The sequence below is a fragment of the Amycolatopsis sp. NPDC102522 genome (assembly GCF_055584485.1).
In genome coordinates, this window is record NZ_JBVJLY010000011.1 from 61,235 (window position 1) to 175,060 (window position 113,826).

109 protein-coding genes, 1 tRNA gene and 2 pseudogenes (1 of these 112 running past the window's edge) are annotated in these 113,826 nt (G+C 68.5%); 50 read left to right on the forward strand and 62 right to left on the reverse strand.

From position 1 onward, the window contains the following. Positions 1–330: 330 nt before the first annotated feature. Together ACZ6YV_RS24910 and ACZ6YV_RS24915 are read right to left on the reverse strand one after the other, a co-directional pair. A complete protein-coding gene (locus ACZ6YV_RS24910) occupies positions 331–1,287 on the reverse strand; it encodes a glycoside hydrolase family 6 protein (protein WP_465511914.1) in 957 nt (318 codons plus the stop codon). A gap of 114 nt (positions 1,288–1,401) precedes the next feature. After that, positions 1,402–2,067: a C39 family peptidase gene (locus ACZ6YV_RS24915; RefSeq protein WP_465511915.1), complete on the reverse strand. Its 666-nt coding sequence runs from the start codon at positions 2,065–2,067 to the stop codon at positions 1,402–1,404. Positions 2,068–2,225: 158 nt separating this feature from the next. Between ACZ6YV_RS24915 and ACZ6YV_RS24920 the strand changes: the two genes are divergently transcribed. Further along, entirely contained in the window at positions 2,226–2,867 is a 642-nt protein-coding gene (locus ACZ6YV_RS24920) for an RNA polymerase sigma factor (RefSeq protein WP_465511916.1), read from the forward strand. Next, complete coding sequence (locus ACZ6YV_RS24925) at positions 2,854–4,017, forward strand: CU044_5270 family protein (RefSeq protein WP_465511917.1); 1,164 nt, start codon at positions 2,854–2,856, stop codon at positions 4,015–4,017. The genes ACZ6YV_RS24920 and ACZ6YV_RS24925 overlap by 14 nt, the downstream gene beginning before the upstream one ends. On the opposite strand, the gene radA is transcribed toward ACZ6YV_RS24925, so the two are convergent. Both radA and ACZ6YV_RS24935 read right to left on the reverse strand, forming a co-directional pair. Next, positions 4,014–5,372: a DNA repair protein RadA gene (gene radA / locus ACZ6YV_RS24930; protein ID WP_465511918.1), complete on the reverse strand. Its 1,359-nt coding sequence runs from the start codon at positions 5,370–5,372 to the stop codon at positions 4,014–4,016. The two genes, ACZ6YV_RS24925 and radA, sit on opposite strands and share 4 nt — an antisense overlap. Positions 5,373–5,518: 146 nt before the next feature. Then, complete coding sequence (locus tag ACZ6YV_RS24935; protein WP_465511919.1) at positions 5,519–6,262, reverse strand: copper chaperone PCu(A)C domain-containing protein; 744 nt, start codon at positions 6,260–6,262, stop codon at positions 5,519–5,521. A gap of 297 nt (positions 6,263–6,559) precedes the next feature. On the opposite strand from ACZ6YV_RS24935, the gene ACZ6YV_RS24940 reads away from it, so the two are divergent. From ACZ6YV_RS24940 to ACZ6YV_RS24990, 11 genes are all read left to right on the forward strand, one after another. Further along, positions 6,560–7,051 carry a CarD family transcriptional regulator gene (locus tag ACZ6YV_RS24940; protein WP_005165253.1) on the forward strand — a complete coding sequence of 164 codons (492 nt, stop codon included), beginning with the start codon at positions 6,560–6,562 and terminating at the stop codon, positions 7,049–7,051. Between the two features lie 74 nt (positions 7,052–7,125). Further along, positions 7,126–7,776: an IspD/TarI family cytidylyltransferase gene (locus ACZ6YV_RS24945; protein WP_465511920.1), complete on the forward strand. Its 651-nt coding sequence runs from the start codon at positions 7,126–7,128 to the stop codon at positions 7,774–7,776. After that, a complete protein-coding gene (ispF, locus tag ACZ6YV_RS24950; RefSeq protein ID WP_005165257.1) occupies positions 7,773–8,243 on the forward strand; it encodes a 2-C-methyl-D-erythritol 2,4-cyclodiphosphate synthase in 471 nt (156 codons plus the stop codon). Before ACZ6YV_RS24945 ends, ispF begins: the two co-directional genes overlap by 4 nt. Before the next feature lie 28 nt (positions 8,244–8,271). Beyond that, complete coding sequence (locus tag ACZ6YV_RS24955; RefSeq protein ID WP_465511921.1) at positions 8,272–8,667, forward strand: PPOX class F420-dependent oxidoreductase; 396 nt, start codon at positions 8,272–8,274, stop codon at positions 8,665–8,667. 13 nt (positions 8,668–8,680) lie between these two features. Continuing rightward, positions 8,681–9,076, forward strand: coding sequence for a PPOX class F420-dependent oxidoreductase (locus ACZ6YV_RS24960; RefSeq protein ID WP_465511922.1), 396 nt, complete (start codon positions 8,681–8,683; stop codon positions 9,074–9,076). A gap of 116 nt (positions 9,077–9,192) precedes the next feature. Beyond that, positions 9,193–9,879, forward strand: coding sequence for an HAD family hydrolase (locus tag ACZ6YV_RS24965; protein WP_465511923.1), 687 nt, complete (start codon positions 9,193–9,195; stop codon positions 9,877–9,879). 46 nt (positions 9,880–9,925) lie between these two features. Then, complete coding sequence (gene cysS, locus ACZ6YV_RS24970) at positions 9,926–11,317, forward strand: cysteine--tRNA ligase (protein ID WP_465511924.1); 1,392 nt, start codon at positions 9,926–9,928, stop codon at positions 11,315–11,317. A gap of 37 nt (positions 11,318–11,354) precedes the next feature. Further along, positions 11,355–12,311, forward strand: coding sequence for a 23S rRNA (guanosine(2251)-2'-O)-methyltransferase RlmB (gene rlmB, locus ACZ6YV_RS24975; RefSeq protein ID WP_465511925.1), 957 nt, complete (start codon positions 11,355–11,357; stop codon positions 12,309–12,311). A gap of 85 nt (positions 12,312–12,396) precedes the next feature. After that, positions 12,397–13,830 carry an MBOAT family O-acyltransferase gene (locus ACZ6YV_RS24980; RefSeq protein WP_465511926.1) on the forward strand — a complete coding sequence of 478 codons (1,434 nt, stop codon included), beginning with the start codon at positions 12,397–12,399 and terminating at the stop codon, positions 13,828–13,830. A 12-nt stretch (positions 13,831–13,842) separates the two neighbouring features. Beyond that, a complete protein-coding gene (locus tag ACZ6YV_RS24985) occupies positions 13,843–14,196 on the forward strand; it encodes a hypothetical protein (protein WP_465511927.1) in 354 nt (117 codons plus the stop codon). Between the two features lie 9 nt (positions 14,197–14,205). Beyond that, positions 14,206–14,685 (forward strand): HIT family protein, encoded by a 480-nt coding sequence (locus ACZ6YV_RS24990; RefSeq protein WP_465511928.1) that lies wholly within the window; start codon positions 14,206–14,208, stop codon positions 14,683–14,685. On the opposite strand, the gene ACZ6YV_RS24995 is transcribed toward ACZ6YV_RS24990, so the two are convergent. Next, complete coding sequence (locus tag ACZ6YV_RS24995) at positions 14,613–15,332, reverse strand: alpha/beta fold hydrolase (RefSeq protein ID WP_465511929.1); 720 nt, start codon at positions 15,330–15,332, stop codon at positions 14,613–14,615. The two genes, ACZ6YV_RS24990 and ACZ6YV_RS24995, sit on opposite strands and share 73 nt — an antisense overlap. Before the next feature lie 86 nt (positions 15,333–15,418). Between ACZ6YV_RS24995 and ACZ6YV_RS25000 the strand changes: the two genes are divergently transcribed. The 5 genes from ACZ6YV_RS25000 to ACZ6YV_RS25020 all read left to right on the forward strand — a co-directional run bounded on the left by ACZ6YV_RS25000 (position 15,419) and on the right by ACZ6YV_RS25020 (position 19,206). Then, the gene (locus ACZ6YV_RS25000; RefSeq protein ID WP_465511930.1) at positions 15,419–15,979 is read left to right on the forward strand and encodes a TetR/AcrR family transcriptional regulator; all 561 of its coding nucleotides are present in this window, start codon (positions 15,419–15,421) and stop codon (positions 15,977–15,979) included. Beyond that, entirely contained in the window at positions 15,976–16,581 is a 606-nt protein-coding gene (locus ACZ6YV_RS25005) for a transglutaminase-like domain-containing protein (RefSeq protein WP_465511931.1), read from the forward strand. Before ACZ6YV_RS25000 ends, ACZ6YV_RS25005 begins: the two co-directional genes overlap by 4 nt. Positions 16,582–16,730: 149 nt before the next feature. Next, the gene (locus ACZ6YV_RS25010; RefSeq protein ID WP_465511932.1) at positions 16,731–17,777 is read left to right on the forward strand and encodes a hypothetical protein; all 1,047 of its coding nucleotides are present in this window, start codon (positions 16,731–16,733) and stop codon (positions 17,775–17,777) included. A gap of 40 nt (positions 17,778–17,817) precedes the next feature. Next, complete coding sequence (locus ACZ6YV_RS25015; RefSeq protein ID WP_465511933.1) at positions 17,818–18,456, forward strand: hypothetical protein; 639 nt, start codon at positions 17,818–17,820, stop codon at positions 18,454–18,456. Between the two features lie 66 nt (positions 18,457–18,522). After that, complete coding sequence (locus ACZ6YV_RS25020; RefSeq protein ID WP_465511934.1) at positions 18,523–19,206, forward strand: HD domain-containing protein; 684 nt, start codon at positions 18,523–18,525, stop codon at positions 19,204–19,206. Here the strand turns inward: ACZ6YV_RS25020 and ACZ6YV_RS25025 are convergent. The 6 genes from ACZ6YV_RS25025 to ACZ6YV_RS25050 all read right to left on the reverse strand — a co-directional run bounded on the left by ACZ6YV_RS25025 (position 19,203) and on the right by ACZ6YV_RS25050 (position 25,384). Beyond that, a complete protein-coding gene (locus ACZ6YV_RS25025) occupies positions 19,203–19,865 on the reverse strand; it encodes a class II aldolase/adducin family protein (RefSeq protein ID WP_465512098.1) in 663 nt (220 codons plus the stop codon). The genes ACZ6YV_RS25020 and ACZ6YV_RS25025 overlap by 4 nt on opposite strands. Positions 19,866–19,867: 2 nt before the next feature. Beyond that, complete coding sequence (locus ACZ6YV_RS25030; RefSeq protein ID WP_465511935.1) at positions 19,868–21,316, reverse strand: FGGY family carbohydrate kinase; 1,449 nt, start codon at positions 21,314–21,316, stop codon at positions 19,868–19,870. Further along, entirely contained in the window at positions 21,313–22,347 is a 1,035-nt protein-coding gene (locus tag ACZ6YV_RS25035; RefSeq protein ID WP_465511936.1) for a 2-hydroxyacid dehydrogenase, read from the reverse strand. The genes ACZ6YV_RS25030 and ACZ6YV_RS25035 overlap by 4 nt, the downstream gene beginning before the upstream one ends. 202 nt (positions 22,348–22,549) lie before the next feature. Continuing rightward, positions 22,550–23,014: a ribose-5-phosphate isomerase gene (locus ACZ6YV_RS25040; RefSeq protein ID WP_465511937.1), complete on the reverse strand. Its 465-nt coding sequence runs from the start codon at positions 23,012–23,014 to the stop codon at positions 22,550–22,552. Position 23,015: 1 nt separating this feature from the next. Continuing rightward, on the reverse strand, positions 23,016–24,701 hold the full coding sequence (locus tag ACZ6YV_RS25045) for a dihydroxyacetone kinase family protein (RefSeq protein ID WP_465511938.1): 1,686 nt from the start codon (positions 24,699–24,701) through the stop codon (positions 23,016–23,018). Next, a complete protein-coding gene (locus ACZ6YV_RS25050) occupies positions 24,698–25,384 on the reverse strand; it encodes an HAD family hydrolase (protein WP_465511939.1) in 687 nt (228 codons plus the stop codon). The genes ACZ6YV_RS25045 and ACZ6YV_RS25050 overlap by 4 nt, the downstream gene beginning before the upstream one ends. Before the next feature lie 77 nt (positions 25,385–25,461). Here ACZ6YV_RS25050 and ACZ6YV_RS25055 point away from each other — a divergent pair, with 77 nt between their 5' ends. The 4 genes from ACZ6YV_RS25055 to ACZ6YV_RS25070 all read left to right on the forward strand — a co-directional run bounded on the left by ACZ6YV_RS25055 (position 25,462) and on the right by ACZ6YV_RS25070 (position 30,070). Continuing rightward, a complete protein-coding gene (locus ACZ6YV_RS25055) occupies positions 25,462–26,079 on the forward strand; it encodes a histidine phosphatase family protein (protein WP_465511940.1) in 618 nt (205 codons plus the stop codon). A gap of 4 nt (positions 26,080–26,083) precedes the next feature. Beyond that, on the forward strand, positions 26,084–26,878 hold the full coding sequence (locus ACZ6YV_RS25060; protein ID WP_378239429.1) for a DeoR/GlpR family DNA-binding transcription regulator: 795 nt from the start codon (positions 26,084–26,086) through the stop codon (positions 26,876–26,878). Between the two features lie 421 nt (positions 26,879–27,299). Then, complete coding sequence (locus ACZ6YV_RS25065) at positions 27,300–28,634, forward strand: MFS transporter (protein WP_465511941.1); 1,335 nt, start codon at positions 27,300–27,302, stop codon at positions 28,632–28,634. Next, positions 28,631–30,070 (forward strand): FGGY-family carbohydrate kinase, encoded by a 1,440-nt coding sequence (locus ACZ6YV_RS25070; RefSeq protein WP_465511942.1) that lies wholly within the window; start codon positions 28,631–28,633, stop codon positions 30,068–30,070. Before ACZ6YV_RS25065 ends, ACZ6YV_RS25070 begins: the two co-directional genes overlap by 4 nt. 18 nt (positions 30,071–30,088) lie before the next feature. Here ACZ6YV_RS25070 and ACZ6YV_RS25075 read toward each other — a convergent pair whose 3' ends face one another. After that, positions 30,089–31,087 (reverse strand): coiled-coil domain-containing protein, encoded by a 999-nt coding sequence (locus tag ACZ6YV_RS25075; RefSeq protein ID WP_465511943.1) that lies wholly within the window; start codon positions 31,085–31,087, stop codon positions 30,089–30,091. A gap of 123 nt (positions 31,088–31,210) precedes the next feature. Here ACZ6YV_RS25075 and ACZ6YV_RS25080 point away from each other — a divergent pair, with 123 nt between their 5' ends. The 4 genes from ACZ6YV_RS25080 to ACZ6YV_RS25095 all read left to right on the forward strand — a co-directional run bounded on the left by ACZ6YV_RS25080 (position 31,211) and on the right by ACZ6YV_RS25095 (position 36,547). Next, complete coding sequence (locus ACZ6YV_RS25080) at positions 31,211–32,440, forward strand: DUF445 domain-containing protein (protein ID WP_465511944.1); 1,230 nt, start codon at positions 31,211–31,213, stop codon at positions 32,438–32,440. A 49-nt stretch (positions 32,441–32,489) separates the two neighbouring features. Further along, the gene (locus ACZ6YV_RS25085) at positions 32,490–33,716 is read left to right on the forward strand and encodes a DUF445 domain-containing protein (protein WP_465511945.1); all 1,227 of its coding nucleotides are present in this window, start codon (positions 32,490–32,492) and stop codon (positions 33,714–33,716) included. Positions 33,717–33,767: 51 nt separating this feature from the next. After that, on the forward strand, positions 33,768–34,991 hold the full coding sequence (locus tag ACZ6YV_RS25090) for a DUF445 domain-containing protein (RefSeq protein WP_465511946.1): 1,224 nt from the start codon (positions 33,768–33,770) through the stop codon (positions 34,989–34,991). Positions 34,992–35,233: 242 nt separating this feature from the next. Beyond that, positions 35,234–36,547, forward strand: coding sequence for an alginate O-acetyltransferase AlgX-related protein (locus tag ACZ6YV_RS25095; RefSeq protein ID WP_465511947.1), 1,314 nt, complete (start codon positions 35,234–35,236; stop codon positions 36,545–36,547). Here the strand turns inward: ACZ6YV_RS25095 and ACZ6YV_RS25100 are convergent. From ACZ6YV_RS25100 to ACZ6YV_RS25110, 3 genes are all read right to left on the reverse strand, one after another. After that, positions 36,544–37,425 (reverse strand): metal ABC transporter permease, encoded by an 882-nt coding sequence (locus ACZ6YV_RS25100; RefSeq protein WP_465511948.1) that lies wholly within the window; start codon positions 37,423–37,425, stop codon positions 36,544–36,546. The two genes, ACZ6YV_RS25095 and ACZ6YV_RS25100, sit on opposite strands and share 4 nt — an antisense overlap. Positions 37,426–37,600: 175 nt before the next feature. Continuing rightward, complete coding sequence (locus tag ACZ6YV_RS25105) at positions 37,601–38,434, reverse strand: metal ABC transporter ATP-binding protein (protein ID WP_378239419.1); 834 nt, start codon at positions 38,432–38,434, stop codon at positions 37,601–37,603. Beyond that, positions 38,434–39,360, reverse strand: coding sequence for a metal ABC transporter solute-binding protein, Zn/Mn family (locus ACZ6YV_RS25110; RefSeq protein WP_465511949.1), 927 nt, complete (start codon positions 39,358–39,360; stop codon positions 38,434–38,436). Before ACZ6YV_RS25110 ends, ACZ6YV_RS25105 begins: the two co-directional genes overlap by 1 nt. A gap of 200 nt (positions 39,361–39,560) precedes the next feature. Between ACZ6YV_RS25110 and ACZ6YV_RS25115 the strand changes: the two genes are divergently transcribed. From ACZ6YV_RS25115 to ACZ6YV_RS25130, 4 genes are all read left to right on the forward strand, one after another. Beyond that, a complete protein-coding gene (locus ACZ6YV_RS25115) occupies positions 39,561–40,661 on the forward strand; it encodes a LacI family DNA-binding transcriptional regulator (protein WP_378239417.1) in 1,101 nt (366 codons plus the stop codon). A gap of 51 nt (positions 40,662–40,712) precedes the next feature. Next, the gene (locus tag ACZ6YV_RS25120; protein ID WP_378239416.1) at positions 40,713–41,204 is read left to right on the forward strand and encodes a beta-class carbonic anhydrase; all 492 of its coding nucleotides are present in this window, start codon (positions 40,713–40,715) and stop codon (positions 41,202–41,204) included. Positions 41,205–41,226: 22 nt separating this feature from the next. Then, the gene (locus ACZ6YV_RS25125; RefSeq protein WP_465511950.1) at positions 41,227–42,102 is read left to right on the forward strand and encodes an HhH-GPD family protein; all 876 of its coding nucleotides are present in this window, start codon (positions 41,227–41,229) and stop codon (positions 42,100–42,102) included. An 88-nt stretch (positions 42,103–42,190) separates the two neighbouring features. Then, positions 42,191–43,156: a peptidoglycan recognition protein family protein gene (locus ACZ6YV_RS25130; protein WP_465511951.1), complete on the forward strand. Its 966-nt coding sequence runs from the start codon at positions 42,191–42,193 to the stop codon at positions 43,154–43,156. Here the strand turns inward: ACZ6YV_RS25130 and ACZ6YV_RS25135 are convergent. Beyond that, the gene (locus ACZ6YV_RS25135) at positions 43,101–44,255 is read right to left on the reverse strand and encodes an MFS transporter (RefSeq protein ID WP_465511952.1); all 1,155 of its coding nucleotides are present in this window, start codon (positions 44,253–44,255) and stop codon (positions 43,101–43,103) included. The two genes, ACZ6YV_RS25130 and ACZ6YV_RS25135, sit on opposite strands and share 56 nt — an antisense overlap. A gap of 166 nt (positions 44,256–44,421) precedes the next feature. On the opposite strand from ACZ6YV_RS25135, the gene ACZ6YV_RS25140 reads away from it, so the two are divergent. Further along, entirely contained in the window at positions 44,422–45,864 is a 1,443-nt protein-coding gene (locus ACZ6YV_RS25140) for a M1 family metallopeptidase (protein ID WP_465511953.1), read from the forward strand. Positions 45,865–45,995: 131 nt separating this feature from the next. Here the strand turns inward: ACZ6YV_RS25140 and ACZ6YV_RS25145 are convergent, their stop codons facing one another. The 3 genes from ACZ6YV_RS25145 to ACZ6YV_RS25155 are packed head-to-tail and all read right to left on the reverse strand — an operon-like array spanning position 45,996 to position 49,086. Continuing rightward, positions 45,996–46,976, reverse strand: coding sequence for a LysR family transcriptional regulator (locus ACZ6YV_RS25145; RefSeq protein WP_465511954.1), 981 nt, complete (start codon positions 46,974–46,976; stop codon positions 45,996–45,998). Beyond that, positions 46,973–48,286, reverse strand: a complete 1,314-nt coding sequence (locus tag ACZ6YV_RS25150; protein WP_465511955.1) for a purine-cytosine permease family protein — start codon at positions 48,284–48,286, stop codon at positions 46,973–46,975. Before ACZ6YV_RS25150 ends, ACZ6YV_RS25145 begins: the two co-directional genes overlap by 4 nt. Positions 48,287–48,288: 2 nt before the next feature. After that, positions 48,289–49,086, reverse strand: coding sequence for a tRNA-dependent cyclodipeptide synthase (locus tag ACZ6YV_RS25155; RefSeq protein WP_465511956.1), 798 nt, complete (start codon positions 49,084–49,086; stop codon positions 48,289–48,291). Between the two features lie 132 nt (positions 49,087–49,218). Here ACZ6YV_RS25155 and ACZ6YV_RS25160 point away from each other — a divergent pair, with 132 nt between their 5' ends. The 3 genes from ACZ6YV_RS25160 (at position 49,219) to ACZ6YV_RS25170 (ending at position 51,159) form a co-directional block, all read left to right on the forward strand. Then, positions 49,219–50,145, forward strand: coding sequence for a LysR family transcriptional regulator (locus ACZ6YV_RS25160; RefSeq protein WP_465511957.1), 927 nt, complete (start codon positions 49,219–49,221; stop codon positions 50,143–50,145). A 194-nt stretch (positions 50,146–50,339) separates the two neighbouring features. Beyond that, positions 50,340–50,690, forward strand: a complete 351-nt coding sequence (locus ACZ6YV_RS25165) for a rhodanese-like domain-containing protein (RefSeq protein ID WP_378239404.1) — start codon at positions 50,340–50,342, stop codon at positions 50,688–50,690. Positions 50,691–50,721: 31 nt separating this feature from the next. After that, a complete protein-coding gene (locus ACZ6YV_RS25170) occupies positions 50,722–51,159 on the forward strand; it encodes a thioredoxin family protein (RefSeq protein WP_465511958.1) in 438 nt (145 codons plus the stop codon). Here the strand turns inward: ACZ6YV_RS25170 and ACZ6YV_RS25175 are convergent. Continuing rightward, positions 51,138–51,938, reverse strand: coding sequence for an alpha/beta fold hydrolase (locus ACZ6YV_RS25175; protein WP_465511959.1), 801 nt, complete (start codon positions 51,936–51,938; stop codon positions 51,138–51,140). The genes ACZ6YV_RS25170 and ACZ6YV_RS25175 overlap by 22 nt on opposite strands. Between ACZ6YV_RS25175 and ACZ6YV_RS25180 the strand changes: the two genes are divergently transcribed. Next, positions 51,937–53,379 (forward strand): M1 family metallopeptidase, encoded by a 1,443-nt coding sequence (locus ACZ6YV_RS25180; protein ID WP_465511960.1) that lies wholly within the window; start codon positions 51,937–51,939, stop codon positions 53,377–53,379. The genes ACZ6YV_RS25175 and ACZ6YV_RS25180 overlap by 2 nt on opposite strands. Before the next feature lie 263 nt (positions 53,380–53,642). Here the strand turns inward: ACZ6YV_RS25180 and ACZ6YV_RS25185 are convergent, their stop codons facing one another. Continuing rightward, the gene (locus tag ACZ6YV_RS25185) at positions 53,643–54,845 is read right to left on the reverse strand and encodes an FAD-dependent monooxygenase (RefSeq protein WP_465511961.1); all 1,203 of its coding nucleotides are present in this window, start codon (positions 54,843–54,845) and stop codon (positions 53,643–53,645) included. Between the two features lie 62 nt (positions 54,846–54,907). Here ACZ6YV_RS25185 and ACZ6YV_RS25190 point away from each other — a divergent pair, with 62 nt between their 5' ends. Continuing rightward, positions 54,908–55,216 (forward strand): antibiotic biosynthesis monooxygenase family protein, encoded by a 309-nt coding sequence (locus ACZ6YV_RS25190; protein WP_005165349.1) that lies wholly within the window; start codon positions 54,908–54,910, stop codon positions 55,214–55,216. Beyond that, positions 55,209–56,021: an SIR2 family NAD-dependent protein deacylase gene (locus ACZ6YV_RS25195; RefSeq protein ID WP_465511962.1), complete on the forward strand. Its 813-nt coding sequence runs from the start codon at positions 55,209–55,211 to the stop codon at positions 56,019–56,021. The genes ACZ6YV_RS25190 and ACZ6YV_RS25195 overlap by 8 nt, the downstream gene beginning before the upstream one ends. A gap of 27 nt (positions 56,022–56,048) precedes the next feature. Here ACZ6YV_RS25195 and ACZ6YV_RS25200 read toward each other — a convergent pair whose 3' ends face one another. Beyond that, a complete protein-coding gene (locus ACZ6YV_RS25200) occupies positions 56,049–57,074 on the reverse strand; it encodes an endonuclease/exonuclease/phosphatase family protein (RefSeq protein WP_465511963.1) in 1,026 nt (341 codons plus the stop codon). A gap of 135 nt (positions 57,075–57,209) precedes the next feature. Between ACZ6YV_RS25200 and ACZ6YV_RS25205 the strand changes: the two genes are divergently transcribed. Both ACZ6YV_RS25205 and ACZ6YV_RS25210 read left to right on the forward strand, forming a co-directional pair. Next, positions 57,210–58,184: an ATP-binding cassette domain-containing protein gene (locus ACZ6YV_RS25205; protein WP_465511964.1), complete on the forward strand. Its 975-nt coding sequence runs from the start codon at positions 57,210–57,212 to the stop codon at positions 58,182–58,184. Further along, on the forward strand, positions 58,181–58,981 hold the full coding sequence (locus ACZ6YV_RS25210; RefSeq protein ID WP_465511965.1) for an ABC transporter permease: 801 nt from the start codon (positions 58,181–58,183) through the stop codon (positions 58,979–58,981). The genes ACZ6YV_RS25205 and ACZ6YV_RS25210 overlap by 4 nt, the downstream gene beginning before the upstream one ends. 62 nt (positions 58,982–59,043) lie before the next feature. Here ACZ6YV_RS25210 and ACZ6YV_RS25215 read toward each other — a convergent pair whose 3' ends face one another. Then, the gene (locus ACZ6YV_RS25215) at positions 59,044–62,229 is read right to left on the reverse strand and encodes a BTAD domain-containing putative transcriptional regulator (protein WP_465511966.1); all 3,186 of its coding nucleotides are present in this window, start codon (positions 62,227–62,229) and stop codon (positions 59,044–59,046) included. Between the two features lie 240 nt (positions 62,230–62,469). On the opposite strand from ACZ6YV_RS25215, the gene ACZ6YV_RS25220 reads away from it, so the two are divergent. Further along, positions 62,470–63,885: a M1 family metallopeptidase gene (locus ACZ6YV_RS25220; RefSeq protein ID WP_465511967.1), complete on the forward strand. Its 1,416-nt coding sequence runs from the start codon at positions 62,470–62,472 to the stop codon at positions 63,883–63,885. 27 nt (positions 63,886–63,912) lie between these two features. After that, entirely contained in the window at positions 63,913–64,548 is a 636-nt protein-coding gene (pcp, locus tag ACZ6YV_RS25225; RefSeq protein WP_465511968.1) for a pyroglutamyl-peptidase I, read from the forward strand. Positions 64,549–64,566: 18 nt separating this feature from the next. On the opposite strand, the gene ACZ6YV_RS25230 is transcribed toward pcp, so the two are convergent. Together ACZ6YV_RS25230 and ACZ6YV_RS25235 are read right to left on the reverse strand one after the other, a co-directional pair. Beyond that, the gene (locus ACZ6YV_RS25230; protein WP_465511969.1) at positions 64,567–66,342 is read right to left on the reverse strand and encodes an Hsp70 family protein; all 1,776 of its coding nucleotides are present in this window, start codon (positions 66,340–66,342) and stop codon (positions 64,567–64,569) included. Positions 66,343–66,656: 314 nt separating this feature from the next. Continuing rightward, positions 66,657–69,215: an ATP-dependent Clp protease ATP-binding subunit gene (locus tag ACZ6YV_RS25235; RefSeq protein WP_465511970.1), complete on the reverse strand. Its 2,559-nt coding sequence runs from the start codon at positions 69,213–69,215 to the stop codon at positions 66,657–66,659. A gap of 358 nt (positions 69,216–69,573) precedes the next feature. Between ACZ6YV_RS25235 and ACZ6YV_RS25240 the strand changes: the two genes are divergently transcribed. After that, positions 69,574–70,401, forward strand: coding sequence for a (2Fe-2S)-binding protein (locus ACZ6YV_RS25240; protein WP_465511971.1), 828 nt, complete (start codon positions 69,574–69,576; stop codon positions 70,399–70,401). Here ACZ6YV_RS25240 and ACZ6YV_RS25245 read toward each other — a convergent pair. Then, positions 70,398–70,979, reverse strand: a complete 582-nt coding sequence (locus ACZ6YV_RS25245) for a TIGR03086 family metal-binding protein (protein WP_465511972.1) — start codon at positions 70,977–70,979, stop codon at positions 70,398–70,400. The genes ACZ6YV_RS25240 and ACZ6YV_RS25245 overlap by 4 nt on opposite strands. A gap of 72 nt (positions 70,980–71,051) precedes the next feature. Here ACZ6YV_RS25245 and ACZ6YV_RS25250 point away from each other — a divergent pair, with 72 nt between their 5' ends. Continuing rightward, positions 71,052–71,897 (forward strand): DUF6597 domain-containing transcriptional factor, encoded by an 846-nt coding sequence (locus tag ACZ6YV_RS25250; RefSeq protein WP_465511973.1) that lies wholly within the window; start codon positions 71,052–71,054, stop codon positions 71,895–71,897. A gap of 6 nt (positions 71,898–71,903) precedes the next feature. On the opposite strand, the gene ACZ6YV_RS25255 is transcribed toward ACZ6YV_RS25250, so the two are convergent. After that, positions 71,904–72,257, reverse strand: coding sequence for a histone-like nucleoid-structuring protein Lsr2 (locus ACZ6YV_RS25255; protein ID WP_005165380.1), 354 nt, complete (start codon positions 72,255–72,257; stop codon positions 71,904–71,906). A 151-nt stretch (positions 72,258–72,408) separates the two neighbouring features. Then, a complete protein-coding gene (lysS, locus tag ACZ6YV_RS25260) occupies positions 72,409–73,920 on the reverse strand; it encodes a lysine--tRNA ligase (protein ID WP_465511974.1) in 1,512 nt (503 codons plus the stop codon). Positions 73,921–74,016: 96 nt separating this feature from the next. Between lysS and ACZ6YV_RS25265 the strand changes: the two genes are divergently transcribed. Together ACZ6YV_RS25265 and ACZ6YV_RS25270 are read left to right on the forward strand one after the other, a co-directional pair. Beyond that, entirely contained in the window at positions 74,017–74,790 is a 774-nt protein-coding gene (locus ACZ6YV_RS25265; RefSeq protein ID WP_465511975.1) for a class I SAM-dependent methyltransferase, read from the forward strand. Continuing rightward, a complete protein-coding gene (locus ACZ6YV_RS25270; RefSeq protein ID WP_465511976.1) occupies positions 74,787–75,548 on the forward strand; it encodes a class I SAM-dependent methyltransferase in 762 nt (253 codons plus the stop codon). Before ACZ6YV_RS25265 ends, ACZ6YV_RS25270 begins: the two co-directional genes overlap by 4 nt. 158 nt (positions 75,549–75,706) lie before the next feature. Here the strand turns inward: ACZ6YV_RS25270 and ACZ6YV_RS25275 are convergent, their stop codons facing one another. From ACZ6YV_RS25275 to ACZ6YV_RS25305, 7 genes are all read right to left on the reverse strand, one after another. After that, positions 75,707–76,495, reverse strand: coding sequence for a type III pantothenate kinase (locus ACZ6YV_RS25275; RefSeq protein ID WP_465511977.1), 789 nt, complete (start codon positions 76,493–76,495; stop codon positions 75,707–75,709). Between the two features lie 4 nt (positions 76,496–76,499). Then, positions 76,500–76,994 carry an aspartate 1-decarboxylase gene (panD, locus tag ACZ6YV_RS25280; protein WP_465511978.1) on the reverse strand — a complete coding sequence of 165 codons (495 nt, stop codon included), beginning with the start codon at positions 76,992–76,994 and terminating at the stop codon, positions 76,500–76,502. Between the two features lie 12 nt (positions 76,995–77,006). Beyond that, entirely contained in the window at positions 77,007–77,915 is a 909-nt protein-coding gene (gene panC, locus ACZ6YV_RS25285) for a pantoate--beta-alanine ligase (RefSeq protein ID WP_465511979.1), read from the reverse strand. Next, on the reverse strand, positions 77,912–78,847 hold the full coding sequence (locus tag ACZ6YV_RS25290) for a Rossmann-like and DUF2520 domain-containing protein (protein WP_465512099.1): 936 nt from the start codon (positions 78,845–78,847) through the stop codon (positions 77,912–77,914). The genes panC and ACZ6YV_RS25290 overlap by 4 nt, the downstream gene beginning before the upstream one ends. 135 nt (positions 78,848–78,982) lie before the next feature. After that, positions 78,983–80,152: a PrsW family intramembrane metalloprotease gene (locus ACZ6YV_RS25295; RefSeq protein ID WP_465511980.1), complete on the reverse strand. Its 1,170-nt coding sequence runs from the start codon at positions 80,150–80,152 to the stop codon at positions 78,983–78,985. Positions 80,153–80,180: 28 nt separating this feature from the next. After that, positions 80,181–82,220, reverse strand: coding sequence for a DUF6779 domain-containing protein (locus ACZ6YV_RS25300; protein ID WP_465511981.1), 2,040 nt, complete (start codon positions 82,218–82,220; stop codon positions 80,181–80,183). A gap of 69 nt (positions 82,221–82,289) precedes the next feature. Continuing rightward, positions 82,290–82,751 carry a DUF3180 domain-containing protein gene (locus tag ACZ6YV_RS25305; RefSeq protein ID WP_465511982.1) on the reverse strand — a complete coding sequence of 154 codons (462 nt, stop codon included), beginning with the start codon at positions 82,749–82,751 and terminating at the stop codon, positions 82,290–82,292. 60 nt (positions 82,752–82,811) lie between these two features. Here ACZ6YV_RS25305 and ACZ6YV_RS25310 point away from each other — a divergent pair, with 60 nt between their 5' ends. Next, positions 82,812–83,753, forward strand: a complete 942-nt coding sequence (locus tag ACZ6YV_RS25310) for a MerR family transcriptional regulator (RefSeq protein ID WP_465511983.1) — start codon at positions 82,812–82,814, stop codon at positions 83,751–83,753. A gap of 525 nt (positions 83,754–84,278) precedes the next feature. Here the strand turns inward: ACZ6YV_RS25310 and folK are convergent. From folK to dacB, 14 genes and pseudogenes are all read right to left on the reverse strand, one after another. Next, positions 84,279–84,770, reverse strand: coding sequence for a 2-amino-4-hydroxy-6-hydroxymethyldihydropteridine diphosphokinase (gene folK / locus ACZ6YV_RS25315; RefSeq protein ID WP_465511984.1), 492 nt, complete (start codon positions 84,768–84,770; stop codon positions 84,279–84,281). After that, positions 84,767–85,126 carry a dihydroneopterin aldolase gene (gene folB / locus ACZ6YV_RS25320; protein ID WP_020632060.1) on the reverse strand — a complete coding sequence of 120 codons (360 nt, stop codon included), beginning with the start codon at positions 85,124–85,126 and terminating at the stop codon, positions 84,767–84,769. The genes folK and folB overlap by 4 nt, the downstream gene beginning before the upstream one ends. Beyond that, on the reverse strand, positions 85,119–85,961 hold the full coding sequence (gene folP / locus ACZ6YV_RS25325) for a dihydropteroate synthase (RefSeq protein WP_465511985.1): 843 nt from the start codon (positions 85,959–85,961) through the stop codon (positions 85,119–85,121). The genes folB and folP overlap by 8 nt, the downstream gene beginning before the upstream one ends. Next, positions 85,958–86,302, reverse strand: a pseudogene (folE, locus tag ACZ6YV_RS25330) (GTP cyclohydrolase I); the annotation flags it as partial. The gene folP and the pseudogene folE, both read right to left, overlap by 4 nt. 972 nt (positions 86,303–87,274) lie before the next feature. Then, a pseudogene (locus ACZ6YV_RS25335) lies at positions 87,275–87,547 on the reverse strand (GTP cyclohydrolase I); the annotation flags it as partial. Further along, a complete protein-coding gene (gene ftsH, locus ACZ6YV_RS25340; RefSeq protein WP_465511986.1) occupies positions 87,516–89,942 on the reverse strand; it encodes an ATP-dependent zinc metalloprotease FtsH in 2,427 nt (808 codons plus the stop codon). The gene ftsH and the pseudogene ACZ6YV_RS25335, both read right to left, overlap by 32 nt. Positions 89,943–90,144: 202 nt before the next feature. Next, complete coding sequence (locus ACZ6YV_RS25345; RefSeq protein ID WP_465511987.1) at positions 90,145–90,978, reverse strand: ESX secretion-associated protein EspG; 834 nt, start codon at positions 90,976–90,978, stop codon at positions 90,145–90,147. Positions 90,979–91,114: 136 nt separating this feature from the next. Next, the gene (locus ACZ6YV_RS25350) at positions 91,115–91,909 is read right to left on the reverse strand and encodes an ESX secretion-associated protein EspG (RefSeq protein WP_465511988.1); all 795 of its coding nucleotides are present in this window, start codon (positions 91,907–91,909) and stop codon (positions 91,115–91,117) included. 65 nt (positions 91,910–91,974) lie between these two features. Then, entirely contained in the window at positions 91,975–93,357 is a 1,383-nt protein-coding gene (locus ACZ6YV_RS25355) for a WXG100 family type VII secretion target (RefSeq protein ID WP_465511989.1), read from the reverse strand. Between the two features lie 17 nt (positions 93,358–93,374). After that, positions 93,375–93,740: a hypothetical protein gene (locus ACZ6YV_RS25360; protein ID WP_378239362.1), complete on the reverse strand. Its 366-nt coding sequence runs from the start codon at positions 93,738–93,740 to the stop codon at positions 93,375–93,377. Between the two features lie 145 nt (positions 93,741–93,885). Beyond that, the gene (gene hpt / locus ACZ6YV_RS25365; protein WP_378239361.1) at positions 93,886–94,449 is read right to left on the reverse strand and encodes a hypoxanthine phosphoribosyltransferase; all 564 of its coding nucleotides are present in this window, start codon (positions 94,447–94,449) and stop codon (positions 93,886–93,888) included. A 13-nt stretch (positions 94,450–94,462) separates the two neighbouring features. Continuing rightward, a complete protein-coding gene (gene tilS / locus ACZ6YV_RS25370; RefSeq protein ID WP_465511990.1) occupies positions 94,463–95,437 on the reverse strand; it encodes a tRNA lysidine(34) synthetase TilS in 975 nt (324 codons plus the stop codon). After that, complete coding sequence (locus tag ACZ6YV_RS25375; protein WP_465512100.1) at positions 95,434–96,462, reverse strand: zinc-dependent metalloprotease; 1,029 nt, start codon at positions 96,460–96,462, stop codon at positions 95,434–95,436. Before ACZ6YV_RS25375 ends, tilS begins: the two co-directional genes overlap by 4 nt. 109 nt (positions 96,463–96,571) lie before the next feature. Beyond that, entirely contained in the window at positions 96,572–98,668 is a 2,097-nt protein-coding gene (gene dacB, locus ACZ6YV_RS25380; protein WP_465511991.1) for a D-alanyl-D-alanine carboxypeptidase/D-alanyl-D-alanine endopeptidase, read from the reverse strand. A 153-nt stretch (positions 98,669–98,821) separates the two neighbouring features. Here dacB and ACZ6YV_RS25385 point away from each other — a divergent pair, with 153 nt between their 5' ends. Continuing rightward, positions 98,822–99,337, forward strand: coding sequence for an inorganic diphosphatase (locus tag ACZ6YV_RS25385; RefSeq protein ID WP_378239358.1), 516 nt, complete (start codon positions 98,822–98,824; stop codon positions 99,335–99,337). A 299-nt stretch (positions 99,338–99,636) separates the two neighbouring features. On the opposite strand, the gene ACZ6YV_RS25390 is transcribed toward ACZ6YV_RS25385, so the two are convergent. From ACZ6YV_RS25390 to ACZ6YV_RS25415, 6 genes are all read right to left on the reverse strand, one after another. Next, positions 99,637–100,905 carry a serine hydroxymethyltransferase gene (locus ACZ6YV_RS25390; RefSeq protein ID WP_465511992.1) on the reverse strand — a complete coding sequence of 423 codons (1,269 nt, stop codon included), beginning with the start codon at positions 100,903–100,905 and terminating at the stop codon, positions 99,637–99,639. A gap of 111 nt (positions 100,906–101,016) precedes the next feature. Next, positions 101,017–101,436 carry a CGNR zinc finger domain-containing protein gene (locus tag ACZ6YV_RS25395; protein WP_465511993.1) on the reverse strand — a complete coding sequence of 140 codons (420 nt, stop codon included), beginning with the start codon at positions 101,434–101,436 and terminating at the stop codon, positions 101,017–101,019. Then, positions 101,433–101,864: an uL11 family ribosomal protein gene (locus ACZ6YV_RS25400; RefSeq protein WP_465511994.1), complete on the reverse strand. Its 432-nt coding sequence runs from the start codon at positions 101,862–101,864 to the stop codon at positions 101,433–101,435. Before ACZ6YV_RS25400 ends, ACZ6YV_RS25395 begins: the two co-directional genes overlap by 4 nt. A 34-nt stretch (positions 101,865–101,898) precedes the next feature. Next, a complete protein-coding gene (locus ACZ6YV_RS25405) occupies positions 101,899–102,420 on the reverse strand; it encodes a gamma carbonic anhydrase family protein (RefSeq protein ID WP_465511995.1) in 522 nt (173 codons plus the stop codon). Positions 102,421–102,507: 87 nt separating this feature from the next. After that, complete coding sequence (locus tag ACZ6YV_RS25410; RefSeq protein WP_465512101.1) at positions 102,508–103,734, reverse strand: M14 family metallopeptidase; 1,227 nt, start codon at positions 103,732–103,734, stop codon at positions 102,508–102,510. Positions 103,735–103,850: 116 nt separating this feature from the next. Then, positions 103,851–104,438 (reverse strand): TetR/AcrR family transcriptional regulator, encoded by a 588-nt coding sequence (locus ACZ6YV_RS25415; RefSeq protein ID WP_005160156.1) that lies wholly within the window; start codon positions 104,436–104,438, stop codon positions 103,851–103,853. 123 nt (positions 104,439–104,561) lie between these two features. Here ACZ6YV_RS25415 and ACZ6YV_RS25420 point away from each other — a divergent pair, with 123 nt between their 5' ends. Further along, a complete protein-coding gene (locus tag ACZ6YV_RS25420) occupies positions 104,562–105,026 on the forward strand; it encodes a GreA/GreB family elongation factor (protein WP_378239354.1) in 465 nt (154 codons plus the stop codon). 100 nt (positions 105,027–105,126) lie between these two features. On the opposite strand, the gene ACZ6YV_RS25425 is transcribed toward ACZ6YV_RS25420, so the two are convergent. The 6 genes from ACZ6YV_RS25425 to ACZ6YV_RS25450 all read right to left on the reverse strand — a co-directional run bounded on the left by ACZ6YV_RS25425 (position 105,127) and on the right by ACZ6YV_RS25450 (position 111,383). Continuing rightward, on the reverse strand, positions 105,127–106,659 hold the full coding sequence (locus ACZ6YV_RS25425) for a PstS family phosphate ABC transporter substrate-binding protein (protein WP_465511996.1): 1,533 nt from the start codon (positions 106,657–106,659) through the stop codon (positions 105,127–105,129). Between the two features lie 72 nt (positions 106,660–106,731). Continuing rightward, a complete protein-coding gene (locus ACZ6YV_RS25430) occupies positions 106,732–108,219 on the reverse strand; it encodes a flavin-containing monooxygenase (protein WP_465511997.1) in 1,488 nt (495 codons plus the stop codon). Further along, on the reverse strand, positions 108,216–108,719 hold the full coding sequence (locus tag ACZ6YV_RS25435; RefSeq protein WP_465511998.1) for an NAD(P)/FAD-dependent oxidoreductase: 504 nt from the start codon (positions 108,717–108,719) through the stop codon (positions 108,216–108,218). Before ACZ6YV_RS25435 ends, ACZ6YV_RS25430 begins: the two co-directional genes overlap by 4 nt. Continuing rightward, positions 108,716–109,645, reverse strand: coding sequence for a ferritin-like domain-containing protein (locus tag ACZ6YV_RS25440; RefSeq protein ID WP_465511999.1), 930 nt, complete (start codon positions 109,643–109,645; stop codon positions 108,716–108,718). Before ACZ6YV_RS25440 ends, ACZ6YV_RS25435 begins: the two co-directional genes overlap by 4 nt. Next, positions 109,645–110,460, reverse strand: a complete 816-nt coding sequence (locus ACZ6YV_RS25445; RefSeq protein ID WP_465512000.1) for an SDR family NAD(P)-dependent oxidoreductase — start codon at positions 110,458–110,460, stop codon at positions 109,645–109,647. Before ACZ6YV_RS25445 ends, ACZ6YV_RS25440 begins: the two co-directional genes overlap by 1 nt. Continuing rightward, entirely contained in the window at positions 110,457–111,383 is a 927-nt protein-coding gene (locus tag ACZ6YV_RS25450; protein ID WP_465512001.1) for an alpha/beta hydrolase, read from the reverse strand. Before ACZ6YV_RS25450 ends, ACZ6YV_RS25445 begins: the two co-directional genes overlap by 4 nt. Before the next feature lie 44 nt (positions 111,384–111,427). On the opposite strand from ACZ6YV_RS25450, the gene ACZ6YV_RS25455 reads away from it, so the two are divergent. Beyond that, positions 111,428–112,066 (forward strand): TetR/AcrR family transcriptional regulator, encoded by a 639-nt coding sequence (locus tag ACZ6YV_RS25455; protein ID WP_378239346.1) that lies wholly within the window; start codon positions 111,428–111,430, stop codon positions 112,064–112,066. 82 nt (positions 112,067–112,148) lie between these two features. On the opposite strand, the gene ACZ6YV_RS25460 is transcribed toward ACZ6YV_RS25455, so the two are convergent. Continuing rightward, a tRNA-Thr gene (locus ACZ6YV_RS25460) sits at positions 112,149–112,222 on the reverse strand. 140 nt (positions 112,223–112,362) lie between these two features. Between ACZ6YV_RS25460 and ACZ6YV_RS25465 the strand changes: the two genes are divergently transcribed. After that, positions 112,363–113,826: the 5' portion of a hypothetical protein gene (locus ACZ6YV_RS25465; protein WP_465512002.1), read on the forward strand. 219 nt of this gene lie beyond the right edge of the window; the window shows 1,464 of its 1,683 coding nt (coding positions 1–1,464); the start codon lies at positions 112,363–112,365; the stop codon falls past the right edge of the window.

The window sequence follows — 113,826 nt, forward strand, 5'->3', positions numbered from 1 at the left end:
GGGGGGGGGGGGGGGTTGTTTTTTGGTGTGTTGGGTTTTGTTTTAAAAAAAAAAAAAAACCCCCCCCCCCCCCCCCCCCCCCACCCCGACCCACCCGACACCTTTGCCTTAACACTCAAGGGGCCCTTCACCGCAGGTCATGCGGTGAAGGGCCCCTTCGCAACGCGTTCCGGAGGTCCGAGGTGGCCGTGTGGGCGGCCACCGTGGTCCGACCACCTTCGGCGGTAGTGGAGTCGTCGCGCCGGCTGCTGTCCAAGGGGTCGTGGCCTTCGCCTTCTCGGGAGAACGAAAGTCACAGACGAACAGCCGGCGCGACGGGCTTGAGGAAGGTCAGGTCCCGCTGATCAGGCGCAGGGCCAGATCGGAGCTGAACTGACCGGCTTCGACGTTCGGCGCGATCCCGCACTTGCCGTCGGAGTCACCGGGCACCTTGACCCAGAGCAGCATCTCGGCGCCGCCACCGGTCTGCGAAGGCGTCCCGAGCTTGCGACCGGCCGGGTTGCACCACTCGGTGCCCTTGGGGCCGTTGCCGTTGCGGCTCGTGTCGATGACGAACGGCTTGGTGTAGCCGTACTTGCTCGACAGCGCGGCGCTGACGGCCTTGCCGTAGTTCGCCGAGTCGGTGGTGGTCTTGTAGTTCGACACGTTGATCGCGAGACCGCGGACCGACTTCACCCCGACGGCGTTGAGCCGGTCGGCCATGGTCGCGGCGGGGATCCAGGTCGAGTTGCCGCCGTCCATGTAGGCCCAGGTGTTCGGGGCCTTCGCGGCGAGCTGCTCCGCGGCGTACTTGAGCAGGTCGAGGCGGGTCTGGCGCTCACCGGCGGGCAGGCAGTCGACCTGCGCGAGCGCGTCCGGCTCGATGATGACGACCGCGGGCTTGCCGCCGATGCCGTCGGCGAAGTTCGAGATCCAGGTCCGGTACGCCTCGGGGCTGCCCGCGCCGCCGCCGGAGTGGCCACCGCAGTCACGGCCGGGGACGTTGTAGGCGACCAGGATCGGCAGCTTGTCCGCCACGTCGGCGGCGTAGGTGTAGCCGTCGACGGCCTTCTTGACGTCGCCGCTCCAGTTGCCGAACCAGCGCGCGCCCGCCTTGGTGGAGATGGCGGCCTTGATCTTGTCGGCGGTGCTGCCCGGGTGGTCCTTCACCCAGACAGCGGAGTTGGAGTTCGGGTCGGCGTAGAAGCCGTTGGTCTTCTCAAGGGGGTTGCCGTCGGCGGCTTGAGCCGGCGAGGCGATGAGGGCCAGCAGTGAAGCGGCCAGCAGACCGAGCGTCTTGATGCGCATGATCTCGATCTTCGGGCACGCCCGTACAAGATTCGTACAACCCGACATTTCGACCTCTGCCTGCGCTCGTCGCGCGTGCAAGTACCGCAGGCAGAGGACGAAATGCGATGTGGATCAGGCCGAGTAGCCCTTCGGCGGGATCAGGGTGGCGAGCTGGTTGAAGGTGAGCCAGTAGATCTGGTTCCCGCCGAAGTTGGCCGGGTCGGCGATCTTCACCGTCATGTTGTCGCTGTTGTAGCCGATGACCGTGAAGTAGTGGTAGATCGTGTAGTTCGGGTAGCCCGGCGGGTGGTTGTTCGCCGGGGCGACGATGTTCGCGACGATCGCGTAGCCCTTGTCGACGTCCAGCACGATGTCGCGCCACAGGAGGTCGCGTTGCGCCTGGCTCGGCGGGTCGTTCGGCATCTCCTTGGTCTCGTACCAGCCGCCGCCGACGTGGGCGTTGAGGACGCGGGTGACCTGGCCGATCCAGTCGGTGCCGTTGGTGCTGGTCGGGAGCTCGTTCGCGAGCTGCTGCTGGCTCGGCGGGTTGCCGTTCTTGGCCGAGATGGCGATCCGGGTGGCGGCCGGGCCGCACCAGTACCCGGTCTCCTGGATCTGGTACTGGATGTTGAGTTCCGCGGCCGCCCTGACCCCTTCGACCTTGGCGGGCGGCGCCATCGACTTCACGAAGTCGGGGGCTGGTACGACGTTCTCCGCCTGAGCGACGGCCACCGCCGGAGCGGTGATCAGTGCGGACACCGCGAGCGCGGCGACGACCGCGGTCCTGAGTCGACGCATGGTAATCCTTCCCCAGTTTCACTTTTCAATGGTGAATAGTGAACAGGATCGCCCTTCCCGAGGCTTTTGTCTTGATCTCGACCTGCGGTTTCCCCGATCGGCCCACGACGAAAGTAGGCTCGAATGAACGCTCTGGGGGCCTTCGGGCAATAGCGATCGTGCAGGTGATGAAAAAAGACCACGAGCAGGCCGGCTCGCGCGGGCCGGACAGGCCGGATCTCGGTGGTCCGGACCCCGCGCCCGTCTTCGGCATGCTCTTCGACGCCCACGCGGCCCCGCTGCAGCGCTATCTCGCGCGCCGCGTCGGCACCGAGACCGCGCACGACCTCGTCGCCGAGACCTTCCTCGTGGCACTCCGGCGGCGGGAGACGTACCGCCCGGAGGCCGGGACGGCGCGGGCGTGGCTCTACGGCATCGCGACGAACCTGCTCCGGCACCACGTCCGCACCGAGACCCGCGCGCTCAACGCGACGGCCCGGCTCGCGGCCGCCGACCAGGTGATCTCGGCCGGCCACGACGGCCGCGTCGCCGAGCGGGTCGACGCGCAGTTCCGCGCCGCCCAGCTGGCGGGCGCGCTGGCCGAACTGAGCGTCCCGGACCGCGACACCCTGCTGCTGGTCTCCTGGGCGGGCCTGGATCCCGGCGAAGTGGCCGAAGCACTCGGGATTCCCGCCGGAACCGTCAGATCACGACTGCACCGGATCAGAAGATGGTTGCGCGCCAACGCACCGGAGACAACGACAGAGTCCACAAAGGACAATTCGAGGCAAGAGGAGGAGGGCGAAAGTGCACGGCGGTAACATCAGGAAGGTGTGGTCCGACGCCGAACTCGACGAGGCGCTGGCCGACCTCCATTCCGAACCGGAAACCCGGCAGGACGAACTGTCCCGCGCCAGGGCCGCGCTCCTGCGCGCGGCGGGCGAGGCCGAGGTCGAGGACGAACTCCGTCCCATGACGGCGCCCCCGGTAAAAAAACGTCCGGGCGCGTGGCGATGGATCGCGGCCGCGGCCGCCGCGGCGCTGGTGTCGGGCGGGGGAATCGTGGCGACGAACGCCTTCGTCGGCGACGACGCCCCGGCCCCGGCCGCCCCCGTGACTCTCGCCCCGGGCGATGACGCGCTCAAGTACCTCCGCGGCACCGATCTCCCCCTGACCGACAAGCAGTACCGGCTGCTCACCGAGTCGGTCTGGACCACGCGGTTCGGCAAGAAGAGCGGACTGATCTACCAGACCCACGAGATCCTCGAACGGTGGATTCCGTCGAGGGGAGACCGGCCGATCAAGACGCGCTACTCCCGGACCGGCGAGGTCCGCTGGATCAAGGGCGACTACGACTTGGCGAGGACACGCGGCGAACTGATCCCCGGTGCGACGGTCGAAACAGGCTGGGAAAGCTCCGGAGGGCCGTCCGGCCCGCACTCCACCTCGAGCGCGCAGGCCCCACCGGCCACGACCACCACGAACTCACAGCCGGTGGCGCCGGTCTCGACTCGAGAGAAGCCGACGGGAAGCGGCTGGACGACCCCGACGAGGGAGTTCCTCGCCGATCTCCCCACCGATCCGACGAAACTGCTCGACAGGCTCATGCACGACAACCGCTCCGGACAGCCTCTCGACAAAACGAACACGGCACCCGAGATGTTCGAGATGGTGTTCGGCGCCCTGCGGATGGGACACGGTTTCGGCGACCTCCGGGTGGCCCTGTGCAAGGCGCTCGCGCGGGTTCCGGGTGTCACGGTCGACACGAGCGTGAGCACACCCGACAACGGTCCTGGCGTTTCCTTCTCCGTCACGCTGCCCGACCGGATCAGGACGTTCATCGTGGACCTGAAGACGGCGGAGGTCGTGCGGAACCGCTCCGCCCCGAACCCGCCCGAGTCGGGACCGGCCTTGTTCGACACGAAGATGTCGGTGGTGATCACCGACGACGACGGCCCCGAAGTCCGCTAGCGGGCGTGCTTGGCGGCGTTCAGCGCGCTTCCGACGTCGGCGACCTCCAGCACCCGGATCCCCTGCGGGATCTTGCCGGAGTCCGGCGGCACCAGCGCGTAGGTGTAGCCGAGCCGGGCGGCCTCCGCGAGCCGCCGCCCGACGCTCGGCACCCGCCGGACCTCACCCGACAGCCCGACCTCGCCCATCGCGACCAGCTTGGGCGAGAGCGGGGTGTCCCTCGCCGACGAGATCAGCGCCAGCACCACCGCGAGGTCGATGCCGGGCTCGGTGATCTTCATGCCGCCGACGGTCGCGACGTAGACGTCCTTGTCGCCGACCTTGATGTTCGCCCGCTTCTCGACCACCGCCAGCACCATCGCGACACGCGCCGAATCGAGACCGCTCACCGCGCGCCGGGGCTGTGGTGACTGGGTCGCCGAAACCAGCGCCTGGACCTCGCCCAGCAGCGGCCGCTTGCCCTCCATGGTCACCGTGACCGCGGTGCCCGCGACCGGCTCGGAGGTGTGGCTCAGGAACAGGCCCGACGGGTCGGGCACGCCGACGATGCCCTCCTCGACCAGTTCGAAGCAGCCGATCTCGTCGGCGGCGCCGAAGCGATTCTTGATCCCGCGCAGCATCCGCAGCGTCGAATGCTTGTCGCCCTCGAACTGCAGGACGACGTCGACCAGGTGCTCCAGCACCCGCGGCCCGGCGACCGAGCCGTCCTTCGTGACGTGACCGACCAGCACGATCGGCAGTCCGCGTTCCTTGGCCAGCGCGACCAGCCCGGCGGTGACCGCGCGGACCTGGGTGACCCCGCCCGGCGCACCGTCCACCTGGGGTGAGGCCATGGTCTGGACCGAGTCGACGATCAGCACGCCCGGCTTGACCGCGTCGACGTGACCGAGGATCGCGGAGAGGTCGCTCTCGGCCGCGAGGAACATCTCGTCGTGGACGTTGCCGGTGCGTTCGGCGCGCAGGCGCACCTGCCCCGCCGACTCCTCGCCGGTGACGTACAGCGCGCGGCCCGCGGTGGCCGCCCACTGATAAGCGACCTCCAGCAAGAGGGTTGATTTGCCGACCCCGGGCTCGCCGGCGAGCAGGATGACCGCGCCCGGCACGAACCCGCCGCCGAGGACCCTGTCGAGTTCGGAGACGCCGGTGGGCTTGGCCCGCGCCGTCTCGACGTCGACCTCGCCGATCGGGCGCGCGGGAGCGCTGGGGGCGCCGGCGGCGACCCTGGCTATCGCGGGGCGGGCGTCGCCGCGTTCTTCGAGCGTCCCCCACGCCTGACACTCGGGGCAGCGCCCGACCCACTTCGGCGCTTCGTACCCGCATTCACCGCAGCGGTAGGTGCTGCCTTTCTTGACCACCCCGCGAGGCTAGCGGCCACCACCGACAATCCCCGGCAACGACAGGGCCGGGAGCTGAAAGGGACTTTCCCCGCATCAGACGCAGCGAAAGGGCCCTTCACCACATGTCATGCGGTGAAGGGCCCTTTCGGCACGGCTACGGAAACTTAGTGCCCGCCGCCCTTGGCTTCCTTCTTCGGCGCCGGTTCCCGGCTGCCGGGGTGCGACGGCGCCGAGACCGGCAGGTCCAGCGTGATCGAACCGGAGTTCTTGAAGACGAAGGTGACCTTGATCGTCTGGCCCGCCCACAGCGGCTGCTTCAGGCCCTGCAGCACGATCGTGGCCTTGCCCACCTCGCCCGGCGCGGCGGACGACTCGGGGCCCGCGGACGGCGTGACCGTCCCGGCGACGCTCGACGACGGGGCGCCGGACGCACTGCTCGACGGGGTGCCTGAGGAAGACGGGGCACCCGAGGACGACGGAGCACCCGAAGACGCCGGGGCAGAGGAGGGGGCACTCGTCGGAGCGGCCTCCTTGGTCGACTCGACCGCGTCGGACGGCCCGACCACGAGCGCGTGGCCCGCGACGACGGCCTTGGCGCCGGAGATCTTGGCGTCACCGGTGGTGGCTTCGGAGGAGACCGAGACGAGCTCGTCGTCCTGCTTGCCCTGGTTCACGATGGTCAGCGTCAGCGGCACAGCGGCACCGGCCGGGTACGCCTGGCCCTCGGTGGGGAACTGGAGCGCGGCGTTCCGCAGCACCAGCTCCTTCGCCTGCGCGTACGTCCCGTTGACCGCGGGCTGCTGCGAGTCGGTCTGGGTGATCTGACCAGCACCGCAGCCGGCGAGCACGAGTGCGGCGCCGAGCGCCAGCACACCTGCGCCGAACACGCGACGATTCTGCAGCCTCACGTCGGAGTCCTTCCATCTCACGGCCTCTTCACCGCGAAGACTAGCCGGGCGGCTTCACGGGCGGAGAACCCGGTGCGTGTTGACACGCCACCAATGCGGTGACGTGCCCAAGATCAACCGTCCACAAAGGATTTGGAAATCGTTCGCTTCTCACCTGCATGAGCACGGGCGAATTGGATTTGTCAACCCCCGGGCGGACCACCGTCAGGCCGCTGACCTGCGACGACGATCGCAGGCCGCTAGGTGGGCCTCGTCGGCACGTGCTAAGATGAATTCAGCGAAAGGGGCAGAGGACACATGGTTTTCAAGGTCGGAGAGACCGTCGTCTACCCGCACCACGGTGCCGCACTCATCGAAGCCATCGAGACCCGCGTGATCAAGGGCGAGGAGAAGAAGTACCTCGTCCTCAAAGTCGCGCAAGGGGATCTTACGGTTCGCGTGCCCGCTGACAACGCCGAGATCGTCGGTGTTCGTGATGTCGTCGGGCAAGAAGGACTGGACAAGGTTTTCGACGTTCTGCGTGCTCCGCACACCGAAGAGCCCACTAACTGGTCTCGTCGGTACAAGGCCAACCTCGAGAAGCTCGCCTCCGGCGATGTGAACAAGGTGGCCGAAGTGGTGCGCGACCTCTGGCGACGAGAGAAGGACCGCGGACTTTCAGCCGGCGAGAAACGCATGCTGGCGAAGGCGCGGCAAATTCTGGTCAGCGAGCTCGCGCTCGCGGAGGGCACCGACGAGGACAAGGCTGAAGTCCTCCTCGACGAAGTTCTGGAAACCGCGGCAGTCTGAACCGGCGGATGTCCCACGCCAGGTGAGGCTGCGCGGGATACCACTACGATCGCGCACATATGAGTACCGTCCATATGAGCACAATCGTGTTCGTCACTGTCGTTCGACACCATGCCTCCGACGCGGAGCTCGCTCTCGCGCCGGTCAATGGTGAGGCTCTACTCACGCACACTGTGCGGGGGCTGCTCGCTCTGCCGGATCTCGATCTGGTGGTCGTGGCGGCCCCCGAGCGGTGTGCTCATTTGTTTTCAGCGGCCCTCAGTGGCCTCGATACGCACAGTAGCTTCGATAAGCGTTGCCGGATAGTACCCGGGCCGTCGCTCAAGCACGCTTTCGACACCGTCGCAAAAGAAATCGCCGGGAATCCCGTCATTCTCGTGCACGACGCTTTGCGCGCTTTCACTCCCGCGGACACGGTCCGTGCCGTCGCGAACGCTGTCCGTGCAGGTTCTCCATTCGTGGTTCCCGTACTTCCGATGGCGGACACCGTGAAGGTGACCGACGCGGCGAAGGTGATTACGGGTACCGAAGACCGCGCATACCTGCGTACGGCGCAAACCCCGCTCGGCTTCACTCGTGAGACTTTTCTCTCGTATGCCGATAAGCCGTCTCTCGATGGCGCGCACACCATCGCCGGGCATCCCGATGCGATGCGCGTCACCACTTCGTTCGAACAGAAGCTCGCGGAAGCCATCGCGGTGGCAGGAAAAGAGGATGTGCTTTGAGGATCGGCAACGGTGTCGACGTCCATCCCATCGAGGCAGGCCGCGAATGCTGGATCGCCGGCCTCCTCTGGCCCGGCGTCGACGGCTGCGCGGGGCATTCCGACGGCGACGTCGCGGCGCACGCGTTGTGCGACGCACTGCTGTCCGCGGCCGGGCTCGGTGATCTCGGCGCGGTGTTCGGCACCGGCGATCCGCGGTGGGCGGGCAAGCACGGCGTCGAGTTCCTCGCCGAGGCGCGGCGCCTGGTCGAGGCGGGCGGCTGGACCGTCGGGAACGCGACAGTCCAGATCGTGGGCAACGCGCCGCGCGTCGGGAAGCGCCGCGAAGAGGCCCAGAAGGTGCTGAGCGAGGCCGTCGGCGGGCCGGTGAGCGTCTCCGGGACGACGACTGACGGGCTCGGCCTGACCGGACGCGGCGAGGGCATCGCGGCGTTCGCGACGGCGCTGCTGCTGCCTTCGCAGGAATAGCCCGCGCCGGGAGCCGGTTCGGGCTGTCATGGCAGTCACACTTCCCGAACCGGTTCGCGAACTGGTGGACGGCAAGAACTTCGCGACCGTGGCCACACTGGACGCCGACGGCGGCCCGCAGACCTCGGTCATCTGGGTGGGCCTCGACGACGGCGATCTGGTCTTCAGCGCCACCGAAGACAGGCTGAAGGTGCGAAACCTGCGTCGCGATCCTCGCGCGAGCGTGTCGATCACCGACGCGGAGAACCCGTACCGGCACACACAGCTGCGCGGGACGGTCACGATCACCCCGGATCCCGGGAAGACGTTGCCGAAGACGCTCAGTCACAAGTACCTCGGCCAGGACCCGCCGCCGGAAGGCCCGGAAGTCGAACGGGTGATCATCCGCCTGCGGGTCGAGCGGATCGCCGGGAACGTTCGTTGATTAGGCTTCCGTCATGGGTGTGACTTTCAACGACGCGACCAAGAAACTCCTCGACGGCAACAACTTCCCGGTCCTCGCGACCCTCAACGCCGACGGCTCCGCGCAGACGTCCGTGCTGTGGGCGAAGCGGGACGGCGACACGCTGATCTTCGCGACCGTCCGCGGCCGTCTCAAGGAGCGGAACATGGCCAGGGACCCGCGGGTGTCCGTCTCGGTCTTCGACCAGGCCAACCCGTACGACTACGCCGAGATCCGCGGGACCGTGGAGATGACCGACGAGGGCGGCCGCGAGCTGATCAACGAGCTCTCGCACAAGTACCTCGGCAAGGACTACCCGGACGAGCCGGCGGAGACCGTCCGCGTGCTGGTCCGGGTCACGCCCACCAAGATCACCGGCAACGCCGCCTGACGCCGTCGCGGCGTGAGATGAATGGGACTTTCATCGCAGATTTTGAGATGAAAGCCCCATTCATCTCACACGCGAGGAGAGGCAAGGACCCCACGATCGTGGCTAATGTGGACCCCGTGACCTTTCGCGCTGTGTTGTTCGACTTCTCCGGCACGATCTTTCGGCTCGAGCAGGACGAGACCTGGCTCGCCGACCTCACCGACCACGAGGGCGAGCGGCTCGACATCGAGGCCCAGACCGAGCTGATGCGCCGGATGACCGCGCCGGTCGGCCAGGTCGTCGATCTCGATGAGGAGCACCTGCACGCCTGGCACAACCGCGACCGCGACCCGGTGCTCCATCGCAAGGTGTACCTCGAGGTCCTCAAGCAGTCCGGGGTCCCGCACGCCGACCAGGCGGTCGCGCTCTACACCCGGCTGATCGATCCCACCCAGTGGACGCCGTACCCGGACACCGAGGCCGTCCTCAAGGGCGTCGCCGGCAAGGGCGTGAAGCTCGGGGTGCTGAGCAACATCGCCTTCGACATCAGGCCCGCCTTCAGCCGTCGCGGCTGGGACGCCTTCGTCGACGAGTTCATCCTGTCCTTCGAGGTCGGAGCGGTGAAGCCGGAGCCGGAGATCTTCCGTACGGCGATCGAGCGGCTCGGCGTCGACCCGGCGGAGACCCTGATGGTCGGCGACAGCGAGGAGGCCGACGGCGCCGCACGCGAGGTCGGCTGCGCGTTCGCGCTGGTAGAGCCGTTGCCGACGGCGGAGCGGCCGGATGCCCTCCTCGGCGCGCTGCGCACCCATAACGTGCTGTAATACGGTCACTGCGACATCCCTCACGCCCACCCCGTACCCTTTCGGGGTGGCACTACACCTCTATGACACCGCGACCCGAAGCGTGCGGGAATTCCATCCCGCCCGTAGCGGAACGGCGTCCATGTACGTGTGTGGTGCCACCGTGCAGGGCATCCCGCATATCGGCCACGTCCGCGGCGCGCTGAACTACGACGTCCTGCGTCGCTGGCTCGTCCACAGTGGACTCGACGTGCTGATGGTCCGCAACGTCACCGACATCGACGACAAGATCCTCGCCAAGGCGGCTGCGGCCGATCGTCCCTGGTGGGAGTGGGCGGCCACGCACGAACGCGCCTTCGAGACGGCGTACGAGTCGCTGGGTTGCTTGCCGCCTTCGATCGCCCCCCGGGCGACGGGGCACGTGACGCAGATGGTCGAGCTGATGCAGCGGCTGATCGACGGCGGGCACGCCTACGCCTCGGGCGGCGACGTGTACTTCTCGGTCAAGGCGTTCGACGGCTACGGCGATCTCTCCGGGCAGAAGCTCGACGAGGTCCAGCAGGGCGAGAGCCTCGGAGAAGGAAAGCGCGACCCGCGCGACTTCACGCTGTGGAAGGCCGCGAAGCCGGGTGAGCCGTCATGGCCGACGCCGTGGGGTTCCGGTCGTCCCGGCTGGCACCTCGAATGCTCGGCGATGGCGACGGCGTACCTCGGCGCGGAGTTCGACATCCACGGCGGCGGCGTCGACCTGGTGTTCCCGCACCACGAGAACGAGCGCGCCCAGTCGAACGCCGCGGGCGACGGGTTCGCGCGGTTCTGGCTGCACAACGCGTGGGTGACCATGTCCGGCGAAAAGATGTCGAAGTCGCTGGGCAACACGGTCTCCATCCCGGAGATGATCAAGAACTACCGGGCGCCCGAACTGAGGTACTACCTGGTCCAGCCGCACTACCGGTCGACGATCGAGTACTCCGACGGAGCACTCGGTGAAGCCGCACAGGGCTACCGGAGGATCGAGCAGTTCCTCCGCCGCACCGCGGGCATCGTCGGCGTCGTCCACCTCGGCGAAGTCCCGAAGGAGTTCGCCGCCGCGCTCGACGACGACCTGGCCACTCCGCAGGCGTTCGCAGTGCTGCACAACACGGTCCGCGACGGTAACGCCGCCCTCGACGCGGCCGACAATTCCAAGGCACTCGAAATCGCCGCCTCCGTGCGCGCGATGACCGACGTGCTCGGCCTCGACCCGCTCTCCGCGCGCTGGTCCGAGGCGGGCGGCAACGAAACGCCCACCCGGCAGGCGCTGACCGATCTCGTGGAAGGGCTGCTCACCGAACGGCAGCAGGCCCGCGCCGAGAAGGACTTCGCCCGTGCGGACGCCGCGCGTGACCGCCTCCAGCAGGCGGGCATCGTGGTGGAAGACACCCCGAACGGTCCACAGTGGACCGTCAAGGACGTCTGACACTTACTCGCTTTTTCTAGCTCAAGGATTCTCACTCATGGCAGGCAACTCCCGGCGCCAGGGCGCTATTCGCAAGCCCGGCACGAAGAAGGGTCAGGTCGTCGGTTCCGGCGGCCAGCGCCGGAAGGGCCTCGAAGGCAAGGGCCCGACCCCCAAGGCCGAGGACCGGCCCGGGCACAAGGCGTACCGCATCTCGAACGCGCGTGACCGCAAGGAACAGGCCCGGCAGAAGAAGGCCGACAAGCCCGAACTGATCGCCGGGCGCAACCCGGTGGTCGAGGCGCTGCGCGCCGACGTCCCGGCCACCGCGCTGTACGTCGCGATCAACATCGAGATCGACGACCGCGTCAACGAGGCCGTCCGGCTCGCGGGCGACAAGGGCATCTCGATCCTGGAGGTCCCGCGCGAGGAGCTCGACCGCAAGACCAACCGGGCCATGCACCAGGGCCTCGGCCTGCAGGTCCCGCCGTTCGTGTACGCCGACCCGCGTGACCTGATGGCGGTGGCGAAGGACTCGGGCCAGACCCCGCTGTTCGTCGCGCTCGACGGCGTCACCGACCCCCGCAACCTCGGCGCGGTGATCCGCTCGGCCGCCGCGTTCGGCGCTCAGGGTGTCCTCCTGCCGGAGCGGCGCAGCGCGGGCATGACCGCGGTCGCGTGGCGGACCTCCGCCGGCACCGCCGCCAAGCTGCCGATCGCCGTCGCGACCAACCTGACCCGTCAGCTGAAGGCGTGGAAGGACGACGGCCTGATGGTCGTCGGCCTCGACGCGGACGGCTCGGTCGACATCGACGAACTCGACCTCGCGGCGGATCCGCTGGTCATCGTGCTCGGCTCCGAGGGACGCGGTCTCTCCCGCCTCGTGCGCGAGACCTGCGACGCGACCGTGTCGATCCCGATGTCCGCCGGTGTCGAGTCGCTCAACGCGTCGGTCGCGGCCGGGGTGCTGCTGGCCGAGGTGGCCCGCCGCCGCCGTATCACGGGACGTGTCTGACCCCGCACTTCGTCACACGGTGCGGGGGCCTCAGGCTAAGGTCACCAGCGGATAACGCGTAGCCGCTCTGGGGGACCCCGCACCGATGTCGTTCATTTCGCCACTGTTCCTGTGGTACTTCATGCCGGCGGTACTGCTCGCCGTGCTGCTGTGCCCGCGCAGCTGGCGCAACGGCATCGTCGCCGCGGGCAGCCTGATCTTCTACGCCACCGGCGCCGGCCCGTACACGCTGGTGCTCATCGGCTGCATGGTGGTCAACTTCCTGGCCGGGCCCGCGCTGGAGCCGAACGCGTGGGACCTGCAGAACAAGCGGCGCAAACGGCTGCTGCTCGGGGTCATCGGCCTCAACGTCGGCATGCTGCTGATCTGGAAGTACGCCGGTTTCGCAACGCAGCAGATCGCGGCCGTGACGCACTGGTTCGGCGGCGGTTTCCCGGTGGCCGACCTGGTCATCCCGATCGGCATCTCGTTCTACACGTTCCATCACATCTCGTACGTGGTGGACATCTACCGCGGTGAACGCCGCGCGCTGCGCAACCCGGTGTCGTTCGCCGCGTACATCGCGATGTTCCCGCAGCTGGTGGCCGGGCCGATCGTGCGGTACCGCGAGATCGCCGACCAGCTGCCGCAGCAGCGGTCGCACCGCCTCGACGACGTCGCCGCCGGTTTCCCGCGCTTCGCGCTCGGGCTGTGCAAGAAGACGATCATCGCGGACTCGCTCAGCCCGATGGTGGACGCCTGTTTCAACACACCACCGGATCAGATGACCTTCGCGATCGCCTGGCTCGGCGCGATCGGGTACACGCTCCAGCTGTTCTTCGATTTCTCCGGGTACTCCGACATGGCGATCGGGCTCGGCCGCATGCTCGGCTTCCGGCTCCCGGAGAACTTCGCGAGGCCGTACTCGTCGGTGACCATCACCGAGTTCTGGCGGCGCTGGCACATGTCGCTGTCGCGCTGGTTCCGCGACTACGTCTACATCCCGCTGGGCGGCAACCGCACCGGCGCCGGGCACACGTACCGGAACCTGTGCATCGTGTTCGTGCTGACCGGGTTCTGGCACGGCGCGCAGTGGACGTTCCTGATCTGGGGCATCTACCACGGCGCGCTGCTGATCGTGGAACGCGCTTTCGGCTACGACGCCACCCCGAAGACGCAGGCCGCCCGCATCGGCCGCCGCGCGCTGACACTCGTACTCGTGGTCTTCGGCTGGGTGTTCTTCCGGGCCAAGGACCTGCCGCACGCGCTCGGCATGATCGGGCACATGGTGCTGCCGGACTTCACCGGCCTCACCGACGTCGTCGAAAGCGCGGTGACCAACCAGCGGCTGATCATCCTGCTGTGCGCGCTGGCGATCATCTTCCTGCCCGCGCATCCGGTGACCGGGCCGCTGCTGGAGTCTTCGCGCAGCCGCCCGGCGACGGCGCTGCGGATCGGCGTGATGACCGTCGGGCTGGTGTACGCGGCCATCCTGATCGCGACCGGCACGTTCAGCCCGTTCCTCTACTACCAGTTCTGAGGGAGCCCGAACATGACCGAACCGACGGATCTGGCCAACATGCCGGGCGTGATCCCCTACGTCGACAACCACACCGGTTCGCGGCGGCTGCTCACCGTCGAGATACGTCCGTTCGGCACCTTGGCAAGGATCTACGTGCCTTTCGTGAGCATCGACGGCAGGCAGTACGTGGTCTCGTGGGGTGCGATCACCTTCGAGATCCCCGCCGACCGGAATGTCCACGTCAGCGCGCATCTGCACACCAACTACGGGGACGGCGCCTCCGCCAGCCCGTACGCTTCGATCGTCTTGGCTCCCCATCAGGGTCCGGTCCGGCTGGACACCCAGTTCACCTCGACCGGCGGTTCGATGTTCCCGGTCGGCTAGCTTGGCTTCATGACCGACGGCTGGAAGCGGGATCGGATCGGCTCGGCGCTGCGCGGGGAGAACCCGACGGTGCTGCGGCGGCTGGACGCGGGCTTCGCGGTGATCGGCGATACGCAGTTCCTTCCAGGCTACTGCGTGCTGCTGACCGATTCCCCCGCCGTCGGCAGGCTGACCGAGCTGCCGCGATCACGACGGCTGCAGTTCCTGGCGGACATGGAACTGCTCGGCGAAGCGGTCGAAAACGTCTGCGCGCGAAGGGATCCCGGCTTCCGCCGGGTGAACCTGGAGATCCTCGGCAATACGGATCCGTTTCTCCACGCGCACGTCTGGCCGCGCTACGACTGGGAACCGGCGGACATCGCCGGGCGGCCGGTCTGGCTCTATCCGGTCGAAAACTGGGCCGCCTCGCTGGGACCTCAGCACGACTCACCGCGGTCGGAGCTGACGGCGGAGATCGGCAGACTGCGGGCCGCGTCGAGCACCAGCTGAGCGAATTCCTTCCCGCGCGCCATCGGCAGGTAGTGCCCGGCGTTCGGGACGTTGACCAGCCTGCCGTCGGCGCAGGCGTCGAGAAAGCGGCGTTCGTGGCGGCGGAAGTGGTCGCGTGCGCCGTTGATCAGCCAGGTGGGGCCCGGGTAGGTCGCGAGTTCCGCGAGCACGTCGAAGCGGGTGAGGGCCTCGGCGACGTCCGGGATCACCTCGGTCGCGATGCCGCCGCCGATCACGGCCTCGGCGAGCTTCGGCGGGAGCGCGCTCCGGAACTGCCGCCGGCTGAACCCTTCGCCTTGGTCCGGGAGCCGCATGAGGAGGCGGTGCGCGAGACGGAAGGGCGTCTCCAGCGTCTTGCCGGGCAGGTAGGTCGAGCCCGCGACGACCAGTCCGGCCACGCTTTCCGGGTGCCGCGCGGCGGCGGCCATCGCGACGTACCCGCCGAGGGAATGCCCGACGACCAGCGCGGGCTCGTCGAGGACCCCGGCGACAGCGTCGACCGCGCCGTCCAGGGTGAACCGCTCGCCCCGGCGAGTGCCGTGGCCCGGGAGATCGACCGCTCTCGCGGGATGGCCCAGCAGTTCGAGTTGCTCGGACCAGGCGGCACCGCTGAGCCGGATGCCGTGGACGAAGACGACGGGGACCATGGAGACCTCCTGAATGCAACGCACCGTTGCGTTGGAAAGTACTCGCACCTTGAACCCAACGCAACGGCGCGTTGTATTCTCTGGCCGTGAGCACGCAGAACGGTCCGCGCAAGGCCGAGGCGATCTTCGCCGCCACCCTCGAACTACTGGCCGAGAACGGCTACGACAAGCTCGCCATCGAGGCCGTCGCAGCCCGGTCCGGCGTCAACAAGACGACGCTGTACAGGTGGTGGCCGTCGAAGGACGCGCTCCTGGCGGCGACGCTGCGCGATTCGGGACTTTTCGCCCTCGACGTCCCGGACACCGGCAGCCTGCGCGGCGATCTTCTCGCCGTGGCGGCACAGATCCTCCGGCTGCTGACCTCGGAGCGCACCTCGCCCGCCGTCGTCGCGACGCTCACCGCCGGTCCACGACGTCCGGAGCTCGGCGAGGTCGCGAGGAGCTTCTTCGCCGACCGCATGACGCGCGAAGAGCCGATCTTCGAGCGCGCGGCCGCGCGGGGCGAACTGCGCGCCGGCGTCGACCCGGTCCTGGTGATGGATCTGCTCGCGGGGGCGATCTGGTTCCGGCTGCTGCTGCGCGGCGGCGAAGCCGGTCCGAAGTTCCTCGAAGAAGCCGTCGACACCGTGCTGGCCGGCGCCGCGTGAAAATCCCGCTGAAGATCGAATCCGACCGGCTCGAAGATTATCTCGTCGCCGACGCGATCATCGATCACGATCACCCGCTGATCCGCGAAACGGCTGACAGACTGTCACCGACCGGCGGCACCGAAGTCGACGTGATTCGTTCGATGTTTCACTTCGTGCGCGACGAGATCGCCCATACGGTGGACGCCGCCGATTCCCGGGTCACCCTTATGGCCTCCGAGGTTCTGCGCGAGAAGGTCGGTCTTTGCTACGCGAAGGCCCATCTGCTGGCCGCATTGCTGCGCGGCCAGGGCATCCCCGCCGGGTTCTGCTATCAGCGGATCGGCGTTCTGCACGGGCTCAACGGCGTGTACCTCGCCGGTCTGGACCGGTGGATCCGGCTCGACCCGAGGGGCAACAAAAACGGCGCGGACGCCCACTTTCCTTTCTTGCGAAAGAGTTCGCCGGAAGACGAGCGCCTCGCGTGGACCCTGGACCCCGCCAAAGGGGAGATCGACTTCCCCACCGTGTACGCCAGACCGTCTTCGGCCGTTGTCGAAACACTGTCGTCCGCGAAGCCCGGCCCCGCGTGGTACGAAGGAATCCTTCCGCACGCTCCGTGAGTGGTTTTTCCGTGTTCCGGCGAAACCTCGGACGCGAAAGAGGTATAGCCGTGCGTCACGTTCGCTGTTGGTACCTTTCCCCCGAATTTCTTATTTCGACATTGTCACGATGCGCGTAGAGTAACTCCCCGCACTCGAACAGATACGCAGTGCGTTCGTCCGTTCGAGTGCGGATCAAGGAGGTGACCCCCGTGCCCGCGGAAGCCGACCGGCTCCGCCGTACCCCACTGCAAGAGATCTTCTGGACCAGGACGAGCCTGCTGCTCACCGTACTGGTCGTCGTCGCGGGCCTCAGCCTGTGGATCTCCAGCAAGATGGATCCCGGCGCCGGTAAGACGCTGCTCACTTCACTGGGCACCGGCACCCTGATCTCCGCGGTGGTCGGCTTCGGCCAGACCCTGATCACGGCCACCGCGTCACAGCGCGCGATGGTGACCCCGCTGATCGAGGAAAGCCGCCGCGCGCTGGAAGCGCTCAGCGCCGAATATCGTTCGCTCAACAAGGAATTCTTCCCCACCCACGTCTTCGAGGCGACCACCGATCCGGATCCGTTGTTCAACCGGATCATGACCGAAGACCTCGACGTGACCAGGCACTACTTCTTCCGCGGGTTCTCCGCCAGGCACGCAGCGGCCCGTTTGTTGTTATCCCGCACCGAAAGGGAGCTTCGCGTGGTCATCGCCGACCCGCGTGACGAGGGCGCCATCAGCGGCAGGGCGCGCTATCTCCTTCGCAGCGAAGAAGCAGGGATGGACTACGAGACGATCCAGCGCCGGCTCGACGACGAGATCAGCATCGGCCTGGTCGGGCTGTTCCTGGCGCGCGGCCGGTGCTCGCTGGTGGACATCACCATCGTCGCCGACCCGCCACTGGATCGGCTCGAAGTGTTCGACGAGAGCGTTTGGGTGACCTTGTACAGCGATATCCGCGGCGCGACCACGCTGTATCCGCGAACTCTGCGGTTCAGTGAGGGTTCCTTTCTGTACAACAAGGAACGCTCCGAGTTCCTCCGTGTTTCCCAATCCCGCTCCGGACGGCACTTCCGTATCTCCACCACGACGACAAGGGCGGATTTCCTCGCCCTGTACGAAAAGATCACCGGCTCTCCCCTGTCCGAAAAGAACTTCCTCGAACTGGAAGGGAAATTCCACGCCTTCCGGAAGGAGTTCACCAAACTCGCCGAGTTGAACCCCTGACCTCTCGGCGTCGCAGAGCACTAGATTTGAGGAGCTGAAGTTGCTCACTCGCTTGTCCCCCCTCACCCAGCTCTCCGCGCTGCTCCGGACCACGGACCTGCCGCTGGCGCAGCACTGGCAGATCGTCGACGAGATCTTCCGCGACTGGACGTCAAGACCCGACCTGCGCGACGACCTCCGGCGGCATCTGGATTCGCTGAGCCCGGACGAGGCGAGCGCGGTACTCGAGCGATCCCGCGAGACCACCACCCATTTCGCTTGGTGCCTGCTCGATTCCCCGACGGACCCTTTTTCGGTCTGGCTGCACGAGTACAAGGCACCGAAGGACTGGCGTGAGGGCTACGCCGATTCCGTCCACAACCACAGGTATCACTTCTGCACCACGCTCCTCCGTGGCAACTACGTCCACGAGCGGTATTCGACCCTGCGCGACCAGCTCTCCGGATTGATCACATCGGTTCGGTTACGACGTAGCACGCTGTGTCAGGCGGGGTCGGTAGGCGTCATGTACGCGGACGAGTTCCATCGGATTCCCGAAGCCACCGAAGGGACTATGACGTTTTTGGTGAAATCACGCCCAGTAAGCGAGTTCAGTCTTTCCTATGACCCGAAGACCGGAATAGGGCACCGTCACGTTCCGGTGGAGGTCCGATTGGGGGACCTCGCCGGTCGCATCTAACTACACACCGCCGTCGATGGCGCATACCATTACTCCACCCGTCTGTAAACGGGAACGGAGAGGTGTATGCGCGCGCGAAAGAGCACGATTCCTTCCCAGACCATCGACGCCGTCGAGCATCGCGTCCGGCAACTGTGCTGGCGTTATGCGGACAAACTGCAGTTCCACGGCTGGCACCACGTGAGTTTTGTCCGGGCCAAGGCCGCGGGTTTCGCCGACCACAACGGTGCGGATCGCACTGTCGTGGAGGTGGCGGCACTGGTGCACGACGTGAATTACATCGTGCTCCGGAACTCCCCCGCGGCCGCCGGGCGAGACCTCCGGATGGGCATCCTGCGGGAATGCGGTGTCGAGGACACCGTCGCCCGGTGGATCGACGAACTCATCGACGAGGCCGAAATGGCCACCAGAGGCCGGCACATCTCGCTCGAGGCCCAAGCGCTGAGCGACGCCGACACGCTGTTCAAGGCGCTGCCGGTGACGCCCGTCGTGCTCGCCCACCGCTACCTGCGGGAGAACGGACTGAGCCTCCGCGAGCTGGCGCACAAGATCGTCGGCGAGCAACGCGACGTCCACGACAGCGGCTACTACTTCTACAACCCCAAGGCCGCGGAGAACTACTCACGGTGGGCGTTGGCGAATCTTCAGTTGTGGCAGTGCATCAAGGAAGCCGTCGACGATCCAACGGTCGTCGAGCTTCTCGACGCCGTGCACGCCGTGGACTTCGAGGCCGAACCCGCCGCCTCCTAGGCCGGGTTCTGGCGCTGACCGTAGCCGCGGAGTTTTTCCACGACGTGCTCGATCTCGGCAGGCGGGAGCAGATTCGGTGTTCCCGCCGCCCGTGCCGTCAGCCAGACCTGGCAGACCCATTCGAGCTGCTGCGCCCGGCTGTACGCGGAGCCGAGGCTGTCGCCGAAGGTGGTGGTGCCGTGGTTGGCCAGCAGGCAGCCTCGTCGCCCTTCCAGGGCCTCCAGCATGGCTCTGGCGAGTTCTTCGGTGCCGTACGTCGCGTAGCGCGCGACGCGGGCTGTCGGGCCGATCGCGGCGAGCATGTAGTGGATCGGAGGTACCTCGGTGACGAGGGCGGAGACGGCCGTGGCGTGCACGGAATGTGTGTGCACCACGGCGGAGACCGCCTTGCCGTCGGGATCCGCCGCCTGCCGGTACACCGTGAGGTGCATCGGGAGTTCGCTGGTGGGTTTGAGGGAGCCGTCGACGATCTCGCCGTCGAGGCCGACCACCGGCACGTCCTCCGGCCGCAGTCCGGCGTAGTCGACCCCCGTCGGAGTCACCGCGACCAGCTCGCCCTGCCTCGCGGAGACGTTGCCGGACGTGCCGACCACGAGTCCGTCGCTGGTCATGCGGCGGGCGTACTCGCAGACCGCCGCGCGTTCTTCGGCCAGGATCACCGTCACAACCTCCACAGTCCACGGGCCGCGGCCAGCGAGTCCTGGTAGTCGGCGTAGCCCTGCTCGTAGAGCCCTACGTTCTCGGGGCGGACCTCGACGACGCGTGCGCTTTCCGCCCAGAGTTCCCTGTCGACCGGTTCGCCGAGGGCGTCCGAGGCGACGATCACCGCGCCTCGCGCACCGACCCCGGGATCGCCGGGGATCACGATGGGCCGCCCGAGAACGTCGGCGAAGACGCGTGTCCACTCAAGGGAGCGGACCCCGCCGCCGCAGGCGTACAACGTGCCTGTCAGCCCTGCCGCGTCGAAGCAGTGCTTTGCCGCGTAAGCGATCGACTCGCACAGCGCACGGACGATGTCACCGCGCTCGCTTTCCAGGCTAAGCCCGGAGAACTGCGCCCTCGCCGAAGCGTCGACGAACGGCGCTCTCTCACCGGACGTGGAGAGGAACGGCAGCGCGCGGACGCCACCCGCGCCGGGCCTGCTCGCGTCGAGCAGCGGGCCGATCTCCTCGACCGCGATTCCGAACAGGCGGCACACCCAGTCGATTCCCGCGGTGCCGACCATCGCCGGCATCGCCCGGAGGAACTCGCCTTCTTCCGGGGTGCAGAGGAACATCCCCGCGGGCTCGCCCTCCGGATCGAACATCGCCGAGTCCGTCAGGACCTGGCAGGCGAGGGTGGTGCCGGCGGTGAGGATCCCATCGCCCGCCCGTCGCACTCCGGCGCCGATGGCACTCGCGGGCAGGTCGAACGGCCCTGCTGTGACCGGCAGCCCGACGGGAAGCCCGAGCAGCCCGGCCCCGCGATCGTCCAAGCGGAACACGGTCTTCGGCGTTGCCGGCTCCACAAACAGGCTCCGGCGGTGGGAGAGGCCGACAGCCGCGATGGCGTCTTCGTCGTAATGCCGGGTAGCCGGGTTGAGAAAGGGCAGCGAAGCATCCGATGCGTCGACGATGATCTCACCGGTCAGCCGCTGAAGCACCGCATCGACGCAGTAACCCGCCACCGCCGCCCTGTCGAGCGACTCCGGTTCATGAGTGTCCAAAAAGGACATGATCGCCGCGGCGCAGCCGGGGAACATTCCCGACGCGGTACGGCGGAACACCTCCCTGGTCACTCCGGCGGCCTGCCATCCGGCCAGCAAAGAATTCGCCCGCCCGTCCAGCCAGGAGATGGCGGGCCGCACGGCTTCACCGGATTCGTCGCGCAGCCACAGTCCGTCGCCCTGACCGGTGAGCGCCAGCGCGGTGACCGGGCCGTCGAGTCCGGCGGCGACCTCGCGCACCACTGTCGCCACCGTGCCGAGCACCTGGTCGAGGTCTTGCTCGACCAGCCCGCCCGGCAGGTGGTGCACCTCGGAGGTGGTGCACGCGCTCGCCACGGACATCCCGGCCTTGTCGAAGACGACCGCCTTGGTCAGTGACGTGCCGATGTCGACGCCGATGATCATGGCCGCAGAACCTCGGGATTCGCCAGATTCGCGAGTGCTTCCCCGCGGGCGTACCGGCCGACTTCGGCGGCGACGATGTTCGCCGCTCGCTCGGCCGTCTGCCTGCTGGCACCGGCGAGGTGCGGGGTGGCGATCACGTTCGGCGCGTCCCGCAGTGTCCAGTCCGCGGGCGGTGGCTCGACGTCGTACACGTCGAGCGCGAGCGCGCCGAGCCGTCCCGAGCGCAAGGCTTCCGGAAGCGGCGAGTAGTCCAAGAGGCCACCGCGCGCGGTGTTGACCAGTACGGCGCCCGCCGGCAGCAGCGCGAGTTTGGCGGCGTCGATCAGGTGGCGGGTCTCCTCGGTGAGCCGGGCGTGCAGGCTCACCACGAAACTGCGGCGCAGCAGATCGTCCAGCTCGACGAGCTCCGCGCCGTCGGCGGCGATCCGGGCCGGGTCGGCGAACGGGTCCGAGACCAGCACCTTCGCGCCGAACGCGACGAGGACCTTGGCCACCCGCGCGCCGATCGCGCCGTATCCGACCAGGCCGACGGTGGTCCCGTCGAGTTCGAGACCCGTCTGGTCGTAGGCGTAGTAGTCGCCGCGCCAGGTCCCGCCCAGCAGTTCGGCCGACGACGTCGAGATCCGGCGCATCGCGGCCAGGATCATCCCGACCGCGAACTCGGCGGCGGCCCCGGCGTTGCGGCCGGGCGCGTACGTCACCGCGACACCTGCCTCGGTGGCCGCGGCGAGGTCGACGTTGACCGGGCCTCCCCGGCACACCGAAACGAGCTTGAGGCCCGGTGCGGCGGCGAACACCTGTTTGGTGAAAGGTGCCATCTGGGTCACCGCCACCTCGACTCCCGCCAGTGCCTCGATCACCTGCTCCTCGGTGCCGCTGGCCTCGTGCACGTTCGCGACCGGGCCGAACGGTTCCACCGGCCACGGCAGGGTCAGTTTCGAGAACTCATGCCCGGCGCCGATCTCGGCACGGACGGCCTCGGCCAGCAGGCCGGTGCCGACGAAATGGTCTCCCGCAGCGAGTATCCGCAACTCTGCGTCCTCTCTCCGTGCCCGCATCGGGCGGTTTCAATGACTGTTGGCGGAGCTGAGATGTATCCGGAAAAGTGACCGTACGGGCGAACCCACCCCGGCCAAAGGCCCCGCTATCGCGGTGGCAGGGCGCCCTTTCCGCCGAACGCGACGCGCCCTGTCAGACAGCGCCTTACCGACGTCGATCGCGGTCGCGGGTTCATCAACCGGCACTCAGAGCTTGCTCGTATTCGGTGATGTGTGCGACCTTGCTCGCGCTGGCCGAGGCCGGGTCGAAGCGGTAACCGACCCATTCGCCGACGATCTTCTTCGCCAATTCCGGGCCGATCGCCCGCGCGCCGAAGGTGATCACCTGGCAGTCGTTCGATTTGACCGAACGCTCGGCCGAGTACGAATCGTGCGCGACCGTGGCCCGGACACCGGGAACCTTGTTCGCCGAGATGGCCATGCCGATCCCGGTCCCGCAGACCAGTACACCGCGATCCGCCTCGCCCCGCGCGATCGTCTCCGCCGCCGCGAGTCCGAGCAACGGGTACGCCTTGTCGTCCGAGCCGTCGGCCACGCCGAGGTCGGTGACCTCGTCCACCCTGTCGTCGGCGAGGAGCAGGTCACGCAGCTGGTCCTTGAGTGCCACCCCGGCGTTGTCCGCAGCCACCACGATCCGCATTTCAGTCTTCCTTTCCCAGAACCTGGCCGACCGCGGTGACAAGCAGCGCGAACGAGGTGGCCCCGGGATCGGGGTGCCCCTTGCTCCGCTGCGCCAACCGCGCCGCCCGTCCCTTGGCGGGCAGCAGGTCCGCCGTGGCCTCGGCCGCGCTCACCGCGACCTGGGCCGCTTTCTGCCAGGCCTGCGGGACGTCGGCGCCCGCAGCGGCTTGTTCGCGCAACGCCAGCCGGAACGGCTCTATGGCGTCGAGCATGGTCTTCTCACCTGGTTCGGCCTTGCCCAGTTCGACGAAGGCCGTCACGGCACCGTCCACGGCGTCCGCGAGCACTTCCGCGGTGACCTCGTCTCCGGACCGGCCCTGCAGTCCGGCACCGGTTTCGGCCAGCAGAACCCCATACAGGGCCCCGGACGCTCCGCCCGCCGCATCGGCGAACGCCGTCCCCGCCGCCAGGAGCGCTGTGGAAGGCGAAACTTCGTCGCGCCTCGCGGCGGCCACTGCGGCCCGCATTCCCCTGGTCATGCCCAGCCCGTGGTCACCGTCGGCCGCGACCGCGTCCAGCCTGCCGAGCTCGGCTTCGTTGGCCTCGATATCACGCAGGGCCGCCGTCAACGCGCGGTCCACGATGCCCTGCCCCGGCTCACTCTCCGTCAGCAGCGAGTCCACTGTGGACTCCAGTGGGACCTGTGCCAGCGCGGCACCGGTGCTCCGGTAGCCCGGGGTGTCACAGGGTGCCGCGTAGAGCTCGGCGAGTTCGTCGTCGAGTACCAGGATCGACAGCGAAACACCCGCCATGTCGAGAGACGTGACGAATTCGCCGACCTCGGTGTGCAGCGGGCTGAGCCCCGCAGCGGCGAGCCGCTCGTGCACCCGGGTGTAGGTCGCGAACATCTCTTCGTATTTGGTGCGGCCCAGCCCGTTCAGCAGGACCACCACGCGCCCGTCACCGGCGGGCAGTTCCGGGAGGAGGCCGTCGACCAGTTCGTCGGCCAGTTCGCGGGCGCTCAGCCTGCCGACCGTGCGCACGCCGGGCTCGCCGTGGATGCCGAGCCCCAGTTCCATCTCGCTCTCGCCGACCGTGAACAGCGGCTCGGAGGCGCCGGGCAGCGTGCACCCGCCGAACGCCACCCCGAAGGTCCGGGTGTTCGCGTTCGCTTTCTCCGCCACGGCGTGCACGGCGGCGAGGTCTTCACCGCGTTCGGCTGCGGCGCCCGCGATCTTGAAGACCAGGAAGTCTCCCGCGACGCCACGACGCCGTTCCGGCGCGTCGGCGGGACCGCTGGCGATGTCGTCGGTGACCAGGATCGTGCGGCTTTCGACGCCCTCGGCCGCCAGCCTGCGCGCGGCGAGCCCGAAGTGCAGCACATCACCTTGGTAATTGCCGTAACCGAAGAGCACGCCGGCACCGCTCTCCGCGGCGCGCGCCGTGCGATAGACCTGCTCGGCGCTCGGGCTGGTGAACACATCGCCCACCACCGCGCCGTCGGCGAGACCGGGACCGACCAGCCCGGCGAACGCGGGATAGTGCCCGCAGCCACCGCCGATCACCACTGCCACCTTGCGCTCGGCTTCTTCCCGGCGCAGCACGCCATAGGCGCCGGGGACCTTGCGCACCGAACGCCCGTAGGCGGTGACGAACCCGTCCAGCCAGTCGCGTTTGAACGTCTCCGCGGCACCCAGGACCGTCATCGCCCGCTCGCCTCCGCGAATTCACCGGAGAGGTACGCGAGCAGCTTGCGGCGCACGTCGTCGTTGTTCTCCGCGACCGCGGCGGCCAGGTCGAGCGCGTCCGGCTTCGGCGGGTACACCGGGTTCGGCAACGCGATCACGGTGAGCCCGGCCGCGGCGGCGGCGCGGATACCGTTGCTGGAGTCTTCGACGCCCAGGCATTCTTCGCCGGAGCGACCGAGCCTGGCGGCGGCTTCGAGGTAGACATCCGGGCTCGGCTTGCCCCTGGCGACCTCGGCGCTGGAGACGGTCGCGGTGAACTCGCCGGTGAGCCCGTGTTTGTCGAGGACCGCGTCGATCACGCGGCGGGCGGCCGACGACGCCAGCGCGACCGGCACCTTCGCGCTCACCTCGCGGACCATTTCGCCGGCGCCCGGCAGCAAGGGCGCCTCTCCCGCTTCGATCGCGGCGATCATGCCGTCCACCACGGCCTTCTCGACGTCGACCGCGCTTTCCGGCGTGCCGGACCGCTTCGCGAGGTAGGCGGCCCATTCGGGCGCGCTCATCCCCTGCACGGACGCGGTGTCCTCAGCGGTCCATTCGGTCCGGTGCCGGGCGGCGTACGCCACCCAATTCTCTTCCCAGAGGTGTTCACTGTCGACGAGGACACCGTCCAGGTCGAACACCACCGCGGCGAGTGCCATCCGGCGTCTCCTTTCACATCGATGCTGTTAAGTTAACATCGATGATGTGATCTGGGCAAGCTCGAAGGAGGGGTACCGTGGTCGCACGGTTACTAGTGGCTCGGCACGGCCAGACCGAATGGCATGCCGAGAACAGGTACGCGGGCAGTAGCGAGGTCGCGCTGACCGACGAAGGACTCGATCAGGCGGGCGAACTCGCCGGGTTCGCCGCGGCGGCGGGCCCGACGGCCGTGTTCTGCTCGCCGCAGAGCCGGGCGCGCCGCACCGCGGAACCGTCGGCCGAGGCCCTGGGCCTGCCTTTACGAGTGGTCGACGAGTTGCGTGAAGTCCACTTCGGACAGATGGAGGGACACACCAGGGACGAGCTGGCGGCAGCGGATCCCGATGCGGTCGCGAGGTTTCTCGCCGACCCCGTGACCGGCGCTTTCCCCGACTCGGAGCCACCAGGGGACGCGGCCGCCCGCGGCGCGAGGGCACTGCGCGGGATCGCCGCCGAGGTGCCGGGCGAGACGGTGCTGGTCGTCACGCACAACACCCTGATCAGGCTCACCTTGTGCGCGCTGCTCGGCATCCCGCTCGAGACCTACCGAACGGTGTTCCCGCGGCTGGACAACGCGTCCGTCACCGAGATCGCGATCGACGGCGCACGCACCGGCCTGCTGCGCCTCAATCAGCCGGCCCGCGCGCGATACTGACACCATGAGTGATGAGAAGACGGCCGGCGCGAGCGCGCACTCTCGTAACACGCGCCAGCGGCAGATCACCGAACACGTCTTCAAGTCCGGCTCCGCCACCATCTCCGACCTGGTGGCGCTCACCGGCGTCAGCACCATGACCGTGCACCGTGACGTCGACGAACTCGCCCGGCGCGGCCTGCTGCGGAAGTACCGGGGCGGCGTTTCGGCCATGCCTTCGACGGTCTTCGAAAGCAACGCCGACTACCGGATGAACGTGCATTCGGAGGAGAAGGAGGCGATCGCCGCACACGCGCTCGCCCGCGTCGAGCCGGGGATGTCGATCCTGCTCGACGACTCCACGAGCGCGCTCGCGCTGGCGAAGATGCTGCACCGCGTCACGCCGCTGACCGTCGCGACGAACTACCTCGGCGCCATCGAACTGCTCAAAGGCGTTCCCGACCTGCGGCTCATCTGTATCGGCGGGGACTACTCGGCGACCCACGACTCGTTCCTCGGCATGCAGAGCCTGGAGGCCATCGAGCGGATCAACGTCGACGCGACCTTCGTTTCGACCTCGGCGATGAACACGCGGATGACCTTCCATCAGGAGCCGGAGATCGTGATGCTCAAACGCGCGATGCTGGCCAGCGCCCGGACGAAGGTACTGCTGATGGACCACAGCAAGACCGAACGCGCGGCGCTGCACCGGCTGGCGCCGTTGAGCGACTTCGACGTGCTGATCGTCGATGACGGGGTGGAAGACCACCTGGCCGAGGAGATGCGGAGCCAGGTGGAAGTGGACGTCGCGGAAGTCTGAGGCGAGATCGCCTTCGCTCCAAACTCGGGGGCGGTGACCTCTGCGCTCCTACTGGCCTTGGTTGATCGCTGATCCGGTCCGTGAAGGCCTCCTTGCCTACCCTGAAGGTAGTGAAGGAGGCCTTCACGGACTTGAGGCGACCAGGGGGTCGTGCAGGTCAGCGGTGTCCGATCGACGGTGAAGGAATCGGGACACTCAACGTCCCAATTCCTTCACCGTCGCGAGGTCACCCGGTCCCAGACCTTGAGGCCGAGGACCGAGCGGGGAAGGTTCCGGACGAACTCCACCCGAATCGCCACTCGCGACCAAACCCGACCTGCCCGGGCCCGCGAGGCTAACACGAAAATCCACCGATGTAACATCTTGAAAGTTAAGTTAACACGATCCATGATACGCTGAACACGACGTCATGGAGGCGTGCATGAACCAGGTAACACCGCCGTTATCGCGATCCGGGAGCGGGTTCGCCCGCGTATTGAACCGCTGGGGCCTGCCCGCCCCGCTGTTCCTCGGCTATGCCGGGCTGCTGCTGTTCATGATCGGCGACGGGGTCGAGTCGGGCTTCATCGCGCCGTTCATGGCGGACAACGGCGCGGGCACCGAGATCAAGGCTTCGTACGTGATCACGATGTACGGCGTCGCCGTGATGCTGGCGTCGTGGCTTTCGGGCGCGCTGTCGGATCTCTGGGGACCGCGCCGCGTGATGATGATCGGCCTGGCCATCTGGCTGGTGTTCGACGTGTTGTTCCTAGCGATCGCGGTATCCGGTGAGAACTACGCGCTGATGCTGGTGTTCTACGGCCTCCGAGGCTTCGGCTATCCGATGTTCGCGTTCGGTTTCCTGGTCTGGATCACCGCGGTGGCGCCGGTCGCCAGGCTCGGCGCGGCCGTGGGCTGGTTCTACTTCGCCTTCACCGGCGGGCTGCCGACCCTGGGCGCGCTGGTCGCGAGCTTCACGAACCCGGTGCTGGGCCAGTACGGCACGCTCTGGGTGTCGGTGGTGCTGCTCGCGCTCGGCGGTTTGCTGGCGATCTTCGGGGTCCGGCAGCGGACGGGGTACACCCGGCTCGCGCCGCCGGACGTGAAACCGGTGCAGAGCCTGGTCTCCAGTGTGTCGATCGCGTGGAAGAAACCCCGCGTCGGTGTCGGGATGCTCGTCCGCGTCATCAACACCGCGCCCGAGTTCGGCATGCTGGTGTTCTTCCCGACGATCTTCATCGAGGGCATCGGGTTCGGGGAGAGCAAGTGGCTGCTCCTGGTCTCGGTCATCTACGGCACGAACATTTTCTTCAACCTGATCTTCGGGGTGCTGAGCGACAGGATCGGCTGGCGCACCACGATCTTCTGGTTCGGCGCGATCGGCTGCGCGATCTCGATCCTGCTTCTCTACTTCGTCCCGATCGCGATGGGCGCCGAGTACTACTGGCTCGCGCTCCTCGTCGGCGCGCTGTACGGCGCCACGCTCGCCGGGTTCGTGCCGATCTCGGCGCTGCTCCCCTCCCTCGCCCCGGAGAACAAGGGCGGCGCGATGGCCCTGCTGAACCTGGGCGCGGGCGCGGCGGCGTTCGTCGGGCCGGCGATCGTCAGCGTGTTCCTCGGCCCGCTGGGCGCGGCCGGAGTGGTGATCGTCTTCGCCGCGCTGTACCTGGTCGCGGCGGTCTTGGTGCGCTACCTGAAGCTGCCCGAAGAGACGGCGAAGGCGATCGAAGAGGACAAGAGCCTGCAGCAAGTCGGAGAGAAGGTCGTCACCACGTGAACCACCCCGTCACGATCGGCATCGACGTCGCCACCGCGGGGGTCCGTGCCCTCGCGGTGTGCGGCGGCACCGTCCTCGCTTCGGCCGCCGAGCCGCTGCCCGCGCCGGTCCGTGACGACCGCGGGCACAGCGAGCAGGACGCCCGGTCTTGGTGGCCCGCGGTGAAGACGGTGCTGGCGAAGGTCACCGGCGAGCTGCCGGGCAGGGGCGGCGAGGTCGCCGCGGTGGCCGTCGCCGCGACGTCGGGGACGATCGTCGGGGTCGACGCCTCGGGTGAGCCGGTCACGCCCGCGCTGATGTACGACGACAGGCGCGGCGCGGAGCTCAACCTCAAGGCCACGGAACTCGGCGCGGATCGCTGGCGGCGGCTCGGCTTCGGGGTATCGGCCACAGCCGCGCTCGGCCGGATCGCCTGGCTGTCCGAGCACGTCCCCGACGTCGCCGGGATCCGGCACACCCCCGATCTGATCGCCGCGAAGCTCACCGGTGAGCCGGTGGCGAGCGACTGGTCGCATGCTTTGAAGAGCGGCTATGACCCGCTGGCCCTCGAATGGCCGACAGAGGTCTTCGCTGCCTTGGGGGTCCCGGAAGGACTGCTCCCACCGGTGGCCGCGCCGGCCACCGTGCTGGGCACGATGGCCCGTCCGATCGCCGGGTTACCGGTGGGCTGTCTCGTCGTGGCCGGGATGACCGACGGCTGCGCGGGCCAGCTCGCGGCCGGGGCGGTCACCCCCGGGAGCTTCGTCGGGATCCTCGGCACGACGTACGTGCTCAAGGGGGTCACCGAAGAACTGGTGCCGGATCCGACAGGGGCGATGTACAGCCACCGCCATCCGGACGGCTGGTGGCTGCCCGGTGGCGCGTCGAACACCGGCGGCGAGGCCGTCGCCGGGCAGGAACACCTTCCCGAACTCGACGCGGCGGCGGCCGCGCTGGGCCCGGCGAAGGTGATCGCGTACCCGTTGCGGCGCAAGGGCGAACGCTTCCCGTTCGCCAGCGCGGACGCCGAGGGCTTCGTGTCCGGCGAGGCCGACGAGGTGGAGCTGCACCGCGCCAGGCTGGAGGGCGTCGCTTTCCTCGAGCGGCTGGCGCTGGATCACCTGCGCCGCCTCGGCGTCACGATCACCGAACCGCTGCTGGCGGCGGGCGGCGGCAGCAAGAGTCCTTTGTGGACACGGATCAGGGCGACCGTCACCGGTCTCGGTCTGCGGGTGTCACCCCAGGCCGAAACGGGGTACGGCGCGGCGCTGCTCGCCGCCGCAGGGGTTCTGCCGGGCGGGCTCACCGAGGCGTCCGAAGGGCTCGACAAGGGAACGCTGGTCGAACCCGACGAGCGCGAAAGTGCCGCGCTCACCGAGTCCTACCTGCGGTTCTGCACCGAACTGCACACCAGGGGCTGGATCGACGACGAGCTGTTCACCGTCGTCCGGCATTGAGAGAACAGGGCTGAGAGATCAGGAAGGGCGTGGGCCATTGGTCTTGGTAGGAGCCGGCTTCGGTGCGGTCTCCGGCTTGGACGCTTCCGGCTTGGCTGACCCTGCCGCGGCTGGGGCGGCGGGCGAGTCAGCGTCCGGGGCGGGAGCCAGCAGCCGGATGGCCTCCTGGACGGCGACGTCCGTGGCGGAAAGCCGATCGGCGACCTTCGACCGGAGTTCCAGCGCGAGCTTCCGGGCCTGCTGAGCCTCGGCCTGCTGGGTCTTCGCGTCGGTGAGGGCCTCCGCGACCTGCTCCTGCTTCGCGGCGATGTCCTCCGCCGAAGACTTCTCCGACTTGGCGACCTTTTCCGCCGAGATCCGCTCGGCTTCGGAGCGTTTGCCCGCCGACACCCGGTCGGCTTCCGCGATCTTGTCCGCGGAAGCCTTCTCCGCTTCCGCACGACGGGCGGCCGAAGTTTCCTCGGCCTTCTTGTCCGCGGCGGCGCGGGTCCGAACGCTCTCCAGGTCCAGTTCCTTGCGCTTCTGCGCCGCGTCGGAGTTCAGCCGCTCGATCTCGGCCTTGGCGTCCGCGAGCAGTTTCTCCCGCTCGGCCTGCGCGTCCTTGCCCGCCTTGTCGCTCGCGCGCAGCGTCTCGTGGGCGTATTTGTCGGCTTCGGTCCGGGTCGACTTGGCGTCGGCTTCCGCGGCGGCCTTGAGGTCGGCGATCTCCTCCTCGGCGAGCTGCATCATCATGCGGACGCGTTCGGCCATCGCGCCGGCGCCGGACGGGCTCGAACTCATCCGCACGAGGGCGGCCTTGGTCTCGTCCAGTTCCTTCTGGGCGTGGCCCAGCGCCTTGGTGAGTTCACCGGCTGTCGCCACGGCCTCGTCGCGGTTGCGTGAGGCCTGCTTGAGTTCGGTCGACAGCTCGGCGAGACGCTCGTCGACCTGACGCTTGTCGTAACCGCGGACAGCGCCCGCGAACTGGGACGATTTCGCTGAGGGCGCCTGAGGCGCCGTCTTCTCAGGAGCGACCATGGCGGACACCTTAATGAGCTTGGGCCCGTCAGGTAGTACCGCCAAACGGCTGCACTCGGCGTGCGGCCGGGCGATCCCATGGCATCCTCCATTGTTGACAGGTCGTAAGCAGGGGAGGCCCGGTTGGACATCTCGGCGATCCTCGAAGACATCCGCGAGCATTGGCACGTCTACGCCACGATGCCCTTCATCGCCGCGCTCATCGGCTACATCACGAAACGCGTCGCCATCGAGATGATGTTCCGGCCCCTGGAGTTCGTCGGGATCAAACCCCTGCTCGGCTGGCAGGGGGTCATCCCGGCCAACTCGCGCCGGATGGCGACCACCGCCGTCGACCTGCTGACCAAGAACCTCGTCGATCCGCAGGAGATCTTCTCCCGGCTCGATCCCGACGAGGTGGTCAAGGAGCTGGAGGAGCCGCTCCTCAAGGCCGTCGAGGACGTCACCCGTGAGGTGATGGAGCAGTACCAGCCCCGGCTTTGGGAGCTGCTGCCGACGCGGGCGCAGCGGATGCTGGTCGACCAGGTCCGCGCGCAGGCGCCGAAGGTCGTCGCGCGGCTGATGCGCGAGGTGTCGACGAACATCGACGAGGTCCTCGACGTCAACGACATGCTGATCAACGCGATGGTCCGCGACAAATCGCTGACCTGCCGCCTGATCAAGGAGGTCGCGACCCCGGAACTCCGCTTCATCGCCCGGTCCGGCATCTACTTCGGCTTCCTCATCGGTCTCGTCCAGTTCGTCGCGTGGGCGCTCACGAAACAGCCGCTGATCATGCCGATCTTCGGTTTCGTCACGGGGTTCGTCACGGACTGGCTGGCCCTGAAAATGATCTTCTACCCGCGTGAGCCGCGCCGGTTCCTGTTCTTCAGCTGGCAGGGCATGTTCCAGAAACGCCGTCAGGCCGTCGCGAAGGACTACGGCGCGCTGATCGCGGACGAGGTACTCACCGTGCGGAACGTGATGGAGGCCGTGCTCACCGGGCCGAAGTCGGACAAGCTGTTCGCGATGATCACCCGCGAGGTGCAACGGACCATCGACGCGCAGGCGAGCATCGCGAAACCGCTGGTGGCGCTGACCGTCGGCGGCGTGCAGTACCAGGAGATGAAGAAGGCCGCGGCGGAGAAGGTGATCTCGTATCTCCCCGAAACGGTGAAACACGTGGAGAGCTACGCCACTGACGCGCTCGACGTCCGCAACACCATCGTCACGAAGATGCAGCAACTGACCCCGCTCGAGTTCGAAGGGATCCTGCGTCCCGCCTTCCAGCAGGACGAATGGAAGCTGATCGCCGTCGGCGCGGTGATCGGCGGGCTCGTGGGTGAACTTCAGGTCCTGCTACTCCTCCATTGAGGACAGGCGGCTAGGTTCCCCTCAAGCAAGACGCGGGAGGGGCTGGAAAGTGGACGCCGTCATCGCCGATCTCGGCGAGCACTGGCCGGTGTACGTCACCATGCCGTTCATCGCCGCGCTGATCGGCTACGTCACCAAACGCGTCGCCATCGAGATGATGTTCAAACCGGTGGAATTCGTCGGTGTCAAACCGTTCCTCGGCTGGCAGGGGGTGCTGCCGGCGAACGCCGAGCGGATGGCGGCCACCGCCACCGAGATGCTGACGAACAACCTCGTCGACCCGAAGGAGATCTTCGCCAGGCTCGACCCGGCGCAGGTCGCGAAGGAGATCGAGCAGCCGCTTCTGCGGATCGTCGAGGACGTCACCCGCGAGGTGATGGAGCAGTACCAGCCGCGGCTGTGGGAAGTGCTGCCGAACACCGCCCAGCAACTGCTGCTCAAACGAGTACAGGCCGAAGCGCCGCGCGCGATCACGAAGATCATGGGCGAGATCGCGGAGAACATCGAGGACGTCCTCGACCTCAAGCACATGGTCGTGACGAACCTCGTCCGCGACAAGGCCTTGCTGAACCGGCTGATCCGCGACATCTCGCGACCGGAGATGCGGTTCATCGCGCGGTCGGGGATCGTGTTCGGTTTCTCCCTCGGCTGCGTGCAGCTGCTCGTCTGGGCACTGACGAAGTCGCCGATCGTGCTGCCGCTGTTCGGCGTCGGCATCGGCTGGTTCACCGACTGGATCGCCCTGAAGATGATCTTCCTGCCGCGTGAGCCGAAGCGGTTCTTCGGCTTCTACACCTGGCAAGGCGTGTTCCAGAAACGCAAGGACCAGGTCGCCGCCGACTACGGCGACATGATCGCGCAAGAGATCATCACCATCCCGAACCTGCTCGAAGCCGTGTTGAGCGGACCGAAGTCGGACAAGCTGTTCACGATGATCACCCGCGAGGTACAGCGGACCATCGACGCGCAGGCGAGCGTCGTGAAACCGTTCGTCGCGATGGCCGTCGGGAGCAGGAAGTTCCAGGAGATGAAACAGACCGCGGCGGCGAAGGCTGCGGCCCGGATCCCGGAGACGATCCGCCACGCCGAGGGTTACGCCGTCAACGCGCTCGACGTCCGGAACACCATTGTGGACAGAATGCGGCAGCTGAACCCGCTCGAATTCGAGCAGTTGCTGCGTCCGGCGTTCCGGCAGGACGAGTGGAAGCTGATCGCCGTCGGCGCGGTGATCGGCGGCCTTGTCGGTGAACTTCAGGTACTTCTGCTGCTTCACTGACGGCCAACCGATACGGTTTCCCCTCCCCCGGTGTTCGAACGAGGAGGTCCTATGGACGCCGTCCTCGAAGACCTCGCGCGGCACTGGTGGCTGTACGCCGCGATCCCGTTCATCGCCGCGCTGATCGGCTACGTCACCAAACGCGTCGCTATCGAGATGATGTTCAAACCGCTGGAGTTCGCCGGGATCAAACCGTTCCTCGGCTGGCAGGGCGTGGTGCCCAAGCACGGCGGGCGGATGGCCGCGGTCGCGACCGAACTGCTGACGTCGAACCTGCTGGACGTCAAAGAGGTCTTTCGCCGGATCGACCCGGCGATCATCACGCGCGAGATCGAGCAGCCGCTGCTGAAGGCCGTGGACGAGGTCGCCCGCGAAGTGCTCGAGAAGCACCATCCCCGGCTCTGGGAAGTCATGCCGACGATGGCGCAGGAGCTGCTGATCAAGCAGGTCCAGTCTTCGACGCCGCGGCTGGTGCGCGAGTTCATGGAAGAGATGACCGAGAACCTCGACGAGGTGCTCGACTTCCAGCACATGACCGTGCAGCGGCTCACCAGGGACAAGAAGCTGCTCGTCCGACTGATCCGTGAGACGTCTCGACCGGAGATGGCGTTCATCGCGCGCACGGGGATCTATTTCGGCTTCGGGCTCGGTGTCGTGCAGGCGATCGTCTGGGCGATGACGAAGGAGCCGTGGGTGCTGCCGATCTTCGGCGGCTGCATCGGACTGTTCACCGACTGGCTGGCGATCAAACTGATCTTCGTGCCGCGCGAGCCGGTGCGGGTCGGCCGGGTGATCCTGCAGGGCAAGTTCCAGCGGCGGCGGGCCGAGGTCGCGCGTCAGTACGGCGAGATGATCGCGAACGAGATCCTCACCGTGCCGAACCTGCTCGACGCCGTCCTGCGCGGACCGCGGTCGGACCGGCTGTACGCGCTGGTCGAGCGGCTCGTGGCGCAAGCCGTCGACGAGCAGGCGAGTGTCGCGAAACCGATGGTCGCGATGGCCGTCGGCGGGCAGCGGCTGCGCGAGATCAAACAGGCGGCCGCGCGGACGGCGCTGGAGCGGCTGCCGCCGACAATCCGCCACGCCGAGGGCTACCTGACCGAGGCGATGGACGTCGCGAAGATCGTCGAACGCCGGATGCTCGGGCTGACGCCGCTGGAGTTCGAGGGGCTGCTGCGCCCGGCGTTCCGGCAGGACGAGTGGAAGCTCATCGCGGTCGGTGGGCTCATCGGCTTCCTGGTCGGCGAGCTCCAGGTCCTCCTCATGCTCCACTGACGCCGGATCGCGTTTAGCCCGCTAAACGCAGGTCGGGCGGGGTCGGCGGCCGCATCCCGAGGGGGTGCCATGCCCCGGAGGTCCCCGAGCGCCCACGGGTCGCGTTTAGCGGGCTAAACGCGATCCGGGCGGGTGGGCGCCCCGGGGCCGTGGACCTGCGTTTAGCGGGCTAAACGCGATCTGTGGGGGCGGAAGTGAGGTGTTCTCACTTGCGGGAGACACGGGGTGATTACGGTGGAGGGGTGGCGTCCGAACCCCAGCAGCTGCCAGCCGTCCACGAGGCGTGGCTTCCGCGTGAGCACGCGTTGCACCGTCCCCGCCACGGCGGCAGGCAGCTGACCGCGCTGATCAGCGCTCTGCTGTTCTTCACCACCCCCGCGTTGCTGTGGGTGTTCGGCGTGCGGCCGGGCGAGATCGAGAACCACAAGCTCGCGAGCTTCCCCGGCCTGGACAAGGGCTGGGGCTTCTTCACCGACATGCCCGCCTGGGCCATCGACCAGCTGTCGTTCCGGCCGGGCGCGATCACCGCCGCGGACGCGATCAGCCGCGGCATCTTCGGCGAAGGTGCCCCGCTCGACCAGCCTCCACCGCAACAGCAGGCGGGCCCGATCCCCGCCCCGCCGGCGCCGACGCCGTCCAAGACCGCGCCCACCCAGGGCCCGACGCCGAACGCCGCGTCCGGCTACCGCCGGGTCGTCCAGGGTCGCGACGGCTGGCTGTACTACGGCTACGACGCCGACGCGAAATGCGATCCGTCCCGCCCGCTGCCCGAGACGATCGCCAAGATCAACGAGCTGCGGCGCGCGGTCGAGCAGTCCGGGAGGCGGTTCGAGCTGGTCGTCGCGCCGGACAAGTCGACGATGGTCCCGCAGTTCCTGCCCGACTCCTATCCCGGCCGCGACTGCTCGCGGTCGGCCGAGGCGACCACCTGGCACCGGATGCTCAAGGACGCCCGCGCGATCGACCTGCGGCCCGAACTGCGCGCGTCCGAGGGCCGGGTGCAGCGGCCGGTCTACCCGCCGAACGACACGCACTGGGCCGACGAGGGCGCGCTGGTGATGACGCGCGCGATCGCGAACGCGATCAAGCCGGGTGTCACGCAGACCTGGGTGAGCGTTCCCGTCGGGCAGTACGACGCCGTCGCGGACCTGCCGCCGCTGATCAGCAAGCAGGGCACGAAGACGAACACGATGTACAGCCTCCGCCCGGATGGCCTGGTCGAGCGCGCGGGCGAGACCAACGGCGACATCGACCGGCCGGTGTACCGCACGGCGAGCCCGCTGATCGGGACCGTGGACGAGAAGGTCCTGATCTACGGCGACTCGTTCACGAAGGCGTCTTCGCGGTATCTCTCGGGCGCTTTCACGAACCTGACGATGCTGGCGCACTTCACCCAGAAGACGTCGCAAGCCGAGGCTGTCGACGCTTTCGTGAACGCGAACGTCGTGGTCCTCGAAGCCGTGGAGCGCAGTGTGGCCGGGGGGCAGCTCGCGTTCATCGACCCCGGTTTCCTCGAAGCGGTCAAGAAGGCGCTCGCCGAGCACCCGATCCGCTAGCGCAAGGCGGGCTGCGGCGTCGCCGTCGGCTCGACGCGGACCCGCGTGCTCCGCCCGCGCAGCCACGCGATGAGGCGGCAGACCAGGTAGATCACGAACGAGATCGTCGTGACGAACGCGCTCACCGGCTTCCCTGGCGCGAGCGAGAGGATGATCCCGCCGAGTGCCGCGATCTCCGCGAACACGATCGACAGCACGGTCGCCTTCCACGGGCTCGCCGTGACCCGCGCGGCCGCCGCGGCCGGGGTCACCATCAGCGAGACCACCAGCAGCGCGCCGACTATCTGCACACCGAGCGCGCTCGAAATGCCGACAAGCACCGCGAAGATCAGCGAAAGCAGCCGCACCGGGACACCGCGCGCCGTCGCGACAGCGGGGTCGACCGTGGCGAACAGCAGCGGCCGGTAGATCACCGCGAGCACCACCAGGACGACGACCGAGGCGCCGACGAGGAGGTTCAGGTTGGTCGAGTCGATGGTGATGATCTGCCCGACGAGGATGCCGAACTTGTTGGCGCTGCGGCCTTCGTAGAACGACAGCAGCAGGACACCCATGCCGAGCCCGAAGGCGAGGATCACGCCGATCACGGAGTCGCGTTCGGACTCGCGGCCGCCGAGGATCCCGATCAGCAGGGCGGCGATGACCGCGCCCGCGAGGCCGCCGAGTTCGACGCCGACGCCGAGCAGCAGCGCGCCGGCCGCGCCGGTGAAGGCCAGTTCGGCGGTGCCGTGCACGGCGAACGACATCCGCCGCATGACCACCAGCGGGCCGAGGACGCCCGCCACCAGGCCGAGGACGGCGGCGGCGAGCAGCGCCGTCTGTACGAAGTCGAGGCCGAGGAGTTCGCCTGTCAGGGCGAAGTCGAACATCTTGTCCACGGCGTTTATCCGAGAACCCGCGACCGCGATCGCGTCGCCAGGGCGCGAGTTCGCGTCATCAAGCGCGTTGATTCGCCAAGGCGCCCTGCCGCCCCGATCGCGGGGCCTCCGGCCGGGGCGGGTTCTGCGTGTGGTCCAGGCCGCACGAATGACCTCACTTCGTCTACCACTTCCGCTAACTGGCCTGTTCGTCGATGTGGTGGGGTTCGTCCTCGCACAGCGCGCTCTGCGCCCCGGCGACGTGGATCTGCCCGCCGACCTTGAGCACCTCGATCCGCGTGCCGTACAGCTCGGACAGCGTCTCCGAGTTCATCACCTCGTCCGGCTTGCCGACCCGGAACTGGCCGTTCACCAGATACAGCACCCTGTCCACATAGGACAGGATCGGGTTGATCTCGTGGGTGACGAACAGGACGGCGGTGTCCGCCGAACGCCGCCGCTCGTCGATCAGCTCACTGACCGCGCGCTGGTGGGCGAGGTCGAGGGAGAGCAGCGGCTCGTCGCACAGCAGGACCGCGGGGTCGCCGACCAGCGACTGCGCGACGCGGAGCCGCTGCTGCTCGCCGCCGGAAAGCCGCCCCACCGGCTGTTTCGCGTACGCCTGGGCGCCGACGGCCTCGATGGCCCGCGCCACCAGCTGACGTCGCTTCGAAATCCCGAAGAGCCCCGTCCCCCACCGGTGCCCGTCCAGGCCGAGGCCGACCAGGTCCACCCCGCGCATCGTCAGGCCCTCGTCGAGGGCGCGCTGCTGCGGGATGTAGCCGATCCGCCGGTTCTGCCCGCCGGGGCGCCGCCCCGCGATCTCGACCGTGCCCTCGGGCAGTCCCTGCTGGCCGAGCAGCACTTTGAGCAGGCTGCTCTTCCCGGAGCCGTTCGGCCCGAGGATCGCGAGGAACTCCCCGGGCTCGACGTCGAGGTCGAGCCCGGACCAGAGGGTCCTGGTGCCGAACGCGAGGCTCGCCCCGCGGACACGGACCGCGGGACGCGCCTCGGCAGGTACGGAGCTCACTACTTCAGTGCTCCCGCCAGCGCGTCCACTGCCTTGGTCATCCATGCAATGTAGTCGGTCACACCCTGGGGAAGTGTTTCGGTGACGTCGACGACGGCGATCCCGGCGCTCTTGGCGTCGCCGACGATCTGCTGGGTGACCGGGGTGGTGGTCTGCGCGTTGTTGACCACGGCCTTGACCTGCTTGCCGGAGATCAGCTGCTTGACCTCGTTGAGCGCGGCGGCGGGCACGTCCTGCTCCGCTTCCACGGCCGCGGCGAAGGCGGGCGGAGTCGCGTCGGTGACCTTCGCGCTGTCGAGCAGGTAGTGCGCGACGGGCTCTGTCGCGACGACCTTGCCGGAGGTGCCCAGCCCGGTGACCTTCTTCAGCAGTTCCTGGGTCTTGCCCTTGAACGCGGTCGCGTTGGCGGTGAAGGCGTCCTTCGACGCGGGCTGGATCTCGCCGAGCTTCGCGGCGACCTGGTCGGCGATCTTCTCGACGCCGGGCAGGCTGTACCAGACGTGCTCGTTCTCGTTGCCGGTCGCGGCGATGTCGACGGCGACCAGTTTCCGCGCGCCGGTGGCCTGGTCGGCGAGCTTGGAGAAGAACTCGTCGTAGCCGCCGCCGTTGGACAGCGCCAGCTTCGCGTTCTTCGCGGCGATGGCGTCGCTCGCGGTGGTCTCGTAGGAGTGCGGGTCGGCCGAGGGGTCGTGGATGATCGAGGTGACCTCGACCTTGTCGCCGCCGACTGCGGTCACGACGCTGCCCCAGACGTCGGTCGAGGCGACGACCTTGATCTTCTCGCCGCCGGGGTTCGCGGCGGACGCGTTCTGCGAACCGGAGCCCGTGGACGCCTTGTCACTCGACGCGCAAGCCGTCGCGCCGAGCGCGAGGACGGCCAGGGCCGACACGGCCGCGAAAACACTCTTAGTACGGCGGGAATTCATTTACTGCACTCCTGCGGATGCCCAGGCCAGGTGTCCCAGATGCCGGGTAATGGAAACCGTTGTCAGATTCAACTGTACCCCATCCGGCTGACGGAACCCGCTGTCCAGGTGTGAGCTGTACCCAGGGTCACTCTGAATCGAGACCTGCCACACGTCGGGTGATGCTTCTGCAAAACGTTCTGAACCGTTACGGTTTGCGGATGGGCCGTCCTATTCGCACCAGGAGGCAGGCGACACTGGCGTCGTTGGCCGCGGAGCTCGGTGTGTCGAGGACCACCGTCTCCAACGCCTACAACCGACCCGACCAGCTGTCCCCTGAGTTGCGCCGCCGTGTTCTCGAGACCGCACGGCGCCTCGGCTACCCGGGCCCGGACCCGGTAGCCCGTTCACTGCGGACGCGCAAGGCCGGCGCTGTCGGTCTTTTGCTCACAGAAAACCTCTCCTACGCCTTCCGCGATCCGGCCGCCGTCGGCGTGCTCGAAGGACTCGCGCTGGCGTGTGAAGACGCGGGCGTCGGCCTGCACCTGGTCCCGGCGAGCCCCGGCAACGAGGACGTCGCGGCCGTGCACCGCGCCGGTGTCGACGGTTTCGTCGTCTATTCGGTGCCCGACGACGACCCGCATCTGGGCGCCGTACTGGAACGCCCGGTGCCGACGGTGATCGTCGACCAGCCGCGCGTGGACGGTGTCGACAGGGTCGGCCCGGACGACGCGGCCGCCGTCACCGCCATGGCCGAGCACCTCATCTCGCTGGGTCACCGGCAGATAGGCGTGCTGTGCATGCGGCTGGCCCGCGAGCGCAACGACGACTTCGTCTCCATCCAGCGGCAGAGCGCCGCGCACTTCCACGTCCAGCGGATCCGGCTGGAGGCGCTGGCCGCCGCGTTCTCGGCGGCCGGGGTCGACTGGGCGACGGTGCCGGTGGTCGAACGCTTCGACCACACAGTGGACGACGGCGCGTCTGCCGCGCGTCAGCTGCTCGACGCGTATCCGCAGGTCACAGCCGTGATCTGCACTTCGGACATCCTCGCGCTCGGCGCGCTGGCCGAAGCGGAACGCCGTGGGCTGCGCGTGCCGCAGGATCTGACGGTCACCGGATTCGACGGCATCACCGAGGCCGAACGCTCCGGACTCACCACGGTCCACCAGCCGGTGCTCGAGAAGGGCAAGGCGGCGGGAAAACTGCTGCTCAGCTCGGCCGACCGGGTCGGGCCGAAGGTGATCACCCTGCAGACGGAACTGCGGGTCGGCCGCACGTCGGCACCGCCACGAACGGCCGAAGAACGCTGGTTCGGGCCGTGATGTAGCCCGTAAAACGTTGCTCTCACCGAGCGTGTCGGTTCAAATGGTCACGTGACCTCCATCGACGTACTTCTCAAGCGAAACCAGGAGCTGGGCGACGTCACTCCTGGTGACCGCTCGTCCCCGAGGCCATCACTCCAGGTGGCGGTACTGACCTGCATGGACGCCCGTATCCGGGTGTTCGAGATCTTCGGCCTGCTGCAGGGCGAGTCTCACGTCCTGCGCAACGCCGGCGGTGTCGTCACCGACGACATGATCCGCTCGCTCGCGCTGAGCCAGCGAAAGCTGGGCACCCGTGAGGTGCTGATCGTCCAGCACACCGAATGCGGCCTCTCGATGGTGACCGAGGACAACTTCAAGGACGAACTCGAAGAGGCCTCCGGACTGCGTCCGACCTGGGCCGTCGAGGCGTTCCGCGAGGTCGAGGACAGCGTGCGCCGGTCGGTGCAGCGGGTCCGGCGCAGCGACTTCCTGCCGCACACCGACAACGTGCGCGGCTTCGTCTACGACGTGAAGACGGGACACCTCACGGAGATCGCGTAGCGCGCTTCCCTAAGCTGGCCCAGTGGGCGTCGACGCGGATGTGCTGACCGAGTGGTTCGACGAAGTGGGGCGCGACCTGCCCTGGCGTGAGCCGGAGTGCACCGCCTGGGGCGTACTCGTCAGCGAGATCATGTTGCAGCAGACGCCGGTCGCGCGCGTTCAGCCGATCTGGCTCGAATGGATGGCGCGCTGGCCGGTTCCGTCGGCGCTGGCGGCGTCGTCGCAGGGCGAGGTCGTGCGCGCCTGGGGCAAGCTCGGCTACCCGCGGCGCGCGTTGCGGCTGCACGCCGCGGCGGCCGTCATCGCCGCCGAACACGGCGACGTCGTCCCGTCCGATGTGGACACTCTGCTCGCGTTGCCGGGCATCGGCGCGTACACCGCGCGCGCTGTCGCGGCCTTCGCCTACGGCAAGCGGGCGCCGGTGGTGGACACGAACGTCCGGCGCGTGGTGGCCAGGGCGGTGCACGGCGCCGGTGACGCCGGACCGCCGTCGAACACCCGCGACATGGCCGACGTCGAGGCGCTGCTGCCGCCGGAGGACGCGCCCGCCGCGAAACTCTCGGCGGCGCTGATGGAACTCGGCGCGCTCGTCTGCACCGCGCGGTCGCCGCAGTGCGCGGACTGCCCGATCTACGACGACTGCGCCTGGCAGCACGCGGGCAAACCCGCCTACGCCGGCCCTGCGAAACAGGTCCAGAAATTCGCCGGGACCGATCGCCAGGTGCGCGGGCTGCTGCTCGACGTCCTGCGCGGCACCGAAGGCCCGGTCGAGAAGGCGCGGCTCGATCTCGTCTGGCACGAATCCGGGCAGCGCGACCGCTGCCTCGACTCTTTGCTGGTCGACGGCCTGCTCGAACAGACCGGGGACGGCCTGTTCGCACTCCCTGGTGAACACTAACGCATTACGACAAAAGTTGGTCAATGGTTGTCATCGGCGCGATGGCGGGTTAGTTTTCCGGCCAACGCGCATGATGGGAGTTACGCCCGTGGCCGACTTCGACCGACGTACCGCGCTCAAGGGCGGCCTGACGGTAAGCGCCGTCGGGCTACTGGGGACGACAACGATTTCCGCCGCAGCCGCGGCGCCCGGGGCAGCACAAGAACCCACGATCCACGACACGGCGGCCTGGGGTGCCCGGCCGCCGAACGGGGCGATCGAGGTGCAGAACCACAAACCGACGTACATCGTCGTGCACCACACGGTCGATCCCGGCAACGTCACCGACTACACGCTCGAACACGCCTACTGGGCGTCGCGTTCGATCCAGAACTTCCACATGGACACCCGTGGCTGGGTCGACAGCGGCCAGCAGTTCACGAACAGTCGCGGCGGGCACATCACCGAAGGGCGGCATCGCAGCCTGGAGATCCTGCGTGGCGGCAAGCAGCACGTGCTGGGCGCGAACGTGGGCAACAACAACAGCACCTGCATCGGGATCGAGAACGAGGGCCTCTACAGCAAGGAAGACGTCACACCCGCGCTCTGGGACTCGCTGGTGAAGATGGTCGCGTACATCGCTTCGCAGTACGGGATCTCGCCGGAGTTCATCAAGGGGCACCGGGACTTCAACTCGACCGAGTGTCCGGGGACCGTGCTGTACAACCGGCTTCCGGAACTGCGCACCGCGGTCGGGAAGCTGCTGGGCTCCGCGTCGCCGAAGGCCGACCTGCCGGAGTGGCCGCTGCTCAAACCGGGCGACTCCGGACCGCGAGTGCGGGTGGCGCAGGAACTTCTGCGGGGACGCGGTTTCACCCTCCCCGTCGATGGCCTTTTCGGACAGTCCACAAAGGATGCCGTCGCCGCGCTGGCGGCCCGCAACGGGCTGGAACGCGACGCCTGCGGCGCGACCGCGGCGACCGACGAGACCGGGTTCCTCGGCTCCGACGTCTGGCCGCTCATCGTCCGGTCGGGCACCGATACGCGGGCGCTGAAAGCACGACTCGCCGGCTGAACAGCAGCGGCAAGAGGACCACGAAGGCGGCGCACCAAGGGAGCAGGAACGTTCCCAGCGGCAGCAGCAGGCCGCCGATGAGGGCTCCCCCGGCGACGGCGCCGTTCCAGGCCGCGATCGTGAGCGACTGGGCGGCGTCGGCGGTGGGGCCCGCGATCAAGGCGGTGACGGCCTGGAACGCCGTGGGCGCGCCGCCGAACGCCAGGCCCCACAGGCAGGCTGCGGCCAGCACCAGGCCGTGGACGCCGCCGCTGAGTCCGATGAGGACGATGGCGGCGGCCGTCAAGGCGGTGCAGGACACCAAGACGGCGCGGGGATGACGGTCGAGCGCGGAGCCGACCGCCACCAGCCCGCCGACCGTGGCACAGCCGAACACCAGTAGCGCCGCGCCCAGCATCGGCGCCGCGTCGAGCCCGGCGAGCACCGGGCCGATGTAGGTGTAGGCCACGTTGTGCCCCAACGAGAACAGCGCCACCGTCGCCAGCACGGGACGCATCCCCGGCAGCCGGGACGCGGCCAGCGGCCGGGTGGGCCCCGCCGGATCCGCGGGTACGGCGGGCACCGCGACGAGCACCCACGCCAGCAGCGGCACGGTGATCAGCGCCATCGCGGCGAACGCCCAGCGCCAGTCGGCCAGTTCGCCGAGCGCGGTCCCTGCCGGGACGCCGAGCGCGAAGCCGATCGGGGTGCCGGACATGGCCACGGCCAGCGCGCGCCCGGTGAGTCCCGGCGGGGCGAGGCGCATCGCGTAGCCGGCGACGAGTGACCACATCACCCCCGTCAGCGCGCCGGAAACGACCCGCGTCGCGAGGATCAGCGAGTACGACGAGGACACCGCGATCACCAGGTTGGTGACCAGGAAACCGGCGATCAGCACCAGGAGCAAGCGTTTGCGCGGCACCCGCAGCGTCGCGCCGGTGAGCGGGATGGCGGTGAGCGCGGTGGTGATCGCGTAGACCGTCACCAGCTGCCCGGCGGCCGACGGGGAGACACCCAGCTCCGCGGACATGCCCAGCAGCAGCCCGGCGGGCAGCACTTCGGTGAGGCAGCCGAGGAAGACCGTCGTCGTCAGCGCGAGCAGCGCCGGGAAGGGCAGCATGCCTGGACGATCTCTTCCCCCGCGCGGCGCGGGTAGTCCCCGACGGTCATGCCGCGGCGTTATCGGCCGGGATAACCCCGTGGCATGACCGGCTGGCAGTGCCGCGCGCGACGCGGACGTACGCACGATGACCGGGCATCCTCCCCGGCAGAGAGAAGGCCCGTTCATGACCGTGCGGATTCGGTGGCAGGAGCCACTGTGCACCGCGTTGCTCGCCACCACGATGATCGGCGCCTGCCCGGCTTCGGCGGTGGCCCAGCCGGCACCCGGCAGCGACGGGTACGTGCACGTCTCGCCCGACGGCACCGTCCTCGGCCCCGATCCTTACTACCCGAAGGACGGCAACGGCGGCTACGACGTCGACAAGTACTCGCTCGCGCTGGACTACGCGCCGTACTCGATGCTGCTGAGCGGCAAGGCGACGATCACCGCGACAGCCACCCAGGACCTGAGCCGGTTCGACCTCGACCTGCGCGGGCTCACCGTGCGCTCGGTCAGCGTCGACGGGGTGGCCGCGACGTTCCGGCGGGTGGGCGAACACGAGCTGGTGATCACCCCGAAGACCCCGTTGGCCGCGGGCAAGCGGTTCACCGTGGTGGTCGGTTACGACGGGCGGCCGGAGCCGCTCACCACGGCGCGCGGCCGGGTCGGCTGGCTGGCGGCCTCCGGCGATTCCGCCGTGGCCACCGGCCAGCCCCGGTCGGCGATGACCTGGTTCCCGGTCAACGGCACCGAAGTCGACAAGGCGACCCTTCGCGTCTCCGTCACCGTCCTGGACGAATTCTCCGTGATGGGCAACGGTTTCCAGGTCTCCGACGTGCCCGCGGGCTTCGGGCGGCACACCGTCACCTGGTCGGAGGACACCGCCCTCGCGCCGAGCACGGCGATGCTCGGCATCGGGCGCTGGGAGGTCGAGAAGATCGCGCTTCCCGGTGGCCGGACGGCGATCAACGCGTACCACCCGTGCGCCGTCGACAAGCGGGCTATCGGCGGACGGCTGCCCGAAGTGCTGGAGTTCCTCACCGGGAAGTTCGGCGACTACCCGCAATCGGCGGCGGGCGGGCTGTTCCTCGACCGCTCCCTCGGCTACACGCACGGCGCCCAGACCCGGCCGGTGTACGGCCGCACGGCCACCGTCGCCGATCTCGTGTACGCCACCGCGTACCAATGGTGGGGTGCCGGGGTGAGCGGCAAGATGTGGCGCGACACGCTGATGCCCGAGTCCGTCGCGCAGTACGCGGTGTGGTTGTGGGACGAGGCCAAGAACGGCGCCGACCTGGACCGGCGCTACCGCGAGACGGTGGCCAAGGTGAGCGGGGACCCGGCCTTCTGGGCGCCCAAGCTCACCGATCCGGGCAAGGGGACCGAATTCGCGCCCACCCCCAAGGCCGTGCTGATGATGCACGCGCTGCGGCGGCTGATCGGCGAGGACGCGTTCTTCCAGATCATGGCGGGCTTCCCGATGATCAACCCGCAGGGGAACCAGAACTGGCACGACTTCGAGCTCTACGTCTCCGCGATGACGCAGCGCGACCTCGGCGAGTTCACACACGCGTGGCTGGACGGCACGGTGCGGCCGCCGGACGCGCTGCTCTACCCCGGGCAGTAGACCGCGCTTGACGCGGATCTCGCGTGATCAGACCCGGATCTCGCGTGATTGGAGACGTGACTCGCGTGATTGGAGGCGGATCTCGCGTTTAAACACGCGAGATCCGTGTCTGATCACGCGAGTCACGTCCTTTACCGCTCACGAGTCCTGTCCAGGTACGCGGCGTAGACCGGCGCCGTCCTCGCCTCGGCCCAGTACGTTTCGACCACGGCGGAGATCAGCTCCTCCTGCCGTCCCGCCACGAAGGTCTCCCGGTTCCAGGCGAGGACATGCCTGCGCGGCAACACATCCCCGCGCAGCGGGCGCGTCACGATGCCGTTGTCGCACGGATCGCAGATCGGCTGCGACAGGCCGATCGCGCCGGCCTTGACCACCAGCAGTGCCACCTGCTGCGAAGTCACCTGATGGGCGACGGTCGGGCTGAAGCCGTGCCGCGCGCAGGTGTCGGCGAAGTACTTCGTGAACGTGGCCGCCGAAGAGTCGGACACCATCACCCACGATTCGTCTCGCAGCTCTCGCAGGTCGATGCTTTCCCGGCTCGCCAGTGGATGATCTTTCGGCAGCAGGACGAAAGTCGGCTCGGTCACCACCACCGTGGTGTCCACGTTCGCGGGGATTTCGAGCTCGTGGCCCGGATAGTCCTTGACCAGCGCCAATTCCGCGCGCCGCTGGGCCAGCAGCGGCAGCAGCCGCTCGGGGTGGTCGTCGTGCACGACCTGTACTTCGGAGACCTCCGGCCACAGCCTGGCCACCAGTGACGGCAGATGCGAGACCAGCGCGCTGGCCACCGATGCCACGCGGACGACATCGGGCGGGCCGCTGGGACAGACTCGTTGCTCGATGTCTTCGAGCAGTTTGTCCAGCTGTGGCAGCAAAGCGGCTGTCCGGCGCAACAAGAGCTCGCCCATCGGTGTCGGCTTCACACCGCCCTCGCGCCGATCGAACAACTGGTAGCCCAGCATGTTCTCCAGCCGTTTGAGTTGCGCGGAAACCGCGGGCTGGGTGACACCGAGAGCGATCGCGGCACGGGAAAGGCTCCCCGTGTCCGCGATCGCCCTGATCACCCGCAGGTGGTGGACATCCAGTTGTACGACGTCGAACTCCTTTGTCACGAAAGGGTTTTCGACCCGCCGGAAGAAGTCATCGCCGCGGGAACCGCCGCGGCCGTGGTCCGTCTGCCGAGAAGAACATACAGGAGAAAAGCACCGAGAACGGAGTTCACCGTGGGGATTCCCCACGGCAGCCAGATGCCCACCGCGGCCCCGGCCACCCAGCAGATCAGCGCACTGGGAACCCAGGCCGGGCAGGTCTGCGGAAGTTCCCCGGACGCGCGGGTGGCCTCCAGGTCCGGTTTCCAGCGCCGCACCACGTAGTACTCGGCGATCACCACTCCCGCCACCGGCGGGGTGAGTACGCCGACCCAGGTCAGGAAGGTGGTGAAGTGGTCGAGGATGCCGATCGCGGAGAGCGCCGTGCCGAGACCGCCGAGCAGCAGGGTCGCGGTGGTGCGGTCCAGCCGCCGGGACAGCAGCACCTGCACGGTGTTCACCAGCCCGAGCGAGGACGAATAGAGGTTCCAGTCGTTGATCTTCAGGATCGCCGTGACCAGGATCAGCGTGCCGAGCACCCCGGACGACGACGTGATGATCCCGACCACGTCGGCGCTTTTCGCCGCGTGCGCGAGCAGCACCCCGATCAGGCCGATCAGGTACTGGCCGAGGGTGACGCTGACCAGGGTCTGCTTCACCACGTCGGACGCGGTCCGGTTGAACCGGGTCATGTCCGGGGTCATGATCGCGCCCATGATGAACGCGCCTGCCACCAGCGTGGTGCCCTGCGCCAGCGACATCGCGGGCCCCGGCGGCGGCTCGGCCACCAGCGTGGACAGCGCGTGGCCGTCGAGCGCGGAGATGATCGAATACCCGGCCAGCGCGAGGAAAGCGGGCACCGTGAGGTACGCCGTCCAGGCCATCGCGTGGAACCCGAACACCACGATCACGGTGACCAGCGCCCCGCCCGCGAGCGCCCACACCCACACCGGCGGACCGCCCATCAGGGAGTGGAGTCCGTGGGCGAACACGTCGTTCTGCACCCCGAACCAGCCCGCCAGGCTCAGCGTCATGAGGAGCCCGACCAGCGAGGACCCGCCGGTGCCGAAGCCTGTCCAGCGCGCGAGCACCGACGTCGACAGCCCCTCCCGGGTGCCGGCGATGCCCATCAGGATGGTGATGATCTCCAGCAGTACCGAACCGATCGTGATGGCCAGTACCGCGTCCCAGAAGGTCATCCCGAACCCGAGTACCGCGCCGAGCAGGAACTGGTGGAACGAGGACACCTGCCCGAACCGTTGCAGCGCGACGGAAACCCAGGAGTAGCGGCGTTCGGCGGGTACCCGTCGCAGGGAGAAGTCGTCGTGTTCCACGGTCACTCCACCCGTTCCGCGACAGCCTGTTCCGGGATGGCCTGTTCGAGGACGACGAAACCCTGTCCCGGCAGCGGCCGCCAGGCGAGTTCGCCGCGGTAGAGCCGTTCGAGGAACGCGACCCGCTGGTGGTAGGCGAACACGGAACTGCCGACCCCGGCCACGGCGACCGTGCCGACGAACATCGGCAACTCGGCCAGGAAGTACCGGACGGCGCTGCGCAGCTGGTCACGGGTGGGGTGTTCGCCTTCGGGCAGCCGCCGGTCCAGCACCCAGCCCGTGGCGTCGAGACAGTGTTCGGCGAACTCCGGGTCCAGGGCGAAGCGTTGGTGTGCCTCGGAAAGCAGGCCGAGATACGCGGGATCGGCTTCGAGCGACGCGGCGTCCAGGATCAGCGTCTGCGGATCCGAAGGGCAGACCTGCAGCAGCGCCCGGACGATCTTGTTGCGCGTGTAGTTGCCCTGTCGCTGCGCCTTCTGCGCGGCGCGAATCGGGTCGTAACCGAGCGCTTCGAGAGTGAACGCGGACGGCCCGTCCGGGACGAAGAAATGAAAACCGTTGAAAGCCGACATGGCCCAGCGGGCGAGATCGGCGATCCGTTCCACCGTGAAATAGCTGTTGAACGGGCTGATGCCGATGCAGACGTGCTCGGCTCGCGCCAAAGGATCAGCGCAATGCTCCGTGAGCGGCAGTGGTCGCAGCAAGACGGCTCCTGATTCGCGGATATGCGGGGAGAACGAGGCGTCGACCGACGCTAGCCACGGCGAGTGACCGCCGGTATTGCCGACAGTGGTTGTCATCGCGTTATAGGAATTCGAAGGATCTTTCGCAAGTTCACGACAACGGTGAATGCGGCGCGACCTTCGGAGGTGCCGGACACGGGCGGGAGCGCGGTATACGAAGTCATGGAGATTCAGGTTCGGCATCTTCGAGTGATCTGTGAGATCGCTGCCTCCGGCAGCCTCAACCGTGCCGCCGCCGGACTCGGGCTCGGGCAGCCCGCGCTCAGCCACCAGTTGCGCCGGATCGAGCGGATGGTCGGCGGGTCCCTGTTCCACCGCGACCAGCACGGAGTACGGCCCACCGAACTCGGCGCCCTGATCCTGCGGCGGGCCAAGGCGATCGTGCTGACCTTCGACGAACTGGAGCACGACTTCCACCGTCAGGAACCCGAGGTCGGCGAATCGATCAGAATCGGCTGGAACGACAGCGCCATCACGGGTTCGCTGCTCGCCGGGCTGCGGGACCTGAGACCCGGCGAGCCGTTCCGCACGCGCGCCGACACCTCGCGCACGCGGCTGCTCGCCCAGGTCGCGAACCGGGGTATCGACCTCGCGCTGATCATGATCTGCGGCAGGCGCGGCCTCCCGGTGCCGCCGGAGGTGCGGACCATGACCCTGGTCGAGGAGCCGTCGTTCGTCGCGGTGCCCGCGGGACACCCGCTCGCCGACGAAGAGGAGATCGACCTCACCGAACTGGCCGGGGAGGACTGGATCGTGTCGAGCGGCGGCGACGGCTGCCGCGTGGTGTTCCGCGAAATGTGTCTCGCGCACGGTTTCGATCCCCGGATCACCCACGACGTCGACATCGACACCGCGCGGGAAGACCTGGTCAGCGGCGGGCACGGCGTCGGGCTCGTCCAGCCGACCCGGCCGCCGTCGGACGGACTGGCCATCCGGCCGCTGGCGGGCGCGCCGATGTGCGTGCGGCACGTGCTCGCCTGGCGGGAGGACGGCCCGTGCGCGCCCGGCGTCCCGGAACTCGCCGGCGAGGCGACGGCGGGATACTGGCGGCTCGCCGAGCGGACGGCGCCGTACCGCGGCTGGCTGCACCGCCACGGGCGGCTGGCGGCCGGATAAGCCGGTACAGAGAGCCAGTACCGCCGAGCCAGTACCGGCTCGTGAGTGGCAAGAACGGTTAGAACCGTCCTTGCCACTCACGAGGCCCGTGAACCCTCGATAACGCCTCGGCATGCGGAGGCGGCACTAGAGCGGGCCCCGGAAGGCGGCCGACGATGGGAATCGTCAATCAAGGTCGTCTGAGAAGGGGCACCATGCTGCCGTTGATCACTCGTACGGAACTGCTCTCCCGAATGGAGGCCGGCACGGTGGTCGTGGTCGACACGATGCCGGTCGCCTATTTCGAAAAGGAACATCTGCCGGAATCGCACAACATTCCGGGTTTCCCCTACGAACAGGCCGCCGAATTCACCGACCAGCTGGCACCTGCGGTGCTGCCGGACAAGGCCGCCGCGATCGTCGTCTACTGCGCGAACACGCCGTGCCGCAACAGTGAATTCGTCGGTCGGCGTCTGCTGGAGCTCGGCTACACGAACGTCCGCAAGTACCGCGAAGGCATCGAAGACTGGGTCGCGAACGGCTTGCCGACCGGATCTTCGTCCTGACCGGATTCCCCTCACAGCCAAGGAGATCCTCTTGTCCAAGACCAAAAGGTTCGTCTGTGTGCTGGCCGGTGTGCTGGCGCTCATCACCGGCTTCGGCTCGGGCGCGGCCTCCGCCGCACCGAAAGCCGAGAACGTGATGACGGTGACTTCGGGCAACTACGCCGAAGTCATGAACATCTCGAAACAGAAGCTGGTCATCATGGACTTCGGCGCGACCTGGTGCCCGCCGTGCCGCCAGATGAAGCCCGTGATCGAGCGGCTCGCCGGCGAGTACGGCGGCAAGTTCCTGCTCGGCGAGGTCGACGTCGACCAGAGCCGCGACCTGTCCGGCAAGTACAACATCCGCTACCTCCCGACGCTGGTCGGTGTCCGCAACGCCGCTGAACTGCCGTCCGCGCGGAACATCGGCTACCCGGGCGAGACGAAGCTGCGCGCCTGGATCGACGCTCAGCTGGCGAAGAAGGGCTGACCGATGACGTCGGAGAGAAACGCCTCGACGGCACCGAGGTAGGTCTCCGGCGCTTCGTCGTGCACCACGTGCCCGGCGCCTTGGACGACGATGTGCCGTCCGAGGCCGCCGGGCACGCGCGCGGCCAGCTCGGCCTGCTGGCCGTGCGGCATCGCCGTCCGTTCGCCCTCGATGGCGAGCAGCGGGCATTCGACCCGCTCGACGAACTCCCAGAAGTCCCGCCGTCCCCATTCCGCCGCGATCTCGTACAGATCCGGGAGCGACGCGATCAGGTGATAGCCGTCTTCCCGTTCCTCGACGCATTCGACGAAGTAGTCGCCGGTGTCGCCGAAGAATTCGCGCACGTGGGCCAAGGACCGGAACGGGACCGGCCAGGATTCGAAATAGCCGCGCCAGGTGTCCACGGTCCGGCCGCGCTGATCCGGCGCGAAGTCCTCGCAGACCACGGCGCGGACGAGCCCGGGATGCGTGGCCGCGGTGACCCACGCGTGCAGGCCGCCCATCGAATGTCCGATCAGGATCGCGGGTTCGCCGAAGGTCCGCAGCACCGCGGCGACGTCGTCGGCGAACCGCTCGGTGCACCAGGGCCCGCCGCGCGGTCCGCGGCCGTGCCCGGCCGCGTCGAGACCGTGGACACGCCCGTACGGTTCGAGCCTTCGCGCGACCCGCCACCACGTCGTCGCCCTGCCCATCAACCCGTGCAGGAGGACGATCGGCGGCCCATCACCGCCGAAAGTGATCAACCCGTCGCGCTGAATCACCACTAAGCTCCCCTCCATGCGCAGCCGTGTCCCCGCCGCAGGCCTGGTCCTGGGGGTCGTCTGCGCCCTGATTATCGGCTGCAGTGCCGATCCTCCCCCGGCCGCGCCCCCTCCGCCGCCGCCGATGAACCCGGCGCCGGGTGCTTCGGGCGCGGGCGACCCGTACTACCCGATGGACGGAAACGGCGGTTACGACGCCGTCGAATACCAGGTCGGGATCACTTACGACCCCGTGAAAGGGCGACTCGACGGCGACACCACGGTGATCGCGAAAGCGACCCAGGACCTCAATCGGTACAACTTGGACTTACGCGGCTTGACGGTCCAATCCGTTGAAGTGGAGGGAAAACCGGCGAAGTTCGCCCGTGAAGGCGAATTCGAGCTGGTGGTGACTCCCGCCGAACCGATCCGGACCGGGAGCACCTTCCGCACGAAGGTCGTCTACGGCGGCGACCCGTCGGCGACCCCGAAGGCGGGCGGCAGCGAGAACGGCTGGCAGAAGTCGAAGAGCGGCGGCGCGTTCATCGTCGGCGAGCCGCATTCGGCGTCGTTCTGGTACCCCGTCAACGAAACCCCGCGCGACAAGGCGATGTTCAACCTCACCGCCCGCGTGCCGGACGGCTGGACCGTCGTCTCGAACGGGCGCGAGATCCAGAAGACCGCGGCGAACGGCTGGGCCACGACGTCCTGGCAGGAACGCACCCCCGTGGCGGCGTACCTGACCACGGTCGCGATCGACAAGTTCACCGTCGACCGGATGGCGCTCCCGGACGGGACGCCGCTGGTCAACGCGTACGCGCCGGGCGCGGAGGACAGGCGGGACACCGGCAGGCGGCTGCCGGAGATCATCGGCTTCCTGACCTCGAAGTTCGGGCCGTACCCGGTGGACGCGGCGGGCGGGATCTATCTCGACGAGGACATCCACTTCTCGTTGGAGACCCAGACCAGGCCGACCTACGCGAAATGGGCCGACCTGATCACCGTGGTGCACGAAACCGCACATCAGTGGTTCGGCGATTCGGTGACCCTGAATTCGTGGTCCGACATCTGCCTCAACGAATGTCTCGCGTCGTACGCGCAATGGCTGTGGCAGGAATCGCGGGACAACGAGAACCTCGACGACCGCTACCGCGCCGCGCTCGAGATCATGCGGGGCAGCCCGGATTTCTGGAAGTCGAAACTGGTCGGCATGGGCGCCGGGCAGGAATTCCACGGCGTCTACGACAAGGGGATCCTGGCCATCCACGCGCTGCGGCGGAAGATCGGCGAGGGCGCTTTCGGGCGGCTGCTGAAGGAGTGGCCGGCGGCGTATCGGAACGCCAACGCGACCTGGGCGGATTTCGAGGCGTTCACGATCAAGCTTTCGGAGCAGGACCTGCGGCCGTTCTTCGACGCCTGGTTCCACGGCACGGCGATCCCTCCGGACGCCGAACTGCTCCCGGGCACCCTCCGAGGCTGACCCTGCCGTATCCAGAGGACTAAATGCGGCGGTTGATCGGACGGGACTGTCCGTGAAGGCCGAGACCTGGGCACTTAGAGGACTATTGGGCCGAAAGGCAAAGTTGTCCGGGCAGGAATGATGTCCCCAATGCGGCGCTGGGGACATTCAGCGTCCCCAACGCCACATTGGGGGCACCACGGTGACTCAAGGCTGGGCATTTCGGTCAAGGGGTTGCGGGGCGGTCAGTGACTCCGCGCGACGCCGACCACCCGAGCGCGCGTTTAGTCCTCTGGACGCGGTGAGGGGTAGTCCGGCAGGTCGATCCCGCTCACCACGGCCCGCATCTTCCGCGAAGCCAGCGCGGCGACCGGTTTGAGCCGCATCACGCGCATCATCAGATACCGCATCCTCAAAGCGGTCCGAGACTTCGCGAAGATCGACTCCGCGTTGTCCCGCCCCATCTCCTGCGTCTTCTCGACGAACTCGCGCATGACCGCTTCGTAGCGCTTGAGCCCGCCGTCGAGGTCTGCCGCGAGCTCTCCGGCCAGGACGTACGCGCCGACGAACGCCAGGCTCGTGCCCTGTCCCGAGAGCGGCGAGGGGCAGAACGCGGCGTCACCCAGCAGCCCGATCCGGCCGCGCGACCAGGATTCCATGATCACCTGGGCGCACGAGTCGAAGTAGAAGTCGGGGGCGTCGTCCAGCTGTTCCAGCAGCCAGGGCGCCTCCCATTCCATCCCTGAGGCGAAGCGGCGCACCAGCTCCTTCTGAGCTTCGACGTCGCGATAGTCGTAGTCGATCTTCTCCGACGCGAACCCGAAGTAGCCCATCGCCTCGTCGCCGTCGCGGATGCCGCGGATCCCGGCGGACCGGCCGACGTCGTCGAAGCCGATCGCCCAGTTCCGCAGGCCGAGCCGGTTCGGCACGGTGAAGAACGCCAGGTACGAGCCCAGATGCCGGACGTAGCGGGACTCCTCGCCGAAGGCCAGCGCCCGCACTCCCGAGTGCAGCCCATCCGCTCCGATGACCGCGTCGAACGTCCTCCGCGACCCGCTCGCGAAGGTGACGTCGACGCCGTCGGCCCGCTCGTCCAGCGCGGTGATCCGGTCGCCGAAGACGTACTCCGTCTTCTCCCTGGTCGCCTCGTACAGCACTTCGGTCAGGTCGCCGCGGAGGATCTCGATCTCGGCGATGAGGCCGTCGCCGCCGAAGTCGTCGCTGCGCAGGGTGGCCTTCGTGCGGTTCTTCCGGTCGACGAGCGTCTCGCCCTTGGTGTCCGTGCACGCCTCGCGGATGCGTTCGTCCAGGCCCATGCGGACGGCGACCTCCCTGGCCGTTCCGCGCAGGTCGACGGCCTGACCGCCGGGACGCAGCGAAGGCGCGCGCTCGACGACGGTCACTTCGAAGCCGTAGCGGGTGAGCCAGAAGGCCAAGGCCGGACCGGCGACGCTCGCTCCCGAGATGAGAATCTTCGTGTCAGCCATCCTCTGGAAGGTCCCACGCATCACGTCGCGGCGCAAAAGAGTTTCACCGTAGGGTGGACGGCATGGCTGTCGTGAAGATCAACGCGATCGAGGTCCCCGAAGGCGCAGGCCCCGAGCTGGAGAAGCGGTTCGCCGCGCGGCTGCACGCCGTCGACAATCAGCCCGGCTTCCTCGGCTTCGAACTGCTCCGCCCGGTCTCCGGCGAAAGCCGCTACTTCGTCTACACGAAGTGGGAGTCCGAAGAGGCCTATCAGGCGTGGGCGTCCGGCCCGGCGCGCGAGGCGCACGCGGGTGAGCGCGCGAAGCCGGTCTCCAGCGGCGCGAACCTGCTGGAATTCGAGGTCGTCCAGGCTTCGAAGCCGGGTGAGTGAGCTCGAACGAGCCGCGGAACTGATCGACGGCGCCGGCGCGCTGCTCGTCTGCGCCGGTGCCGGGATGGGCGTCGACTCCGGCCTGCCCGACTTCCGGGGTGACGAGGGTTTCTGGACGGCGTATCCGCCGTACGAGCGGCTGGGCATCAGCTTCGTCGAGCTCGCCGATCCGCGCCATTTCGCCGAAGATCCCCAGCTGGCCTGGGGTTTCTACGGGCACCGGCTGGCGCTGTACCGCGCGACCGTCCCACACGAAGGGTTCCGCCTCCTGCTGTCCTGGGGAGCGCGCGAACCCGGCGGCACCCGCGCCTTCACGTCCAATGTGGACGGACAGTTCCAGAAGGCGGGCTACCCGCACACCGCCGAAGCGCACGGGTCCATCCATCATCTCCAGTGCCTCGACCGGTGCACCGGCGAGATCTGGTCCGCGGACGGCATCGAGGTCCCGATCGACGAGGACACGATGCGCGCGCTGGAACCGCTGCCGTCGTGCCCGCGCTGCGGCGGCCTCGCCCGGCCCAACATCTTGATGTTCGGCGACTACGACTGGCTCGGGAAGCGCAGCCAGGCCCAGCTCGACGAGCTGACCGCGTGGCGCCGCGCTCATCGCGACCTCGTGGTGGTGGAACTCGGCGCTGGGCAGGCCGTGCCGACGGTGCGGCGCTACTCGGAGCTGGCCAGCGCCGCGACAGGCGCGCTGGTCCGGATCAACCCGCGCGAGCCGCAGATCCGGCACGGCCGCGGCGTCTCGCTCGCGACCAACGGCCTCGAAACCCTCAAGGCACTGGATTCCCTGCTCAGCTAGGCCGGATCCACAGATCGCGGCCACCCTTCAGGGCAGGACGATTTCCGCGTAGACGGCGTCGTGATCGCTGCCGGGCGTCTCCAGCACCTTGAAGTCCGCGATGGCCGTCCGTTTGTCCGCCAGCACGTGGTCGATCGGCACCGGCGGCACCATCCCGTTCGTCCAGGTGCCCTGCAGCGCCTTCCCCAGCTGATCGGCCGCGTCCACGTAGCCCCTGGTCAGCAGCTCACGGAAGAGCGAATGGTCGAGGCTGGCGTTGAAGTCGCCCGCCAGGATCCGGACGTCGTGCTCGGCGTCAGCGTAGGGCAGGTCCTTGGCCTCGTCGACCCACGCGTGCCTGTCCCACATCGGCGCCGCCGGATGGACCGCGACGACCTCGATCCGGACGCCGCCGAGATCCAGACTCGCGCTCGGCTGCTTGTAGTCCGAAGCGCCGCTCAGGTCCAGCGGCGTGAGCGGGTACTTCGACACCAGCCCCGAGCCCGACGCCCACTCCGCCGGGTGCAGCACGTGATACGGCAGGAGCTGGAACAACCCCGCCCGGTCGAGCCCGGTGATCGCCTCGGGTGTCATCTCGGTCAGGCTCAGGACGTCGACCTGGTGTTCCTTCACGTAGCCGACGATCCTGTCCGGATCCGCCTGCCCGCCGAGCATGTTCGACGCCAGGACGCGGACGTGCTTGCCGCCGAGCGCTTTCTGCTCGTTCGCGAACGCCCTCGGCAGCACCAGCGCGGCGATCGTGCAGGTCAGCACGATCGCGACGGCCGCGGTCCACCAGCGGCGGAGTCCCAGCGCGAGGACGCCGAGCACCAGTGTCGCGATCCCGGCGTACGGCGTCAGCGCGAGCGCGGCGATCGTGTACGTGTTGCCGTCGTAGCCCACCAGCCGCATCGCCGTGAGCACCGCGAACGGCACGACCGCCGCGACGAGCAGCCCGCTGACCAGCTTCGCGCCCGCGCCCCCGCGCTTGCGGCGCACCGTCACCGGCGGCCGTTCTTCGATCACCATGACGTCGAGTATGCCGATCAAGGCCGCTGTGGTGGCGGTCTCCACAAGACCTTCACAACCTCCTCACACCGTGCCTACCAGCGCTTATCAGTTCCTGTCAGGTCCTGCCAGCGCGCTGTGCGTGGTCTGCCAGGTCCGGCGGGCACCTTTGTCCGCGGGGCGAGATCCACAGGAGGAAACATGACTCACGCGATCAGGGCCGAGGGCCTGGTCAAGCACTATGGGGAGACGAAGGCGCTCGACGGGGTCGATCTGGAGGTCCCGGCGGGCAAGGTGGTCGGGGTGCTGGGGCCGAACGGCGCGGGGAAGACGACCGCCGTCCGGATCCTGGCCACCTTGATCCGGCCGGACCGCGGCCACGCGAGCGTCTTCGGGTACGACGTCGTCAAGAACCCGATGGCGGTCCGCAGCATGATCGGGCTGACCGGCCAGTACGCGTCGGTCGACGAGGACCTCTCCGGCACGGAGAACCTGGTCCTGATCGGCAGGCTGCTGGAGTTCCCCAGGGCGGAGGCGAAGAAGCGCGCGGCCGACCTGCTGGAGCGGTTCGAGCTGACCGACGCCGCCGGGCGCGCGATCAAGACCTACTCGGGCGGGATGCGGCGACGGCTCGACCTCGCCGCGAGCCTGGTCGGCCGTCCGAGGGTGCTGTACCTGGACGAGCCGACCACGGGGCTCGACCCGCACGCCCGCAACGAGGTCTGGGCCGTGGTCCGGACGCTCGTCGCCGACGGGACGACGGTGCTGCTCACCACGCAGTACCTGGAGGAGGCCGACCAGCTGGCCGACACGATCACCGTGTTCGACCACGGACTGGTCGTGGCGAACGGGCGGGCGGACGAACTCAAGCGGCGGACCGGCGGCCAGACGCTGCAGGTCCGGCCGACCGCGCTCGCCGATCTCGACGCCGTCGAGCGCATCCTGGCCGGACTCACCGGGGCCAAGCCGAACCGGGACGACGACACCGGGCTGCTCACCGCGCCCGTCGCCGATCCCGTCCTGCTGTCCACTTTGGTCCGCAAGCTGGACGAAGCCGGGATCACCGCGGACGAGCTGGCGCTGCGGCTGCCCAGCCTCGACGAGGTGTTCCTCGCGCTGACCGGCAGAAAGACCGATTCCACAAAGGACACGACTCCGGAAGGGAGCCTGGTATGACGACCCTCGCCGCGCCCGCACCACCACGGCGCGTTTCACTCTCCAGCAGCGTCCAGCACGGGCTTTCCCTTGCCTGGCGCGGCATCCTGAAGATCCGCAAGAACCCGGAGCAGCTGGCCGACGTCACGCTCGCGCCGATCATCTTCCTGGTCATGTTCGTCTACCTGTTCGGTGGCGCGATCATGGGCGACACCGGAAGCTATCTGCAGATGATCGTGCCCGGCATCATGGTGTTCAACATCCTGCAGGCCAGCATGACCGTCGGCGTCCAGCTCAACACCGACGTCACCAAGGGCGTGTTCGACCGGTTCCGCGCGATGCCGATCGCGCGGTCCGCGCCACTGATCGGCGCCGTGCTGGCCGACATCGTCCGGTACCTGGTGTGCCTCGTCGTGCTGATGGTCGTCGCGACGATCATGGGCTACCGGATCCAGACCGGGCCTGCGGAGTTCGCGCTGGCGATCGTGCTGGTCATCGCGTTCGCGTTGTCGTTCTGCTGGGCCTCGGTGTTCGTCGGGATGCTGGTGAAGAGCCCCGGCGCGGTGCAGGGCCTGATGTTCGTGGTGCTGATGCCGCTGACCTTCGGCAGCAACGTGTTCGTGGGGACGTCCACCATGCCCGGCTGGCTGAAGGCGTGGGCCGACATCAGCCCGGTGACGCAGATGTCCGACGTCCTGCGCGGGCTGATGAACGGCGGGCCGATCGCCGGTCCGCTGACCGGCGCGCTGATCTGGATGGCGGCCGCGGTCGCGGTCTTCTTCCCGCTCGCCACGTGGGCTTACCGGAAGCGCGTCTGACGGGGGTCAGGGGGAACGCGCGTGAAGGGCTCCTTGCCTCTTTCGAGGCGAGGAGCCCTTCTTCACGTCGTCACTTCCTGGCAGATCAAGGACACCAGGTCGGCGCGGGAAAGCGCGGCGTCCTGGACGAGTATCGCTTCGTAGCGCTCTTCGCCGAAGTGCTCGCGGAGGTCGTCGATCAGCTGCCGGATGCCGGGTTCGCCGAGGTCCAGCCTGCCTCGGAGGGACCTCGCCGCGCCGAGCATCCGGACGGCGTCCTCGTGCCTCCCCTGGCGGAACCGGATCAAGCCGAGGGCCTCGACGATCCGCCCGAGATCGGGCATGTCGCCGCGTTCCGCGGTGGACTTGACGACCACCGCGGCACCGCGTTCGGCCTCGGCCAGATCCCCTGCCGCCAGCGCCACTTCCATTTCGATGAGCCCGCCGAACTCCTCGCCGAACATGCCCGGCATCGGCGCGTCGGCCATCAGCTCGCGGAACCGGGCGGCGACCTCGCGCGCCTCGTCGATCCGGCCGGCGCGGCTGAGCAGATCGGCCTTGCCCACCAGCACCATCACCGCGAGCTGACCGTTGCCCGTGTCTGCCGCGTAGCGCTCCGCGTCGCGCATCTCGCGCATGCCCGTTTCGAGGTCGCCTGCCCGCGCGTACTCCGTCGCGAGCCGCCAGCGCTGCTGGATCACGTCGTCCTGCGACCCCAGTTCGAGGGCGAGGGCGAGCCCCCGCCGGTACAGCGCGAGCGCGGCCTCGTGATCGCCCGACATCGAGATGTCGCTCGCCTTCATGCCGATCGCCATGGCGGTCCCCCAGCGGTCGCCCACGGCCAGGAACCCTTCGTAGGCCCTGTCCCTGGCCCGTTCGGCGCCTTCGGTGTCACCGTCGTCGGTGAGGATGAAGCTCTGCGCCCACGACCCCGCCGACCTGGCCCACGGATCCGGGTTGGCCAGCGCCCTGTCCACCTCGCGGTGCGCGAGTTCCTTGTCCTGGGAGAAGAACGCCAGCATGGGCAGGCCGATGGCCAGACCGGTGAACCGGGTGTGCGCGTTCGTCCGCACGCATTCGTCGACGAGCGCCCGCACGGCTTCCGGATCGCCGACCCCGGGGATCATCGCGGTGATCTCGCGCATCGCCCGGAACGCGGCCGCGAAATCCTCCTCCAGGCGGTCGCCGAAAGTGAGTACCTCGGCGACGAAGGACTCGACCCGGTTGCTGTCGCCCTTGATCAGCCAGTACCAGAAAGTACTGCCGAACAGGTACATCGCCATTTCGACGTCGTCGGCGTCGATGGCCTGGCGGAGCGCCGTCACGATGTTGCCGTGTTCGGCGTCGTACCGCGAGATGGCGACGAGCTGGTCCCTGGTCCGCAGCAACGGCTCCAGCCGCTCCGCGAGTTCGGCGTAGTAGCGGTGATACGCCTTCGTCAGCTGCTCTCGCTCTCCGGCCTCGTCGAGACGTTCCGCCGCGTACGCCCGGATGGTCTCCAGCATGCGGTAGCGGGGTTCGCCCTGGTCACCGGTCGTCGCGTCCACAATGGACTTCTCGACGAGCGAGCCGAGCACGTACATGGCGTCTTCGGCGGGCAGGCCGTCCCCGGCGCAGACGCTTTCGACCGCTTCGACCTCGGCACCGGCCCCGAAGACCGAAAGCCGCCTCGCGAGGACGCGTTCGGCGTCGTCGAGCAGGTCCCAGCTCCACTCGACGACGGCGCGCAGCGTGCGCTGCCTCGGCAGGGCCGTCCGGCTGCCCGAGGTCAGCAGGCGGAACCTGTCGTCGAGGCGCCGCGAGATCTGCGCGACGGTCATCGAGCGCAGCCGAGCGGCGGCCAGTTCCAGCGCCAGCGGCATCCCGTCCAGCCGTCGGCAGATCTGCGCGACTTCGTCCACAGTGGACTCGTCGAGGACGAAGTCCTGTCGCACGGCCACCGCTCTGTCGACGAACAGCCGGATCGCGCCCGCCTCGGCGGCCTGCGGAACGGTCAGCGTCCCTTCCGGCACGGACAACGGGCCGAGCGGGCACAGTGTCTCGCCGTCGATGGCCAACGCCTCGCGGCTCGTCGCGAGGATCCGCAGGGTCGGCACGCGGCGCAGCAGGGTGTTCGCCAGCTCCGCGGCCGCGTCGACCAGATGCTCGCAGTTGTCCAGCACCAGCACCGATTCGCCGGCGCCGAGCGTCTCCGCCACCCGGCCCATCGCGTCCACCGGCCGCCGCAGCGGGTCACCGCTGTGCGCGAGGCCGAGGTCCCACAGCTCCAGCGCGGCGAAGACAGCGCCGGGCAGGTCGCCCGGGTCGCGGACGCCGGCGAGCGGCACGAACCAGACGCGCCCGCGCGTGTGCGCGGGATGCCGCGTCGCGACCTCGGTGGCCAGCCGCGTCTTCCCGGCGCCGCCGGGCCCGACGAGCGTCACCAGCCGCGCGCCGGCGAGGAGTTCGGCGACCAGCTTCAGCTCGTCGTCACGGCCGACGAAGCTGGTCAGCCGCACCGGGAGATGGTCGGCGGCCGCGGGAGGCGGGCCGAGTTCACCGCGCAGCGCGGCGACGTGGATGTCCTGGAGCTCGGCCGAAGGGTCGACACCCAGCTGATCGGCCAGCGCCGCCCGGACCTCCTCGTAGACGGCGAGGGCGTCGGACTGCCTGTCCGCCGCGCACAACGCCCGGATCCACAGCCCGGCGAGCCGTTCGCGCAGCGGATGCCGCGCGGCCGCCTCCTTGAGATCGGCCAGGACCCGGTCTTGCCCGCCGAGCCGGATCTCCGCCTCGAAGCGGTCTTCGGCGGCTTCGAGGCGCAAATCCTCCAGCCGGGTCGCCGGTGCCTGCGCGAACGGGGCTTCGAGGACGTCGGACAGCGCTTGACCACGCCAGAGGCCGAGCGCCTCGGCGAGGATCGTGGCCGCACCCGCGTCCCGGCCCGCCGCCAGCGCCGCACGGCCCTCCGCGGCCAGGCGCTCGAAGCGGCACACGTCGACGTCCTCGCGGGCGATGTCCAGCCGGTAGCCGCCCGGACCCGAGCCGAGGGCGACGTCGCCCGCCCGCAGGACCTTGCGCAGCCGCGAGACCAGGGACTGCAGCGCGTTCGCCGCGTCGGCGGGCGGCTCCGCGCCCCAGAGACCGTCGATGAGGGCCGTCGCCGGAACGGCGCGACCGGGCTCCAGCGCGAGCCTGGCCAAGAGCATGCGGAGGCGGGCACCGCCGATGTCGACCGGGGCGCCGTCACCGGCCTCCGCTCCGACCGGGCCCAGCAGCGTCACACGCACGACCCCAGCTTTCCAGAACACGCCACTCAATACCCCGTCCAGGCTGTATCTCCCGAAGCTCGCTGTCGGGTTCGGTACCTCTTCCAGGCTGTATCTCCCGAAGCTCGCTGTCGGGTTCGGTACCTCTTCCAGGCGACGGAAGGCGGGATTATCCGGGCACGAAGGAGCTTTCCGGGCGCCCGACCGGGGTCACGGCGTTACGTTCGGGGCCTTACGACAGCCGATCGACTGGGAGCGTGAATGAGGTACCGGAGTGCGGCAGTCATCGCCGCCGTTCTGGCCGCGAGTGTCCTCGGGGGCGGGACCGCCCTCGCCGACACCGGCAAACCCGGCGCCGACGGCGCGGGCGACAGCTACTACCCGCAGGACGGCAACGGCGGCTACGACGTCGCCGACTACAACCTGAAAGTCGGCTACGAGCCCGCCACCAAGCAGCTCACCGGCCTGCAGACGATCACCGGCCGGACGACGCAGTCGCTGAGCTCGTTCAACCTCGACCTGCACGGGCTCACCGTCGACTCGATCAAGGTCAACGGGCGGAAAGCGACCTTCACCCGGTCCGGCGACCACGAACTGGTCGTCACCCCGGCCCGTCCGCTGCGGAACCACGAGCGGTTCACCGCCGAGGTCGCCTACCACGGTGTCCCGCAGCCGATCGAGGATCCGCTGCTGGGCGAGAACGGCTGGCAGTTCGCGAAATCCGGCGGCGCTTTCGTCGCGGGCGAGCCGAAGTCCGCGACGACCTGGTACCCGGTCAACGACACCCCGCGCGACAAGGCGACCTTCCACCTCGCGATCACCGTTCCCTCGGAGTGGAGCGTGATCTCGAACGGCGTCGAGCGCGGGCAGGTCAAGGACGGCAAGAACACCACGTACTCCTGGGCCGAAGAGACCCCCGCGGTGCCATACATGACCACGGTCGCGATCGACAAGTGGGAGTTCGAGCGGACGAAGCTGTCCGACGGCACCCCTGTCGTCAACGCCTACGCCCCCGGCACCCCCGCCGCGACCAAGCAGGCCGAAGCGCGGCTGCCGGAGATCATCGACTTCCTGGCGTCGAAGTTCGGGCGGTACCCGGTGGACGCGGCGGGCGGCATCTTCCTCGCCGAGCCGATCGGGTTCTCGCTGGAGACGCTGAGCAGGCCGATCTACTCGGGCGCGGCGGGCAACGTCCCGACGATCGTGCACGAGAACGCCCACCAGTGGTGGGGTGACTCGGTCGCCGTCGACAAGTGGAAGGACGTCTGCCTCAACGAATGCTTCGCCTCGTACGCGGAGTGGATGTGGTCCGAGGCGAAGTCGGGCCAGGACCTGAAGGCGCGCTACCTGACCGCCGTGCAGAAGGCGACGGACCGGTTCTGGGCCGGGAAGCTGTACGACATGGGGCCCGGCAACGAGTTCACCTACGTGTACTCGAAGGGCCCGGTGGCGCTGCACGCGCTGAAGAACTACATCGGCGCGGCTCCGTTCGACCGCATCCTGAAGATGTGGCCCGCCCTGCACCGCGACGGCAACGCGAGCCTGCCGGAGTTCCAGCGGTTCGCCGAGCGCATCGCGCACAAGAGCCTCCAGGGCTTCTTCGACGCGTGGTTCTACGGCAACACCAAACCGGCACCCGAGTTCCTCTACCCGGGGGACCTCAAGCCGGCCGCCTGACGTCTGTCACACGTTAGGGTGAGAGGCATGACGTCAGTGCTCCTCACCGGCTTCGAACCGTTCGGCGGTGAGCGGGTGAACCCGTCGTGGCAGGCGGTTTCCCTGCTCACCGGCCGGCGGCGCGACGCCGTGGCCGTCGAACTGCCGTGCGTGTTCTCGCGTTCGCTGGTCACCTTGCGCGACGCGATCGACGAGTACCGGCCGGAACTGGTGATCTGCGTCGGACAGGCGGGCGGCCGCCCCGACGTCACCCCGGAGCGGGTCGCGATCAACCTGATCGACGCGCGCATCCCGGACAACGCGGGTTCGCAGCCCGTCGACGTCCCGGTGATCCCCGGTGGGCCCAACGCCTACTTCACGACCCTGCCGGTGAAGGCGAGTGTCGCGGGGATCAAGAACGCGGGGCTTCCGGCGTCGGTCTCGCACACTGCCGGGACGTACGTGTGCAACCAGGTCTTCTACGGGCTGATGCACTTGCTGGACAACGACTTTCCCGGCGTGCGCGGCGGTTTCGTGCACGTTCCCTACACGCCGGAGCAGGCCGCGCGGACGACGTCGCCGAGCCTGGCCGTGCACCGCGCGGCGGAGGCGCTGGAGATCATCGTGGACACCGCGCTCTCGGTCACCGAGGACCTCTCGACGCCGGCGGGCACGCTGCACTGACTGCGGTTCGACATCCGGTCAGGGCTTGAGCTGCGCGGTGAAGAACTCGACCATCTCCGCGGTCGTCCGGGTGGTGCCGTCGTTGCGGGTCGAGACGAGCATCGCGGTCAAGGGCGCGTCTTCGGTCCCGAAGAGCACGATGCCGCTTCGCTTGCCGACACCCGCCAAGTAGCGTCCTCGCAGCCCGTCTTCCGCCCAGGTGCCCTCCACGGGCCCGCCCTTGGTCATCTGCTGCCGGACGCCGTCCTCCAGGCCGGCCATCGCGACACCTTGGTAGTAGTTGATCGCGTTCGACGCCTTGTCGCCGGTGAACACGCAGGTGACCGCGGACGCCGCGCCCACCGTGGCGGCCGCGTCCGGCGCGTCCCGGCAGTCGTCTCGCTGCGGGATGACGGCGGCGATCCGGCGGAGGCAGTCCGTGAACCCCTGCGCGTCCTTCTGGCCGGGCTGATCGCAGCTCACCTGTTTCGCGGGGGCTTGGCCGGCGACAGGCTCCTTCTCGCCGCCGTTGAGCAGGACGATCGTCGTCACGACCGCCGCGAGCGCGAGCACGATGACGCCGTACGTCGTGGGCCTCTGCCAGTTCCGGCCCGGCGGCGGGGGCGGCGTCCAGCGCGGCGGTTGCGGGCGCCGGGGCGGCTGCTGCGGCGGTGGAGGCTGCTGCTGAACGGGCCGCTGGCGCACCGGCGGCGCGACCGGGGCGAAGGCGGGCACGGTCAGCTGGGAGTCCTCGCCGCCCGCGGGTACGTGGTGCAGCCCGAACGCGACCGCCGTCTCCGGCTGGTCCTGTGTCGTCGGCGCGACCCTGAGCTGGTTCGCCAGCAGGCTCGCCAGCAGCGGCATCCGGCTCGGCCCGCCGACGAGGTAGACGCCGCCGAGCCTGTCCGGGGACAGCCCGGCGCGGTGGATCGTGGCGGCCAGGAGTTCGGCGCTGCGCAGGAAACTCGGCCGGACGAGCGCCTCGAGTTCCATCCGCGTCACCCGCACGTCGCCGAACGGCTCCGGCATCGGGATCTCGGTCTGCTGGTGCCGCGACAGGCTTTCCTTGGCGTCACGGACATCCTGGAGCAACGACCGGCGCGTCCGGCGGTCGCTGACCGACTGCGGGCGCAGGATCCGTTGCCACCGCGCGGGTTCGGAATGCGACACCTCGCGGCCGATGTGCACCAGCATCGCCTGGTCGATGTCGAGACTGCCGAGATCGGGCAGCCCGTCCTCGGCGAGCACGGCGAACCCGTGAGCACTGACACCGACGACAGCGCAGTCGAAGGTGCCCGCCCCGAGGTCGTACACCGCGATCGGGCCGGGCGGCCGCTGACCGTGGTTCAGAGCGGCGTAATGCGCGGCGGCGGCGACCGGCTCGGGAATCAGCAGCGTCGTGCCGAAACCGGCCTTGAGCGCGGCGTCGTGGAGGATCTGCTTGCGATCCGGGCCCCAGCCCGCGGGATGGGAGATGCGCACCTGCGCGGGCTGCCGCTGGAGGAGCAGCTCGGCCTCCTCGCCGACGCGGCGCAGGACCGCGGCGAAGGCGTCGGCGATGGGGAGCGTGACGTCACCGAGCTGGAGGGCGCCCTCGTCGATGCGCCGCTTCGGATTCGCCTCGAACCGGCTCGGATCCAGCCGGGCCCGGCGTTCGGCGTCGCGGCCGACGAAGACCGTGCCGTCCTTGTCGACGTAGATCGCGGACGACATCGTCACCGATCCGTCGATCTCGACGACCTGCGTCCCTCTTCCGTGGATCGAGAGCACCCCCACCGTGCTGGAGGTACCGAAATCGATCGCCAGAACGTCCACCTGTCCCCCTCCCGGACCCGATGGCATCGTCTCACGCGTCCCGATCACGCGAGTTCCGCCTCCGATCACGCGAGTCACGGCCCCAATCACGCGTGTCGCGCCTCTGATCACACGTGTCGCCCATTCACGCACGCCTGGCTTCTGTGCGGCGAAAGCGAACTCGCGTGACTGGAGGCGGAACTCGCGTGATCAAAGGCGCGACTCGCGTGATTGGAGGCGGAACACGCGTGATCAGACGGACGACACGGCCCCCGAACGCGGAAGTGCCCGCCGCGGCAAAACCGCGACGGGCACTTCCGGACTACTCGCGAGGCTTACTCCGCCTCGGCTTCACCGCTCTCTTCGCTGGTGCCGGCACCGATGCTCACCGGCGGGGCGTCCGGGACCGACGAGGGTCGCGTTTCGCCACGGAAGACGAAGTGCGCCTTGTCGTCCTTCTCGCCCTCTTCGTCGTTCCAGCCTTCGACGTCGACCAGGATGATCTGCCCGGCCTGAACCTCGCCGAACAGGATCTTCTCCGACAGCTGGTCCTCGATCTCGCGCTGGATCGTGCGACGCAGCGGCCGCGCGCCCAGCACCGGGTCGAAGCCGCGCTTGGCGAGCAGCGACTTGGCCTTCGGCGTGAGCTCGAGGTCCATGTCCTTCGCCTTGAGCTGCTTCTCGACCCGGGCGATCATCAGATCGACCATCTGGATGATCTGGTCCTTGGTCAGCTGGTGGAAGACGATGATGTCGTCGATCCGGTTCAGGAACTCAGGCCGGAAATGCTTCTTCATTTCCTCGTTGACCTTTTGCTTCATCTTCTCGTACCGGTTCGCGGTGTCCCCGCTCTGGGAGAAACCGAGCGAGACGGACTTGGAGATGTCCGAGGTACCCAGGTTCGAGGTGAAGATGAGCACGGTGTTCTTGAAGTCGACCGTACGACCCTGACCGTCGGTGAGACGGCCGTCTTCGAGGACCTGCAGGAGCGTGTTGTAGATCTCCTGGTGGGCCTTCTCGATCTCGTCGAACAGCACCACCGAGAACGGCTTGCGCCGCACCTTCTCGGTCAGCTGGCCGCCCTCTTCGTAGCCGACGTAGCCCGGAGGGGCACCGAAGAGCCGCGAAGCGGTGTAGCGGTCGTGGAACTCGCCCATGTCGATCTGGATGAGCGCGTCGTCCTCGCCGAACAGGAACGCCGCCAGCGCCTTGGACAGCTCGGTCTTACCGACACCGGACGGACCGGCGAAGATGAACGAGCCGGAGGGGCGCTTCGGGTCCTTCAGACCGGCGCGGGTACGGCGGATCGCCTGGGAGACGGCCTTGACCGCGTCCTCCTGGCCGATGATCCGCTTGTGCAGCTCGTCCTCCATGCGGAGCAGACGCGTGGTCTCCTCCTCGGTGAGCTTGAACACCGGGATGCCGGTCCAGTTGGCGAGGACCTCGGCGATCTGCTCCTCGTCGACCTCGGCGACGACGTCGAGGTCGCCGTCCTTCCACTGCTTCTCCCGCTCGCCCTTCTGGCCGAGGAGGGTCTTCTCCTCGTCACGGAGGCGGGCGGCGCGCTCGAAGTCCTGCGCGTCTATCGCGGACTCCTTGTCCCTGCGCACGTCGGCGATCTTCTCGTCGAACTCGCGCAGGTCCGGCGGCGCGGTCATGCGGCGGATGCGCATCCGGGCGCCGGCCTCGTCGATCAGGTCGATCGCCTTGTCCGGGAGGAACCGGTCGTTGATGTAGCGGTCCGCGAGGGTGGCCGCCTGCACCAGCGCGCCGTCGGTGATCGAGACGCGGTGGTGCGCCTCGTACCGGTCGCGAAGGCCCTTGAGGATCTCGATCGTGTGCTCGAGCGACGGCTCGCCGACCTGGATCGGCTGGAAGCGGCGCTCCAGCGCGGCGTCCTTCTCGATGTACTTGCGGTACTCCTCGAGGGTGGTCGCACCGATCGTCTGCAGCTCACCGCGGGCCAGCATCGGCTTCAGGATCGACGCGGCGTCGATAGCGCCCTCGGCGGCACCCGCGCCGACGAGCGTGTGCAGCTCGTCGATGAACAGGATGATGTCGCCGCGGGTCTTGATCTCCTTGAGCACCTTCTTGAGGCGCTCTTCGAAGTCACCGCGGTACCGGGAACCGGCGACCAGGGAGCCGAGGTCGAGGGTGTAGAGCTGCTTGTCCTTCAGCGTCTCGGGCACCTCGCCCTTGACGATGTTCTGCGCGAGCCCTTCGACGACGGCGGTCTTGCCGACGCCGGGCTCACCGATCAGGACCGGGTTGTTCTTGGTGCGCCGCGACAGCACCTGCATGACCCGCTCGATCTCCTTGCCACGGCCGATGACCGGGTCGAGCTTGCCTTCGCGGGCCTGGACGGTCAGGTTGCGGCCGAACTGGTCGAGCACCAGCGACGACGACGGGGTGCCTTCACCGCGTCCGGAGCCGGTCTCGGTCGACTCCTTGCCACCCTGGTAGCCCGACAGCAGCTGCAGAACCTGCTGACGCACCCGGTTGAGGTCCGCGCCGAGCTTGACGAGCACCTGCGCGGCGACGCCTTCTCCTTCGCGGATCAGCCCGAGCAGGATGTGCTCGGTGCCGATGTAGTTGTGGCCGAGCTGCAGCGCTTCGCGCAGCGACAGCTCAAGCACCTTCTTGGCCCGCGGGGTGAAGGGGATGTGCCCGCTCGGGGCCTGCTGCCCCTGGCCGATGATCTCCTCGACCTGCTGGCGGACGCCCTCCAGCGCGATGCCCAACGATTCCAGCGCCTTGGCGGCGACACCTTCACCCTCGTGGATCAGACCCAGGAGGATGTGCTCGGTGCCGATGTAGTTGTGGTTGAGCATCCGGGCCTCTTCTTGGGCCAGGACGACCACCCGCCTCGCGCGGTCGGTGAACCTCTCAAACATGTGCACTCCCTCGACTGCTGCGACGGCGGCCCGTTTCCATCGTGCTTTCACCGCGATGGATTCAGCACCGTGAGACCACTCTAGTAGCCATGCGGTCGCGCTGGCGTACCACTACGGCTGATTGCGGCCCGTTCGCGCCCGTGCCGTTCTCCGGCCGTGCGCTGTTTCATCTTCCGGTTGCCCTGCACCTTTACGTCAAGCCCAACGTGCGAACACGCGCCCGGATTCCGTCGGATGCGCGTTGTCCGCTGAGCGCGAACACGCTCGGCGAACGGAGTCCGCCCAGTGGATGGACACCCGTCCGGAGTAGTCACGGACCGTATGTAAGGTTAGGCGTACCTAATGACGGGAGGCCGGTGTGTCGCATCTCCGCGTGCTCACGTCGCCCGAAGACGGGCTCCGGGCCTCCTTCACGAGGCTGCCCGGGGACACCCGGATCCGCGGAGACGTGCCGGCCGACGAGCCGGGCTGGGTCCGCTGCGGCGAGCTGCTGGACGAACCGGGCCGTCTCGCGCGCTGGAAGGAGCGGCTCGGCGGCTGGCTGGCCGAGGAGTACCCGGAAGCGTCCGAGATCCCCGAGCGGACCCCGGCAAGCTGGATCCTGTCCTGGTACCTGCACGTCCCGGCGTTCGCCGGCGCGATGCTGCTGCACCACGAACGCCGGGTCCCGGCGCTGGCGTCGTCCGCGCTGGCGTTCCGGATCGGCGACGGCAGGCCGCACCCCGACTCGATCGCCGTCCTCGGCAGCGGGTTCCACTGCCTGCCGACCGACCCGGGCTCGGCACGGCCGGGGGCGGTCGTCGTCCCGGACGAGCGAGCGCTGGCGGCCGTGCTGCGGGGCAGGTTCGTCGCGCACGCGAGCCGGTTCATCGACGTCTACGGGCCGTTGACGAGACTCGGGCGGCGGCAGCTGTGGGCGGCGGCCACGGACGCGCTCGACAACGCGCTGTGGTCGGCGGGACGGCTGGGCGGGTCCCCGGAGGCCGAGGGTGCCGGGGTCGCGGACGCCGCGCTGGTCCTCGAATCGCGGTTCCCGCCGCTGACGTCGGCGTCGAAGCTGACGCTGGCACCGGGGGCCGAAGGCCGCCGCGAGTGGACGCGAAACCGCGAAAGCTGTTGTTACTCCTATCTACTGCCCGCGGAATCGGAATGCGACGGCTGTCCGCGAATCCGCGGTAAGGGTTAACGACGCCAGGCGGGATTGCGTCCTGTGGCACCCAGTGCGCGCTCGAAAGCCGTCGCGCTGTCGTCGACGACGACTTCTTCGCCGTACACCTTCATGGCCCGCGCCTGATCACCCATCGCCGCGGCGGACGCGAACACGGCTTCGGCCGCTTCGGGCGCGACGTCGACAGTGCGCCCTGTCGCGCGGGCGAGATCCCAGCCGTGGAAGACGAACTCGCCGAGCACCATGTCACCGACGATCGAGGCGGGCATCTCCGCCGTACCGAGCGCCGTCATCCCCTGCCACGCCTCGGGCGCCCCGAAGACCTCCACGAGCCGCGCGGTCTGCTTCTCGGCGGCTTCGAGCCAATCAGCGCCGACGAGGCCCGCCTCCGCCTCACCTGTGGCCACCTCGGGCGGCGGGACCTTGCGTCCGGCGGCTTCGAGCCAGGGACCCCAGTAGAGAAGGTGGTTCAGCAACGCGCGGACATCGTACTCGGCGCACGGCGTGCGGCCGGCCAGTTCGGTCTCGCCGATCCCGCGCAGGATTCCGGCGAATTCCGCGGCGGCGGGGGCGATCAGGGCAGCGTGTTCGGACATAGGGGCATGAGTTCACGGAAACGGCCGCGCTGTCTTGAAAAAACGCGACAGGTTCCGGGCTAGGTTGAGCGGGTGAGCGGGCATCGGATCCCGGCGGGGATCGTCAACGCGCGGGAGGTGAGCGCGCGGTTCAGCCTCGTCCGCCATCCGCCCGCGCCCGCACTGCGGCCGTTCGTCGACCACCACTGGGTGCCGCGCTGGGACCTGGGCGGCCGTCCGCCCCACGACCAGGTGGTCCTGCCCAATCTCGCGGTCAACGTGACGTTCTTCCGCGACGCGGCGGGCGCGTTCGGACCGGGGAAACGACCTTTTCACTACGTCGTCGAGGGCACGGACCACGGTATCGGCGTGCGATTCCGGCCCGGGGCTTTCCGGACATTCCTCGCCGGTCCGGTCTCGATGATCTCCGGCGGTTCTGTTCCGCTCACCGATCTCTTCCCCGGCACCGGACCGGTGACGGAATCGGTACGGAATGCGACGGACGACTTCGAAATGATCCGCCGGTGCGAGGAACTGCTCCTCGGGAAACACCCCGTGCTCACCGCCGCGGCCCGGACGGCCATCGAAGCGGTGGAAACAATCGCGGCCGAACCGGCCATAACCAGGGTCGGCGAGCTGTCAAGCCGAACGGGTCTGTCTCTGCGAAGCCTGCAACGCCTGTTCGCCGAACACGTCGGCACCGCCCCCAAATGGGCGATTCAGGTATACCGATTGAACGAAGCGGCGGCACGGATCGCTGCCGCGGAACAGCCCGACTACGCGGAACTGGCGTTCACGCTGGGCTATAGCGACCAAGCGCACTTCATCCGGGATTTCCGCTCCGTGACCGGATGGGCGCCCACGGAGTACGCCCGCTTGAACCGTGTACAAGAACAAGAAAGCCGCCGGGAACAGTTTCCCGGCGGCCGTCAGGTCTGAAAGACCTCAGTTCTTCTTGTGGTAGGCCTCCACGACCTCGGACGGGATACGTCCACGGTCGGAAACCTGGAAGCCGTTCTTGCGGGCCCAGGCGCGAATGGCCTGGTTCTGCTCGCGGTCCACGGTCGCGGGGCGGGCGGCGGCCTTCACGCCGGCGACCGGACGAATGGCGGTGCGCTTACGGCCACCCGCGCGACGGGCGTGCTCCACATACTGGGCGAGCGCGTCGCGAAGCTCTTCCGCGTTTTCCGCGGAAAGGTCGATCTGGTAGCTCACACCGTCCAAACCGAACTCGACGGTCTCTTCCGCCTCAGTGCCGTCGAGGTCATCAACGAGCGAGACGAGCACCTTCTGTGCCATCTGTTTCCTCCTGCTGGGGGCTTACACGAATGATCTGGTACGGGGCATGCCCCGGACAGAAGACTTTGTCTAGCGACATTAATACCCGCTACCGAGACATAACGCAAATCTTGTTTACGAGAACGATCGAGGTATCTGTCACGCGGACGGGTTATTCCGGTCGGACGAGCGGGAACAGGATGGTGTCCCGGATACCAAGGCCGGTCAGCGCCATCAGCAACCGGTCGATCCCCATTCCGACACCACCGCTCGGCGGCATTCCGTACTCCAGGGCACGGAGGAAATCCTCATCGAGGTTCATGGCCTCACTATCACCCTGTGCACCCAGCCGAGCCTGTTCCACCAGACGCTGACGCTCTACCACGGGATCGACCAGCTCGGAGTATCCGGTGGCCAGTTCGAATCCGCGCACGTACAGATCCCACTTCTCGGCCACCCCCGGCTTGCTGCGGTGTTGCCTGGTCAGAGGGGATGTCTCGACCGGAAAATCACGGACAAAAGTAGGTTCGTGGAGATGATCGCCGACGAGGTGTTCCCAAAGTTCTTCGATGATTTTGCCGTGGCCTAACTTTGGGTCGAGCTCCAGCTCTCGCGCTTCGGCATAGGAACGCAGCTTGTCCGCCGATGTCTCGGGAGTGACCTCTTCCGACAACGACTCGGACAACGACTCGTACATTCCGAGTGTGGCCCACTCGCCGGACAGGTCGTACTCCGAACCGTCGGCGAGAGTGACCACCTGGGTGCCGAGAACGTTCTGCGCCGCCTCCTGGATGAGCTGACGCGTCATCACCGCGTTGGAGTCATAGGTCGCATACGCTTCGTAGTACTCCAGCATGGCGAACTCGGGCGAGTGGGACGAGTCGCTGCCCTCGTTCCGGAAGTTCCGGTTGATCTCGAAGACCTTCTCGATACCGCCGACCACGCAACGCTTGAGGTAGAGCTCGGGAGCGATCCTCAGGTACAGATCGAGGTCGAAGGCATTCGAATGCGTGACGAATGGCCGCGCCGCCGCGCCACCGTGCAGGGTTTGCAGCATCGGGGTCTCGACCTCGAGGAATCCTCGACCGTGAAACGAGTCACGCAGGGAACGCAGCACACCGGCGCGGGTACGGACCACGTCCCGGGCCTTGGGACGCACGATCAGATCGACATAACGCTGCCGGATCCGCGTTTCCTCGGCCAGCTCTTTGTACATCACCGGCAACGGACGCAATGCTTTCGACGCGATCCGCCAGGAGTCGGCCATCACGGAAAGCTCACCGCGCTTGGAGGTGATGACCTCGCCCTCGACGAATACGTGATCGCCGAGATCGACATCGGACTTCCACGCCGCGAGTGCCTCCGCGCCCACCTTCGCGAGGCTGATCATCGCCTGCAACTCGGTGCCGTCGCCTTCACGGAGACTCGCGAAACACAGTTTGCCGGTATTGCGCATGAACATGACCCGGCCGGTGACGCCCACGATCTCGCCGGTGGCCGTGTCGACAGGAAGGTCGGAATGCTTCGCCCGCACTTCGGCCAGCGAGTGCGTCCGGGGCACCTCGACCGGATACGGATCGACACCCTCCGCGATTATCCGGTCGCGCTTGTCCCGGCGCACCCGCATCTGTTCCGGCAGGTCTTCGTCGGGGCTCACGCCCTCGGATGCGGGGATTTCAGTCATAGCGCACAGCGTACGAACCCGCGGGTTCCCTACGCCAACCGGATTACCTTTTCCGCATCAGGGCCGTCGGGTTTTCTCTCCATTAACCTGGATCGTGTGAACTCATCCACTCCCGGCATCGAACCCGAACTTCGTGCTCGCCGCGCCGCCTCGTTCGGCGCGGAAGCCGCCGCCTATGCCGCGCACCGGCCCGACTATCCGGAAAAGGCACTGGCCTGGGCGCTGGCAGGCGCCAAGGGAACACCGGAACGAGTCCTCGACCTCGCGGCGGGAACCGGCAAGGTCAGCGAGGGCCTGCTCGCGCTGGGCGTCACGGTCACCGCTGTCGAACCGGACGCCGAAATGCTCGAAGAACTCACCAAGTCACTCCCCGCCGTCGCCCCGCTCATCGGGACGGCCGAACGGATCCCGCTGCCGGACGGCTCCGTGGACGCCGTGGTCGTCGGCCAGGCCCTCCACTGGTTCGACCTCGACCGGGCCTACCCGGAGATCGCCAGGGTGCTGAAACCGGGCGGAGTCGTCGCCGCGCTGTGGAACCACGACGACGAGTCGGTGGGCTGGCTGACCGAGTTGAACACGCTGATCAAGACCTCGGTGAGCAGGCGCTGGCTGGACGACTACCGATCGCTGTCGGAACACGAGGCCTTCGAACCGTTCGAGAAGAAGACTTTCGGCCACAAACAACCCAGGACGGCGGAATCGCTGGTGGCGACTTTCGCCACCCATTCGCACATGCTGGTGGCCACGCCCGAAGAACGTGAAGCCAAACTTCGCACGGCGCGGGAATTCCTCGACCGGAACCCGGAAACCGCCTCGGGGGAATTCGACCTGCCGATCACCACCACGGTCTTCCGGGCCCTCAAGCGGTGACCGACTGGAAGGCAGCCTTCACCGCCACGTTCGGCGCGCCCGCGTCCGCGGTGTCCGCGCGGATCTGGACCGAGGTGTACGGCGACGAGTACCCAGCCGAACTGGACACCTACAGCTTCGTAACCCGATCCGATCTGCACCACATCGCCCGCGAAGCACGGCTCAGGCCTGGCGGGCGCCTGGCCGACATCGGCTGTGGCGGAGGTGGGCCCGGGCTGGCGATCGCCGCCCGCACCGACGCGACGCTCACCGGTGTCGACATCGCGGAGACCGCACTGGCTTCGGCACGGCGCCGCGCGGAGAACATGGCCGTCGAGGCGGCCGAATTCCGCGTCGGCAGCTTCGGGGACACCGGATTGGACGACGCCTCCTTCGACGCGGTGATGAGCATCGACGCGCTGCTCTTCGCCCTGGACAAGGCCCGCGCCTGTGTGGAGTTCGCCCGGATTCTGGCGACTGGCGGGCGGCTGCTGGTCACGACCTGGGACTTCGACGGGCAACCGGTGAATCGGCCCCCGCAGGTGGCCGACCATCGCCCGCTGCTGGAGGCCGCCGGGTTCGACGTTCTTTCCTACGAGGAGACACCGGATTGGCGGGTGCGGCAGCGACGGACCATGGAGCTGTCACTGGAACGCGTTGCGGACCTGGCGGCCGAATCGGGTGATGATCCGGACAGGCTGCGCGGAAGCTTCGAACAAACGCTGCGGAACCAGGACCTCATGACACGCCGGGTGCTGATCGTCGCTTCGCTCCGGTGACCGAAGACGTGACTCGCGTGATCAGACCCGTGACTCACGTGATCAGAGGCGGAACTCGCGTGCTTGAAGGCGGAACTCACGAGTGCGGCGTCCAGTCACGCGAGTTCCGTCTCTGATCACGCGAGATCGGTGTTCGATCACGCGAGTTCCGTCTCTGATCACGGGCGGGCCGAGGCGTGGTTCCGTTCGTAGACCAGCCGCAGGCCCAGCAGCGTCAGATCCGGCACGTGCTCGGTGATCGTCTCCGACTCCTCCAGCACGAGCGGCGCCAGGCCGCCTGTCGCGATCACCGCGACCGGGTCCACCCCGCCCGGTGACAGCTCGCGCTTGATCCGTTTCACCAGGCCGTCGACCTGGCCGGCGAACCCGTAGAGGATGCCGGATTGCAGGCATTCCACGGTGTTCTTCCCGATCACCGACCGGGGCGGCGCCAGCTCCACCTTGCGCAGCGCCGCGGCCCGGGCGGCCAGGGCGTCGACCGAGATCTCGATGCCGGGCGCGAACGCGCCGCCGAGGAACTCGCCCTTGGCGGAGATGGCGTCCACATTGGTCGAAGTGCCGAAATCCACCACCACGCAGGCTGTGGTGGGGTGCAGATGGTGCGCGGCCAGGGTGTTCACCAGCCTGTCCGCGCCCACCTCCTTGGGGTTGTCGACCAGGAGCGGCACGCCGGTGCGCACCCCCGGCTCGATGACGATCTTCGGCAGCTTGCCGTAGTACCGCGAAAGCATGACGCGTAGTTCCCGCAGTACGGCGGGAACCGTCGACAGCGCGCTGATCCCGGTGACCGCGTCGGCGTGCGGGCCGAGGAGCCCGCGCATGGTGAGCGCGAGCTCGTCGGCGGTGATCCGCGCGTCGGTGCGCATGCGCCAGTCTCCGACCAGCTCGTGGCCGGAGTAGAGGCCCAGCACGATATTGGTGTTGCCGACGTCGATCGTGAGCAGCAAGGACTCAGCTTTCGGCGTGCAGCAGCGCGTCGAGACGGCGGGCGTCGGCGGTTTCGGCGACCGGGAAGGTCATCGTGTCGTCGTCGGCCAGCGTCACGGTGCCGCTCATCAGTCCGGAGCCCTCGGGCGCGTGCCCGGGGTTGCCGCCCTTCTCGACGATCCGGTTGTCCGCGTCGACGAAGACGACCCGCGGCCGGAACGCGGCCGCCTCGGCGTTCTCCATCTGCGCGTACGAAATCAGGATCACCAGGTCGCCGGGGTGCACCAGATGCGCCGCGGCGCCGTTGATGCCGAGCACCCCACTGCCGCGTTCACCGGCGATCACGTAGGTCTCGAGCCGCGCGCCGTTGGTGACGTCCACAATGGACACCTGTTCGCCCGGCAGCAGATCCGCCGCGTCCATCAGGTCCTCGTCGACGGTCACCGATCCGACGTAGTGGAGGTCGGCCTGGGTGACCGTCGCCCGATGGATCTTCGATTTCAGCATGGTGCGGTACATCGTGGACTCTCCCTATTCCCCTGCGTCCAGCGCGTGTTCCGGATGGTCCGCGGCAGCACCGAGCACCACACCGACGTTGTCGATCAGCCGGGTACTCCCCACCCGGGCCGCGATCAGCAACCGCGCTTCACCGTCGACGGGCGCGGGCCCGAGGTCGGTTCCCCTCAATTCCAGATAGTCGATCTCGACCGCGGGACGCGCGGCGAGGGTCTGCCTGGCGGTCGCCAGCACGGCTTCCGCGCCGTCGCGTCCGACGAAGGCACCCGCGGTGAGTGCCGCCGACAACACGATCGCGTCCTCGCGCTGTTCAGGGGTCAGGTAGACGTTGCGCGAGGACAACGCCAGCCCGTCGCGTTCCCTGACCGTCGGCACCCCGATGACCCGGGTTTCGAAGTTCAGGTCACGCACCATCTTCTTGATCAGCACCAGCTGCTGGTAGTCCTTCTCCCCGAAGAAGGCATAGTCCGGCCGCACGATGTTGAACAGTTTCGCCACCACGGTCAGCACGCCGGCGAAATGCCCCGGCCGAACCGCCCCTTCCAGCTCGTCGCCGAGCTCGCCGGGGTGCACCGTGACGGTGGCGCCGTCGGGGTACAGATCCGACGCCTTGGGCAGGAAGCCCAGCTCGACGCCGTCCTCCTTCAGCACCTCGAGGTCCTTGTCCAGCGGACGCGGGTACGCCTCGAAGTCCTCGCCCTCCCCGAACTGCAGAGGATTCACGAAGATCGACGTCGCGACGACAGTGTTCGGCAGCCGCTTCGCCCGGCGGATCAGCTCGCGGTGCCCCGCGTGCAGGGCGCCCATCGTGGGCACCAGCGCGACTTTGCGGCCGACCCCGTGCAGGGCCCGCGTCACCTTGCTGACCTGCTCCGGCGGCTGGAAGGTGTGCAGCGTGCCTCGGGCGAATTTCGGTGTGGTCACTGGTTTTGCTGCCCTTCGGCGGGATCTGCGGGATCGGCTGGATCACTGAGGAGTTCGGTGAGTTCGGCGGCGGCCGAGGCGTCCAGGAGCCCGGCGGCGTCGCCGCGCGCCAGCGTGCGCTTGGCCAGCGCTCGATAGCTCGGGGCGATGTCGGGGCCACGTTCCGCCAGCACCGCGAGGTGCTTACGCACGGTGCCGAGATCACCACGGGCCACCGGCCCGGTCAGCGCCCGGTCCCCGTGTCGCAGAACATTATCCAACGCCGCCGACAACAACGGAGCCACCAGGCGTTCGGGCTGGGCGATTCCCGCTTCCCGCAACAGTTCCGCGCAGTCGGCGACCAGTGTCATCAGGTGGTTCGCGCCATGCGCCAACGCCGCGTGATAGAGCGCTCGCGCTTCGTCAGGGACCCGGACGGGCTCCGCGCCCATCTCCATGGTCAGCGCTTCGCCGACGTTCCACGCCGCTTCGTCACCCTCTGTGGCTGTGACGCCGACACTGCAGGCGGCCAGTCTGTCGAGGTCTTCGGAGCGGCCGGTGAAGGTCATCACGGGGTGCAGGGCCAGCGGCAGCGCCCCGGCCTCGGCTGCGGGCGCGAGGACGTCGATGCCGTGTGCCCCGGAGGTGTGCACGACGATCTGCCCCGGGCGCAGCGAACCGGTGGCGACGAAACCGCGCACCATCCCGGCGAGCGCGTCGTCGGGCAAGGCCAGCAGGACCAGGTCGGCACGGCGGGCGACCTCGTCGGGAGGCAGGAGGGGCACGTCGGGGAGCAGCTGCTCCGCCCGGCGCACCGAAGCGTGGGAAAGACCCGACGCGGCGACGACGGTGTGCCCGGCCCTGGTGAGCGCGGCGCCGACGACGCTGCCGACCCGGCCGGCGGACACGACGCCCACGGCCAGGCGAGCGGGCCTCATCATGGCGTGCGCCAGTGGACGCTCATGGTCGAAAACTCCTCAATTCGTTCCAGTCCCGCTCGGCGGTCGCGGGTACCGGACGACGGCGCGAGGGTAACCCTCCGGCACGCGTCTGAAACGGCCCTCGTGACCAGCTTCACCTGTTCGAAGTCACCCTCGCGGGGCACCGTCGGCCAGCCTCACGGCCTCGGCGCGCGAGGTCTTGAGCACCCGCAGCAGTTCACGCTGCCGCTGTTTCGCCTCGTCGGTGAGCTTCCGGCCGCGCCGCAGGAAGGCGAGCTCGGTCACGCTGGCCTGGTAGCGGCCGACGGCCTTCGCCGCGTCCCGTCCGGACTGCTTCCGCGCCTGTTTCCGCCACGACCGCCGTCCGGACAGGCTGGCCAGCAGCGGCACCTCCGACGGCGCGATCCAGCGCGCGTCGACCATCATCGGCAGCGCGGCCGCGACGATCCGCTGCTCGCGGCGGCGTTGCATGAGCACCACCGAGAAGACCCCGATGAACAGCGGCACCATGATCAGGAAGTAGACGTTCAGGAAGGTCTTGGCGCCACCGAGCAGCGCGGCGCCGTTCCACAGCGCGTGCAGCAGCACGGCGACGATGTAGCCACCGATCGGCGCCAGGATCCGCAGCGAGCGAACCTTGGTGCTCGCGGCGACACCGAGCCCGATCCCGGTCATCACGGCGAACAGCGGATGCGTGAACGGCGAAAGCACGCCGCGCAGGAAGAACGCCGCGAGCACGCCGGCGCTCGTGCCGTCCCCGAAGCCGTGCTCGGCGAAGGCGCGGCCGAAGTAGTAGATGTTCTCGGTGAAGGCGAACCCCGCCGCGGTGAACCCGGCGTAGACGATCCCGTCGACGACGCCGTCGAACTCGCTCGGGCGGCGCCACCACAGCAACAGGATGAAGGCGGCCTTCGCGGCCTCCTCGACCAGCGGCGCGGAGATCAGGCCGCTGATCTTGCCGCCTCCGCCGCTGCCGAGCAGCAGGTCACCGACGGCCTCGGCACCGCTGTTGAGCAGCAGGGCGATGATCGTCGCGACGCACGCGCCCCAGACGAAGGACAGCAGCAGGAGGTTCGGCGGTTCCGGTTCCCAGCGGTCGACCCACAGGAACGCGGTGACCACCACGGCGACCGGGACGAGCGCCGCGAGCACACCGATCGTCACCGCGGGCAGGCCGACCTTTTCGGTCACCGTGCCGAAGACGAACAGCCCGCACAGCGCGACGGCGATCAGCCCGAGCACCGGCAGCAGCACGGTGATCGACCGAGACCGGCGGGCCCGGTCGGGACCGGGCGCCGGGGAGGAAGGCTCGCTCACAGCGGGTCACCCTACCGTCGGTACGGGGTCAGTCTTCGGCACGCCGCCTGCGCCGCGGAGTGGACTCGTTCGCGCCGTTGGCGGCGAGCAGGTCCATCACCGACCGGCCGGAAGCGTGGGAGCCGGCGGCGGGAGTCTCCGGACGGCTGTGCGAAGACCCGTTACGGGACGGCGCCTCGTCTTCCGGCTTCGACCGCCTGCCGCCGTGACGGCCGCCCGTGGATTCGTTGCCCTGCCAGGCCGGGGGCTCGCCGTCCGGACGACGGCGACGGCCGCCACCGGCGGGCTCCGGGGCGCTCGGGGCCGGGGTGATCGAGACCGAGGAGTCCTCCGCGGCCCGGCGACGGCGTCCGCCGCTGCCGTTCTGCGACAAGCGGACCTCTTCGGGCAGCGTCGGGTTGACCGCGGGCGGCTCCTCGACGGGCGGGCTGTGCCGCGACGGCGCCTCGGCGGCCGGACGGCGCACCGGTTCGGGCTCCGGCGGTCGCACGGGCTCGGCCCGGCGAGGCGGCTCGGACACGACCGGGATCGACAGCGGGGTCGGGGGCTCCGGGTCACGACGCGGCTCGGGGCGCGGCAACGACGCCGACTGCTGGGGCTGAGGCTTGGGCTGAGGCGGCTGCGCGGGGCGGAGCCGGTCCTGGAAGTCGTCCTTCCTGGGGAACGCGGCGCTCAGGTCGGAGACCGGGCGTTCCTGCGTCCACGACGACTTCCACTCGCCGGTGGCCTCCGCCGGGGCGGCGGGCTTGTTCGCGGGCGGCGGCGTGCCACCGGCCGGACCGGACCGTTCGACCGGCTTCATCCCGGGCCTGGTCATACCGAGCTCGCGGTTCGGCCGGGGACGGTCCGGCTCGACCTTCTTGACCGGCTTCGCCTGCGCGGCGGGCTTCACCGGCGGCGTCTGCGTCCGGGTCGGCTCCTCCGGGCGCGTGGCGGGAGGACGTTGCACGGTGCCCGCGTCGAGACGCTGCTGCAGCGAGGGCTGCTGCGGCTGCTGCTGCGGACGGCGCTGGGGTTCCGGGCGCTGGGGATCCGGACGCTGGGGATCCGGACGCGGCGGTTCGGGGCGCTGGGGCTGCCGCGCGATGGTGGGCATCGACGGCTGCGAGACCTCGGCGCGCGAGACGCCCGGCATCGACGGGCGGGACACCTCGGCCGGGGTCACCGGCGGCGGGGTCTTGCGTTTGGCGTCGACCCTCGGCATCGGCCGGGAGATCTCGGCGGGCGACATGCCGGGGTTGGACATCTCGAGCCGCTCGCGGCGGGCGGCCTCGGCGGCGAGCGCCTCCGCTGCCTTCGAGGCGCGGGCGTCCGCCTTGCGCATGCTGCGGCGGGTCGATTCGTCGGCGGGCTTCGGCCGGGGGACCTGATTGTTCTGGCCGTACCCGTTGGCACCGTTGGCCTGGCCGTTCGCCGGCTTGCGGCGGGCGGCGGGCGGGGTTCCGGCCCGCGCGGCGGCGGGTTCGAGGACGCGGTCGATCATCTCGGTCGGGCGCTCGCGTTCGCGTTCACGCTCGTCGACGTCGATCGTGGTGCTCTTGGCCGCCATCAGCTGGGGTTTGCCGTTGCCGTTCTCGGACCCCGCGCTCATCAGCTGCTTGTTGTCGAGGGACCGCATCCGGGTGGCCTGCGCGGTGAGCGCGACGCGTTCGAGGAGGACCTCACCACCGCCGAAGAGCGACTGGAGGCTCTCGCGCAGAGCGCTCACCTCGGCTCTGAGCGCTTCGAGCTCGTCCTGGGAACGGCTGTCGGCGGCCTGCCGGTTCTCCGCTTCCATCTCCAGCTCGAACTCGCGGCGGGCGGAGATCTCGCGTTCCAGTTCCAGCTCGTAGACGGCCTGTGCCTCGGCGACGGCGTCCTCGCTGTGGGAAACGTGCTTTCGGTAGCGGACCGCCAGGAACGCGCCGATCAAGGCGGCCCACAGCGCCGCGACGATGCCCAGCCGCAAGAAGCGGAGGTCGTCGGAAAGCACCAATGCGAGAGTCGCGCCGACGGCGAGAACCAAGCCGACGACAAGCCACGGCCTACCCGCAAGGCGGCCGCGCGAGTCGTCACCCACCCCGGTCATGCCCAACACCGTACCTTCTAGTAATCCGAACGAGACCTAGTCGGTACTTCGAGCGGTGCCTCTCAAGCGTTAACCGGTCGGCTTCCGATCGCGGTCCCGATCGCCGCCTTCGGGGGTCCGGCAGCAGTGTTCGAGCCACAAAGCCGCAGCTACCAGCACCACCGAGCTGACGATCCCGACCGTCGCCGACCGGAGATCACCGGTCGCCGCGAGGAGTTCGTCACGTCGCGGAAAAAGATACGCGAAAGCCGCCAGCCAGACACCCGTCATGACGGATCCGGCGAGCGAAGAGGCCTTGGCGAGGGCCACCGATCGGGCGACGGAGATCGCGGACAGCACCCGGCCCTCCTTGATCCGCGAACGGACGATGAAGGCGAGCACGACCTCGCAGAGCGCGAGGACGAGCAACGTGATTCCGGCGAAGAGCGGAAGCGCGGGGATGGATCCGTAGGCGACCTGGAAGAGCAGATAGGCCAGGACCAACCCCAGGAGGCCGGCCACCGCCAGCTCGCGTGGCCGGGTGAAGTGCATGGTCCAACGCTACCTGGCAGGCTTGACTCTCCACCAACTGGAGAGTCGACGATGAAGCATATGGGCACCGCAGCGGTTTTCACCATCGGGGAGCTGGCCAAACGGACCGGCCTGCCGGTGAAGACCATCCGCTTCTACTCCGACGAAGGGCTCCTGCCACCGACCGACCGCACCGATTCCGGCTACCGCCTCTACGACGCCACCGCGATGGCGCGCCTGGAGCTGGTCCGGACGCTGCGGGAGCTCGGGCTGGGGCTCGCGGACGTGGAGCGGGCGCTGACCAGGGAAGCGACCATCGGGGACCTCGCGGTCCAGCACGTCGCCGCCCTGGACGAGCAGATCCGGCGGCTGGAGCTGCGCCGAGCGGTCCTGCGAGCGGTGGCCAAACGGGACTCACCACTGGAGGAGGTCGAACTGATGAACAAACTCGCGTCGATGTCGGACGAAGACCGCAAACGCTTGCTCGACGAGTTCTGGGCGGACATGGTCGAAGGGCTCGAACTGGATCCGCAGTTCTACGAGCGGATGCGCTCGGCGAAACCGGAACTGCCCGACGACCCGACGCCCGAGCAGCTGGAAGCGTGGATCGAGTTCGCCGAGCTCGTGCAGGACGAGGAGTTCCGCGCTTCGATCCGCCGGATGAGCGAGTGGCACTCGCAGCTCCGGAAGCAGGACGGGGCGGACTTCGGCGAGCAGCAGCAAGAGCTGTGGATGGCGTGGAGCGCGAAGGCGGCCGAAGCGCTCGAAGCGGGCCTCGCGCCGGACTCGCCCGAAGGCCGGGAACTGGCGGAGACGATCTTCGCGCAGTCTTCGCGGAACGGACGGGACCCGGCCGATCCGGCCTGGCGGAAGCGGCTGGCCGACGGGATGGCGATCAGCACCGACCCGAAGGCCGAGCGGTACTGGTTCCTGCTGGGGAAGATGAACGGCTGGCCGTCGTTCCCCTCGCAGATGCCGCAGGCGGAGTGGGTCGTCGCCGCTCTTCGCTCCGCGCTGGGGTAGCAGGGGACCTTTGCTATCGCCCCGCCCCTCCCGCGCATTTCGTCCTCCGGATGCGGTGGTTCGTGGCGCGAACTACCGCATTGCGCGAACTACCGCATTTAGAGGACGAAACGCGGGCGACCGGGTTGGGGAGGGCGTCGGTCGAGGGGGTCGTGAGTGGCAAGTGTCGTTCTAACCCCACTTGCCACTCACGACCACCTGTACCGACGCGTCACCTGCCCCTTTGCCCGCCACACTCACGTCGCGAAAGCCACTTTCGCGACGTCTGATGTCCCGAAAGTGGCTTTCGCGACATGCCACCCGGCTCCCGGGACACGCCTCTGGGGGTGCGACAGGACTCGTTAGTCCTCTAGGGCGTGTTTCACAAGTCAAGTTCGCGGTCTTCGCGCCCAGGCGGCCCCTGACGGCACGGGCAGACGCGCCCGAGTACGACCCGGTACGAGGGCGATCCGCCCGCACCGCCAGGAACCACCTGGATCACGAAGCCCATCGAACAGACTTGTGAAACACGCCCTAAATGCGGGGTCAGGCGAGGGAGAAGGAAGCCAGGCGGACGGAGTCGCGGTCCGAAGCGGGGCGGGCGGCGAGAAGGTCGGCGACGGGACCGTGGCCGGGGAGCACCGCGGCGGGCTCGATCTCCAGCCAGGGGATCAGCACGCTCGCGCGCTCCGGCGTGCCGGGATGAGGAAGCAGCAACTGGGGGTCGTCGGAGCGCACCCCGTCCACGGTCACTATGTCGACATCCAGCGTGCGCGGCCCCCAACGGACCTCGCGCACGCGTTCGGCGGCCCGCTCGGCCGCCTGTCCGGTGCGCAGCCAGTCCCAGTGATCGCGCGCCGGATCGTCCACCAGCACGACGGCGTTGAGGAAGTCCGGCTGGTCCTCGACACCCCACGCCTTGGTCTCGTAGACAGACGACACCGCGACGACCGCGGGCCGCACGGCGTCGACGGCGGACTGAAGGAACGCGAGCCGGTCCCCCAGGTTCGAACCGAGCGAAAGCAGCGCGCGGCTCATCGCTCCCGCCGCACCGTGACCGCGACGTCGTCGAAATTCAGCGGGATCGGCGCGGACGGCTTGTGCACCGTCACCTCGACGGCGGTCAGCCGCTCGTCGCGCAGCACCTCGTCGGCGATCTTCCCGGCGACGCTCTCGATGAGGTCGTACGGCTCGCCTGCCACGATCCCGGCGGCGAGCTCGGCGAGTTCGCCGTAGTGCAGCGTCTTGGTCAGGTCGTCGGACGCGGCGGCCGGGCCGAGGTCCAGCCACACCACGATGTCGACGACGAACTCCTGCCCGTCGCGCTTCTCGTGGTCGAAGACCCCATGCCTGCCGAAGACCCTCAACCCGGTCAACGTGATCCGGTCAGACAACAGGACTCCCCTTCCGCCAAGCCGCCGCGACGGTCACGGCGTCGATACTCGCGCCGACCTCGTGCACCCGCACTCCCCACGCGCCCGCCGCGGCGGCGAGCGCGGACACGGCCGCGGTCGCGTTCTCGCGACCGTCCGGCGGGGCGGGCTTTCCGTCCTTTCCGGACAGGAGGCGGCCGAGGAACCGTTTGCGCGAAGCACCGACGAGAACCGGAAATCCCAGTGCCAGAAAGGAATCGAGGCCGTTCAACAGCGCCCAGTCGTGCTCTGCGTCCTTCGCGAAACCGAGCCCGGGGTCGAGCACGATCGCGCCGCTGTCGACACCGGCGGCGACAGCTTCGTCCACTCGGGACAGCAGTTCGGCACGCACCTCCGCGACGACGTCCTCATAGGACGCCAGCGCGTTCATGTCCTTGCTGTGCCCGCGCCAGTGCATCAGCACCCACGGCGCCCCGGTCTCGGCGGCGACCTTCGCCATGTTCGGATCGGCCAGCCCGCCGGACACGTCGTTGATGACGGACGCGCCGGCCTCGACGGCGGCGAAGGCGACCTCGGCGCGAGTGGTGTCCACCGACATCGCGACACCGTCGGCGGCGAGTGAGCGGATCACCGGCATGATCCGGGAAATCTCGGTTTCGGCGTCCACTCGGGACGCTCCCGGCCGCGTCGACTCCCCGCCGACGTCGATCAGGTCCGCGCCGCGCGCCCACATCTCGTGCGCGTGCTCCAGCGCCTGCTCGACGCCGAGGTAGCGGCCACCGTCCGAGAAGGAATCGGGTGTGACGTTGAGGATGCCCATCACCGCGCAGCGGCCGGGCCGGGGCAGGGCGGTCATCGACGGCCCTTGATCAGGTCCAGCGCCTCCGCCCGCGAGGACGCCGAAGACTTCAGCAGACCGCGCACGGCCGACGTCGTCGTGCGGGCGCCGGGTTTGCGGATGCCTCGCATGGCCATGCAGAGATGCTCGGCCTCGACCACGACGATCGCGCCGCGGGGCGCGAGTTTGCGCATGAGCGCGTCGGCGACCTGGGAGGTGAGACGCTCCTGGACCTGCGGGCGCTTGGCGTAGAGATCGACGAGGCGGGCCAGTTTGGACAGGCCGGTGACCTTGCCGTGGCCGTTCGGGATGTAGCCGACGTGGGCGACACCGTGGAAGGGCACCAAGTGGTGTTCACAGTTGTGCGTCAGGTGACCGGAGATCAGGAACGTCGGGTGAGGCTCGCATTTGAAGCTGTACACCGTGTAGGGCTTGGTTCCCGTGGCCTTCACCGGCCGGACGGACTCCACCTCGACGTACTCCGACTCGATGAGATCAGTTGTGTAGTCATCTTGTGGGAAGCCGTGTCGTCGGAACCAGCTGTCGGCGACATAGAGGTGAGAGGCGATCCCTCCGCTCCTGGGGGTGAACCGTGCCCCGATGACCGTGGCCAGATCTTCCAGGAAGGGGACGTTCGCACTGACGATGGTTCGGCCCGCGATCTTCTTGTGCCGGAAGCCGTCGCCGTCCACGTACCCGTCGAGAAATCCGTTGAACGTACTCAAATCGTTGAGCACGACCATGGGGAAGCGCTGCCGCTGGTGGTGCGCGTCGCCTCCGACGTACTGGCGCATCAAATCCGCGAGGAACGACGAGACGACTCGCACCCGGAATCCCGGCACGTCACGTTCTAGGTAGCCCGACGGCCGCGTGACCGGCTCGAGCTTCGCCTCGATCCCGAAGGCCAGGTAGAGCGACTCGGCGTACTTCTTCGCGAAGTCACGGTCGTTTACCACTAGCGAGACGTAGCGCTCGGCGACAGTCCCATCCGAGCAGGTCGCACCGATTACATAACCGAAGTCGTATCCGAACTTCGGCTTCCATCGATCCCGGCAAAGCTTGCGCGCGTGGGTCCACTCGATGAAGGAACCCTCGACATCTTTGGCCTCCACCCAGCCTTTGGGCGTAGCCAAAGGATGGTCAGGAGTGACTTTGAAGCTTCCGCCCGCTGTTGTGACCTCGACCAGCTCGCGAGTCTGGTGCGAGCTGATCTCGGTGACCGTGGTCTCCTCGACCTGGCCGCCCGAGAGAGTCCACAGCTTGTCACCGACTTCGACTTCGGCAGCCTGCTTACGACCACCGACAGCGTTCACCGTCTGTTTGCTGGGCACACAGGTTGAAAACATCGGGATGTCCGTCACGAGGACGAGTTCTTCGTGCGCCTCGTCGAACGTGCGGTCCAGGACGTGGTCCGGCTCGGTGTAGAGCCCGGCGAACATCTCCCGGTAAGCGCGAGCGACCCGGGCCGGGGTCTCCAAGAGACCGTCCCGGTCCGGGTCCTCACCACAGGCGAGCAGGAGTTCGCGTACGGCTTTCTCGGCCCGGTCTTGGTCGAAGACCGGGCTTTCGCCGTTAACGCTTGGTGTCGTCCTGTCCGTCGTCACGCCGTTGCTGTCCTTCGTCCTGCTGACCGCCAGGCTGGCCCGGCTCGCCGCCGAACCAGGTGTCACGCGGGCGATCTTCGGCGGGACGCCAGGGCTGGTTCGGCTGTCCGCCCGGCTGGGTCGCCGGGGTCCATCCGGGAGGAGCCCCGTAGTTCGGCGGGCCGCCAACGGGCCCACCCTGGTAACCGCCTGCCGGACCGCCCGGCTGCTGCCCACCATATGCCTGGGGCCAGTGGCCGGTGCCGTTCGGCCCACCGTTCGGGCGGCCACCGTTGGGGTAGGCGCCCGGCTGCGGCGGAGCGTAGGGGTTGGCGTTCGGGTCCGGCGGCGGGACCGGGGCCGCGTACGGCGGGCCGCCGGGAAGGTCGCCGCCACCCTGCGCGGTGCCGACCGGGGTCGGCGCCGGCTGCAGGACCGGCTGCTCCTTCTTCTCCTCCGGCGGGGGCCACGGCTCGCCGCGCTCCATCGCCAGTTCGCCGGGGGTCTTGATCGGCGGCTTGTCGGACGGCTTCCGGTCACCGAACTCGTTGAAGATGGTGATGTGCGGGCGCTTCTCGACGGTCGCGAAGATCCGCTCGAGGTCCTTGCGGGTCAGCGTCTCCTTCTCGAGAAGCTCGATGACCAGCTCGTCCAGCACGTCACGGTAGGTGCTCAGCACGTGCCACGCCTCGGTGTGCGCGGTCTCGATGAGCTTGCGCACCTCCTCGTCGATCTCGTGCGCGACCTCCAGCGAGTAGTCCGCCTGGCGGCCCGCCGAGCGGCCGAGGAACGGGTCGCCCTGCTCCTGGCCGTACTTGACGGCGCCGAGCCGGGCGCTCATACCGTATTCGGTGACCATCGCGCGGGCGATCTTGGTCGCCTGCTCGATGTCGGAGGAGGCACCGGTGGTGGGCTCGTGGAAGACGAGCTCCTCCGCGGTCCGGCCGCCCATCGCGAAGACCAGGCGCCCGATCATCTCCGAACGGGTCATCAACTCCTTGTCGTCCTCCGGGACGAGCAGGGCGTGACCGCCGGTGCGCCCGCGCGGCAGGATCGTCAGCTTGTAGACCGGCTCGATGTCCGGCATCGCCCACGCGGCGAGCGCGTGCCCGCCCTCGTGGTAGGCCGTGATCTTCTTCTCCTTCTCGGAGATGATCCGGCTCTTGCGGGCGGGGCCGCCGACGACACGGTCGACCGACTCCTCCAGCGCGGCGTCGGTGATCACGTGCCCGTTCTGGCGGGCGGTGAGCAGCGCGGCCTCGTTGAGCACGTTCGCCAGGTCGGCGCCGGACATACCGACGGTCCGCTTGGCGAGGCTGTTCAGGTCGGTGCCCTGGGCGATCGGCTTGCCCTTGGCGTGCACCTCGAGGATCGCCTTGCGGCCGCGCATGTCCGGTGCGGACACCGGGATCTGGCGGTCGAAGCGGCCGGGACGCAGGAGCGCCGGGTCGAGGATGTCGGGACGGTTGGTCGCGGCGATCAGGATGATTCCGCCGCGCGCGTCGAAGCCGTCCATCTCGACGAGGAGCTGGTTCAGCGTCTGCTCACGTTCGTCGTGGCCGCCGCCGAGGCCGGCGCCGCGCTGGCGGCCGACCGCGTCGATCTCGTCGACGAAGATGATGCAGGGCGCGTTCTGCTTGGCCTGCTCGAACAGGTCACGGACCCGCGAGGCGCCGACACCGACGAACATCTCGACGAAGTCCGAACCGGAGATCGTGTAGAACGGCACGCCCGCCTCGCCGGCGACGGCTCGCGCGAGCAGCGTCTTGCCGGTACCGGGCGGCCCGTAGAGCAGCACGCCCTTGGGGATCTTCGCGCCGAGAGCCTGATATCGCGCCGGATTCTGCAGGAAGTCCTTGATCTCGTACAGCTCTTCGACGGCCTCGTCGGCGCCCGCGACGTCCCCGAAGGTCGTCTTGGGCATGTCCTTGTTGAGCTGTTTGGCCTTCGACTTGCCGAAGTTGAGGACGCGGTTCCCGCCGCCCTGCGCGTTGTTCATCATCCACATCAGCAGGCCCAGCACCAGCGCCAAGGGAATGGCGAAGATCAGGATCTGGGTGAGGACGTTCTGCTGGGTGACCTTGGTGGTGAACTTGACCGGGTTGTCACCGTTCTTGAGGCCGATGAGCTGCCCGTAGACGGTGCCCGCGACGTTCGCCGGGTACTGCGCGATGATCTGGTCGACCTGCTGGCCGTCGACCTCGATCTTCTTGTTCAGCAGCAGCTTGACCTGCTGCTCCTTGTCCTCTTGCGAGGCTTCCTTGATGTTGTTCGCGGTGATCTGCTGATTCGCGATCGAGATCGGCACCTGGGTGTAGCCACGATCACTGTCGAAGATCGTGTTGTATGCGAGAAACGCCAGTACCGCCGCGAGAATCCAGAGCACTGGGTTCTTGAGCACGCTCTTCCGGTTCATACGACTCGGCCCTGGTGGCCTCGACCCTTCCTGGTTGGGCGGCTCCTGCTGTTACCCGCCATCACGATCTTGACGACCCATGGTGCTCCGACACCCGCCCCTCAGGATACCGCCCGCCTGGACGGACGAGGGTGGTGAGCCTCTCGGACGTCAACGGCGGACGCCTCGCGAGGGTTCCCGGAGCGTGAGCGCGTGGGCCACCCTAACGTGTGTCGACCGCCACACCGGCGGCCATTTCGCCCAGCCGCATGCGCAGTGTCTTGACGTCGGCGGGTGAGACGGTGACCCACTCGCGTCCGTCCGGGCCGGCCTGTGACGTGCTGAGGTAGCGCCCGCTGGCGGTGTCGAACCAGCCGAGGACGCGGGACCGCTGCTTGGCGCCGACGTGGGACCGGCTGTTCGCGGCCAGCTGACCGCCGCGCAGCCGCGGCTGGCCGGTGAGCTTGCCGAACGCCTCGCGCGGATCCGCCGTGACGCGCTCACTGAGTGAGACTCGGGACTTGTCCTTGCGACGGATCTTCGCCGCTTCGGGCTCCTCGGCCTGCTTCGTCGGGTTGACGGCGCCACGGATCGGCTCGGTGCGGCGGGCGTCGTCGATCGGCAGCGTGATGGACGCTTCCGAGCCGCGGTGCCCCGGGGGCAGCAGGTCGACGACCGCTGTCGGGAGCCCGTCGGCGGGCGCCTCGCGCAGCCAGAACCCGGACTGGTCCTGGATGGCGATCACCCCGTCACGGCCGTCGGTGGCGCCGAGCAAGGCGATCGTCGGGACCTGGAAATCGGGGATGTGCAGCGCGTCGATGGTCAGTGAGCCGCGGGCGAGGAGATACAGCCAGTCCTCGATCCTCCGCTCGAGCCTTCCCCTGTCGTCGCGGATGCCGCGGGCCTGGAGTTCGGCGTCGACGCGGTTGCGCAGCGCGCGGCGCTCGCCCTCCGTCGCGCCGTGCGAACGCAGGCGCAGCGGATAAGGCAGGTCGCCGAGCTCGGCGGACTCCCAGAGGAAGTCGAACGCCATCGGCGTGAAGTGTTCCTGATGCATTGCTCCGTGCCCTCCCGGCACCTTGACTTCTGGGCCTCGGGACACCCAGAGGGTTCACGATAGCGAAGGGGTACGACAGTCATCGGCTGGATGCGGAAAGTGTCCGTTTCGGGCCTCACACGCGTGCGGGAGCCGATCAGCGCGCGAGAGTGGCCTCGGAAGCGATCTTCCCCAGCAGCTCCGTGAGCCGCTGCCGCAGCGTCGCCGGATCCGCGGGCGCGATGGTGATCCAGTCCCGGCCGTCGGAACCGCGGGTGGCCTGCGTGAAGTACCGGCCGGACTGCGTGTCGAACCAGCTCAGCACCGAAGACCGGCTCCGCGTGCCGTGTTTGCTGCGCGCGTTGGCGCCGAACTGGCCACCGCGAAGCCGCGGCTGCGCCTGGAGCCGCGAAAGGGCCTTGCGGTCCTCGTCGGACGTCGCCGAACCGTCGACCTGCGGCTGCCGACGCTGGAGGAAGTCCGCCCCCGAAGCTCCGACGAGGCCGTCCAGCGGGAGGGTGATCGACTTCTCCGTGCCGCGCGAACCCGGCGGCAGGAGGGAGACGATCGCGCTCGCGAGGCCGTCCTGGGCGATGGGGTGGAAGTGGAAACCGCGCTGGTCCTGCACCGTCAGGAGGCCTTGGCCGCCGAGCAGTGACGCGACCGCGAGCAGCGGTTCGGTGTTCGGGTTGTTGAGCTGGACGCAGTCCAGGCTCAGATCCGGCCTCGCGAGGACGCCGAAATAGTCTTCGATGTGGGGTTCGGGGCGCCCGCGCTCATCGGCCAGACGACGCTGGTTCAGCGACTGGAGCGTCTGCGTCCGCAGCGCGCCGCGTTCGTCGACGGTCGCCCCGTGCGAGCGGAGCCGCAGCGGATACGGCAGCTCTCCGGCGTTCGCGCTCTCCCACAGGAAGTCCAGATCGACCGCAGTGAGCAGCTCACCGTTCGCCATCTTCCGCCCCCAAACAAGTCAGCGGGCGCGCGGCCGATTCGGCCGCGCGCCCGGTGAAAACCGCTCTAGCGATCGTCGTCTTCGGTCCAGGCACCGATGACCGGCGGCGGGGTCGCTTCGTTGGCGCCGAAGGCGTCGTCCGGGTCCGGCTCGATGAGGAACGACGCGTGCGTGTGCTCCTCTTCCTGCTCGGCCTGCGCGCCGTGGGCACCCATGCCCATGCCGCCGCCCATGCCCTGCATCGGCGGGGTGGCGCCGCCACCGATGGTGCCGCTGGAGGACACGATGCCCTGCTGCGGCACGGCCTGGGACGCGGCACTCTGCGCGGGGCCCTTGTTGTCGGTCGCCGCGGCGTCGGTGCTGTCGCTGTCCTTGGCGCCGGACTTGTTGCCCTGTCCGAGCGCCTTGGCACCGGCGTAGCCGAGGCCGCCGCCGAGACCGGCCGCGGTGAGCGCCTGGCCGAGCCCGCCGCCGCCGCTCGCCGCCGGGGCGTGCGGAGCCATCGGGGCACCGGCACCGGACGCGACACCGGCACCCGGCGCGACACCCGAAGCCGGAAGGTTCCCGGTGGCGGGGTTGTAACCGGCCTGCGAGAACACGCCCGAGTCCGGACCGGCGTGGACGACCGGAGCCGTGCCGCCCGGCTGCACACCGCCGTAGCCGTGCGTGCCGGCGAGGACCGGGGTGCCGGAGACGGCGCCCGAGTTGAGGCCTCCGCCGCCGACGTTGCCGACACCGCTGAAGCCGACGCTGTTGTGCGTGGCCGTCGGCTTCATGCCGAGGGATTCGGGGCCGAAGCTCGGGGTCGAGCCGTCGACCTCGCTCATTTCCTTGGTGTAGGCCTCGAGGAACCTGGCCTGCTCCGCCCGCACTTCCTTGTCCTGGTCGGCGAGGGGCTTCTGGTCGGTGATCATGCCGACCGGGCCCGCGGCGAGGGCCTGGCCCAGCGCGCCTTCAGGGGTGTAGTTGGTCGGCTTCGGCATCAGCTTGACCTTGGTGGCCGCGTCGGCCTGCTTCTGCAGCCTGTCCGCCATCGTGTTCGCGGCCTCGGAGGCCTGCGAACCCGAGTTCGCGATGGCCACCAGCGAACCCTGGGCACTCGCCGCGCCCTGGCCGATCCAGGCGGCGCCCAGTTCGGAGATCGCGTTGTAGAGGTCGTTCGACGCCTGGCTCAGCTTGCTGCCGTGCGAGGTCCACGACTGGCCGATCGACGTCGCGGTGCTGGGATCGTTGCCGAGGTTGGCCTGGTTCCACAGGTCCTGGCTGCTCGGGGCGCTCTCCCAGTTCGGCGGGTTCGTGATGGCGCGGTCGGCGCCGATCTCGAACCCGTCCGAACGACCGCGGGCGGACGAGACGATGCCCGCGGCCTGCGAGTTGTCGCCGAGCTGGACCGGGGTGCTGCTGCTGTTGCTCTCGCCGTAAGAGTCGGCGCTGTGCTTCGGTGGCATGGCTTTCTGACTCCCCCTCAGACGTTCCGGAACGGCTCGGCCGCGGCCTGGTCGATCTCGTGGTAACGGGCCATCGCGGTGACGATGCCGGACTCGGCCGCCTCGTACTGCTGGTAAAGGTTCTGGAGGGCGGCGGTGTACGAGTCGCCGCCACCGTCGGCCCGGTTCGCGACCTTCGCGGCGATGGCGTTGCCGACCGGGTTGTTGCCCAGCTTCGGCGCCTGCCCGAGGTCACCGGCACGGTGGAGCAGCGCCTCGACGGCGTCCTTGCCGGTGCGGATCTTGTTGAGTGCGGTCTGGGCCGCGTCCGGGTCGATCCCGACCTGGCCCTGGGCCGCGGCGTTCTTGAACGCGTTCGCGTCCGCCAAGCTGCTGTTCCCCATCTGAGCTCTCTCCGTTTCCCCCGGGCCAGGCCACGACGGATTCGTGGTCGTTGGTCTTCGCATAGGTTAACGCACTTGATCGCAGCCTATGACGCGTTCCGCGCGGTCAGGGTTCCGCATTTCCGCCGATGCGGGCAAGCGGTTCTCAGGACGTGTAAACGTGCGGATCCAGGGTGCCGATGTAAGGCAGGTCCCGGTAACGCTCCGCGTAGTCCAGGCCGTATCCGACTACGAATTCGTTCGGAATGTCGAACCCGATGTACTTGACCGGTACATCGACCTTGACCGCCTCCGGCTTGCGCAGGAGCGAAACGACCTCGAGCGAGGCCGGGTTGCGGCTCGCGAGGTTCTTCAACAGCCAGGACAGCGTGAGCCCGGAGTCGACGATGTCCTCGACGATGAGCACGTCGCGGCCGGCGATGTCGCGATCGAGGTCCTTGAGGATCCGCACCACGCCGGACGACGACGTCGCCGAGCCGTAGGACGAGACCGCCATGAACTCGAGCTGCGAAGGGAGAGGGAGTGCCCTGGCGAAGTCGGTCATGAACATCACCGCGCCCTTGAGCACGCCGACGAGCAGGAGGTCACCCTGTCCCGCGCCGGGGCCGTCGGCCGGGTAGTCCGCGGCGACCTGCGCGGCCAGCTCGCCGATCTTTTCGTTGATCTGCTGCTCGGTTACGAGCACGGAGGCGATCTCGCCTTCGTACACAGGACGATCCCCTCTAGGTGGTGGACTGGGGTGCTTCGAGGGAGAGCCTGCCATGCGCCCGCGCGGCCACCAAGTCGCCGGGTAGCCAGACCCCGCCCTGCCCCCGCCAGTTCCCCACCAGCGCGTCGACCGAACGCAGGTGGGCGTCGGTGAGTTCGCGGACCCCGGAGTCCAGCAGCCACCTGCGGAGGACGCGTCGCCGGAGCGCGGGCGGCTCGGTGGCGAGCACCGCGACGTCGAGCCCTTCCCCGGTGAAGGCGCGCAGGTGGACCTCACCCGCGAGTGTGTCCAACGCCTCGGTGTCCTCGCGCAGTTGCGCCGCCGTGCGGGCGAGCGAGGCCGCGACACCGCCGGACAGCACCTCCTCCAGAAGGGGCAGTACTTCCGTCCGTAACCGGACACGCGTGAACCGCGGGTCCTCGTTGTGCGGGTCCTGCCACGGGTCGACGCCGAGCGCCCGGCAGGCCTGCCGGGTGGTGGCGCGGGTGACGCCGAGCAGCGGCCGTCCCCACGGCGGATCGTGCGGCCGCATCCCGGCCAGCGACCGCGGCCCGGAACCCCGGCCGAGGCCGAGCAGGACGGTTTCGGCCTGGTCGTCGAGGGTGTGGCCGAGCAGGACGAGACCGTGCCCGTCCTTCAATGCCGAACGCAGGGCGCCGTAGCGGGCCCGGCGGGCCGCGGCTTCCGGTCCGCCCGCGCCCTCGACCCGCACTTTCAGGACTTCGGCGGTTTCGACGCCCAGCTCCCGTGCCGTGCTCGCGGCCTGGGCGGCGGTTTCGGCGGAACCGTCCTGGAGGCCGTGATCGACGACGAGTGCCCGCACCTTCAGCCCCGCGCGGGCACCGGTGAACGCGGCCGCTTCGGCCAGCGCCAAGGAGTCCGCGCCGCCGGAGACCGCGACGCACAGCTCGTCGGGTTTCCCCGAGACGGCCAGGAAGTCCCGCACGGCCGTCCGCACGGCCGCGATCGCCGGATCCGGTCCGCTCACCCGTGCAGGCGCCGCACCCAGGCCGCCGGATCGGTGATCTCGACCCTGGTCGGCAGCGTGTTCGGCGACGTCCACACCGCGTTGAAGCCGTCCATGCCGACAGCGTCGACGACGTGCTTGGTGAACTTCGCGCCCTGTTCGTACTGGCGCATCTTCGCGTCCACTCCGAGCAGGCTGCGCAGCACGCGGTCGATCAGCCCGCCGCCCTTGCGCCGCGCGGTGAACCGCGACCGGATCAGCTCGACACTCGGCACCACCCGCGGCCCGACGGCGTCCATGACGAAGTCGGCGTGCCCCTCCAGCAGGGTGGAGAGGGCGAGGAGCCTGTCGAACACCGCGCGTTCGCTCGGCGACTGCAGGAGTTCGGCGAGACCGGCGCCGCCCGCCTTGCCCTTGCCGATCTGCTTGATGGTGTCGGGCAGGCGGCCGACCAGATCGCTCAGCCCGTCCGCGTCCCGGCCGGCGAGCCCGCCGATCAGGCGCTCGACCTCGTCGGCGAAGTAGTCACGCAGCCAGGTGACCGCGGTGAACTGCAGCCGGTGGGTGCATTCGTGCAGGCAGACCCACAGCCGGAAGTCGTGCCCCGGCACGTCCATCGCCCGCTGGGCGGCGACCACGTTCGGCGCGACGAGCACGAGCTGTCCCTGGCGTTCCGGCCCGCCGAACGGGTCGTACTGGCCGAGCACGCGGGAGGCGAGGAACGCGAGCACCAGACCGGTCTGGACACCGGCGCCACCGGCCAGCACAGGCCCCAGCGGGCCGCCCTGGGCCTCCGGCAGCGCGCGGCCGGTGAGCGCGTCGAGCCCCGCGGCGGCCGAACGGACCCAGCCGGGCCTGTCGACGACTTCGGCGGGCAGCAGCGGCAGGTCGAGCCCGAGCCCGGTCAGCTCGCGGACGTGCCCCTCCGCCTCGCTGGTCAGTTCGCGTAGCTCGGCGACAGCTTCATCGGCCACTTCGCGGTCGACCACCGGACCGCCGCGCACCAGGAGCGCGCCCGTCGAGGCGGCCAGGGACCAGTCGACCATCGAACGCGTCTTGGTCGGCGTTTCCTCAGTCACTCTCATGACGCTACCCGCTGCAAGACCGAATTCCGCCTCGACTTCCTCACGCTCCGATTCCGGTCGCTCACCGGAATCATCTGCAGCCGCACTTGTGCAGGGTCGCCGCGACGACGTCGAGCGCGGCCCTGCCCTTGTTCTGGTCCGAACCGGACGACATCAGCGCGAACACCAGCATCCGGCCGTCGGTGTCCAGCACCACGCCCGCCAGGGTGTTCACCCCGGACAGCGTGCCGGTCTTGCCGCGCACCCAGCCGCGGCCCGCCGCGGAGGCCGGGTCGCCGTAGCGCTTCTCCAGCGTCCCGCTGCCGCCCGCGACAGGGAGCCCCGCCAGCAACGGCCGCAGTTTGGCCGTCCGCGGGTCCTTGCCGTCCGGCGCGGCCGCGACCGTGAGGATCTCGCTGAGCACCTTGGCCGAGATCTTGTTCTGGTCGGAGAGGCCGCTGCCGTCGTTGATCTGGACGCCGGTCAGATCGAACCCGGCCTGCTTGAGGACGTCCATCGTCGCGGCCGCCCCGCCGACGAACGACGCTTCGCCGCCCTTGGCGAGCGCGATCTGACGGGCGAGGACGTCGGCCATCAGGTTGTCCGAAAGCTGGAGCAGCGAGTTGGCGAACTCCGCGAGCGGCTGCGACTTGACCTCGCCGAGCACCTTCGCGTCCTTCGGCGCCGTCGTCGTGCCGCCTGCCTGTGCTTCGAGCTTCCCCGCGATCTTCTGGGTCAGCGCGGCGGCCGGGTTCGCGATCCGGGGCGCGTGGTCGCTCTTCGGGTCGTTGCGGCCGCCGTCGGCCATCACGGGCAGGACCGGCGCCATGTAGGTGTTCCCGGCGGCGGTGTCCTCCGGGTCCCAGCCCTTCGCGGACGCCGGGCCCTTGAACAGGCTGATGTCCAGCTGGACCTTGGTGATCTTGCCGCCGCTCGCCTTCTTGACCTGGGCGACGAGGTCGTCGATGTGGGCGGCGCCCGGGTACAGCGGCGAGTCGGTGCCCAGCGGCAGCGAGGTCAGCGAGGGGTCACCGCCCGCGACGAGGATGGCCGTGCCCGGATCGGCGCCCTGGACGATCTTCGTCGAGATCTGCGTCCCGTGGTCCATCGACAGCAGCGCGGCCGCCACGACGAGGATCTTCGTGGTCGACGCCGGGGTCAGCGGGGTGCCGGAGTTCTTGTCCCAGAGGACGTCGCCGGTCGACGCGTCGACGACGGTGCCGGTGAGCGTGCCGAGGTCCGCGGAACCGGTGGGGCCCGCCAGCGCGGCCGCGAGACCTGCCTTCGTCGGCGCGGCGCCGTTGATGTCCGGCCCGTGCAGGACCCGGGTGACACCGGCGGGCTTGGGGATGTCGCCCTTCGGCGCGTTCGGCGCCCAGGGCAGGCCGAGCCGGTTCGACACCTTCGGCATCGCGGCGGCGCCGCCCATCCCGGCGAGCAGCAGGACGACGACCAGGCTCGTGATCAGCAGGACCTTGCGCTTGCGCTTCGGCTTCGGTTTCGGCGCGGGCTCGGAAGCGGCCTCGGCGGCCGGGGGCTCCTGGGACGGCGGCTCGGGCCGCTGGATCCCGACGGTGGCTTCGGAGTCGAAGCGCTCTTCGGTCGGCTCGATGCGGACCGGACGCGCGTGCATGGTCGCGGACGGGACCGGCGCGGGACGCGGCGGCTCGACCCGGCTCTGCTCGGGACGGCGAGGCAGGTTCTGGGGCTGGTTCTGGGGCTGATTCTGGGGCGGTTCCTGGAGCGGGGGTTCCGGGCGCGGCTCGGGTCTCGCCATCTCGTGCTCACGCGTGGGCGCGGGCGTGGCGGCACCCCGGTCGAACTGGTCCCAGTCCGGCTTGTCCGTTTGCCGCGGCTGGACGGGCTGCACGAAGACCGTCTTCGGCGCCTCGGGCTCCTCCGGCTCGACCGGCGTCACCGGCGCGAACGCGGACCACTGCGGGGTGGGCGTCTCCGGAACGTCCGGTTCGTCCTCGACCTCGACGACCGGTGAGAACCACGAGCCACTTTCGGGTGTGACCTTCGGCACTGCCAGCTCTTCGGTCTTGCCGTTCGCCAGCCCCGACATGGGCAGCCAGACGGTGGCCTCGCTCCCGCCTTTGGCGCCCTTGGGCTCGGCGGATGAGGTGTCCTTGTCGTCCGACGGCCAGCTCGGGACATCGTTTTCCGGCACGTAACGCTCCTTCATCCACCGTCCGGGGAAGGGGCCAAGCTCACATACGACCACATCGATGCGACCGCCCGAGCCCCCGTGGTCCACACTAGTGAAGACAAGACGATGATTTCGGTGAGCCGTCCGCGACGGCGGGGCGTACCAAAGACGAGAAGCAGCGAGGCCGGCGTGGAATTCGACGTCACTATCGAAATCCCCAAGGGGGAGCGCAACAAGTACGAGGTGGACCACAAGACCGGTCGGATCAAACTCGACCGGACCCTGTTCACGGCCACCCAGTACCCCGCCGACTACGGGTTCATCGACGACACCCTCGGCCAGGACGGCGACCCGCTCGACGTGCTGGTCCTCGTCCAGGAACCGACCTTCCCGGGCTGCCTGATCCGCTGTCGCGCGATCGGCATGTTCCGGATGACCGACGAGAAGGGCCCGGACGACAAGGTCCTCGCGGTCCCGACGAACGACCCGCGCCTCGAGCACCTGCGCGACATCCACCACCTGAACGAGTTCCACAAGCTCGAGATCCAGCACTTCTTCGAGGTGTACAAGGATCTGGAGCCGGGCAAGAGCGTCGAGGGTTCGTCCTGGGTCGGGCGTACCGAGGCCGAGGCCGAGATCAAGCGTTCGTACGAGCGTGAGACCGACCGGCTGGCCAAGGAAGCCGTCGACGGTCCGTCGCACTAGCTTCACGCTGGTTCGCGCAGGTCACAGAGCAGGGCTGAAGGGGCCCTTCACCGCATGTCGTGCGGTGAAGGGCCCCTTCGCTGCGTCTTATGCGGGTATGGCGCCCTTCAGCCCCCGTGAGCCTTCGGTACAGGTCTCGTGAGTGGTAAGTGACGTTCCGGCGGCCCCACCGAGATCGGACCTCGTATCGGCGCCCCTACTGAGCCCGTACTGGACGCCGACCCCTCGACGGTGAAGGAATTCGGACACTCAACGTCCCAATTCCTTCACCGTCAACCTCGCAACCCGTAGTACCGAACCTAGGCCGAGTAGCCCGGGATCGGGAACGGCGCCAGGAACTCGCGGATCTCGGCGGAGATGGTGTCCAGCGCGGACTGCTCCTCGCCCGCCGCCGCGGTGATCGTGCGGTCGATCCACTCCGCCACCTTGACCTGGTGCTCCGGCTTGAGCCCGCGGGTGGTGATCGCGGAGGTGCCGAGCCGGATGCCGGACGGGTCGAACGGCTTGCGCGGGTCGAACGGAACGGTGTTGTAGTTCAGCTCGATACCCGCCCGGTCCAGCGCCTGCGCGGCGGGTTTGCCCGGCACGTTCTTGTTCGTCAGGTCGATCAGCAGCAGGTGGTTGTCCGTGCCGCCGGACACGAGGTCGTAGCCGCGCTCGACCAGCGCCTCCGCCAGGGCACGGGCGTTGGCGACGATGGCGTGCGCGTAGTCGCGGAACTCCGGCTTCTGCGCCTCGCCCAGCGCGACGGCGATCGCGGCGGTCGTGTGGTTGTGCGGGCCGCCCTGCAGGCCGGGGAACACCGCCTTGTCGACGGCCTTCGCGTGGTCGGCGTCGGAGAGGATCATCGCGCCGCGCGGGCCGCGCAGCGTCTTGTGCGTGGTCGTGGTGATGACCTGGGCGTGCCCGACCGGCGACGGATGCGCGCCACCGGCGACCAGCCCGGCGATGTGCGCGATGTCGGCGACCAGGACGGCGTCGACCTCGCGGGCGATCTCCGCGAACGCCGGGAAGTCGATGGTGCGCGGGATGGCGGTGCCGCCCGCGAAGATCAGCTTCGGCCGGTGCTTCAGCGCGAGTTCCCGGACCTGGTCGAGGTCGACGCGGCCGGTCTCCTTGCGGACGCCGTAGCGCACCGGGGTGAACCACTTGCCTGTCGCGGACACGCTCCAGCCGTGCGTGAGGTGACCGCCGTCCGGCAGCGCCATGCCGAGGACGGTGTCGCCCGGCTGCGCGAAAGCGAGGTACACCGCCAGGTTCGCCGGGGAGCCGGAGTACGGCTGGACGTTGGCGTGGTCCGCGCCGAAGACGGCTTTCGCTCGCTCGATGGCGAGGCTTTCGACCTGGTCGATGAGCTGCTGGCCCTCGTAGTACCGCTTGCCCGCGTAGCCCTCGGAGTACTTGTTGGTGAGGACAGTGCCTGTCGCCTCCAGCACGGCCTGGGAGACGTAGTTTTCGGAGGCGATCAAGCGGATCTTGTCGTGCTGACGCTTCGCCTCGTCCTCGACGAGCCCCGCGATCTGCGGATCGGCGGCGGCGAGCGCGGAAAGTTCGGGCTGGTGTGTCATGGCGTACTCCGGCTCAGGAGTGGCCTTCACCCAGGCGCGCGGTGCCGGCCTGACTTCGCTTCCCGGTGGTGCTCCACCTTCAACTGCGCCAGTCGCTGGTGCTCCCAGAGCCTAGTGCACTCCGCTCGAGCGGAATTCGGCATGCGGACGATGTCCGGCACACCAACGGCGGCTGCAGCCCGCCGTCCGATCGCAGAACGCCTCCGCGCAGACGGCGCAGCGTTTGATCCGCCGCCAGCCCCCGAAAGCGACCAGTTCCGCCAGCCCGGAGGCACCCGCGACCAGGTCCCCGCATCCCGGCCACGACGTCACCAGCACCACGCGCCATCCGTTCCCGACCTCGGCCAAGCGCGGCGCGGCGCCGGTCCCGGCGAGGATCCGGTTGAGCCGGTCGGCGGCGGCGCGCTCGTCGGGCAGCGCCGAAGCGACCCCGGCGAGCCAAGGATTCCCTTGGGCCAGCAGCCTTTCCGCGACCTCCAGTGCCGGGTCGAGGTCGCGGAAAGGCGGGACGATCACGTGCTTGCGCGTCACGGTTCTTCGATCGCGACGCCCATCGAGCGGGCCGTGCCCGCGACCGTGCGCATGGCGGCGCCGAGGTCGCCGGTGTTGAGATCCGGCAGTTTCCGCTCCGCGATGTCACGCAGCTGTTCCTGCGTCAGCTTTCCGGCCACCTCATGCCCAGGACGGCCGGATCCCTTGCCGCCCAACGCCTTCTTGATGAGAAAGGAGGTCGGCGGGGTCTTCAGCCGGAGTTCGAAAGTGCGGTCTTCGAACACCGACACGACCACCGGGATGATCTCGCCGCGGTGCGCCGCGGTCGCCGTGTCGTAGGCCTTCTTGACCTCGACGAGGTTCACGCCGGTCTGCCCGAGCGTCTTCCCGAGGTCGACCACCGGGGCGTTGCCCGCGGTCAATTCGAGCGTCGCCTGGTGCGTCTTCTTCTTCGACTTCGGTGCCATACGCCCGAAGCTAGGGTCTCCAGTTACTGGAGAGTCAATCGATCGGCTTGGCGCTTTCCGCGTGCCGTCGCGCCAGCTCCTGGTAGATCACCGCGTTGTGCTCGACCCAGCCGCGGGCGGCGCCGTCGAGCGGGACGTGCTTCTTCGCCGGGCTGCCCATGGCGACGGTCTCCGGCGGGATGACCATTCCGGGCGTCACCGTGGCACCGGCCGCGACGAGGGCCTTCGCGCCGATCTGCGCCTTGTCGAGCACGGTCGAGCCGTTCCCGATCAGCGCCTGCTCGCCGATCGTGCAGTCGTGCACGAGGCACTGGTGCCCGACGGTGACGTTCTTGCCGACCTCGGTCACGCCGCCGTTGACGTGGATGACCGAGTTGTCCTGGATGTTGGCGCCCTCGCGGATGAGGATCTTCCCGAAGTCGGCGCGCAGCACGGCGCCGTACCAGACGGAAGCGCCCTTTTCGACGACGACGTCGCCGATCAGGGTGGCTGTGGGGGCGATCCACGCTTCGGGATCCACCTGGGGGCGGTGCCCCTCGAATTCGAACATCGGCATGCCCCGCACCCTATGCGCGAAAGTCCGTGAAGGCCTCCTTCCCTACCTTGAGAGTAGGGAAGGAGGCCTTCACGGAACGCTGAAGCGTCAGCCGATGGCGGTGTTCAGCAGGAGGTCCACGGCCTTGTCGTTACGCGTGGTCTCCCGGACGATCACCTCGTCGGGCGGGTAGAAGCCGGGGTTCGAACCCCGCGGGTACATCTCGAAGGTGAAGCTCAGGATCTTGTGGGTGCCCCACATCCAGTCGTCGATCGTCCCGTCCGTGATGTACAGGTCGCTCGACTGCTGCGGCGTGTAGCCGTTGGTCGCCGCCAGCTGCTTGCCCAGCGTCTGGAAACGCTGTGCTTCGGCCGCCGTCATACCCGGGGCGGTGTCGTTGTACGTGAAGCCGAACGGCCACAGCACGAGCTCCGAATAGGTGTGGAAGTCGATGCTCGCCTTGATCTGCTGGACGCCGCCGATCTTGCGCGAGTTCACGAAGTTGGACACGGCCTTGGTCTCCGGGGCGGAGAACGCCGAGGGGCCGCGGTAGGTCTCGCTGCTCGTCGAGCCCGACGAACCGCCGCAGCAGCCCCAGTTGTAGCCCCAGTTCCGGTTGGGGTCGGTGCCGTTGCCCTGGCGGTTCTTGCGCCAGTACTTGTAGCTGCCGCCGGAGATGTCGTACTCCGAGCCGTCCGGGTTGACGTTCGGGATCACGTAGATCTCGGTGCTGTCGACGAACCGCTTGATCGCCGGGTCGGAGGCGTAGCCCTGGGTGAACCGGTTCACGATCCGCAGGCACATCTCGGTGGTGAGGTGCTCGCGCGCGTGCTGGTTGCAGGTGAAGAGGACTTCGGGCTCGTTCTCGTCGGTGCCGACGTTGTCGCTGATCTTGAGCATGTTCAGCGCGCGGTTCTGGTAGGAGTTGCCGACGCTGCTCAGCTTCGCGATCGACCCGTAGTTCGTCTGGGCGTTGCGCAGTTCCGTCGTGACTTCGGCGTAGTTGTGGAAGCCGGAGTCCGCCGGCGGGAAGTCGTTGATCGCGTTCGTGCCGACCTTCTCCGACCTGTCGACGACGCCGCGCTGCTCGACGCGGAAGCCGAGCGAGCGGACCTTCGCCGCGTCGCGCGCCTCACCGATGAACATGGTCGTACCGCCGGCGGAGCCGAGGACGTCGACGCCCAGCCGGGAGATCTGGGTGCGCTGCTGCGACGTGCCGGTGCCGAAGGCCTCGTAGATCTGGACCTGCGCGTCTTCGGCCTGCTGGTCGGCGGTCGCCGGACTCGCGGCGACCGGGATGGTGAACGCCGCGACGGCCGCGATCGCCACGGCCATGCACCGTCTTATGCGCATCGTCGTCTCCTAGCTCTGAGGCAAGGGAAGGGAACCTCACCATGGCCGGAGCACCGAACACCGAACAATCCGTAACGGTACGGATCTAATGCGTATTTCTAACCGTAGTTCGCGAAGCAGAGAGCTTCGATGTCGCCGCGCAGTGCGGCGAACGGCCGCCGACGGACACGCTGCTGGACGATCGCGCCGAGCAGATAGGACAGGAGGGCTCGCGCCCGCGCCCGCGGGTCTTCCACGTCGAGCGGGGCGAGCAGTTCCGCGAGCAGTTCGGTGATCGACGTCAGCATGACGTCGATGGCCTGCGGATGCTGCGCGCGGCCCGCGGCGATCCAGTACTCGAACCAGAGGAAGGCCGCGTTCGGACGGCCGGAGAACTCGGCGAGGAAGGCCTCCAGCGCGGCGAAGAGCCGCTCGTCCGGGTGATCGTGTTTCTCCGAAATTTTGCGCAAATCGGCCGTGAACGTTGTGATGTGCGCCGCCATCGCGCGGTCGATCAGGACGTCGATGTCCGCGAAGTAGTAATGAATCGCACTCTTCGTGAGCGGCCCGGCGTCCGCGATCGCGCGCACGGTGCAGCCCGCGAGCCCGTCCCTGGCGAGCACGACACGCGCCGCTTCGACGATCTGCTCCTGTTTCTGCAGCTGATTGGGGGAGAGCCGCGCGCTGCGGCCGGGAACGGCGGTCACGGAATTCCTTACACCAAGTAGTCAGGACAGTGGCCCTGAAGCTTAGGGCAACCGTCCTGGCCGATCACAGCGGGTGAAAAATCTAGGTGGCTAGCGATCGATCCGTAGCGGACAATGCGCGGCATGGTGACCTCAGGGGACAACGGGTTCAGCCCGGCCGCGCGGCGGCAGCTGGAGAAGGAACTCGCCGATCTGCGTGCGCAGCGCGACGCGATGGCGCCGCTCGTCGGCGAACAGGAACGAACCGGCGACGCGGCCGACCAGGCGGAGGTGCTGGACCGCGCGGAAGCCGCGGCTTACCTCGAACGACGCATCTCCGACGTCGCGGCGAAGCTCGAGCACGGCGGCCGCAACAGCAAGGGCCTGCTCCCCGACGGCACCACCGTCACCATCAGGTACGCGGACGGCGACGAAGAGGAACTCCACATCGTCACCATCCCGAGCGAGGACTCCGACGCCTTCACGGTCACCTCGGACAGCCCGCTCGGCCTCGCGCTCGTGGGCGCCAAGGAGGGCGACGAGATCAAGTACCGGACGCCCCGCGGCGAAACCAGCGCCACCGTCGTCACTCTGAAGCCGCCTGCCTGACCTGTTTCGCGCCTGACATCCCCCGCCGGAATGTCATGAAAGGGTCGTTCAGGACACTTTTCCTCCTGAACGACCCTTTCATGACACCGGGCGGGGGATGTCACGCGCCCGGACGGCAGAGGACCGGATTCACCAGCTCCGCGCACGGCCGGTGCCCGTGGGACCGGACGATGTCCTTGCCGACCTGGTTGGTCAGGTACCGCAGGAAGCTCGCGACGAGCGAGTCGGCCTTCGGCTCGCCGAAGGTGTACGAATACTCGGTCTCCCAGAACGGGTACGCCGCGTGGATCGCGCCCTCCAGGGTCGCCTGATGGCCGTCGATCCGGACCGGCAGCACGTCCTCGCGTTTCGTGGCGGCGCCCAGTTCGCTGTAGCCCAGCGCCCCCGGCACGCGCGAGACCGCGTCGAGCACGTCGTTCGTGGACGGCTTCGCGCAGCGCACGACTCCCGGCTGGGCGCCCGGCGCCTGCTTGAGGCAGTCGTCGGAGTTGTCGCCGGGTTCCCTCTTGCCCGCCAGGATCTGGCCCTCGAACGTCCGCCGCGTACCGGAGTCGGAATGCCGGTCGACGAGCCGGACCGGCTGGTCCTTGCCGCCGATCTCCTTCCAGTTCGCGATCTTGCCGTCGTAGATGTCGCGGATCTGCGCGAGCGAGAGGTCCTGCACGCCGGCGTCGGAGTTGACCACGAGCGTGAACAGCGAGAACGCGACCGGACGTGGCAGCAGTTGCGGGAAGCCCTCACCCTTGACGCCGTCGGAGAACGCCAGCACACCCTCGTTCCCGGCCTGGTTCAGGCTGCTGAGGCCCTCCGCGCTCCCCCGGCTGTCGAAGGTGAACGACGCACCCGGGCACGACTTCGCGTACGAAGCCGTCGCTTCCTTCAGCACCGGCGCGAAAGCGGTCGATCCGGTGATGGTCAGCTTCCCGGCCGCGCAGTCCAGCGGCGGCGGTTTGTCGTCGAAGACCAGCGAGCGGGTCAGCTGGAAGATGCTGACCACCACGAGGAAACTGATGAGCGCGAGCACCGAGGTCGTCGGCCCGGTGCGGCTCTTGGTCTCGCGGAGGGTGCCGCCCTTGATCTCGCCGATGACCTGGGGATCGTCGAAATCGTCCGGCGTGCCGTTGGGGATCCTGTCGAGTACGGCGAGGATCTTGTAGTGCGCGCCGCGATTGAGCGGCACCCGCGGCAGATCGATCACCCCGGCGGGCCGCTCGGGATTCTCGTCCCGCGCGCCGAAACCGGAGTCGTCGCCGAAACATTCGTGCAGATGCGGCGAGCTGAGTTCGGTCACCACCATCCCGGCGACGGTGCGGCCGGGGAACTTCACGCGGACGCCGACACGGTCGTTCTCGTTGACAGCGTAGTCGTCGGTGTCGATGTCGGTGGTGCCGCTGTTCTCGATGCGCAGCAGCACGAACGACGGGTCGACGAGCCGCTCCCCGTTCTCGTGCTGCAACTGCGCGAGCGCGTCGGCCGTCGGCGCGAACCCGCGCCCGGACGCCGTCGGGGTGTCCATCTGGACGCGGTAGCCGAGCCGTTTGCGGCCGACTAGCACGAACTCCCACAGGAACGCGATGGCCGGAACACCGATCCCGACCACCGCGAGCAGGACATCCCAGGGAAAGCCTTCCAAGACCAGCCTCCAGGTTCGGGGAATCGAACCTAAGGCTCATCCAGGCCTGGAACGGCGGACTTCAGCCAGTGTTCACCGGCCGTCCGCGAAGGCGTAGTCGTCGAGGTCGAAGAAGCGGCTCGTCACCATGGTTTCCAGCGTGGGCGACGCCCGGAACGGCACGTCCCCGTTCACGTCGAAGTAGTAGCTGTTGGCCAGTGCGCAGCTGTCCTGGAAGAACACCTGATGCTTGCGCCGGTCCAGCATGCTTTGGAAGTACCGGTCGTTGGCCTCGTTCGTGACCTCCACGCGCGTCGAGCCGGTCTTGCGCGCGTTGCGCAGGCAGCGGACGATGTGCGCGGTCTGCGTCTCGATCAGGTTGAAGTACGACGAACCGTTGTAGCCGTAGGGCCCGAGAATGGTGAACAGGTTCGGGAAGCCGGGCACGCTCACGCCCTGATAGGCCTGGAACCGGTTTTCCTCCCAGAACTTCTCCAGATCGGCGCCGCCCGCCCCGCGCACGGTGAACGCGGGCATGTTGCCCTTCTCGAACACCTTGAACCCGGTCGCGAGCACCAGGACGTCGACGGGATGCTCGGTACCGTCCGCGGTGCGCACGCCGGACTCGGTGATCGTGTCGATGCCCGTGGTCTCCAGCGTGACGTTCTCTCGGTTGAACGTCTGCAAGTACTCGTTGGAAAAGCTCGGCCGCTTGCAGCCCAGCGCGTAACGCGGGGTGAGCTTCTCGCGGGTCTCGGGATCCTTGACGGCGCGGCGCAGATGCGCGAGCCCGATCCGCTCGCCCGCGCCCGCCGTCGGCAGGAGGTTGTGGAAGTGCGCGGCCAGCGGGAAGGTCAGCTCGACGAGTGCCTGACTGGCCAGCCGCGAAAGCCTTTTGGCGCCGGGCAGCCGCCGCAGCGCCAGCCGCACCGGATCCGGCAGGGCGATGTCGGGTTTGGGCAGGCACCAGATCGGCGTGCGCTGGAACACCGTCAGCCGGTCGGCCTCCGGCGCGATGGACGGGATCACTTGCACGGCCGAGGCCCCGGTGCCGACGACCGCGACGCGTTTCCCGCGCAGGTCGACGGTGTGGTCCCAGCGCGCGGTGTGCATGACCGTGCCGCGGAACCCGGCGAGCCCGTCGATGTCCGGCGGCTTCGGCTGGGTGAGCACCCCGGTGGCGCCGACGACGAACCGCGCCGTCGTCGACCAGCCGTCGCCGGTTTCGAGGCGCCACAAGTGCGTCTCGTCGTCGAAGGTCGCGGAGACGACCTTGCTGCCGAGGCGGGTGCGGCGGCGGATGTCGTACTTGTCGACGCAGTAGTCGGCGTAGGCCTTCAGCTCGCGGCCCGGCGCGTAGACCCGCGACCAGCCGGAGATCTGCTCGAACGAGAACTGGTAGCTGAACGACGGGATGTCGACCGCGACACCGGGATAGGTGTTCCAATGCCAGGCGCCGCCGACGCCGTCCCCCTCCTCCAGCATGAGGAAGTCGCCGAAACCCGCTTTTTGGAGCAGGATCGCGGCGCCGATGCCGGAGAAGCCCCCGCCGATGATCGCGATCTCGTGGTCCGGCGTCATGCGGGAAGTCCTTCCGTGGCGAAAAGCGAACTGGCGCCGAGCACGACGACGTCGGCCTGGTGCTCGATCCCCTCGGCGGTACGGATTCCGTGGGGCGCGAAGGCGTAGACAGGCCAGGTGATGAGCTTGCAGCCGGGCCGCCGCAGCGCGCCGTAGTAGCCGAGCCCGGACGCGGTCTTCCGCGAGCCGAACCGCCGGTCCGGCGTCAGCAGCCTGCGGATCCAGGGGTCTTTCACCTGCCAGCGCAGGAAAACGCGGGCGACGGCGATGCCGAGGACGTTCGGCCCCGGCACCGGCATCGGCACCACCCAGTCCGGTTCCTCCTGGAACACCTTCACCGACCGCGCGGTGGCCGCTACCTCGGGCACGATCTGCGCCGCCTCACGGCCGGGCGCGACGACGGCGACCCGCTGCCCGGCGAAGTCGTGCCCGAACCATTCGGTGCCGCGCAGCACCGCACCTTCGAAGACAGCCACGCCCTTGAATTCGCTCAGCGTCATGACGCGACCGGTTCGTGGGTGATTTCCTCGGTCCACGACTGCGGCTTTCCCAGCAGCCGCGAGGGGATCAGGCGGGTCACCTTCACCATCGGGTCGGCGAGCAACCGGTGGTAGAGGTGGGAACGGTCGACGATCATCGCCGCCTGCGCCTTCAGCACGTGGTACGCGGGGATGCGCTGGGTGAACTCGCCGCGGCCGCCGATGGTGGAGAACCGTTTCACCGCGTTGTACAGCTTCTTCTCCGGCAGGCCCATCGCGACGATGTTGTCCCGCATCTTGTTGATCAGCGGCACGAACACGACGATCAGGCCGAGGACGATCTGGGGTTTGAGCGAGCCGAGGGATTCGGTGATCAGCTTGGTCGTGGAGCCGGCGCCGATCAGTTCCAGCACCTCGAAATCGGCCGTGATGTGCCGGGCCTCGTCGGAGTTGATGTGCCGGAACACCTGGTGGCACACCGGATCGGAGATCTCGTCGAGCAGGAACTTCACCAGCGCGCCGTCGAGCGCGCATTCCAGCAGCGGGATGAGCGTGGCCAGCGCCGTCAGCGGCAGCGTGTCACCGTAGTCGTCGAGGACCTTGATGGCGAGTTTGACGTTGATGTTCGGCTCGGGCATCGAGCCGTGCTCGTCGAGCATTCCCCAGCGCTTCATCAGTGCCAGTTCCGCGTTGGCGTGTTTCTGTTCCTCGGCGTGGAAGTACCGGTAGATCTCCTGGATCACCGGCGTCGGCGCCTTCTTGGCCAGCGAGGCGAACCCGCGAGCGCCGACGTGTTCGATCCACACGAGGTCGGCCATGAACGGCCGCATCTTGGCGCGCAGTTCGTCGGTCATCGTCTCGGCGCCGGGCGCGTCCCAGTCGATGTCGGCCAGCGACCACTGCTTGTCCTTGATGGTCTGGAGCATCGCGGCGAAGTCGTAGGCCATCACTTCTCCTTTTCGGCGGGCAGGAACCGGCCGAGCAGACCGGCGATCCGCGTGTACGGGACGGGCACGAACCGTTTGGCGTGCCACAGAAGCTGGGCGTCGGGTTGCGGCACGACATACAGGCGGCCGCGATCGTGGGCGTCGAGCGTCATCCTCGCGACCTTTTCGGCGGAGAACCCGACCAGATCGGAGACCTTCCGCGCGAGGCCGCGCGCCTCGGCGTCGATGAGTTCGCCGTCGAAGATGTTGGTGCGGACGAAGGTCGGGCACAGCACGGTGACCGCGACGCCGGTGCCGGACAGCTCGGCGGCCAGTGTCTCGGAGAGGCTGACGACCCCGGCCTTGCTCACGTTGTAGGCGGCCATTCGCGGCGCGGCGGTGAAGCCGGCGGCCGAGGCGACGTTGATGATGCCGCCCGCCTTCGCCGCCCTCATGGCGGGCACGAAGGTGTGGCAGCCGTGGATCACGCCCCAGAGGTTCACGCCGAGGGTGCGTTGCCAATCGGACAGCGGGCTCTCCCCGACGGGTTTGCCGCCGGCGCCGATCCCGGCGTTGTTGACGACGAGGTCCGGATCGCGGCCGAGCCAGGACCGCGCCTGGTTCGCGAGATCGGCGACCTCGTCCACAGTGGACACGTCACAGGCGATGGCGACCGCGTTCTCGAGCGACTTCGCGGTTTCTTCGGCGGCTTCGAGGTCGATGTCGGCGCAGACGACCCGGCTGCCGCGCCGGACGAGTTCGGCCGCGATCGCCCTCCCGATCCCGCTGCCCGCGCCGGTGACGACGGCGTGCGCTCCTTGGGTCCGCTTCGTCATGCTGCCCTCACGATCGCCGGGAGATTCCCGGTGAGGAAGCGGCAAGCCCGCTCCATCGCCGGTCCCGCTTCGGGAATGAAACGGGTCAGTGCCTGGAAGACGTGCATCTGGCCGGGGACCACGTCCAGTTCGCAGTCCGCCCCCGTGCGGCGCAGGGCCCTGGCCAGTTCGATGGCGTCCGCGGCGAGCATTTCGAGGCCGCCCGCCTGGATGATCGTCGGTGGGAAGCCTTTGATGTCGTCGAAGGCGAACCGCAGCCGCGCCGACGCGACATCGGCGTCCACTGTGTACAGACCGACCAGGCGCGCGGCCGCGGCGGCGGAGATCATCGGGTCGGGGCTCATACGTTCTCTTTGGGCGGCCAACGAAAACGTCACGTCGAACAGCGGCGAGAAGAGCGCGAGCGCGGCAGGCGGTTCGCGGTGCTCCCGGATCAGCTGCGCGGCGAGGTCGACCGCGAGATGCCCGCCCGCGGAGTCACCCGCGACGAGGATCCGCCGATATCCCTGGTCAAGGAGCCTGTCGTAAGCGGCGCGGACGTCGTCGGCGGCGTTCGGGAAGCGATGCCGGGGCGCGAGCCGGTACTCGCAGGCGAAGACCGGGAGCCCGGTGCCGCCGGAGACCCGCGTGGTCAGCCCGCGATGCGTGCGCGCCGAACAGAGCGCGTAACCGCTGCCGTGGATGTAGAGGACCACGGCGTTGCCTTCGGTCACCTCGGGAGCGCGGACCCACTCGCCGCGGACGCCGGGCTCGATGCGGCTTCCCTTCAACGGCGGCGAAGCCAGCCACAGACTACTCGCGATGAAGGCGCGGGAAAACGCGATTCCGGCCCGGTTCGCCGGGATCGCGTTGGCGATCGGCCGCACGAAAGCGGACGTCAGCGCGGCGGCCAAACCGGGTCGCAGGCCATTCTGCGGTCGCATGCCCTCAGAATGAGTCCGAGGGCATCTGCTGTCAAGATGGAGGGGTGACCGCGTCCCGCCGCTACAGCGGCAAGACCGCCGACGAGCGCCGAGCCGAACGACGGCTCGCCCTGCTCGGCGCCGCACTGGACATCTGGCAGGAACAGGGCTGGGCGGCGGTCACCATGCGGGGCGTCTGCGCGCGGGCGAACCTGACCGACAGGTACTTCTACGAGAACTTCGCCAACCGCGACGCTTTGCTCGCCATCGCTTGGGAACAGGTCCGCGACGAGACCCTGCGGATGGTCCTCGACGCCGTCGCTTCCCGGATCGAGCAACCAGCCCTGGATCAGCTCCGCGCCGCTGTCGACGTCGTCGTGCACCACGTGCAGGAAGAGCCGGCGCGGGCGCAGATCCTGTTCGGCGACCACGCGGGAAGCGCGGTGCTGGAGCAACTGCGGCGGCAGACCGTCCAGGAGACCACCGGCCTGCTGATCGAACTCGCGCGGCCGCATCTGAAGCCCGATGTGGACGGACTGGAGTTCCGGGTCAACGTCCTGCTCGGGATCGGCGGCTTCGTGGAGATCATGCTCGCGTGGCGCTCCGGACTGCTCGACGCGGACGCGGACACGCTCGTCGACCACCTCACGGGAGTGGGAACTTCGCTGTCGCGGATGTTCCTCAAGGGTGACACCAACGGGTGAACTTTCGTGGCTCGCTGGTCGCTGACCCGGAAATGCGTCAGGGCCTCATCCGGAGTGTTCCGAATGAGGCCCTGACCTGCGGAGCCGCCTAGGGGAATCGAACCCCTGACCTATTCATTACGAGTGAATCGCTCTGGCCGACTGAGCTAAGGCGGCAGACATCGGACTCACACCCGATGACGGAGACAAGTGTAGCGGAGGCTTGAACGTCACCTTCCGGGGCCACCGTCGTTAGGGTCCTATGACGCCGGTCTCAGTCCCCCAAGATCGGCCCATCCCCACTGGAGGACCTGTTCATGCGGCAACGACTGCCCCGTGTGCTGGCGCTTCCGGCCGCCGCGGCCCTGCTCCTGATGACCGCGGCTCCGGCGCTCGCCCAGGACATCCCGACCACGCCGATCCCCGATCCGGCCAATCCGGGACAGCCGCCGATGTCGGCGCCGATCGGACCGCAGCCGCTGGGCAAGGCGGTCGGTGACGCGGGGGCGGCGCTGGGCGTGCTGCGCCTGCTGCCCAACGCGGTGCCGACGAGCGCGATCCTGCCCGGGGCGGACAAGCTGCTGCCGAAGCAGTCCGCGCTCGAAGCCGGGATGGGGCTTTCCAGCGCACAGGCCAACTCCGAGGCCTACCTGAGCTACGAGAAGTCGATCGCGCAGTCTTCGCCGTTCGGCCTGTCCGCCGCGGGCAACGCGCCGCAGACGCCGGGCAGCCTCGTGCAGACGGCGCTGCCGGACAACCCGAAGCCGATCAGCGGCGGCCTCAACGCGCCGAAGAACCCGCTGTTCAACCTCGGCCTGCTGAACGGCGAGGCGCACGCGCGCTGGAGCCCGACGCTCGGGCCGTGTGTCGGCACGATCGCCGATTCGAGCACGTCGATCGCGAACCTCGCGCTGCTGCCGACCATCCCGAACATCCCGGGCGCCGAGCAGCTGACCCAGGCTTCAGAGCAGCTCACGGCCGGCCTGAAGGGGCTTCCGGGCCCGCTGGCGAGCCTGGGCGGACTGCTTTCGGGCACCAGCACCAGTGCCGACGGCAAGGGCGCGGTGCTGAGCCTGCCGAACACGCTGTCGTCGCGTTCGATCGTGCGGCTGGTCGACATCCCCGGGTCCAAGAACAAGGCCGTCGAATCGACGTCGACCCTGCAGGCCGCCAGCATCGAACTGCTGAAGGGCACGCCGCTCGGCCTGACGATCAAGGTCGCCAGCCAGCCGACGCTGCGGGTCACCTCGACCGGGGACAAGAAGACGTCGAAGGTCGAGTACACCGCGCCGGTGCTGCAGATCGTCCGCGGCGACAAGGTGCTGTTCACCCTCGACGCGAACAACCCGGCCAAGGACATCCCGATCGGCATCCCGCTGCCGTCGCTCAAGCAGGTCCCGGGCTTCGAGCAGCTGAAGAACGTGCCGGTCATCGGCGGGCTCGCCGAGATGCTGGACGGTGCCACGAAACAGCTTCCGGGCGGCGAGGCCGGGAACGGGCTCACCCTCGACCTCGGGGTGCTGAAGCTGTCGATCGCCGGGCTGAACCAGAAGTCGAGCGACACGACCTCGCCGTTCAAGGGCTTCCAGCTCGGCGCTTCGGCGCGACTGCTGGACCTGCAGATCCTGCCGACAGCCGCACTGCAGAAGGCGCTGCCGCCGGACGTCGCGAAGAAGCTGCCGTCGTCGCTGGCGCAGATCTCGCTCGGCGAGCAGATCGCCAGGGCGCACGCGCCGACCGGCGGTGTCGAGTGCGGCACGGCGACCCCGCCGCCCGCGGGC

Coding starts and splice junctions, on each gene's coding strand:
- ACZ6YV_RS24940 (WP_005165253.1), top strand. CDS start 6,560: ATGGTTTTCAAGGTCGGAGAGACCGTCGTCTACCCGCACCACGGTGCC.
- ACZ6YV_RS25245 (WP_465511972.1), bottom strand. CDS start 70,979: ATGTCCGAACACGCTGCCCTGATCGCCCCCGCCGCCGCGGAATTCGCC.
- ACZ6YV_RS25310 (WP_465511983.1), top strand. CDS start 82,812: ATGGGCACCGCAGCGGTTTTCACCATCGGGGAGCTGGCCAAACGGACC.
- ACZ6YV_RS24910 (WP_465511914.1), bottom strand. CDS start 1,287: ATGCGCATCAAGACGCTCGGTCTGCTGGCCGCTTCACTGCTGGCCCTC.
- ACZ6YV_RS25440 (WP_465511999.1), bottom strand. CDS start 109,645: ATGGCCTACGACTTCGCCGCGATGCTCCAGACCATCAAGGACAAGCAG.
- ACZ6YV_RS25115 (WP_378239417.1), top strand. CDS start 39,561: ATGGGCCGTCCTATTCGCACCAGGAGGCAGGCGACACTGGCGTCGTTG.
- ACZ6YV_RS25350 (WP_465511988.1), bottom strand. CDS start 91,909: ATGGCGAACGGTGAGCTGCTCACTGCGGTCGATCTGGACTTCCTGTGG.
- ACZ6YV_RS25020 (WP_465511934.1), top strand. CDS start 18,523: ATGCGCGCGCGAAAGAGCACGATTCCTTCCCAGACCATCGACGCCGTC.
- ACZ6YV_RS25040 (WP_465511937.1), bottom strand. CDS start 23,014: ATGCGGATCGTGGTGGCTGCGGACAACGCCGGGGTGGCACTCAAGGAC.
- ACZ6YV_RS25050 (WP_465511939.1), bottom strand. CDS start 25,384: ATGGCACTCGCCGCGGTGGTGTTCGACCTGGACGGTGTCCTCGTCGAC.
- folK (WP_465511984.1), bottom strand. CDS start 84,770: ATGAGCCGCGCGCTGCTTTCGCTCGGTTCGAACCTGGGGGACCGGCTC.
- ACZ6YV_RS25430 (WP_465511997.1), bottom strand. CDS start 108,219: ATGACGCCGGACCACGAGATCGCGATCATCGGCGGGGGCTTCTCCGGC.
- ACZ6YV_RS24980 (WP_465511926.1), top strand. CDS start 12,397: ATGTCGTTCATTTCGCCACTGTTCCTGTGGTACTTCATGCCGGCGGTA.
- ACZ6YV_RS24995 (WP_465511929.1), bottom strand. CDS start 15,332: ATGGTCCCCGTCGTCTTCGTCCACGGCATCCGGCTCAGCGGTGCCGCC.
- ACZ6YV_RS24990 (WP_465511928.1), top strand. CDS start 14,206: ATGACCGACGGCTGGAAGCGGGATCGGATCGGCTCGGCGCTGCGCGGG.
- ACZ6YV_RS25450 (WP_465512001.1), bottom strand. CDS start 111,383: ATGCGACCGCAGAATGGCCTGCGACCCGGTTTGGCCGCCGCGCTGACG.
- ACZ6YV_RS25420 (WP_378239354.1), top strand. CDS start 104,562: ATGGTGACCTCAGGGGACAACGGGTTCAGCCCGGCCGCGCGGCGGCAG.
- ACZ6YV_RS25390 (WP_465511992.1), bottom strand. CDS start 100,905: ATGACACACCAGCCCGAACTTTCCGCGCTCGCCGCCGCCGATCCGCAG.
- ACZ6YV_RS25075 (WP_465511943.1), bottom strand. CDS start 31,087: ATGGTCGCTCCTGAGAAGACGGCGCCTCAGGCGCCCTCAGCGAAATCG.
- ACZ6YV_RS25305 (WP_465511982.1), bottom strand. CDS start 82,751: ATGCACTTCACCCGGCCACGCGAGCTGGCGGTGGCCGGCCTCCTGGGG.
- dacB (WP_465511991.1), bottom strand. CDS start 98,668: ATGAAGGAGCGTTACGTGCCGGAAAACGATGTCCCGAGCTGGCCGTCG.
- ACZ6YV_RS25300 (WP_465511981.1), bottom strand. CDS start 82,220: ATGACCGGGGTGGGTGACGACTCGCGCGGCCGCCTTGCGGGTAGGCCG.
- ACZ6YV_RS25345 (WP_465511987.1), bottom strand. CDS start 90,978: ATGCATCAGGAACACTTCACGCCGATGGCGTTCGACTTCCTCTGGGAG.
- ACZ6YV_RS25220 (WP_465511967.1), top strand. CDS start 62,470: ATGAGGTACCGGAGTGCGGCAGTCATCGCCGCCGTTCTGGCCGCGAGT.
- ACZ6YV_RS25410 (WP_465512101.1), bottom strand. CDS start 103,734: ATGGCCGTGGCGATCGCGGCCGTCGCGGCGTTCACCATCCCGGTCGCC.
- folP (WP_465511985.1), bottom strand. CDS start 85,961: ATGACCGCCCTGCCCCGGCCCGGCCGCTGCGCGGTGATGGGCATCCTC.
- ACZ6YV_RS25445 (WP_465512000.1), bottom strand. CDS start 110,460: ATGACGAAGCGGACCCAAGGAGCGCACGCCGTCGTCACCGGCGCGGGC.
- ACZ6YV_RS25360 (WP_378239362.1), bottom strand. CDS start 93,740: ATGGGGAACAGCAGCTTGGCGGACGCGAACGCGTTCAAGAACGCCGCG.
- lysS (WP_465511974.1), bottom strand. CDS start 73,920: ATGACTGAAATCCCCGCATCCGAGGGCGTGAGCCCCGACGAAGACCTG.
- ACZ6YV_RS25155 (WP_465511956.1), bottom strand. CDS start 49,086: ATGACAACCACTGTCGGCAATACCGGCGGTCACTCGCCGTGGCTAGCG.
- ACZ6YV_RS25165 (WP_378239404.1), top strand. CDS start 50,340: ATGCTGCCGTTGATCACTCGTACGGAACTGCTCTCCCGAATGGAGGCC.
- ACZ6YV_RS25355 (WP_465511989.1), bottom strand. CDS start 93,357: ATGCCACCGAAGCACAGCGCCGACTCTTACGGCGAGAGCAACAGCAGC.
- rlmB (WP_465511925.1), top strand. CDS start 11,355: ATGGCAGGCAACTCCCGGCGCCAGGGCGCTATTCGCAAGCCCGGCACG.
- ACZ6YV_RS25255 (WP_005165380.1), bottom strand. CDS start 72,257: ATGGCACAGAAGGTGCTCGTCTCGCTCGTTGATGACCTCGACGGCACT.
- ACZ6YV_RS25110 (WP_465511949.1), bottom strand. CDS start 39,360: ATGAATTCCCGCCGTACTAAGAGTGTTTTCGCGGCCGTGTCGGCCCTG.
- panD (WP_465511978.1), bottom strand. CDS start 76,994: ATGTACCGCACCATGCTGAAATCGAAGATCCATCGGGCGACGGTCACC.
- ACZ6YV_RS25065 (WP_465511941.1), top strand. CDS start 27,300: ATGAACCAGGTAACACCGCCGTTATCGCGATCCGGGAGCGGGTTCGCC.
- ACZ6YV_RS25180 (WP_465511960.1), top strand. CDS start 51,937: ATGCGCAGCCGTGTCCCCGCCGCAGGCCTGGTCCTGGGGGTCGTCTGC.
- ACZ6YV_RS25400 (WP_465511994.1), bottom strand. CDS start 101,864: ATGGCACCGAAGTCGAAGAAGAAGACGCACCAGGCGACGCTCGAATTG.
- ACZ6YV_RS24985 (WP_465511927.1), top strand. CDS start 13,843: ATGACCGAACCGACGGATCTGGCCAACATGCCGGGCGTGATCCCCTAC.
- ACZ6YV_RS25030 (WP_465511935.1), bottom strand. CDS start 21,316: ATGATCATCGGCGTCGACATCGGCACGTCACTGACCAAGGCGGTCGTC.
- ACZ6YV_RS25405 (WP_465511995.1), bottom strand. CDS start 102,420: ATGCCGATGTTCGAATTCGAGGGGCACCGCCCCCAGGTGGATCCCGAA.
- pcp (WP_465511968.1), top strand. CDS start 63,913: ATGACGTCAGTGCTCCTCACCGGCTTCGAACCGTTCGGCGGTGAGCGG.
- ACZ6YV_RS25140 (WP_465511953.1), top strand. CDS start 44,422: ATGACCGTGCGGATTCGGTGGCAGGAGCCACTGTGCACCGCGTTGCTC.
- ACZ6YV_RS25185 (WP_465511961.1), bottom strand. CDS start 54,845: ATGGCTGACACGAAGATTCTCATCTCGGGAGCGAGCGTCGCCGGTCCG.
- ACZ6YV_RS25090 (WP_465511946.1), top strand. CDS start 33,768: ATGGACGCCGTCCTCGAAGACCTCGCGCGGCACTGGTGGCTGTACGCC.
- ACZ6YV_RS24915 (WP_465511915.1), bottom strand. CDS start 2,067: ATGCGTCGACTCAGGACCGCGGTCGTCGCCGCGCTCGCGGTGTCCGCA.
- ftsH (WP_465511986.1), bottom strand. CDS start 89,942: ATGAACCGGAAGAGCGTGCTCAAGAACCCAGTGCTCTGGATTCTCGCG.
- ACZ6YV_RS25205 (WP_465511964.1), top strand. CDS start 57,210: ATGACTCACGCGATCAGGGCCGAGGGCCTGGTCAAGCACTATGGGGAG.
- ACZ6YV_RS25175 (WP_465511959.1), bottom strand. CDS start 51,938: ATGGAGGGGAGCTTAGTGGTGATTCAGCGCGACGGGTTGATCACTTTC.
- ACZ6YV_RS25210 (WP_465511965.1), top strand. CDS start 58,181: ATGACGACCCTCGCCGCGCCCGCACCACCACGGCGCGTTTCACTCTCC.
- ACZ6YV_RS25375 (WP_465512100.1), bottom strand. CDS start 96,462: ATGGTCGACTGGTCCCTGGCCGCCTCGACGGGCGCGCTCCTGGTGCGC.
- ACZ6YV_RS25045 (WP_465511938.1), bottom strand. CDS start 24,701: ATGACGGTCCTGGGTGCCGCGGAGACGTTCAAACGCGACTGGCTGGAC.
- ACZ6YV_RS25190 (WP_005165349.1), top strand. CDS start 54,908: ATGGCTGTCGTGAAGATCAACGCGATCGAGGTCCCCGAAGGCGCAGGC.
- ACZ6YV_RS24945 (WP_465511920.1), top strand. CDS start 7,126: ATGAGCACAATCGTGTTCGTCACTGTCGTTCGACACCATGCCTCCGAC.
- ACZ6YV_RS25435 (WP_465511998.1), bottom strand. CDS start 108,719: ATGACGCTGAGCGAATTCAAGGGCGTGGCTGTCTTCGAAGGTGCGGTG.
- ACZ6YV_RS25135 (WP_465511952.1), bottom strand. CDS start 44,255: ATGCTGCCCTTCCCGGCGCTGCTCGCGCTGACGACGACGGTCTTCCTC.
- ACZ6YV_RS24960 (WP_465511922.1), top strand. CDS start 8,681: ATGGGTGTGACTTTCAACGACGCGACCAAGAAACTCCTCGACGGCAAC.
- ACZ6YV_RS24955 (WP_465511921.1), top strand. CDS start 8,272: ATGGCAGTCACACTTCCCGAACCGGTTCGCGAACTGGTGGACGGCAAG.
- ACZ6YV_RS25235 (WP_465511970.1), bottom strand. CDS start 69,215: ATGTTTGAGAGGTTCACCGACCGCGCGAGGCGGGTGGTCGTCCTGGCC.
- ACZ6YV_RS25060 (WP_378239429.1), top strand. CDS start 26,084: ATGAGTGATGAGAAGACGGCCGGCGCGAGCGCGCACTCTCGTAACACG.